Annotated in this window: 98 protein-coding genes, 4 tRNA genes, 1 other RNA gene, 1 pseudogene and 2 riboswitches (2 of these 106 running past the window's edge); of the genes and pseudogenes, 61 read left to right on the top strand and 43 right to left on the bottom strand. The window is 62.8% G+C overall.

What is annotated here, in order from left to right; genetic code table 11:
- The 7 genes from INF37_RS10260 to INF37_RS10230 form a co-directional block, all read left to right on the top strand.
- Window positions 1–368, top strand: the final stretch of a protein-coding gene (locus INF37_RS10260; protein WP_193538125.1) for an ATP-binding cassette domain-containing protein. It extends 493 nt beyond the left edge of the window; only the last 368 of its 861 coding nucleotides appear in the window; its start codon lies off the left edge, out of view; it ends in the stop codon at window positions 366–368.
- Complete coding sequence (locus INF37_RS10255; RefSeq protein ID WP_193538124.1) at window positions 365–2,554, top strand: hypothetical protein; 2,190 nt, start codon at window positions 365–367, stop codon at window positions 2,552–2,554. Before INF37_RS10260 ends, INF37_RS10255 begins: the two co-directional genes overlap by 4 nt.
- On the top strand, window positions 2,547–3,260 hold the full coding sequence (locus INF37_RS10250; RefSeq protein ID WP_193538122.1) for a hypothetical protein: 714 nt from the start codon (window positions 2,547–2,549) through the stop codon (window positions 3,258–3,260). Before INF37_RS10255 ends, INF37_RS10250 begins: the two co-directional genes overlap by 8 nt.
- Before the next feature lie 471 nt (window positions 3,261–3,731).
- Complete coding sequence (locus tag INF37_RS10245; protein WP_193538120.1) at window positions 3,732–4,163, top strand: sigma-70 family RNA polymerase sigma factor; 432 nt, start codon at window positions 3,732–3,734, stop codon at window positions 4,161–4,163.
- Window positions 4,164–4,168: 5 nt separating this feature from the next.
- Complete coding sequence (locus INF37_RS10240) at window positions 4,169–4,402, top strand: helix-turn-helix domain-containing protein (RefSeq protein WP_193538118.1); 234 nt, start codon at window positions 4,169–4,171, stop codon at window positions 4,400–4,402.
- A 102-nt stretch (window positions 4,403–4,504) separates the two neighbouring features.
- The gene (locus tag INF37_RS10235; protein ID WP_193538116.1) at window positions 4,505–4,684 is read left to right on the top strand and encodes a hypothetical protein; all 180 of its coding nucleotides are present in this window, start codon (window positions 4,505–4,507) and stop codon (window positions 4,682–4,684) included.
- Window positions 4,685–4,780: 96 nt separating this feature from the next.
- On the top strand, window positions 4,781–6,490 hold the full coding sequence (locus tag INF37_RS10230) for a recombinase family protein (RefSeq protein ID WP_193538114.1): 1,710 nt from the start codon (window positions 4,781–4,783) through the stop codon (window positions 6,488–6,490).
- Window positions 6,491–6,550: 60 nt separating this feature from the next.
- Here INF37_RS10230 and INF37_RS10225 read toward each other — a convergent pair.
- Together INF37_RS10225 and INF37_RS10220 are read right to left on the bottom strand one after the other, a co-directional pair.
- Window positions 6,551–6,638 (bottom strand) — tRNA-Leu (locus INF37_RS10225).
- 3 nt (window positions 6,639–6,641) lie between these two features.
- Window positions 6,642–6,718: transfer RNA gene (locus INF37_RS10220), tRNA-Pro, on the bottom strand.
- A 127-nt stretch (window positions 6,719–6,845) separates the two neighbouring features.
- Between INF37_RS10220 and trmB the strand changes: the two genes are divergently transcribed.
- Together trmB and INF37_RS10210 are read left to right on the top strand one after the other, a co-directional pair.
- Entirely contained in the window at window positions 6,846–7,601 is a 756-nt protein-coding gene (trmB, locus tag INF37_RS10215) for a tRNA (guanosine(46)-N7)-methyltransferase TrmB (RefSeq protein WP_193538112.1), read from the top strand.
- A 360-nt stretch (window positions 7,602–7,961) separates the two neighbouring features.
- On the top strand, window positions 7,962–9,572 hold the full coding sequence (locus INF37_RS10210) for a Na/Pi cotransporter family protein (protein WP_101691287.1): 1,611 nt from the start codon (window positions 7,962–7,964) through the stop codon (window positions 9,570–9,572).
- Between the two features lie 342 nt (window positions 9,573–9,914).
- On the opposite strand, the gene ade is transcribed toward INF37_RS10210, so the two are convergent.
- From ade to INF37_RS10180, 6 genes are all read right to left on the bottom strand, one after another.
- Window positions 9,915–11,708, bottom strand: a complete 1,794-nt coding sequence (gene ade, locus INF37_RS10205) for an adenine deaminase (protein WP_193538110.1) — start codon at window positions 11,706–11,708, stop codon at window positions 9,915–9,917.
- Window positions 11,709–11,774: 66 nt separating this feature from the next.
- Window positions 11,775–12,266, bottom strand: coding sequence for a xanthine dehydrogenase subunit XdhC (gene xdhC / locus INF37_RS10200; RefSeq protein WP_101691289.1), 492 nt, complete (start codon window positions 12,264–12,266; stop codon window positions 11,775–11,777).
- On the bottom strand, window positions 12,259–13,146 hold the full coding sequence (gene xdhB / locus INF37_RS10195) for a xanthine dehydrogenase subunit XdhB (RefSeq protein WP_101691290.1): 888 nt from the start codon (window positions 13,144–13,146) through the stop codon (window positions 12,259–12,261). Before xdhB ends, xdhC begins: the two co-directional genes overlap by 8 nt.
- Before the next feature lie 15 nt (window positions 13,147–13,161).
- The gene (gene xdhA, locus INF37_RS10190; RefSeq protein WP_193538108.1) at window positions 13,162–15,459 is read right to left on the bottom strand and encodes a xanthine dehydrogenase subunit XdhA; all 2,298 of its coding nucleotides are present in this window, start codon (window positions 15,457–15,459) and stop codon (window positions 13,162–13,164) included.
- Between the two features lie 136 nt (window positions 15,460–15,595).
- Window positions 15,596–16,975 (bottom strand): NCS2 family permease, encoded by a 1,380-nt coding sequence (locus INF37_RS10185; RefSeq protein WP_193538106.1) that lies wholly within the window; start codon window positions 16,973–16,975, stop codon window positions 15,596–15,598.
- Window positions 16,976–17,080: 105 nt separating this feature from the next.
- On the bottom strand, window positions 17,081–18,361 hold the full coding sequence (locus INF37_RS10180) for an amidohydrolase family protein (protein WP_193538104.1): 1,281 nt from the start codon (window positions 18,359–18,361) through the stop codon (window positions 17,081–17,083).
- 59 nt (window positions 18,362–18,420) lie between these two features.
- Window positions 18,421–18,518: riboswitch (purine riboswitch) on the bottom strand.
- Window positions 18,519–18,576: 58 nt separating this feature from the next.
- A riboswitch (purine riboswitch) is annotated at window positions 18,577–18,675 on the bottom strand.
- A gap of 294 nt (window positions 18,676–18,969) precedes the next feature.
- Here INF37_RS10180 and INF37_RS10175 point away from each other — a divergent pair.
- Window positions 18,970–19,043: transfer RNA gene (locus tag INF37_RS10175), tRNA-Gln, on the top strand.
- Between the two features lie 157 nt (window positions 19,044–19,200).
- Here INF37_RS10175 and INF37_RS10170 read toward each other — a convergent pair.
- Window positions 19,201–20,448 (bottom strand): serine hydroxymethyltransferase, encoded by a 1,248-nt coding sequence (locus INF37_RS10170; protein WP_101692682.1) that lies wholly within the window; start codon window positions 20,446–20,448, stop codon window positions 19,201–19,203.
- A 202-nt stretch (window positions 20,449–20,650) separates the two neighbouring features.
- Here INF37_RS10170 and nth point away from each other — a divergent pair, with 202 nt between their 5' ends.
- The 3 genes from nth (at window position 20,651) to INF37_RS10155 (ending at window position 23,305) form a co-directional block, all read left to right on the top strand.
- Window positions 20,651–21,292 (top strand): endonuclease III, encoded by a 642-nt coding sequence (gene nth / locus INF37_RS10165; RefSeq protein ID WP_101692683.1) that lies wholly within the window; start codon window positions 20,651–20,653, stop codon window positions 21,290–21,292.
- Between the two features lie 26 nt (window positions 21,293–21,318).
- Entirely contained in the window at window positions 21,319–21,780 is a 462-nt protein-coding gene (locus INF37_RS10160) for a peroxiredoxin (RefSeq protein ID WP_101692684.1), read from the top strand.
- A gap of 151 nt (window positions 21,781–21,931) precedes the next feature.
- The gene (locus INF37_RS10155; protein ID WP_193538102.1) at window positions 21,932–23,305 is read left to right on the top strand and encodes a vWA domain-containing protein; all 1,374 of its coding nucleotides are present in this window, start codon (window positions 21,932–21,934) and stop codon (window positions 23,303–23,305) included.
- Between the two features lie 69 nt (window positions 23,306–23,374).
- Here the strand turns inward: INF37_RS10155 and nrdR are convergent, their stop codons facing one another.
- Complete coding sequence (nrdR, locus tag INF37_RS10150) at window positions 23,375–23,830, bottom strand: transcriptional regulator NrdR (RefSeq protein ID WP_101692686.1); 456 nt, start codon at window positions 23,828–23,830, stop codon at window positions 23,375–23,377.
- 182 nt (window positions 23,831–24,012) lie between these two features.
- Between nrdR and INF37_RS10145 the strand changes: the two genes are divergently transcribed.
- The 4 genes from INF37_RS10145 to INF37_RS10130 all read left to right on the top strand — a co-directional run bounded on the left by INF37_RS10145 (window position 24,013) and on the right by INF37_RS10130 (window position 26,341).
- A complete protein-coding gene (locus INF37_RS10145; protein WP_193538100.1) occupies window positions 24,013–24,168 on the top strand; it encodes a hypothetical protein in 156 nt (51 codons plus the stop codon).
- A 236-nt stretch (window positions 24,169–24,404) separates the two neighbouring features.
- A tRNA-Gln gene (locus INF37_RS10140) sits at window positions 24,405–24,478 on the top strand.
- A gap of 177 nt (window positions 24,479–24,655) precedes the next feature.
- Window positions 24,656–25,051: a DUF2500 domain-containing protein gene (locus INF37_RS10135; protein ID WP_235964292.1), complete on the top strand. Its 396-nt coding sequence runs from the start codon at window positions 24,656–24,658 to the stop codon at window positions 25,049–25,051.
- A 12-nt stretch (window positions 25,052–25,063) separates the two neighbouring features.
- On the top strand, window positions 25,064–26,341 hold the full coding sequence (locus INF37_RS10130; RefSeq protein WP_193538098.1) for a replication-associated recombination protein A: 1,278 nt from the start codon (window positions 25,064–25,066) through the stop codon (window positions 26,339–26,341).
- Window positions 26,342–26,347: 6 nt separating this feature from the next.
- Here INF37_RS10130 and ypeB read toward each other — a convergent pair whose 3' ends face one another.
- Window positions 26,348–27,718: a germination protein YpeB gene (gene ypeB / locus INF37_RS10125; RefSeq protein ID WP_235964291.1), complete on the bottom strand. Its 1,371-nt coding sequence runs from the start codon at window positions 27,716–27,718 to the stop codon at window positions 26,348–26,350.
- A 167-nt stretch (window positions 27,719–27,885) separates the two neighbouring features.
- Between ypeB and INF37_RS15740 the strand changes: the two are divergent.
- Together INF37_RS15740 and INF37_RS15735 are read left to right on the top strand one after the other, a co-directional pair.
- Window positions 27,886–28,185 (top strand): annotated as a pseudogene (locus INF37_RS15740) (flavodoxin family protein); the annotation flags it as partial.
- Window positions 28,185–28,433: a hypothetical protein gene (locus INF37_RS15735; protein ID WP_235964300.1), complete on the top strand. Its 249-nt coding sequence runs from the start codon at window positions 28,185–28,187 to the stop codon at window positions 28,431–28,433. The pseudogene INF37_RS15740 and the gene INF37_RS15735, both read left to right, overlap by 1 nt.
- 323 nt (window positions 28,434–28,756) lie before the next feature.
- On the opposite strand, the gene INF37_RS10110 is transcribed toward INF37_RS15735, so the two are convergent.
- The 4 genes from INF37_RS10110 to csaB all read right to left on the bottom strand — a co-directional run bounded on the left by INF37_RS10110 (window position 28,757) and on the right by csaB (window position 33,934).
- Window positions 28,757–29,416, bottom strand: coding sequence for an HAD family hydrolase (locus INF37_RS10110; protein ID WP_193538145.1), 660 nt, complete (start codon window positions 29,414–29,416; stop codon window positions 28,757–28,759).
- Window positions 29,417–29,507: 91 nt separating this feature from the next.
- Window positions 29,508–30,533 (bottom strand): inorganic phosphate transporter, encoded by a 1,026-nt coding sequence (locus INF37_RS10105; protein WP_101692689.1) that lies wholly within the window; start codon window positions 30,531–30,533, stop codon window positions 29,508–29,510.
- A gap of 66 nt (window positions 30,534–30,599) precedes the next feature.
- Window positions 30,600–31,685, bottom strand: coding sequence for a glycosyltransferase family protein (locus INF37_RS10100; protein WP_328821070.1), 1,086 nt, complete (start codon window positions 31,683–31,685; stop codon window positions 30,600–30,602).
- A complete protein-coding gene (csaB, locus tag INF37_RS10095; protein WP_193538093.1) occupies window positions 31,682–33,934 on the bottom strand; it encodes a polysaccharide pyruvyl transferase CsaB in 2,253 nt (750 codons plus the stop codon). Before csaB ends, INF37_RS10100 begins: the two co-directional genes overlap by 4 nt.
- A 157-nt stretch (window positions 33,935–34,091) precedes the next feature.
- On the opposite strand from csaB, the gene INF37_RS10090 reads away from it, so the two are divergent.
- Complete coding sequence (locus INF37_RS10090; RefSeq protein ID WP_101692691.1) at window positions 34,092–34,613, top strand: DUF4330 family protein; 522 nt, start codon at window positions 34,092–34,094, stop codon at window positions 34,611–34,613.
- A gap of 81 nt (window positions 34,614–34,694) precedes the next feature.
- Complete coding sequence (locus tag INF37_RS10085) at window positions 34,695–35,249, top strand: phosphatase PAP2 family protein (protein WP_101692692.1); 555 nt, start codon at window positions 34,695–34,697, stop codon at window positions 35,247–35,249.
- 78 nt (window positions 35,250–35,327) lie between these two features.
- Here the strand turns inward: INF37_RS10085 and ssrS are convergent.
- Together ssrS and INF37_RS10075 are read right to left on the bottom strand one after the other, a co-directional pair.
- Window positions 35,328–35,529, bottom strand: a non-coding RNA gene (gene ssrS / locus INF37_RS10080) — 6S RNA.
- Between the two features lie 33 nt (window positions 35,530–35,562).
- Window positions 35,563–35,862, bottom strand: a complete 300-nt coding sequence (locus tag INF37_RS10075) for a DUF1292 domain-containing protein (protein WP_101692693.1) — start codon at window positions 35,860–35,862, stop codon at window positions 35,563–35,565.
- Window positions 35,863–36,149: 287 nt separating this feature from the next.
- Here INF37_RS10075 and INF37_RS10070 point away from each other — a divergent pair, with 287 nt between their 5' ends.
- Window positions 36,150–38,789, top strand: a complete 2,640-nt coding sequence (locus INF37_RS10070; RefSeq protein ID WP_193538091.1) for a transglycosylase domain-containing protein — start codon at window positions 36,150–36,152, stop codon at window positions 38,787–38,789.
- A gap of 63 nt (window positions 38,790–38,852) precedes the next feature.
- On the opposite strand, the gene ytvI is transcribed toward INF37_RS10070, so the two are convergent.
- Complete coding sequence (gene ytvI, locus INF37_RS10065; RefSeq protein WP_101692695.1) at window positions 38,853–39,923, bottom strand: sporulation integral membrane protein YtvI; 1,071 nt, start codon at window positions 39,921–39,923, stop codon at window positions 38,853–38,855.
- 177 nt (window positions 39,924–40,100) lie between these two features.
- Between ytvI and INF37_RS10060 the strand changes: the two genes are divergently transcribed.
- The 3 genes from INF37_RS10060 (at window position 40,101) to INF37_RS10050 (ending at window position 43,103) form a co-directional block, all read left to right on the top strand.
- Window positions 40,101–40,541 carry an ACT domain-containing protein gene (locus INF37_RS10060; RefSeq protein WP_101692696.1) on the top strand — a complete coding sequence of 147 codons (441 nt, stop codon included), beginning with the start codon at window positions 40,101–40,103 and terminating at the stop codon, window positions 40,539–40,541.
- Window positions 40,542–40,561: 20 nt separating this feature from the next.
- Window positions 40,562–41,764 carry a homoserine dehydrogenase gene (locus INF37_RS10055; RefSeq protein ID WP_193538089.1) on the top strand — a complete coding sequence of 401 codons (1,203 nt, stop codon included), beginning with the start codon at window positions 40,562–40,564 and terminating at the stop codon, window positions 41,762–41,764.
- Between the two features lie 112 nt (window positions 41,765–41,876).
- Complete coding sequence (locus tag INF37_RS10050; RefSeq protein WP_101692698.1) at window positions 41,877–43,103, top strand: aspartate kinase; 1,227 nt, start codon at window positions 41,877–41,879, stop codon at window positions 43,101–43,103.
- An 84-nt stretch (window positions 43,104–43,187) separates the two neighbouring features.
- Here the strand turns inward: INF37_RS10050 and malQ are convergent, their stop codons facing one another.
- The 3 genes from malQ to INF37_RS10035 form a co-directional block, all read right to left on the bottom strand.
- Window positions 43,188–44,675 carry a 4-alpha-glucanotransferase gene (gene malQ / locus INF37_RS10045; protein WP_193538087.1) on the bottom strand — a complete coding sequence of 496 codons (1,488 nt, stop codon included), beginning with the start codon at window positions 44,673–44,675 and terminating at the stop codon, window positions 43,188–43,190.
- A gap of 72 nt (window positions 44,676–44,747) precedes the next feature.
- A complete protein-coding gene (locus INF37_RS10040) occupies window positions 44,748–45,284 on the bottom strand; it encodes a DUF4358 domain-containing protein (RefSeq protein ID WP_193538084.1) in 537 nt (178 codons plus the stop codon).
- Window positions 45,281–47,767, bottom strand: coding sequence for an ATP-dependent Clp protease ATP-binding subunit (locus INF37_RS10035; RefSeq protein WP_193538083.1), 2,487 nt, complete (start codon window positions 47,765–47,767; stop codon window positions 45,281–45,283). The genes INF37_RS10040 and INF37_RS10035 overlap by 4 nt, the downstream gene beginning before the upstream one ends.
- A gap of 209 nt (window positions 47,768–47,976) precedes the next feature.
- Here INF37_RS10035 and INF37_RS10030 point away from each other — a divergent pair, with 209 nt between their 5' ends.
- From INF37_RS10030 to INF37_RS10015, 4 genes are all read left to right on the top strand, one after another.
- A complete protein-coding gene (locus INF37_RS10030; RefSeq protein WP_101692701.1) occupies window positions 47,977–48,147 on the top strand; it encodes a DUF362 domain-containing protein in 171 nt (56 codons plus the stop codon).
- Between the two features lie 158 nt (window positions 48,148–48,305).
- The gene (gene brnQ, locus INF37_RS10025; protein ID WP_193538081.1) at window positions 48,306–49,607 is read left to right on the top strand and encodes a branched-chain amino acid transport system II carrier protein; all 1,302 of its coding nucleotides are present in this window, start codon (window positions 48,306–48,308) and stop codon (window positions 49,605–49,607) included.
- A gap of 18 nt (window positions 49,608–49,625) precedes the next feature.
- Window positions 49,626–50,093 (top strand): hypothetical protein, encoded by a 468-nt coding sequence (locus INF37_RS10020; protein WP_193538079.1) that lies wholly within the window; start codon window positions 49,626–49,628, stop codon window positions 50,091–50,093.
- 24 nt (window positions 50,094–50,117) lie between these two features.
- Window positions 50,118–51,545 (top strand): amidohydrolase family protein, encoded by a 1,428-nt coding sequence (locus INF37_RS10015; RefSeq protein WP_101692704.1) that lies wholly within the window; start codon window positions 50,118–50,120, stop codon window positions 51,543–51,545.
- A 60-nt stretch (window positions 51,546–51,605) separates the two neighbouring features.
- On the opposite strand, the gene INF37_RS10010 is transcribed toward INF37_RS10015, so the two are convergent.
- The gene (locus INF37_RS10010; RefSeq protein ID WP_193538078.1) at window positions 51,606–52,571 is read right to left on the bottom strand and encodes an alpha/beta hydrolase; all 966 of its coding nucleotides are present in this window, start codon (window positions 52,569–52,571) and stop codon (window positions 51,606–51,608) included.
- Window positions 52,572–52,765: 194 nt separating this feature from the next.
- On the opposite strand from INF37_RS10010, the gene INF37_RS10005 reads away from it, so the two are divergent.
- From INF37_RS10005 to argF, 9 genes are all read left to right on the top strand, one after another.
- On the top strand, window positions 52,766–54,073 hold the full coding sequence (locus INF37_RS10005; protein ID WP_193538076.1) for a hypothetical protein: 1,308 nt from the start codon (window positions 52,766–52,768) through the stop codon (window positions 54,071–54,073).
- 30 nt (window positions 54,074–54,103) lie between these two features.
- Entirely contained in the window at window positions 54,104–54,808 is a 705-nt protein-coding gene (locus INF37_RS10000; RefSeq protein ID WP_101692707.1) for a DUF6320 domain-containing protein, read from the top strand.
- 266 nt (window positions 54,809–55,074) lie between these two features.
- Window positions 55,075–56,292 (top strand): argininosuccinate synthase, encoded by a 1,218-nt coding sequence (locus INF37_RS09995; protein WP_101692708.1) that lies wholly within the window; start codon window positions 55,075–55,077, stop codon window positions 56,290–56,292.
- A 217-nt stretch (window positions 56,293–56,509) separates the two neighbouring features.
- Window positions 56,510–57,895: an argininosuccinate lyase gene (gene argH, locus INF37_RS09990; protein ID WP_101692709.1), complete on the top strand. Its 1,386-nt coding sequence runs from the start codon at window positions 56,510–56,512 to the stop codon at window positions 57,893–57,895.
- Between the two features lie 96 nt (window positions 57,896–57,991).
- Entirely contained in the window at window positions 57,992–58,933 is a 942-nt protein-coding gene (gene argC, locus INF37_RS09985) for an N-acetyl-gamma-glutamyl-phosphate reductase (RefSeq protein WP_193538074.1), read from the top strand.
- 66 nt (window positions 58,934–58,999) lie between these two features.
- On the top strand, window positions 59,000–60,223 hold the full coding sequence (gene argJ / locus INF37_RS09980; RefSeq protein WP_193538072.1) for a bifunctional ornithine acetyltransferase/N-acetylglutamate synthase: 1,224 nt from the start codon (window positions 59,000–59,002) through the stop codon (window positions 60,221–60,223).
- A gap of 20 nt (window positions 60,224–60,243) precedes the next feature.
- Window positions 60,244–61,098, top strand: a complete 855-nt coding sequence (gene argB / locus INF37_RS09975) for an acetylglutamate kinase (protein WP_101692713.1) — start codon at window positions 60,244–60,246, stop codon at window positions 61,096–61,098.
- A 13-nt stretch (window positions 61,099–61,111) separates the two neighbouring features.
- Window positions 61,112–62,290 carry an aspartate aminotransferase family protein gene (locus INF37_RS09970; protein WP_193538070.1) on the top strand — a complete coding sequence of 393 codons (1,179 nt, stop codon included), beginning with the start codon at window positions 61,112–61,114 and terminating at the stop codon, window positions 62,288–62,290.
- 47 nt (window positions 62,291–62,337) lie between these two features.
- On the top strand, window positions 62,338–63,258 hold the full coding sequence (gene argF, locus INF37_RS09965; protein ID WP_193538068.1) for an ornithine carbamoyltransferase: 921 nt from the start codon (window positions 62,338–62,340) through the stop codon (window positions 63,256–63,258).
- A 65-nt stretch (window positions 63,259–63,323) separates the two neighbouring features.
- Here the strand turns inward: argF and gltX are convergent, their stop codons facing one another.
- The 3 genes from gltX to hcp form a co-directional block, all read right to left on the bottom strand.
- Window positions 63,324–64,814 carry a glutamate--tRNA ligase gene (gene gltX, locus INF37_RS09960; protein ID WP_193538066.1) on the bottom strand — a complete coding sequence of 497 codons (1,491 nt, stop codon included), beginning with the start codon at window positions 64,812–64,814 and terminating at the stop codon, window positions 63,324–63,326.
- Window positions 64,815–64,950: 136 nt separating this feature from the next.
- Window positions 64,951–65,223 carry a TIGR04076 family protein gene (locus INF37_RS09955; RefSeq protein ID WP_101692717.1) on the bottom strand — a complete coding sequence of 91 codons (273 nt, stop codon included), beginning with the start codon at window positions 65,221–65,223 and terminating at the stop codon, window positions 64,951–64,953.
- Between the two features lie 48 nt (window positions 65,224–65,271).
- Window positions 65,272–66,912: a hydroxylamine reductase gene (gene hcp / locus INF37_RS09950; RefSeq protein ID WP_101692718.1), complete on the bottom strand. Its 1,641-nt coding sequence runs from the start codon at window positions 66,910–66,912 to the stop codon at window positions 65,272–65,274.
- A gap of 239 nt (window positions 66,913–67,151) precedes the next feature.
- On the opposite strand from hcp, the gene INF37_RS09945 reads away from it, so the two are divergent.
- Window positions 67,152–69,143 (top strand): fructose-1,6-bisphosphatase, encoded by a 1,992-nt coding sequence (locus tag INF37_RS09945; protein ID WP_101692719.1) that lies wholly within the window; start codon window positions 67,152–67,154, stop codon window positions 69,141–69,143.
- A 69-nt stretch (window positions 69,144–69,212) separates the two neighbouring features.
- On the opposite strand, the gene INF37_RS09940 is transcribed toward INF37_RS09945, so the two are convergent.
- Window positions 69,213–70,346 (bottom strand): hypothetical protein, encoded by a 1,134-nt coding sequence (locus INF37_RS09940; RefSeq protein WP_193538064.1) that lies wholly within the window; start codon window positions 70,344–70,346, stop codon window positions 69,213–69,215.
- Entirely contained in the window at window positions 70,339–70,884 is a 546-nt protein-coding gene (locus INF37_RS09935; protein WP_235964290.1) for an RNA polymerase sigma factor, read from the bottom strand. The genes INF37_RS09940 and INF37_RS09935 overlap by 8 nt, the downstream gene beginning before the upstream one ends.
- 196 nt (window positions 70,885–71,080) lie before the next feature.
- Between INF37_RS09935 and INF37_RS09930 the strand changes: the two genes are divergently transcribed.
- Window positions 71,081–72,178, top strand: coding sequence for a helix-turn-helix transcriptional regulator (locus INF37_RS09930; RefSeq protein ID WP_193538062.1), 1,098 nt, complete (start codon window positions 71,081–71,083; stop codon window positions 72,176–72,178).
- Between the two features lie 44 nt (window positions 72,179–72,222).
- Here the strand turns inward: INF37_RS09930 and INF37_RS09925 are convergent, their stop codons facing one another.
- The 3 genes from INF37_RS09925 to INF37_RS09915 all read right to left on the bottom strand — a co-directional run bounded on the left by INF37_RS09925 (window position 72,223) and on the right by INF37_RS09915 (window position 75,496).
- Window positions 72,223–72,687: a phosphate-starvation-inducible PsiE family protein gene (locus INF37_RS09925; RefSeq protein ID WP_193538060.1), complete on the bottom strand. Its 465-nt coding sequence runs from the start codon at window positions 72,685–72,687 to the stop codon at window positions 72,223–72,225.
- 19 nt (window positions 72,688–72,706) lie between these two features.
- Window positions 72,707–73,735, bottom strand: coding sequence for a threonine aldolase family protein (locus INF37_RS09920; RefSeq protein ID WP_193538059.1), 1,029 nt, complete (start codon window positions 73,733–73,735; stop codon window positions 72,707–72,709).
- Window positions 73,736–73,804: 69 nt separating this feature from the next.
- Window positions 73,805–75,496: a glutamine--tRNA ligase/YqeY domain fusion protein gene (locus INF37_RS09915; protein WP_101692724.1), complete on the bottom strand. Its 1,692-nt coding sequence runs from the start codon at window positions 75,494–75,496 to the stop codon at window positions 73,805–73,807.
- A gap of 260 nt (window positions 75,497–75,756) precedes the next feature.
- Here INF37_RS09915 and INF37_RS09910 point away from each other — a divergent pair, with 260 nt between their 5' ends.
- From INF37_RS09910 to INF37_RS09830, 17 genes are all read left to right on the top strand, one after another.
- Window positions 75,757–76,659 (top strand): DMT family transporter, encoded by a 903-nt coding sequence (locus INF37_RS09910; protein ID WP_193538057.1) that lies wholly within the window; start codon window positions 75,757–75,759, stop codon window positions 76,657–76,659.
- A gap of 10 nt (window positions 76,660–76,669) precedes the next feature.
- Complete coding sequence (locus INF37_RS09905; RefSeq protein ID WP_101692726.1) at window positions 76,670–77,272, top strand: histidine phosphatase family protein; 603 nt, start codon at window positions 76,670–76,672, stop codon at window positions 77,270–77,272.
- Between the two features lie 137 nt (window positions 77,273–77,409).
- Entirely contained in the window at window positions 77,410–78,741 is a 1,332-nt protein-coding gene (gene glnA / locus INF37_RS09900) for a type I glutamate--ammonia ligase (RefSeq protein WP_101692727.1), read from the top strand.
- A 31-nt stretch (window positions 78,742–78,772) separates the two neighbouring features.
- Window positions 78,773–79,321 carry an ANTAR domain-containing response regulator gene (locus tag INF37_RS09895; protein WP_193538055.1) on the top strand — a complete coding sequence of 183 codons (549 nt, stop codon included), beginning with the start codon at window positions 78,773–78,775 and terminating at the stop codon, window positions 79,319–79,321.
- Between the two features lie 12 nt (window positions 79,322–79,333).
- The gene (gene dapF, locus INF37_RS09890) at window positions 79,334–80,131 is read left to right on the top strand and encodes a diaminopimelate epimerase (RefSeq protein WP_328821068.1); all 798 of its coding nucleotides are present in this window, start codon (window positions 79,334–79,336) and stop codon (window positions 80,129–80,131) included.
- A gap of 450 nt (window positions 80,132–80,581) precedes the next feature.
- Window positions 80,582–81,430 carry a sigma-E processing peptidase SpoIIGA gene (locus INF37_RS09885; protein WP_328821067.1) on the top strand — a complete coding sequence of 283 codons (849 nt, stop codon included), beginning with the start codon at window positions 80,582–80,584 and terminating at the stop codon, window positions 81,428–81,430.
- Window positions 81,431–81,467: 37 nt separating this feature from the next.
- Window positions 81,468–82,187, top strand: a complete 720-nt coding sequence (gene sigE / locus INF37_RS09880) for an RNA polymerase sporulation sigma factor SigE (protein WP_101692731.1) — start codon at window positions 81,468–81,470, stop codon at window positions 82,185–82,187.
- 115 nt (window positions 82,188–82,302) lie between these two features.
- On the top strand, window positions 82,303–82,899 hold the full coding sequence (locus INF37_RS09875; RefSeq protein WP_101692732.1) for a cytidylate kinase-like family protein: 597 nt from the start codon (window positions 82,303–82,305) through the stop codon (window positions 82,897–82,899).
- A 455-nt stretch (window positions 82,900–83,354) separates the two neighbouring features.
- A complete protein-coding gene (locus INF37_RS09870; protein WP_101692733.1) occupies window positions 83,355–84,200 on the top strand; it encodes a transketolase in 846 nt (281 codons plus the stop codon).
- Window positions 84,201–84,203: 3 nt separating this feature from the next.
- Window positions 84,204–85,151, top strand: a complete 948-nt coding sequence (locus INF37_RS09865; RefSeq protein WP_101692734.1) for a transketolase family protein — start codon at window positions 84,204–84,206, stop codon at window positions 85,149–85,151.
- Complete coding sequence (locus INF37_RS09860) at window positions 85,152–85,982, top strand: HAD family hydrolase (RefSeq protein WP_193538051.1); 831 nt, start codon at window positions 85,152–85,154, stop codon at window positions 85,980–85,982.
- A 176-nt stretch (window positions 85,983–86,158) separates the two neighbouring features.
- Complete coding sequence (locus tag INF37_RS09855; RefSeq protein ID WP_193538049.1) at window positions 86,159–87,112, top strand: D-2-hydroxyacid dehydrogenase; 954 nt, start codon at window positions 86,159–86,161, stop codon at window positions 87,110–87,112.
- Between the two features lie 129 nt (window positions 87,113–87,241).
- Window positions 87,242–89,902, top strand: coding sequence for a magnesium-translocating P-type ATPase (mgtA, locus tag INF37_RS09850; RefSeq protein ID WP_193538047.1), 2,661 nt, complete (start codon window positions 87,242–87,244; stop codon window positions 89,900–89,902).
- A 40-nt stretch (window positions 89,903–89,942) separates the two neighbouring features.
- On the top strand, window positions 89,943–90,434 hold the full coding sequence (locus tag INF37_RS09845; protein ID WP_193538045.1) for a winged helix-turn-helix domain-containing protein: 492 nt from the start codon (window positions 89,943–89,945) through the stop codon (window positions 90,432–90,434).
- 618 nt (window positions 90,435–91,052) lie between these two features.
- Window positions 91,053–93,809 (top strand): magnesium-translocating P-type ATPase, encoded by a 2,757-nt coding sequence (mgtA, locus tag INF37_RS09840; protein ID WP_193538043.1) that lies wholly within the window; start codon window positions 91,053–91,055, stop codon window positions 93,807–93,809.
- Window positions 93,810–93,825: 16 nt separating this feature from the next.
- Window positions 93,826–93,981, top strand: a complete 156-nt coding sequence (locus INF37_RS09835) for a hypothetical protein (RefSeq protein ID WP_180956920.1) — start codon at window positions 93,826–93,828, stop codon at window positions 93,979–93,981.
- Between the two features lie 153 nt (window positions 93,982–94,134).
- Window positions 94,135–95,295, top strand: coding sequence for an MFS transporter (locus tag INF37_RS09830; RefSeq protein ID WP_193538041.1), 1,161 nt, complete (start codon window positions 94,135–94,137; stop codon window positions 95,293–95,295).
- A gap of 325 nt (window positions 95,296–95,620) precedes the next feature.
- Here the strand turns inward: INF37_RS09830 and INF37_RS09825 are convergent, their stop codons facing one another.
- A complete protein-coding gene (locus INF37_RS09825) occupies window positions 95,621–96,046 on the bottom strand; it encodes a flavodoxin (RefSeq protein WP_101692740.1) in 426 nt (141 codons plus the stop codon).
- Window positions 96,047–96,079: 33 nt separating this feature from the next.
- Complete coding sequence (locus INF37_RS09820; RefSeq protein WP_193538039.1) at window positions 96,080–96,667, bottom strand: DUF3793 family protein; 588 nt, start codon at window positions 96,665–96,667, stop codon at window positions 96,080–96,082.
- Window positions 96,668–97,010: 343 nt separating this feature from the next.
- Here INF37_RS09820 and INF37_RS09815 point away from each other — a divergent pair, with 343 nt between their 5' ends.
- Window positions 97,011–98,384, top strand: a complete 1,374-nt coding sequence (locus INF37_RS09815) for an MATE family efflux transporter (protein WP_193538037.1) — start codon at window positions 97,011–97,013, stop codon at window positions 98,382–98,384.
- A gap of 74 nt (window positions 98,385–98,458) precedes the next feature.
- Here INF37_RS09815 and INF37_RS09810 read toward each other — a convergent pair whose 3' ends face one another.
- From INF37_RS09810 to INF37_RS09785, 6 genes are all read right to left on the bottom strand, one after another.
- On the bottom strand, window positions 98,459–100,840 hold the full coding sequence (locus INF37_RS09810) for a phosphoketolase family protein (protein WP_101692743.1): 2,382 nt from the start codon (window positions 100,838–100,840) through the stop codon (window positions 98,459–98,461).
- Window positions 100,841–101,108: 268 nt separating this feature from the next.
- On the bottom strand, window positions 101,109–101,924 hold the full coding sequence (locus INF37_RS09805; RefSeq protein WP_101692744.1) for a hypothetical protein: 816 nt from the start codon (window positions 101,922–101,924) through the stop codon (window positions 101,109–101,111).
- Between the two features lie 37 nt (window positions 101,925–101,961).
- Window positions 101,962–103,320 (bottom strand): MATE family efflux transporter, encoded by a 1,359-nt coding sequence (locus tag INF37_RS09800; protein WP_235964289.1) that lies wholly within the window; start codon window positions 103,318–103,320, stop codon window positions 101,962–101,964.
- Window positions 103,321–103,506: 186 nt separating this feature from the next.
- Complete coding sequence (locus INF37_RS09795; protein ID WP_101692746.1) at window positions 103,507–104,040, bottom strand: GNAT family N-acetyltransferase; 534 nt, start codon at window positions 104,038–104,040, stop codon at window positions 103,507–103,509.
- Window position 104,041: 1 nt separating this feature from the next.
- Complete coding sequence (locus INF37_RS09790; protein ID WP_101692747.1) at window positions 104,042–105,361, bottom strand: 2-hydroxyacyl-CoA dehydratase; 1,320 nt, start codon at window positions 105,359–105,361, stop codon at window positions 104,042–104,044.
- 28 nt (window positions 105,362–105,389) lie between these two features.
- On the bottom strand, window positions 105,390–108,326 hold the full coding sequence (locus INF37_RS09785; RefSeq protein ID WP_193538035.1) for an acyl-CoA dehydratase activase: 2,937 nt from the start codon (window positions 108,324–108,326) through the stop codon (window positions 105,390–105,392).
- 134 nt (window positions 108,327–108,460) lie between these two features.
- On the opposite strand from INF37_RS09785, the gene INF37_RS09780 reads away from it, so the two are divergent.
- On the top strand, window positions 108,461–108,628 hold the full coding sequence (locus tag INF37_RS09780) for a hypothetical protein (RefSeq protein ID WP_193538033.1): 168 nt from the start codon (window positions 108,461–108,463) through the stop codon (window positions 108,626–108,628).
- A gap of 267 nt (window positions 108,629–108,895) precedes the next feature.
- Window positions 108,896–109,402, top strand: a complete 507-nt coding sequence (locus INF37_RS09775; protein ID WP_193538031.1) for a hypothetical protein — start codon at window positions 108,896–108,898, stop codon at window positions 109,400–109,402.
- A gap of 44 nt (window positions 109,403–109,446) precedes the next feature.
- Here INF37_RS09775 and INF37_RS09770 read toward each other — a convergent pair whose 3' ends face one another.
- The 4 genes from INF37_RS09770 to trhA all read right to left on the bottom strand — a co-directional run bounded on the left by INF37_RS09770 (window position 109,447) and on the right by trhA (window position 114,321).
- On the bottom strand, window positions 109,447–110,211 hold the full coding sequence (locus INF37_RS09770) for a glycoside hydrolase family 25 protein (protein ID WP_328821066.1): 765 nt from the start codon (window positions 110,209–110,211) through the stop codon (window positions 109,447–109,449).
- Between the two features lie 93 nt (window positions 110,212–110,304).
- The gene (locus INF37_RS09765) at window positions 110,305–112,206 is read right to left on the bottom strand and encodes an LTA synthase family protein (protein WP_193538029.1); all 1,902 of its coding nucleotides are present in this window, start codon (window positions 112,204–112,206) and stop codon (window positions 110,305–110,307) included.
- A 381-nt stretch (window positions 112,207–112,587) separates the two neighbouring features.
- Window positions 112,588–113,457: an NAD(P)-dependent oxidoreductase gene (locus INF37_RS09760; RefSeq protein ID WP_186963722.1), complete on the bottom strand. Its 870-nt coding sequence runs from the start codon at window positions 113,455–113,457 to the stop codon at window positions 112,588–112,590.
- 114 nt (window positions 113,458–113,571) lie between these two features.
- Window positions 113,572–114,321 carry a PAQR family membrane homeostasis protein TrhA gene (gene trhA, locus INF37_RS09755; protein WP_101693954.1) on the bottom strand — a complete coding sequence of 250 codons (750 nt, stop codon included), beginning with the start codon at window positions 114,319–114,321 and terminating at the stop codon, window positions 113,572–113,574.
- Between the two features lie 139 nt (window positions 114,322–114,460).
- On the opposite strand from trhA, the gene INF37_RS09750 reads away from it, so the two are divergent.
- Window positions 114,461–114,988: a ferritin-like domain-containing protein gene (locus tag INF37_RS09750; RefSeq protein ID WP_186963721.1), complete on the top strand. Its 528-nt coding sequence runs from the start codon at window positions 114,461–114,463 to the stop codon at window positions 114,986–114,988.
- A gap of 62 nt (window positions 114,989–115,050) precedes the next feature.
- Here the strand turns inward: INF37_RS09750 and rplT are convergent, their stop codons facing one another.
- On the bottom strand, window positions 115,051–115,343 hold the 3' portion of the coding sequence (gene rplT / locus INF37_RS09745; protein ID WP_087259349.1) for a 50S ribosomal protein L20. 64 nt of this gene lie beyond the right edge of the window; the window shows 293 of its 357 coding nt (coding positions 65–357); its start codon lies off the right edge, out of view; the stop codon is at window positions 115,051–115,053.

Here is a 115,343-nt window from a genome sequence, read left to right as displayed (position 1 = left end):
CGGAGGAGCGCATCCATTTCCGAAACCTGTTTTCCCGCACAGCCCAGGATCGGCTGGTACTGCTCTCAACCCACATTATTGAAGATGTACAGTCGGTATGCAATCAAATTGTTGTGATTGATCATGGCAAGGTGCTGTTTACCGGCACACCCGAAAAACTGATCCAAACTGCTGTGGGCCATGTGGGAGCATTTTGGGAACGGGATGCCAAGCAGGAGCAGGGGCTCCATATCACAGCGCGTGTCAACACCAGTCAAGGCATTCGATGCCGTGCGGTTGCTGACAGACTTCCAACCTATGCCAAAGTGGAAGAACCATCCCTGGAGGACGCTTATCTCTATTTGATTTCCAGGGAGGCTGCCCAATGAAAACACTCTGCCTATTTCCTCTGGAATTGCGTCGACTTTTCCAAAGTCGGCTTACCTGGCTGATCGTCGGTCTGACCGTGCTCTCGCCTGCGGTGGGCCTAATCCTCTACAAACCGGCTACCGCCAGCACAATGCTCTCCATGTATCTTGCCAACCCCGCTATCGCCGGAGGTGTTGTAGGCGGCATCCTATTCGGTCTGCTGTCTGTCTTTGAGTCGGACCGGGCCACCCGGAGCCGTGTGGATGTCCTGATAGATGCGGCAGTTTCCCCTCTGACGATGGCATTAGTACGCCTTTTGGCTCTGTTGGCAGCGTCGGTGGTGACCGTGGCCGTTACGATGCTGGTTTGGCTCCCCATCAGTGCGGGGCTGATCGGTTCGGTCTTTGGCGGTGTGGATTATATCTTAGCCTACCTGCTCCTTATGGGGTTGTCCTTGCCGATGTCTATTCTGGCCGCAGCATCCGCCTATCAGTTCACACGGCGGGTGGATCTTTCCTTGGTGCTGTTTGCCGCATTTGCGGCACTGAGCCTGACGGTATGGGCGGATGACTGGCAGCTATGCTGGCTGAATCCATGTGTATGGGCCCTGTCGGATGATTTTTCAAACTTCCGCATCTTCCGCTCGGTGGCCTGGATGCGTCTGACCTGGCTGGTAGCGTTGGCCGGGGTCTGGACGGTTTCTTATCTCTGCATCCGGCAATACGGCAAGGGTGTGTTCGGTTCTCTGACCAGGAATGTGCGGCGGGTCTATCGCCCCATCATCGCCCTGGCGCTACTGGTCTGCTCCGGCACGGCATACGCCGCCCAGCCCCTGGTAGACAGCAGCAATCCGGATCAGATGGCCATGACCTTTTACGAGATCCCCTATGTGGAGGGGGTGGTCTGCACCGGGCGCAGTGCCCAGGTATTCCCGGATACATCTGTCGGCTCCGTTACCGGCACGGCGTCCTATCAATTTCAGAACACATCCGATCAGGAGCAGAATGTGGCTTTCGGCATTAATCCCGGCTATACAATCTCAAATGTGCAGGCCAACGGTGTGAACGTTCCTTTCTCGGTGAGCGACTATCAAGAATACAATGAGGCTATGCTGGAGGTGACGATTCCCGCCGTGGAACAGGTGGAGCTGACCATGGAGTATAGCGGATTTCCCCAGGAGAGTTACAATATGTCCACCATGCAGGGCAGCACGGAAATCAGCTCTGAGTACCTGTGCCTGGAAAACTCCGTTCTCTCGCCCCGTCTGATGAATGTTCTGCCGGGGGAGAACGGCTACCCTACTACCATTGAAATCACACTGCCGGAGGTCATGACAGCCATTCCTTTCAACTCCAGCGAGGCGGAGGTCATCGCGGAAAATGAGGATGGCACGAAGACCTGGCGCTATGAGGCCAACAGTGCTGGCGGGATTCTGTATGCCGGCGACTATGTCCGGGAGGACATTGAGGCCGGCGGCATAACCATCGAATTTTACTATGGCCGCAAACATCAGGCTGTCATGGAGTCCGCCGGGGCGGTGGATGCGGTCAAATCTGTGGTGGATTACTGTACCGAGCATTATGGCCTGTTGTCTTTCGGTACTGGCGAAACTCTCAAGCTCATCCAGAGCCGAGTGGCCGGTGGTGGCTACGCCACAGACGGGGCCAGCCTGTTGGATGAAGCGGATTTCACTGCTGACAACCTGGGCGACGCAAGCAAAGGCGGTGGTGCCGGTGAAGTCATGATTCACGAGTTGGTTCACCAATGGTGGGGCCTGGGCAATATGTTTGACACTTCCGATCCAACAAGTCCCTGGTCGGCTGAGGGCTTGACCGTCTACACCACCTACCGCATTGTCAAGGAACTGTACGGGGAGGACTACGCCCGGGAGCACTATGTAAACCAGTGGCAGCAGGCGGTGGATGACTACTATCTGGACTTTTATGTGCGCAATCCCGACTATCTGGCAAACCTGCCGGAGGACAAGCAGTTGGAGATCACAGGCAATCTGACCTATGTACGACAATACTGCGAGATGCCGCTGAAGATCTTGAAAGCAGAGCAGCTGGTGGGCGGCGAGGAGTCTATGGATCAAATCCTTAACAGCCTGTTCAATTGGGAACTGGACCCCATGTATCCCTACCTGACCTATCAGGAATTTTTGGACGCCTGCGGGCTTACGGAGGAGGATTTGAGCCTTGATTAAGATATTTCAATATGAGTGCAAACGCTTGCTGTGGAACAAGTTTTTCTTTGGCCTTTTGCTGGTCATCTTGTTCTATGGATGGCAGGTATTGAACAGCGTGACCATTCTTGGGGTGTCCCACACCGCACCCTTTTCTCCCTGGAGTTTTGGAGATTACCTGAGTCGGATGATCCCGCTGTTGTGGATCGCGGTGCTGTTCTTTCTCACCTTCTTTACCTCCGGCAAGGCCCGGCGTGTGACCGTCCTCACCGATGCTACGCCAGTGGCCCCAGGACGGTATGCCCTGGCCCGGTGCGCCGCCGCTCTGGTGGGGACCGGACTGCTGGCTCTGGTCTGTCTGATCGAGGCCGCCATTTTTTATGGCCGGTATTTCGACTGGTATGGTTGGGACGAGTTGGCTCTGCCCGCCTTGGTTACGCTGATTCCCCCGCTGATGCTTGCCCTTGGCAGCGGCTGGCTACTGGGCAGGATTCGCTCCTATCTGATCTACACCTGGATGCTGGTACCCTTTGTGCTGATGGTTTTGCCGCTGCCAGAATTTCTTGGCCTGTTGAACGGAAGTATTTTTATGGATCGTCCTTTGACCTTTGACATTCTTGATCCTACATTCTCTTTGCCCATTGGAACCATTGTTACGCAATGTGTTCTGTTCCTCATAGGAATAGCCCTCCTAATGATATGTCCCTTAAATCATAAAATCCGATGAAACTGCCGGACGACGGCAAAAGAAAAAAGCCGTCGTTCAGCAGACACCCCTTTATGCCCTGATATCAAGAAACGGCGGCTTTGAACTAAGCCGCCGTTTCCTTTTGCCCTGACAGCTTTCACGGCGGCATAGAAGGAGGATGCCGCCATGCTGCGCCGGATGCTGTCCCCGCCTGATCTGACAAGGGCTAGCCGCTCAAAAAAAGCCCGTTCCATTCGGCGGACAGGTTCGGCTACGAGTATGAACTATACCATGTAAATAAATTACATATCACTTGCCATTGCGCCCGGTGGGTCTGTGACCTGCCGGGCGCTTTTTGTCGTTTCCTGCGGTCGGGCTGGCTGGCCGTTGTTTTTCTCAAATTTTCTTCAAAAAGGAGGCGTTTAGCGGGCAGAACACGCTCTCGCAGGATTGGTAGTAGCGGAAAGGGAGAGAACCACCTGATCCCCCCATGGAAAGGGGGTGAAACTGATGGAATCTAACCCCCGCGACTATGGCGAGCAATGCCGGTTCGATGCTTTTTGCAAGAAGGTATTGCGAAACGAGGCCAGAGCCTACCTGCGGAACATGAAACGCCAAAGAGAGCGTGAAGCCTTCTTTAGCGACTTGTCCCAGGCGGAACTGGACAAGCTCTGCGTCGTGGATCGTTACCCCAGCGACAGCATTGTGTTCTCGTCGCACGGCTACGATCTACATATCGACAACGAGCTTGTAGCCGAGGCTTTCTCCGCTTTGCCGCAGATGGAGCAGAGCATTTTGATTTTGCACTGCACTCTGGACCTGGCAGACGGTGAGATCGGTAGTCTCGTTGGGATGTCCCGGAGCGCCGTTCAGCGGCACCGGACGAAGGCGCTGCAGGAGCTGCGCGAAGAATTGTCGGCGCTGATGCCGAAAGGAGGCTGAGGAAGATGACAGAGCCCATCCACAAGGGAAAGAACCTGCCACCCGTTTGGGTGATCCACGCGGCCTCCAGCGGTGACAGCGAGGCCATGGAGCAAGTGCTGCGGTACTACGACGACTATATGAGCCGCCTGTGTACCCGTACTCTCTATGACAAGGACGGAACCCCTCATGTGTGCGTGGATACCCACATGAAGCGCTGTCTGGAAACCCGACTGATTCGGGCTGTCGTTCGGAAATAACTGCACCAGCCCAAATGTCGGCGGACGGTTTTTCCCTTTCTGCGTCCGCCGACAACCTGGGCTGGATTCTTTTTTCTATGCAAGAGGAAAGGACGACAATCTATGAAAGAGAAATCTGCATCCCCGGATGTCCCGAAGCAAAACCAAGTACAACTTGAAAAAATGACCTATCGCTTCGGCAACAGGTCGTTTGTTGTAGAGTCTGTTTTCAAAGAAGGAAGCCCGGATACCCTGGGCAGCGTCCTCCTTCGATTGATGAAGGCCGAACATGAGAAACTATAAACTCTCCATACCCGGCTGACACGGGCAGAGGGCGGCGGTATAATTGTATTGGGAATACAAGATATGCACTGTTCGGCTGTCCGGAAAGGAGGACTTATGAGACAGTCGAATCACAAAAAATCCCGTGACATGACCGCTTTCCTCTATGAGCGGCTTTCCCGTGACGATAATTTGGAGGGTGAGAGTTACAGCATCGGCAACCAGAAAAAGCTGCTGACCAAAGTAGCAAAGGAGAAAGGTTACACCAACCTGGTCCATTTCCTGGATGACGGTATTTCCGGTGTCACCATGGACCGCCCTGGTTTTGTGGAGATGATCCGGCAGCTTGAACAGGGACGGGCCGCCGCAGTATTTGTCAAAGATCTTTCCCGCTTGGGCCGTAACTACATCGAAGTTGGCAGGCTGACCGAGGAATTTTTCCCGGAGCATGACATTCGCCTGGTGGCGGTATCTGACAACATAGACACCGCCGAGGGCGAGAACGAGTTGGCGCCGATCCGCAACCTGTTCAATGAATGGTATGCCCGCGACATCAGCAAGAAACGGCGTATCAGCAACAAGATCAAAGGGAATGCGGGCGAGCCGATGGGCCAGCCCCCCTACGGTTACATCAAAGATTCCGACAATCCGAAACGATGGATCGTAGATGACGAAGCCGCCCAGGTGGTTCGGCGGATTTACAGCATGACCCTGGAGGGCTACGGAACGGAGCAGATCGCCACGCAACTTGAACGGGATGAAATCCTTACCCCTCGTGCTTATTGGCTGAAAAAGGGCATCAAGCGGCCTGGAAAAGGCAAGCAGCAGCCTGCTACCAAGTGGAACAGTTCCACCGTGACCAAAATCCTGTCTTTGCAGGAATATTGCGGTGACATTCTCAACTTCAAGACCTACTCCAAATCTTACAAGAACAAAAAGAGGTTGGAGAATGACCGTGAGAATTGGGTCATCTTCAAGGATGTCCACGAGCCGATCATCGAACGGTCTGTTTTTGAGCAGGTGCAGCAGAAGCGGGGCAAAATCCGCAAGCGCCGCACCAACGAAGGCAAGCACAATATGTTCTCCGGCCTGCTGGTCTGTGCTGACTGCGGCTGCAATCTTCACTTCCACTTCAATCAGGGCAACCCGGAGATCAAGTATTTCAACTGCTCCAACTATAAGGGCAACCGTGGGAGCTGTACTTCTACCCACTATGTCCGAGTAGATTTTCTGGAACAGGTGGTGCTTGGTGAAATCCGGCGTTTGACGAAGTTCGCCAGCCTCTATGAGGACGAATTTCTGAAAGCGGTAATTGGGCACTCCCAGCAAGCAGTGGAGATCGACCGCAAGCTGAAGGAGAAGGAATTGAAAGCCCTGCTTACCCGTGATGAGGAACTGGACGGGCTGTTTGAACGCATCTATGAGGACAATGTTTCCGGCAAGCTCTCCGATGACCGTTTTGCGAAAATGTCCAGACGGTATGAGGAGGAGCAAAAGGAACTAGTGGAAAAAATCAAAAAGCTCCACTCCGAAATCGAGAAGCAGAGCAGCCAGGCCATGACCACGGATATGTTCATCTCTTTGGTGCGAAAGTACACCCGCGCACGCAAGCTCACGCCCCGGATGCTCAACGAGTTGGTTGAGAAGATCGAGGTTTACCATGCGGAGAAAATTGATGGTGTGTGGGAGCAGCGGCTTCGCATCCATTATAACTGCGTGGGAGAAATCACGATTCCTAAAATGCTGCCTCTCCCAATCCCTGATGTGACCGTCAATACCCGGAAAGGCGTGTTCGTCAACTACGCCCCGGCAGAGATCGCCGGATGAAAACAACAAAAAAAGACGAGTGTTCTTACAGCTTCTCAAATACTATAAGAACACTCGTCATGGTGCGCGAGGCGGGACTTGAACCCGCACGTGCGTAATGCACACTAGAACCTGAATCTAGCGAGTCTGCCAATTCCACCACTCGCGCATGTGGTCCGGGTGACAGGACTTGAACCTGCGGTCTCGTGGTCCCAAACCACGCGCGATACCAAACTTCGCTACACCCGGATCGGTCCTGCTCATCATGCACCGCTTCAAGAACCGATGCAACGAAAGATATTATAAACCATTTCGCTAAGGATTGCAAGAGAAAATTTCGTGTGTTATGATATGGGCTGAGAGGTGACAAGATCAAATGAGAATGCGGAAAAAACCGAACCTTGCAAATCGGATGGAGCGGTGCGCCGGGCTCCTGATCCAGAATCCGATGGAGCTGAGAGGAAATTGGAGAAGCCTTTTCCCCCAGGCCAGAGAACTGCGTCTGGAGGTGGGCTGCGGGAAGGGACGCTTTACGGTGGAGACGGCGGCCCAGAACCCGGAGTGCCTGTTTGTGGCCATCGAGCGGGTGGCTGACGCCATGATCATTGCCATGGAGCGGGCCGAGAAGATGGATCTGCACAATGTGTATTTCATCGATGCCGATGCCGCCCGGCTGCGGGAGTATTTTGCACCCGGGGAAGTGGACCTGATTTATTTGAACTTCAGCGATCCCTGGCCCTCCAACCGGCACAGCAAACGCCGCCTGACCCACACGGATTTCCTGATGCGGTATCGCCAGGTACTGAAGGAGGGCGGCCAGATCCACTTCAAGACCGATAACCGGGATCTGTATGAGTGGTCCCTCTTCCAGTTCCCGAAGGCGGGGTTTGCCCTGTCTGAGGTGACGCGGGATCTGCACGGCAATGGGATCTGCGGCGTGATGACGGACTATGAGGAGAAATTCCACGCCATGGGCACGCCCATCAACCGCTGCGTGGGCACCATGGGGGAGCTGCCCGCCGAGATGGCCGGGTGGATCGACCCGCTGGACAAGCCCCGCGGACAGGAAGAAGGGGAAGAAGAGGAGTCCCCGGAAGAATTGCAGGTTCCTTCTGAGCATGAGGAGCCTTAAGTAAAGTAATCCAGAAAAAGAAAGGCTGCCTGAGAAGCTGGCGCTGGTCGGTTCCGAGAAAGACCATCTTCGGAACGGATCTGCGCGGCGTCTCAGGCAGCTCTTTTTTATCATCTGGAAAGAAAAGGGGCCGGAACGGACATAATGGATTTATACAGATATAGAAAATACTGGATGATATGAGGGCATACTTGCCGATAAAACGCGGAAAAAAAGGCCGTATTGTAAATAACGTGTAAAAAATATGTAATAGATCGAGTATGCTCTTGAAGGATTCTGAATTTTTTGTCATAATATTGTCTGCAATGTAAAAAATCTATGAACAGCACGGCGCAGGCCGTGGACAAAGGAGAAAATGAAATGCAACTGGAAGACATTTTTATGCTCTTCGGCGGACTTGCCCTGTTTTTGTACGGCATGCACATTATGTGCGCGGGTCTGGAAATCGCGGCAGGTGACCGCCTGAAGTCCATTCTGGAAATGCTCACTTCCAAGCGGATCCTGGGCGTCCTGGTGGGCGCCGGTATTACGGCAATCATTCAGAGCTCCTCGGCGACCACTGTCATGGTGGTGGGATTCGTCAACTCCGGCCTGATGACCCTTCAGCAGGCGGTTGGCGTGATCATGGGTGCCAACGTGGGTACCACCATGACCAGCCTTCTCATTGCGCTGGACGTGGGCCTCATCGCGCCGTTGCTGGCCTTCTTCGGCGTGGTGCTCATCACCATGTTCAAGAAGCAGAAGATCAACTGCATCGGCCAGATCGTTGCCGGTCTGGGCATCCTCTTCCTGGGCATGGAGCTGATGAGCTCCTCCATGGCTCCTCTGCGGGACTATGAGCCCTTTGTCAATCTCCTCACTTCCTTCTCCAATCCCATCCTGGGCATTCTGGCCGGCACGCTCTTCACCGCGGTGGTCCAGAGCTCCTCGGCCAGCATCGGTATCCTTCAGGCGCTGGCCCTGAGCGGTGTGGTGGGACTGGATAACGCGGTCTTTGTGCTCTTTGGCCAGAACATCGGTACCTGTATCACCGCTCTTCTGGCCAGCCTGGGCGGAAACCGCAACGCCAAGCGCACCACCCTCATCCACCTGATGTTCAATGTGATCGGTACCGTGATCTTTACCATCATCTGCCTGACCACGGACTTTACGGGCCTGATCCAGAGCTATCTGCCCGGCAATGTGCCTGGCCAGATTGCCGCCACCCACATCATCTTCAACGTGGTGACCACCATTGTGCTCTTCCCCTTCGGCAATGTGCTGGCCAAGGTGGCCTGCCGGATCCTGCCCGACCACACCAGCGAGGAGGGCTATCACCCCGTCAACGAGCACGGCATCGGCTCCACCGCCATTGCCCTGTCTGAGCTGCAGAAGCAGGAGGCGGAGATGTTTGCCCTGGCCCGGGAGAATGTGGAACTGGCCTTCGACACCCTGCTGCTGCGGGATGAGAGCAAGCTCAGCCGCGTGGCCGAGCAGGAGGACCGGATCGACGTCTACAACGCGGAGATCACCCGCACTATCGGCCGCACCTCCACCCACGAGATGTCGGAGGCCGACTCCGACCGCTTCAACCGCATGCTGATCGTCTGCGGCAACATTGAGCGTATCGGCGACCACGCCATGAACATGGCCGAGTATCTGGAGCCTCTGAAGAAGCGCCATATCCACATGGACGATGAGACCATGAAGGAGCTGACTAACCTGCGCACCCTGGCCACCCATGCATTGCTGGCCATTGACTTCGAGGACGACAGCAACCGGAAGCGCGCGCTGGATACCGTGGCCATTCTGGAGGCGGACAGCGATGAAAAGAATCGCCAGTACCGCGCCGCGCAGATCCGCCGTATGCGGGAGGGTCACGTGGACCCGGAGCTGAGCATCCTGTACAGCGAGATCCTCACCGACATCGAGCGTATGCTGGACCACATGCTCAACATTGCTGAGGCTCTCTGTCCCAAGCAGGCTGCCTAAGCGGAAGATTATCAAAGAACAAAGCCCCGGAATCCAAACATGGATTCCGGGGCTTTAAGCTGTCGATCAAGTGTATTTCTGCGATTTGTGCTGCAAGAGGCCTCGCAGAGTTCCGCCGGGCGTAGACGGCGGAATGAGGTCAAATCGTTTTTTCCGGCGGCGTGTACGTCGGAAAAAACACTTCTCAGGCCGTAAGTGTGTGGCCCTTCGGGCCATGCGCGCGACGGCCTGTATCCCCTCGAAAAAATGCCTGCATTTTTGAGAAGCGTGTCGAACCAGTTCGACACGCGGAAGCCCCGGAATCCAAACATGGATTCCGGGGCTTTGCTGCTGTCTGGACGATTACAAGCAAACGTCTGTCATTTGGAAGGTGCGGCAGTCCACCAGCCCGCGGTTGGTGAGACGCAGCTCCGGGATGCAGGCCAGGGAGAGAAGGGCCATGGTCATGAAGGGGGCGGGGAGGATGCAGCCGATCTCCTTCCAAGCCAGACCCAGCTGATGGGCCAGATCGGCCATCTCGGCGGGGGAGCGCTCACCCATCACGCCGGCCAGGGGCAGGGGGATGTGGCCCAGGACCTTCCCGTCCCGCACCACGCACATGCCGCCCTGGGACTCGATGAGAGTATTGGCGGCGAAGGCCATATCCGCGTCGTTGGTGCCCAGCACCAGCAGGTTATGGGCATCGTGGGCCACGGTGGAGGCCATGGCGCCGCTGGTGATGCCAAAGCCATGGACAAAGCCCCGGCCGCAGGTCCCGGTGCGGTTGTGCCGCTCAAAGACCACGGCCTTGAGGACATCCTGGACCGGGTCGGATTCCAGATAGCCGTTGCGGGGGGTCAGGGCGGCGATATACTCCCGGGTCAGGGCCTTGCCGGGAACAACACCGATGGCGCGGACCTTCTGGATGGTCTGGGAGGGGGCGGGGTAGAGGAAATCTTCCGCCTGGATGGGGTCCAGATGGATGGTGGAGCGGACAAAGTCCGGATAGGACGCCTCCGGGATGTCGATGGTCAGATGGCCGTCCTCGGCCACCAGATTCCCGTCGATAAAGACCTTCTGGACGACAAAATCCTTCAGGTCGGTGAACAGGACCAGATCGGCGCATTTTCCGGGGGTGACCGAACCCAGGTCGTGGTCCATCTGGAAGCACTGGGCGCAGTTGATGGTGACCATCTGGACCGCGGACACCGGGTCGATCCCCTCGGCCACGGCCCGGCGGAGCAGCCGGTCCACATGGCCCTCCGCCCGGAGGGTCTGGGGATGGGCGTCGTCGGTGACCAGCAGGGCAAAGCGGCTGTCTACCTGGTGCTCGGTGACCGCTCGGGCCACCTCGTGGAGATCCCGCCAGCCGGAGCCCTCCCGGAGCATGGCGTACATGCCCAGGCGCATTTTGGCCAGGGCCTCCTCCGGACGGGTAGACTCATGGCAGGAGCGCACACCGGAGGCGATGTAGCCATTGAGACCCCGGTCCAGATCGGCCATGGCATAGTGGCCGGTGATGGTCCGTCCGGCTTTACCGGTCTCGGCCAGGATGGCGTGGGGGCCGTCCGCGCCCGAGAGGACGCCGGGGTCGTTCATCATCTCGCCCAGGGCCACGGTGCGCCCGTCCTCCATGAACTGGCGCACATCCTCCGGCCCCACAAAGCCGCAGGTGTCCTCAAAGCCGGGGACGGCGGGCACGCAGGAGGGCATGGTGAGCATGGCCTTGAGGGGGGTGGCGGCGGCGTCCTCCATCATGAAGGAGACGCCTTTGGGCCCCAGTATATTGCAGATCTCGTGGGGGTCGTAGTACACGCCCACGGTGCCCCGGGGGAGCACGGCACGGGCAAAGTTCCGGGGCGGCATCATGGAGGACTCGATGTGAATGTGGCCGTCCAGAAGGCCGGGGGAGAGGTAGGCTTCCCCGGCGTCCACCACCTGGGTCTCAGGACCGATGCAGTGGGAGGCGTCCGGGCCCACATAGGCGATGCGTCCGGCGGCGCAGGCCACGTCGGTGTGGGGCTGGAGTTCGCCGGTGCAGACGTTGATGAGGGTGGCATTCTTCACCACCAGCTCCGCGGGCGTGAGTCCCTGGGCCACGGCCGCCAAAGTCTTGGAGGCTTCCCACAGGGGGGTGCGGCAAAAGACATTTTTCATACAGACGCTCCTTTCTGAGTCCAAATGGTTGAATACGGGGGACCGGAAGGTCCCCCGTATTTCGAATCAATTGAGTTTTTGCTGGCGGGCCAGATTTTCAGCCACGATGCGCTCCATGGCGTTGAGGATGTTCTCATAGCCGGTGCAGCGGCACAGGTGGCCGGAGATCAGCTTGCGCAGCTCATCCCGGTTGTACTGCTTGTTGGTGCCCACGATCTCCACGGCGGTCATGATGAGGCCGGGGGTGCAGAAGCCGCACTGGACAGCGGCCTCCTCGATAAAGGCGGTCTGGATGGGGGAGAGCTCTCCGTTGGGGCCCTTGATGCCCTCCACGGTGAGGACGCTGTGGCCATCGGCCCACACGCTGAGGTAGCAGCAGGAGTTGACGGCCTTTCCGTCAATGAGGACGGTACAGGCACCGCACTCGCCCACTTCACAGCCCTTCTTGACGCTGGTCAGGCCCAGACGGTCCCGCAGGGTATCGGTCAGACACTCCCGCACGTCTACGGCAAGCTCTTCCTCCTTGCCGTTCACTTTCACATGGATGATTTTAAGCATGGATTTCACCTCCGGCAAAGGCCACAGCCTGCCGGAAGGCCCGGCGGCAGATTTCCTTGGCGATCTGGAGCCGGAAGGCCTTGGAGGCCCGCCAGCTGTCTCTGGGATTGATTTCGGTGAGGACGCTCTGGCCCAGCTCCTTGACCAGGGCCTCGTCCACGGTGCGGCCCACGGCCATGGCCTCGGTCTTGGGGCAGCGCACGGGGGTGGGAGCGGCCACGCCGAAGGCGATGCGCAGATCCTCTACGGTGCGCTTGTCGGCCGAGAGCTTGACCTGCACGGCACAGCCCAGGGTGGAGATCTCCATGGCCTCGCGCTTGCCGTACTTGATGTAGTGTCCGCCGAAGCCCTCGTAGTTTTCCCGGGCGATGCGCACGGCGGTGAGGACCTCGTCATGCTGCCGGACGGTCTTGCCGGGGCCGGCGTACCACTCCCCGATGGGGATGAGGCGCTTGCCGTTGGGACCCTGGACCTCCAGCACGGCGTTGAGGGCCATGAGGGAGGGGGCGCTGTCGGCGCTGGTCACACCGTTGCAGACGTTGCCGCCGATGGTGCCCATGTTGCGGATCTGGGGGCTGCCCACCTGATCCACCGCCTGGCAGAGCATATTGATGTGGGGGCGCAGCAGGGGGGAGTTGGTGATCTCAGAGAAGGTACACCCGGAGCCGATGACCAGGGTGCCGTCCTCCTCCTCCCGGATGGCGCTCAGCTCACTGAGGCCGTGGAGGCTGACCAGATGGCAGCCGGCGTGGCGGCCCTCACGGGTCTGGATGAGCACGTCGGTGCCCCCGGCGATGGGCATGGCCGCCGGGTCCGCCCCCAGGGCGGCGATGGCGTCGGCCACACTGGTGGCCTGGTAGTATTGTTCCATATCATACATGGCGCGAAACCCTCCTTAGTCGTCGATGAGTCCGGCCTCGGTAAAGGCGGTGATGAGCTTCTGGGGATCCAGAGGCAGGGAGTCGATGGCCACGCCGGTGGCGTGGAGCACCGCGTTGCGGATGGCGGGCGCGCCGGGGATGGCGGGAGGCTCGCCCAGGGCCTTGTTGCCATAGGGGCCGGTGGGATCGGGGACCTCCACAAAAGCGGCCTGCAGGTCGGGGGTATCCATGGCGGTGGGCAGCTTGTAATCCAGGAGGTTGCCGTTGAGAGGACGGGCCTTGGCGTCGAAGAGGAGCTGCTCGCTCAGGGCGTAGCCCAGACCCATGCTCATGCCGCCGTGGACCTGCGCCGCGGCCAGCTGAGGATTGATGAGGGTGCCCGAGTCATGGACGTTGACGATGTTGAGGACCTTCACCTTGCCCAGGGGGATGTCCACCTCGACCTCGGCAAAGCAGCAGCCGCTGGCAAAGGTGTTGACCTTGCAGTGAGAGGTGGCCTCCGCCGTGATGTGCTGGGAGCGGTCCAGGCTGTAGAAAGCCTCCACCGCAATGTCGGCCACGGAGCGGAGAGTCTCACCGGTGACGGTATCCACGATCTGGTCGTCCCGGATGTCCAGATTTTCCACCGGGTAGCGCAGGGCGTAGCCGGCGTACTCCAGGATCTTCTGCTTGAAGAGGGCGCCGGTCTTCTTCACGGCCATGCCGCTGACATAGGTCTGGCGGGAGGCGTAGGCGCCGGTATCGAAGGGAGTGGTATCGGTATCCTGGAAGGAGGAGATATGGACCTTCTTCACCGAGATACCGGTGACCTCCGAGGCCATCTGGGTAAAGACGGTGTCAGCGCCCTGGCCGATCTCGGTGGCGCCCATCTGGACCTGGACCGAGCCGTCCTGGTGGAGGACCATGCGGCAGGAGGCGGTCTCCAGCGAGATGGGATGTACGCCGGTCTTGTAGCAGAAGATGGCCATACCCACGCCGCGGCGGATGGGGCCGGTCTGGTTCTGATACTTGGCACGCAGCTCATCCCAGTGGATCAGCTCCCGGCCCTTCTGGATGGCGTCCTGGAGGCCGTAGCTGCGGAACTGAACGTGAGTGTGGGGGTCCTCATAGCCGGCCTGCATGCAGTTTTTCAGGCGGAACTCCAGGGGGTCCATGCCGATGGCGTGGGCCATATCCTCGGCCAGACACTCGGTGGCGAAGCAGGACTGGGGGATGCCGTAGCCGCGCATGGCGCCGCCCACGGCGATGTTGGTGTAGACCGTGTTGGCCTCGCACTCCAGGGCCTTCTCGTCCCGGTAGAGCTGCTTGAAGCCGTTGATGGCGTTGGCCACGATGGAGTGTCCGTGGGAGGCGTAGCCGCCCTGGTTGGAGTTGGCCAGACACTTGCGGGCCACGATAGTGCCGTCCCGCCGCACGGCGCCGGCAACGTGGAAGTCGATGGCATGGCGGACGCGGGTGGAGGCAAAGGTCTCCTCCCGGGTGATGTCCAGCTTGACGGCCCGGCCGCCGACCTGCGTGCACAGCCAGGCGTTGAGGGGCTCATAGAGCACGTCCTGCTTGTTGCCGAAGCCGCCGCCGATGTAGGGCTTGATGACCCGGATGTTGCCCCAGGGAATACCGGTGGCCTGGCCGATGACCCGGCGAACGATGTGGGGGATCTGGGTGGAGGAGATCACGGTGATCTTATCTCCCTCCTGATAGGCGAAGGAGGTGGGGGGCTCGATGTGGCAGTGCTGGACAGTCTGGGTCCGATAAGTACGCTGGACGGTGACCAGATCATCCTCTCCGGCGACGGCCTCGTCATAGGTCATCTCGCCCACCTGGAAGCCGGAGTGGACCAGGATGTTGTTGGGCTTTTCGTCGTGGACGAGACGCGCACCGGGGGCCATGGCCTGATCCACGGTGACATAGGGCTCGAACTCCTCATATTCCACGCGGATGAGGCGGGCTGCCCGGTCGGCGGCTACATTGTCCTCGGCGATGATGGCGGCGATGTCGTCGCCATAGAACCGCACCCGGCGGTTGAGCAGCTTCCGGTCGGCCACATCCTGATGGGCCTTTTCCACCGACCAGGGATGGCCGGGGGTGGGGAAGGGGACGTCGGGGACATCGAAGCAGGTGAGGATCTTGACCACGCCGGGGACGGCAAGGGCCTCCTCCAGATGGAAGGCCTTGACCTCGCCGAAGGCGATGGTGCTGTGGACGACTTTTGCCACCAGATAATCGCGGGGCTCCAGGTCTGAGGTATACTTGGCGGTGCCGGTTACTTTGTCATGGGCATCCACACGAAGCATGGACTGACCAATTGCCATATCGTATCGCTCCTTTCAGGCTCGTTGGGGGCTTGGAATGGGGGCTTGCGCTTTCTCCGGCGGTCGGGGCCCCGGCCGCCGGAGAAAGCGGGCCGGAAGGGGAAGCCGGCCCGCCCGAGGGGGGAAACGGGAAAAATCAGATGATGAAGTACTTCACCGCGAAGAGAATGGCCAGAACATACATCAGGGGGCTGATGGTCTTGCGCTTCTCGCCGCCGGCGAAGAGGTTGATGACCACGTAGGTGATGACGCCCATGGAGATACCCTCGGAAATGGAGTACATAAAGGGCATGCAGATCATGCAGATAAAGGCGGGGATGGACTGGGTGGGATCGTCGAAGTTCACCTTCAGGATGGAGCTGACCATCAGGAAGCCCACCACGATCAGAGCGGGGGCGGTAGCAAAGGAGGGGATGGCCAGGAAGATGGGAGAGAGGAAGAGGGCGATGCCAAAGAGAGCGGCGGAGACCAGACCGGTCAGACCGGTACGGCCGCCCTCGGCCACGCCGGAGGCGCTCTCCACGAAGGTGGTGATGGTGGAGGTACCCAGAAGGGCACCGGCGGTGGTACCCACGGCATCCGCCATCAGAGCGCCGCGGATGCGGGGAAGCTTGCCGTCCTTATCCAGCATATTGGCCTTGGAGGCCACGCCGATGAGGGTGCCCAGGGTATCGAACACATCCACGAAGAGGAAGGCGAAAATGACCACCAGGAAGTCCAGCGAAAAGACGTTGGAGAAGTCGATCTGGAACAGGGTGGGGGCCACGCTGGGAATGGCGATGCCGTTGGAAAAATCGGGCAGCAGGCTGAAGAAGGTGGTGTTGTCCGGCACATAGAGCCCCGTCAGCTGGCAGAGGATGCCGAGGATCCAGGTGGCCAGGATACCGATGAGGATGTTGCCCTTGACCTTCTTGACGATGAGCAGAGCGGTGATGAGCACACCGATGATGGTGAGCAGGACCGTGATGCCCTGGGTGTGGAAGGTGTTCTGGGCCAGGGCGTCCTTCATGGAGAAGACCGAGAGCAGTGTGGACGGATCGTCCACCACCAGCTTGGCGTTCTGCATGCCGATAAAGGCGATGAAGAGACCGATACCGGCGGACACCGCGTGCTTGAGGGGGGTGGGAATGGCGTTGAAAATGGCCTCACGCACGCTGGTCAGGGAGAGCAGGATGAAAATGATACCCTCCAGGAAGACGGCGGTCAGGGCCGTCTGCCAGGAATACCCCATCTGTCCGACCACGGTGTAGGCGAAATAGGCGTTGAGGCCCATGCCGGCCGAGAGTACAAAGGGGTAGTTGGACATGGTGGCCATCAGCACTGTGGCCAGCAGAGAGGCCAAGCATGTGGCGGTAAAGACGGCGCCCGAGTCCATACCGGCGGCGGATAGAATGCTGGGGTTGACAGCCAGGATGTAAGCCATGGTCATGAAGGTGGTGATACCGGCCATGACCTCGGTTTTGACATCGGTGCCGTGCTCTGTCAGGTGAAACAATCGATCCAGTGTTTGATTCATGAAGATCCCTCTCTTTCTTTCCATTTAACATAGGCGGAAGGAACAAACCGGGAACCATTCCCGGAAGGGCACAAGAATGAAACAAAACAAGATACGTGAATGAACTTAGAAGAGCTGGCTGCCCCGGACAAATTTGTGGACGATGTCCCGGTCCTCGGAGAGATAGATGGTGCGCTCCAGACGCTGCTGCACGCTGTGGGCTTCCGGCGGGTTGTACCGGCGGTCGTCCAGAACCAGGATGTCGCACTCATAGCCAGGGAGGAAGGAGCCTACCTGGCCGAAGAAGGAGCCGCCGCCCATGGTGCCCAGCCAGAAGGCCTCGGTGGCCGACAGGGGGGCGAGGGTGGAATCCACCAGACGCCAGCGAAGCTTGGAGACCTGCACGGCGTCGGCCATGGCCCGGAAAATGGAACAGTGGGTGCCGCCGGCCACATCGCTGCCCAGACCCATGGGGATGCCCTCCTCTAGATAGCGGCGAGCGGGGGCGATGCCGGAGGCTAGGTTGGTATTGGAGGCGGGACAGTGGGCCACGTAGACCTGCCGTTCCCGCATCAGAGCGATTTCATCGTCGTCAGAGAGGACGCAGTGGGCCATGATGGTGGGGCAATTTTCTCCGCCGAACAGCCCGAAGGAGTCATAGGCGTCGCCATATCCGTGGGAGGAGGGGCACAGCTCCTTCACCCACTCCACCTCGCTGCGGTTCTCCGAGAGGTGGGACTGCACCGGGAGATTGCGCTCCCGCTGGAGCTTGCCCAGGGATTCCATCAGAGGATCGGAGCAGGAGGGGATGAACCGGGGGGTGAGAATGGGGGAGACCCGCTGGTAGCGGCCGGCGCTCTCCTCCAGCCAGGACACCGTGGCTGCCAGGGAGGCTTCCGCGCTCTCCTCCTGCAGGTCGGGAGAGGCGTTGCGGTCCATGTTGACCTTGCCCACCATGGCCACCAGGCCGGATTCCTCCAAAAGGTCCATCAGCAGCCGGGTCGCGTCCGGATGCACGGTAGCGAAGGCGCACAGGCGGGTGTTGGGGCCCCGGCGGACGTCCTCCACAAAGCGGGAATAGGCCTGCTTGGCATAGGAGAGGTCCCGGAACCGGGCCTCCTCAGGGAAGGTATAGGTGTTGAGCCAATCCAGCAGCTCCAGATCCATGCCGAGGCCCCGGTAGGTGTACTGGGGGGCGTGGACATGGAGATCGGTGAGGCCGGGCAGAATCAAATGGCCGGTATAATCCAACAGGGGAAGGGACGCATAGGACTCTGGTATGGTATCAAAGACACCGGCGCAGCGTCCGTCCACGCAGAGCAGATAGCCGTTGGGGACGGAGCGGAGGGTGTTGGGGTCGACACTATAACAGAGATCGCCCTTCAAGAGAAAAGAGGTAGCGTTCATGGTCGTGCTCCTTTGTCATTGAAGTGTGATTTCCACCTCTTCACAGCAGCGGGAAGAGGTCCCGGATCAGGGAAACTTATAGCGCGGCTGTTTGCGGCAGCCGGTAGAGACACCCAACCGATTTTGGGCCTATATAAGTCTCTGGAAACGAAATAGATTGGAAGTGGGCCGGATACAAAAAAACCACCGTTCCTGCCGCACAATAAATTCCCGATCATCTCCTCTCGGGAACTTATAGCGCGGCTATTTACGGTAGCCAGTAGAGACGCCCAACCATATTATGGGCTTATATAAGTTCATTCACTTGGATAGAAAACCTTATGGTTTTCCTTGTGCTTTTAGTATACTTCCTGAAAATTTTTTTGTCAACCTATCAAGCTATTATGGAATTGTACAAAAAGATGGAAAGCCCTCTGTGAAAGAGGGAGAAAATATAGCGTAATGTCAATAAAAATGAGAAAAACAGGGCAAAAAAAGGCCTGAGTGGGAGAAAATGGTGATGGGAAAAAGAAGCGCTCCGAAAACGTCTGAAAAAAAGAAAAATATGACTTGACAAACGAGGGATAGGTCAGTATAATATAACCTGCACTTGTGAGTGCGCAAGAGATAGCGGGTTTGTGTAAGGGTAGCACAGCAGACTCTGACTCTGTATGTGAGGGTTCGAATCCTTCACCCGCTGCCAAAAGAGATGCAACGTCGGTTGCATCTCTTTTTTTGTCCTGGAGGAGGATTCCGGGCGCTTGAAACGAAAATTGAGCTGGTTCGGCAAAAGGAGGCGGAGACTCACAAGAGTCTCCGCCTCGGTGATTTTCGCTATGATGAAGTTGCCCGTCCGGTCATCAGTTGCCGGGATAGAGGGGGTACTTCTCGGTGATGGAAGCCACGGCGTCCCGGATGGACTGGGCCTTGGCCTCGAAGTCGGTGGCCGCCTGCCAGATCAGCTGGCCGATGAGGGTCATATCCTCTTCCTTCAGGCCGCGGGTGGTGGCGGCGGGAGTGCCGATGCGCACGCCGCTGGTGACGAAGGGCTTCTCGGGGTCGTTGGGGATGGCATTCTTGTTGACGGTGATATGTACCTCGTCCAGACGGTGCTCCATCTCCTTGCCGGTGACGCCGGCCTTGCGCAGGTCCACCAGCATCATGTGGTTGTCCGTACCGCCGGAGACCAGATCAAAGCCCTCCTTCATCAGAGAGGCCGCCAGCGCCTTGGCGTTTTTGATCACCTGCTCCTGATAGGCCTTGAACTCGGGCTTGAGGGCCTCGCCCAGGGCCACGGCCTTGGCCGCGATGATGTGCTCCAGAGGACCGCCCTGGCTGCCGGGGAAAATGCCGGAGTCGATCTTCTTGGCCAGCTCCTCCTTGCACAGGATCATGCCGCCGCGGGGACCGCGCAGGGTCTTGTGGGTGGTAGTGGTGACCACGTCAGCATAGGGCACGGGGTTGGGATGCAGACCGGTGGCCACCAGGCCGGCCACGTGGGCCATGTCCACGAAGAGATAGGCGCCCACCTCATGGGCGATGTCGGCAAAGGCCGCGTAGTCGATGAAGCGGGGATAGGCGGAGGCGCCGGCAATGATCATCTTGGGATGATGCTTGCGGGCCATGTCCCGGACGTTGTCGTAGTCGATGAATCCCTCTTCATTCAGGCCGTAAGAGACCATGTTATAGTTCTTGCCGGAGAAATTGACCGGGCTGCCATGGGTCAGATGACCGCCGTTGGCCAGATCCATACCCAGCACGGTGTCGCCCACGTTGCACAGCGCCTGATACACGGCATAGTTGGCGTTGGCGCCGCTGTGAGGCTGGACATTGGCATGGTCCGCGCCGAAGAGCTTACAGGCACGATCCCGGGCCAGATTCTCCACCACGTCCACGCACTGGCACCCGCCATAGTAACGCTTGCTGGGATAACCCTCCGCGTACTTGTTGGTCAGCACGGAACCGGCCGCGGCGAGCACCGTCTCGCTGACAAAGTTTTCAGATGCGATCAGCTCGATATTCCGGCGCTGACGGTCAAACTCGTGTTTGATCGCCTCACCCACCTCAGGATCCTGTGCGAGGATAAAGTCCATCATGTCCTTGACCATTTTGATTCCTCCCATGGAATTATACTAAAAAGTATAGTTTTTGGGTACTCTACGTTGATTATAGCTGAGCTTGTCCCAAATTACAACCATGATTTGTAAATAATGTCTCGTTTTTTTTCATCCCCCATGTTATAATGGCACAATCAAAGAACCGGTGCTCCATCTGCCGCAAGCACCTTGACCGGTATATGAGGTGATCCCCTTGAAATCCCAAGACGATATTCTGGCCATTGTGGCCGCGCTGAAAAGCGCCTATCCGGAGGCCATCTGCTCTCTGGACTATCAGAAAGATTATGAGCTGCTTTTCTCCACCCGCCTGGCCGCACAGTGTACAGACGAGCGGGTCAATCAGGTCACGCCCACGCTGTTTTCCCGGTTTCCCACGCTGGAGGCCCTGGCCCAGGCCGATGTGAGCGAGGTGGAGGAGATCATCCACTCCACCGGCTTTTTCCGGGCAAAGGCCCGGGACATCGTGGCCGCCTCCCAGATGCTGCTGGAGGTCTATGGCGGAAAGGTGCCCTCCACCATGGAGGAGCTGCTGAAGCTCCCCGGGGTGGGGCGGAAGACCGCCAATCTGATCCTGGGCGACATTTTCCACGCCCCCGGCGCCGTGGTGGCCGACACGCACTGCATCCGCATTTCGGGCCGCCTGGGGCTGACCGACGGTACCAAGGAGCCACCCAAGGTGGAGCAGCAGCTGCGCGCCCAGCTCCCGCCCGAGGAATCCAATGACTTCTGCCACCGCCTGGTGCTCCACGGGCGGGCCGTGTGTATGGCCCGCAAGCCGGACTGCGCCAACTGCACCCTGCGGCCCTGGTGTGATTTTTACCAGCCCCAGGACTGAACCATCCAGAAAAGGAGGAGCATACCATGCTTCCGATCGGTACTCTAGCCCCTGATTTCACCCTTCCCGATCAGGACGGGAACCTTGTGACCCTCTCCCAGTTCCGGGGAAAGAAAGTGGCCCTCTACTTCTACCCGCGGGACAATACCCCCGGCTGCACCCGGCAGGCCTGCGCCTTCGGTGAGGCCTGGAGCGCTTTCCAGGACCACAATACCGTCGTCCTGGGGATCAGCAAGGACAGCACGGCCTCCCACGCGAAATTTGCCCAGAAATACGCCCTGCCTTTTCCCATTCTCTCCGACCCGGAGCTGATTGCCATTCAGGCCTATGATGTCTGGAAGGAGAAAAAGCTCTACGGAAAAATCAGCATGGGCGTGGTGCGCTCCAGCTATCTCATCGACGAGAACGGCGTGATCCTGGACGCCCGGGAAAAAGTGAAGCCCGACACCAATGCCGCCGATCTGCTGGCCCGGCTGGAGGAGGGTTAAGGTACATTTGTGCCCGCCTTCGAAACATTCCAAGCAGGTCCTGTCCCCTGACAAAGGGACGGGACCTGCTTTTTTGTGCCTTTGGTGTGCCACAAGGGCACACACCTGCATAGGATGTCAGGGGGAATTCCCCAGAAGGAGGCCGCAACCCATGGGTATTACCAATTCCAACAAAGTCATCAATCAGGACCGGATCGACTGTGACGGTTCTCTCCGCGTCACGCTGGCCATCACCGCCGCGCCGGATATCATCTCGAATCCCACTGATATCGTCCTGGTGCTGGACCGCTCCGGCAGCATGGCCGGGGCGCCCCTCTCCGCCATGAAAATAGGCGCAAAGACCTTTATTGATATTATTGACGAGGCCACCGACAGCAGCAAGGACGGACAGATCGGCTCCGGCAGCCGGATGGGTGTGGTGAGCTTTTCCAGCACGGCAGTGGCCGACACACAGCTCATCACCTCGGTGGATGCGCTCAAAAATGCCGTAGACGGACTGAGCGCCGGCGGAAGCACCAACCACGCAGACGCCTTCACCAAGGCCATGGAGCTCTTTGAGCCCGCCTCCAGCAATGCCAAGGTGATCGTCCTCTTCACCGACGGCAACACCACCGCCGGCGCGCCGCCCGCCCCGGTGGCCGCCGCCGCCCGGGCCCAGGGGATCACCATTTACTGCATCGGTCTCATCGGGTCGGACGGACTGGATATCGATGCGCTGAACAACTGGGCCACCGATCCGGACACCTCCCACGTGGCGGTGACCCCGGATCTGGCCGACCTGGAGGAACTGTTTGCAGAGCTGGCCGCCAACATCTCCAAGGCGGGGGCCACCAACATCCAGATCAAGGAGATGGTCACCCCCGATTTTGTCATCACCAGCATTTTGCCCCCCGCCAAAGGCATGGCAGAGCAGCTGGATGACCACACCCTGCGCTGGAAGATCCAGGAACTGGGCGTGACGCTCAGCGAGAGCGCCGTGCTGGAATTTTTCGTCCGCCATGTGGGGCAGGAGCCGGGGATCAAGCTGGTCAACGAGTCCATCACCTATTCCGACAATGAGGGGAACGTGGTCACCTTCCCCGAGCCCAAGGTAGAGGTGGACTGTGATGTGGTGGTCCACCCGGAGGAGTGCCCCGTGCCCATCCAGTTCACGGTGGAGGGCTGTGAGGATTCCCTGCTGGTGGATCTGGGCGACACGTATCTGGAATCCCAGGGTCGGATCATCCAAGTGGACGCAACGGTCAAGCAGGTCTGCCCCCATACCCGGGTGGCCCTGGCCGTGATCCTCACCGAAGTGGACACGGACGGCATGGAGTACCAGCGCGGCATGAAAGCCGTGACCCTCCCGGCCCACGATTTTCCGGGCTGCCGGGACATTCAGGTCAAGTGCATCAAGTTTGTGGTGCCGGAGGATCTGAGCGTATCGGGCGGTTCCCTGTGCAGCCCCCGCAATTTCAAAGCGCGCCTGATCGCCCACAGCATCGACACCGATTATCGCTGCTGTGAGGCGGTTATTTCCCCCTGATTCATTTCACTGAAGTCAGATGGAAAATGGGCGACCGGGACACCATCGTGTCCCGGCCGCCCGTAGTGTTTATTTTTCCCGGATGAGCTTGTCCAGCTCGTCCATAAAGGAACTGATGTCTTTGAATTCCCGGTAGACCGAGGCAAAGCGGACATAGGCTACCTCGTCCACCCCGCGCAGGCGCTCCATCACCATCTCGCCGATGTGGGTGGAGGATACCTCCCGGTCCAGCGCGTTCTGGAGGGTCTGCTCGATCTCGTTGGCAATGGCCTCCAGAGTATCAAAGGAGACCGGGCGCTTCTCACAGGCCCGGAGCATCCCGTTGAGGAGCTTGCTCTTATCAAAAGTCTGTCGGCTTCCATCCTTTTTGATCACGACCAGTGGAAGGCTCTCCATGGTCTCATAGGTGGTAAACCGTTTATGGCACACCAAGCACTCGCGGCGGCGGCGGATACTCGCACCCTCATCCGAGGGGCGCGAATCCACGACCTTGCTCTCCGGGTTGGCACAATACGGACATCTCATGGCGGAATCCCTCCCTGACGATACGCGGCGTTTTTGCTGAAATGTGGGGCTCTTCCCGAGAGCACCGTTTCACGTTACGTTATTATATCATGTCCTGCGTCAATTTTGTATCCTTTCTTTTTGCGGGAATGAAATCTTGCCGGAGCGGTTAAACTATGCTCGCCGAAAGGAAGGTGAATGTTATGCAGAACAACTATAACGACGAGATCCGCAAGGCCAACCGCAGCAGCCACAGCAAGTCCTCTTCCTCCAGCGCCCAGAGCAAAAAGCAGGGTCCCACCGCGGAGAACAAGAAGAGTTCTTCCAAGAGCGGCCCTGAGACCAGCTCCTCCTGCTGAGATCCGTTGATCTGACCGGAGCTCCGGCGCAATCCCAGCACGGTTGAGTGCGTGAGAACAGCCCGGAAGGGCGTGCCGTTTCCACGGCAGTCCCTGCCCTTCCGGGCTGTTCTCGGGGTACTTACGGCCTCCCGCAGCAGCTTTTTTTCCGGGAGGAAAAATTTTGTCAAAAAAGGCTTGACTTTTCTGAAATATCGGCTATAATATTTTTTGTTGTTCCGACACGGAACGGATATAGCGGGTTTGTGTAAGGGTAGCACAGCAGACTCTGACTCTGTATGTGAGGGTTCGAATCCTTCACCCGCTGCCAAAAAGAGATGCAACGTTGGTTGCGTCTCTTTTTTTGTTTCCAGACCAACTTGTCTCCGTGGGGCGTCCGGTCTCCCGCCGGAAAATGTAGTTGAAAAGTGTTGGAAACATGGTATGATGAGAATACAAAATCGGCCCGCGCTCAGACAGGACGGGCAGGAAAGCGAGGTTTTCTGGTATGGGATTTGACATGGGATACGGTATGGGATTTGACCTGATGTTCGGGATCTTCCCCATCCTGTTTATGATCGTATTTGGGATCGTTTTGGTGGTGTTTGTGGTGGGCGCGGTACGGGGGATTTCCCAGTGGAACAAAAATAACCACAGTCCCCGCCTGACGGTGAACGCGGCAGTGGTGGCCAAGCGCGGCCACGTTACCCACCATCACCACGCCGATCACAACGGCATCGGGCACACCCACACCAGCACGACCTATTATGTCACGTTTGAGGTGGAGAGCGGCGACCGCATGGAGCTGCAGGTCCCCAGTCATGAGTACGGCATGCTGGTGGAAGGGGACCGGGGGACACTGACCTTCCAGGGCACCCGCTACCTGGGCTTTGCCCGGCAGTAAGGGGGAGCGCGTATGAGTTACCGTCCCCTGGCCGACGAGATCCGCCCCACCACGCTGGATGAAGTGGTGGGGCAGAGCCATATTTTGGGGCAGAACGGCCTGCTCCGCCGGATCATTGAGAGCGGCAGCATTCCCAATCTGATCTTCTACGGGCCCTCGGGCACCGGCAAGACCACGGTGGCCAATCTGATCGCCAAGCGGACCAACCGGCCCCTTCACCGGCTCAACGCCACCACGGCCTCCATTTCCGACATCAAGGACATCATCGCCGACATCGGCACCATGCTGGCCCCCGACGGGGTGCTGCTCTATCTGGACGAGATCCAGTATTTCAACAAGAAGCAGCAGCAGAGCCTGCTGGAGTTCATGGAGAACGGCAAGATCACCCTTATCGCCTCCACCACGGAAAATCCCTATTTCTACGTGTACAACGCGGTGCTCTCCCGCTCCACGGTCTTTGAGTTCAAGCCGCTGGAGGGGTCCGACGTGGTGCCCGCCATCCTGCGGGGCCTGGAGTACATGGCCCGGCGGAGCGAGACCCCCCTCACCTGGGAGGACGGAGTGGTGGAACACATCGCTCAGGCCTGCGGCGGGGATGTGCGCAAGGCCATGAACGCGGTGGAGCTGCTCTCCGGTGCGGCCCGTGTCACAGAGGAGGGGCGGCGCATCACCCTGGAGGACGCCCGCATGGCGGCCCAGCGCTCCGCCATGCGGTATGACCGGGCGGGAGACGACCACTATGACATTCTCTCCGCCCTTCAGAAGTCCATCCGGGGCTCGGACCCGGACGCGGCCTGTCACTACCTGGCCCGCCTGCTGGTGGCGGGAGACCTGGTGTCGGCCTGCCGGAGGCTCATGGTCATTGCCTGCGAGGATGTGGGGCTGGCCTATCCCCAGATCATCCCCATCGTCAAGGCCTGCGTGGACGCGGCCAATATGCTGGGGCTGCCCGAGGCCCGCATCCCCCTGGGGGACGCGGCGGTCCTCATGGCCACCGCGCCCAAGTCCAACACCGGGCACATCGCCCTGGACCTGGCCATGGCCGATGTGCGGGCGGGGAAGACCGGGGACTATCCCCGTCACCTCCAGAACCGGCATGCCGACTCGGCCGGCCTGGAGCGGGAGCAGGGGTATCTCTATCCCCACGACTTCCCCCACCACTGGGTGGAGCAGCAGTACCTCCCCGATGCCCTGGTGGGAACGCGGTACTACACCTACGGCGAGAACAAGACCGAGCAGGCCGCCCGGCGGTACTGGGAGGAGATCAAGGGCAAGGGCGGCTCCCGCTGAGGGGCCTTACAGCACCAGGGTGCCGTTTTCGTCCTCCAGCAGGAGGAGGATGCGCTCCTGCTCCCCGGTCTGGGCATTGACATAGAGGATATAGTGCTGTCCCTTCTCATTGCGGCATTTGAACTCGTGACAGAGGACCTCGTTCTCTCCCTGGGTGGGGATGAGGGCCAGCTGCTGGCTGAGGACTTCCAGCCCCTGGGTGACCTGACTGCGGGCCTCTTCGGCCGATACGGCCGGGGCGGAGAAGGTCCGGCTCTGGTGGCTCATGAGATAGTTGCGGCTCTCCAGACCCACGATGCCGCCGTTATCCAGCGCCACCGATACCTTGACCAGATCGGGGTAACAGAGTACATCCCCCTCCTTGCCCGCAAAATTGATGGTGAGGATGTTGCCTTGGTCGATGAAATAGGTCTCGGCCATGTCCGAATAGCCCAGCTTCTTCAGGAAGGCCTGGGCCCGCTCTACCGCCTGCTCCCGGGTGAGCTGAGCGGGCCCCACCGGGCGAGAATGGAGGATCTCCAGAAGCTGTCCGCCCTGTTTGGTGACCTCCACATAGAGCTCGCCCCCATCCACCTGGGCGGAGAAGCCCCAGCTGGGGAGAACGCCCGCTCCGTCGGAGACGGGGGTGAAGAGCTGCGGCTCCTGCCCCAGCCACCCGGCCGCGGCGGAGCGGGCATCCTCCCGGCTCACCTGGGGCTGTCCCTCCAGCATACGGGGAGTCCGGTCGGCCAGATGGTCGGAGAAGGGACCGTCGTAGATCAGGGTGGGAAGCTCGGAGCACTCCTGCTCGATCTCCTGGAAGGAGGAGCCGGCGGTGGTCTGATCTCCGGTCTGTGTGGCCTGGGAGAGCCGCTCCTGGACCTGGGCCAGGTCCTCCAGACGCATGGTACCGGAAAAGAGGTCGCTCTCCAGAGACTGGAGGGTCTGACACAGAGCCGAGGAGCGCTGGGCCAGGGCGGCGAGGGTGGAGCGCTGCTCTTCACTCAGCCCCTGGGAGGAGGCGCGGGAGAGGGACATGGTGTAGTCTCCCGTCTTGGCCAGGAAGGTGGCGGTCTCTTCCAGCTCCACATTTCCGTAGGGCAGGGAGCCCAGCGCGGTCTGGGCGGCAAGGGCGCTGCGGAAGGCCTCGGTGCACAGGGAGGAGAAGAGCTGGGGAGAGGTGGCATAAATGCCCTTTTGCAGCGCCGTGTCCAGCTGGGAGACCGAGGTGCTCAGCTCTGCAAAGGCATATTCATAGGTCTTGTTGAGCAGGTACTGGTACTGTGCGGCGCGGACCTGACCCTGAATGGCAAAGCCGCCCAGTACGGCCAGCCCCGCAGTGAGAAAGGTTGCGGCCCGGACTTTTCCACGGGTGGAAGTGGGAATGAGCTTCATCATAAACGCCCCTTTTCGGATGCTCTCAGGCATTGGATTGTGCTTAGTGTGCGTCCGAAAAGCGGAATTATTGCATGGTAAATATCAGAGAATGACATGGAGTAAGGTGAACATTGGACGCGGGATCCGGACAAAAGGGACCTGCGCAGAGAAGATGGGAGGGTGTGTATATGGTTCACATTTTGGGATTGTGCGCCAGTCCGCGGCGGGAGGGCGCCACGGCCTATGCCCTGCGCATGGTGCTGGAGGGGGCACAGGGCGTATCGGAAGAGATCGAGACTTCCATGGTGACCCTGGCGGGGAAGCGCATCGCGCCCTGCACCGACTGCAAGGCCTGTATCCGCAGCCATTCCTGATGCGTGATCCCGGATGACATGCGGACTTTGGTGGAGCAGCTGGACCGGGCGGACGGCATCCTGGTGGCCTCGCCGGTCTACTGCATGGGGCCAACGCCCCAGCTGAGCGCCTTTTGTTCCCGCCTGCGGGCCATCCGGGACTGCTTCCGGGGCTGCTGCGGGGCAAATTCCTGGCGGCCCTGGCGGTGGGCGGCACCCGCAACGGCGGGCAGGAGACTACGGTGGCTGCCATCCACAATCTCTTCGGCATCCGGGGCATGAACCTAGTCACCAACGAACCCCGGGAATATATGGGAGGCCGGGTCTGGTCTGACGACGCCGGGGCGGAAGGGGCCCAGCGGCAAGAAATGACCAATCCATAAAGAAGAAAAAATGTCCTCTCCCACAGCGTACATGGGAGAGGACGTTTTAGACTTTCGATAAAGTGTATTTCGACGATTTTCGCAGCAAGAGCCTCGCAGAGTTCCGCCGTCCGCAGACGGCGGAACAGAGTCAAAATCGTGTTTTCCGGCGGCGTGTACGTCGGAAAACACTCTGCTCAGGCCGTTAGTGTGTGCCCCAAAGGGGCACGCGCGCGGCGGCCTGCATCCCCTCGAAAAAATGCTTGCATTTTTGAGAAGCGTGTCGAAATTTTTCGACACGCTGAAACGTCCTCTCCCACAGCGTACATGGGAGAGGACGTTTTTTATGCTTCGGGCGCGAGGAGCAGGGCGGCCAGGGCCTGGGGGGTATCGGCGATGCAGGAGGCGCCGTGGGCGTACAGGAAGGCGCTGTCCCGGAAGCCCCAGGAGACCGAGATACAGGCCGTGCCGGCGTTGCGGGCGGTCTCAATGTCCACATCGGAGTCCCCCACGTAGACCGCGCGGTCGGCCGGGACATCCAGCGCGCGCAGCGCGGCAAAGACGGTGTCGGGGGCGGGCTTTTTCCGCACGGAGGGGGACTCGCCCAGTGCCACCGGCACGCGGGGACCAAAATAGTCCCGGCAGAGCTCTTTGACCGCGGCGTCAAATTTGTTGGATACCACCGCCACGGCGATCCCCGCCTGCTGGAGCGCGTCCAACAGGGGCAGAATGCCGGAATAGGGGGCGGTCTGGTCCCGCATATGGACCAGATAGTGGGCCCGGAAGCGCTCCAGACAGCGCGCCTCCTCCTCCGGTGCGGTCCCGGCGGGGACCGCCCGGTGGATCAGCTTGGCCACGCCGTTTCCCACAAAGGCCCGGACCTCGTCCAGGGTGCGGGTCGGGTAACCGCAGGCGGTGAGGGCGGCATTCACCGCGGCGGCCAGATCGTCCAGGGTGTTGAGCAGGGTACCGTCCAGATCAAAGATCACGGCGTCATAGCGCATGAAAATCACTCGTTTCTTCCTTGGTGATAGGGTCCGTCCCATGGGAGACCGACCTCTCTTATCATACCCCAGCGGCGGTTGGGATGCAAGCTCAGGCGAGCAGCTGCCGGGCCAGAAAGAAGCCGAGGGCTCCGCAGCCGGGGAAGGTGAGCAGCCAGGTCAGGGCAATGGAGAGGGCAGTCCCCGGGCGGGCCCGTCCTCCGTGGGCCGTTCCGGCCCCCAGAATGGCCGAGGTCTTGGTGTGGGTGGTGGAGACCGGCAGACCCAGCAGGGTACACACCAGCAGGGCGCATCCGCCGCCCAGATCGGCGGAGAGCCCTGCGGCGGGGGAGAGGACCACCAGCTCCCGGCCGATCTTGTCGATGATGCGCCGTCCGCCCAGCAGAGTGCCCAGGGCCATAAACAGGGCGCACACCGCCATCAGCCACAGGGGGACCGAGAGGGCGCCCGAGGTCCACCGGCCCTGGGAGAGGGCGGCTCCCAGCAGAAAGACCCCCAGGAATTTCTGTCCGTCCTGGGCCCCGTGGAGAAAGGCCATGGCCGCCGCGCCTGCCGTCTGAAGGGAGCGGCACCGGCGGGGGGAGAGGGGGAGGCGCTGGAGAAGCCCACTCGCCCGCCGGCCCAGCAGAAACCCCAGGAGGACCGAGAGAAGAAGGCCCAGGCCCACCTTGCCCCAGGCCTCCGGCCGCAGGTTCTTCCACCCGCCCGGCAGGGAGAGGGCCGCACCGGCCAGACCGGAGAGCAGAGCGTGGCTTTCGCTGGTGGGAATGCCGAAGCGCCAGGCCAGCGTGGCCCAGAGGACCACCGCCAGCAGCGCGGCGCACAGGGCGGTGCAGGCGATGGTGGGATCGCCGCCGAAATCGGCGGCCTCGCAGACGGTCTGCGCCACGGCGGGCATGCACAGGGAGGTGGCCGCCACACCGGCCAGGTTACACCCGGCGGCCAGCAGGACGGCCCGGCGGAAGGAGAGGGCGCCCGAGGCCACGGCGGTGGCGATGGCGTTGGGCGCGTCGGTCCAGCCGTTGACCAGCAGGACGGCCAGGAGCAGGAGACTGACCAGGGCCAGCGTGGGATTTCCACGGGCCTGGGCGAGGAAGTCGGAACAGGATATGGACAAAAGATCACCCCCACCGTATTGTACGGCAGGGGTGGGGCGAATAGCACGGAAAGAAAGCGGCACGTCTCAGAAAAGCCCGATGCTCTCCAGAATGCGCTCCACCTCCCGGGCCCGGTTGGACCAGGAGCCGATCTGTCCGTAGGAGCGCCGCCGGTCCCGGGCCCAGGAGCCGCGCTCGGCCAGGGCGCTGGTGCACAATTGGGAGAACTCCGCGCTGGTGTGGGCGCCGTAGATGACGTCCGGGAACTGCTCCACCTGTCCGGGCTGGAGCATGGAGACCACCGGCTTTCCGGTGGCGAAGTATTCAAAGATGCGGGGCGGCAGGATGTCCCCGTCCATGGAGCCGGTGCGCAGGAGATTGAGACACACGTCAAACCGGTTCAGGTATTCGGGCAGCTCCACCAATGGCTTGCGGCCCAGAAAGCGCACATTGGGCAGCCGCTCCAGCGCGCGCAGGTGGGGATTGCGCTCCACCCGGCCCACCAGCACAAAGGTGGCGGCGGGGTGCTCCCGGGCGGCGCGGAGGAGGGGCTCCAGGTCCAGATCCCGCCAGATGGTGCCCTCATAGCCCAGGACCGGGCCGGAGATGTCCCGCAGAGCGGGCGGAGTCTCCAGGTCCTCCCGGGCAAACATGGTGTAGTTGGCCCCGTTTGGGAGAAGGGCCACGTTGTCGTTGCAGGGGCCGATGTGGTCGCACAGCTCCGGAGAGGCGGCAAAGACCACGTCGGCCGCCAGGGCCAGCTCGCTCTCCCACTGGTCGGGGAGGGAGGACCAGTCCCGGCCGCAGTCGTAGACCAGTCCCTGACGGGGCAGGCCGTCCAGCAGGTGGACGGCGGTAGGAATGGCGCACCAGAGCACCGGGTCCTGGACCCGGTGGCGGAGCATGGCTTTTTCCACATAGCGGGCCAGCTTGCGCTGCCCCAGGCGGAAGAGCAGGGGATGCTCCCCCTCCCCGTCCAGAACGGGCGGGAGGGAGTAGACCAGAAGGCCGGGCCGGACCCGGCGGGCGGGCTTCTTCCAGGGACATCCCTTCCGGCGGGCGGGCGGCTCAAAGTAGAGGATATGGACATCCTTCAGTCGGGTCATGAGCTGCTGGGTCCGGGCGGGCACGCTGCTCCAGGGGGTGTCGGAGAGACAGACCAGGTGCTTCACGGGCGCTCGCCCTCCTCCTCGGGGGCGGGGAGGCCCAGCAGGCGGCGGGCGGTGGCCGAATTGCGGTGCTCCACCTGGCGCAGACGGTCCACGCCCTCGGTGAGGAAGTCGTGGTCGTCGATGCGTCCGCAGGCGGTGTCGATGTGGGCGGTGAGCCGCTCCAGGGTCAGCTCGCCCAGGTCGGTGTAGAGGTCCTGTCCAATATAGGAGAGGAAGGAGCTGATCTTCTGGTCATAGACCACGCCCACCAGGGGGACGCCCTGGCTGGCGGAAAAGACCAGGGCGTGCAGGCGCATGGAGACCACGACCTTCATCCGGGCAAAAAGGCCGATGGTGTGGGCGGAGCTGCCGGTATTCTCGATGATATGGAAGGGGGCGGTCATGGACGCGGTGGCCTGCCGGATGGCGCCCAGGTCCAGCCGGCGCTCAATGGGGAGGAAGACCGGCGTCAGGCCGTATTTCCGGTAGGCATAGTCGGCGGCGGCGGCAAAGATCTCCGCCTTTTCCTTAAAGCCGGGCCAGGGACGCAGGGTGAAGCCGATATAGGAGCCGTTGGGGTCCAGGCCCTCCCTCTCCAGAATGCCGTCCACCACCTGGGGCGCGGCGGCGGGGAGGATCACGGTGGGGTCGGCGGAGAGGATGATCTCCGGATGGTCCACGCCCATGCGCTTGAGCTCCTCCCGGGAGTGGGTGTCCCGCAGGGTGATGGCGTCCACCCGCTTCTGGAGCACCTTGGCCGCCCGGCGGCGGTTGGACTCGGAGCGGATGGGGCCGATGCCGCAGCCGTACATGAGCACCCGGTTGCCCAAAATCTTGCCCGCCGAGATGGTAAAGAGGTAGAACCACAGGGAGCGGTGGCTGGTCACATCCTGCATCAGGGAGCCGCCGCCGTTGATGTAGAGGTGGGTCTTGGTCATCCGCCGCAGGAAGCGGGGGAAATTAAAGGTATAGATGGAGTTGACCCGGTAGGTGAGCCGGGTGCTGTCCGGATTGCGGGACAGGACCCAGATGGGAAGGTCGGGGTCCAGCTCCCGCAGCTCGGCCACGATGGCCTCCAGGATGGCGTCGTCTCCCGCGTTGCCCCGGCCGTAGGCCCCGCAGACCAGCACGCCGTCCCGCTGGCCGCCTTTCCGGCTGTGGCGGCGGAGAATGGTCCCGTAGATGTGGAGCTGGCGCTGGAGAGTGGACTCCAGAGAGAAATCCGCCTTGGCCTTCTGGTAGAGCCGGCGGCCCAGGTGGGCGCGCAGGGTGGCGTCCTGGGCGAGGGCGGTGAGCTGACGGGCCAGACCGTCCGGGTCCCCGGCCTCGAAGAGCAGACCGGTCACGCCGTCCTCGATGAGGTAGGGCACGCCGCCCACCCGGCTGGCCACGGTGGGCAGTCCCGCCCGGGCCCCCTCGGTGAGGGCGTAGGGGAAGGTCTCCGACAGGGAGGTGAGGGTATTGATGTCGATGGCGTTATAGAAGCTGTCGGTGTCCGAGATCCAGCCGGCAAAGCAGACCTGCCGCTCCACGCCCAGCTCCCGGGCCAGGCCCTCCAGCATGGCGCGCTCCTCTCCGTCGCCGGCGATGAGCAGGCGCAGGTTGGGGCAGTGCTCATAGGCCTTGGCAAAGCCGCGGATCAGGGTGGCCACATCCTTCACCGGATTGAGCCGGGCGGCGATGCCGGCGATGACGCAGGAGTCGTCCGCCTCCAGACCCACCGAGCGCAGATAGGCCTGCCGGTCCATGGCGGGGTGGCGGGGGGAGAAGTCCAGGCCGTTGTAGATGGTAAAGAGCCGGTCCGGGTCAAAGCCCCGGGAGATGAGCAGGTCCGTCATGGCGTCGGAGACGCCGATCCGGTAATCCAGCAGGCGCAGGGCCACGGTGTTGGTGGTCCCGTAGACCAGCCGGGCGGCGGGGCGGCCCAGATAGTCCAGCCGGTAGTCGGAGTGGACGGTGCTCACCACCGGAAGTCCGGTGGAGCGGCGCAGGAGGGCGCCCATCATGTTGCCCCGGGCGCCATGGCAGTGGATGATCTGGTAGCCGCCGTCCAGGATAAACTGCCGGAGCTTCCGGTAGGTGGAGAGCAGGTTCCGCCCGGAAAAGATGACGGTATGGATGCCCAGCTCCCGGGCCTCCTGGGCAAAGGGACCGTCCATAAAACAGACCATGGTCACGTCGATGGTCTGGGAGAGATTCTGAAGCAGGGAGTGCACATGGGTCTTGGCGCCGCCGCTGTCGCCGCCGCTGATGAGGTGGATGACTTTCATGGGATGAGACCCTCCAGGTGAAAAAAGACTTGTTCCCATACTGGGAATATGCTACAATATAAAAAGCTCCACTGTGAGTCCGGAGGCTTCCGGACACAGGGACAGTCCTATTTTACACCATAAACCGGTCAATTTACAACCTCGGAGGCTGCAAAAGATGTTAGACGAAAAAGGCAGACTGTTTGGAAAGATCAACATTGTGGACCTGCTGGTCCTGATCCTGGTGGTATTGCTTGCCGCGGTGGTGGGTCTGAAGCTGCTGGGCAAGGGCGGCGTGCTCCCCGGCGCGGAGGGCGGCGCGGCTACCCTGACCTATACGGTCCAGGTCAACAACGTATACCCGGAGGTATATGACTCCATCGTGGAGTATGTGGAGCAGGAGGGCGGCGATCAGCTCATGGCCTCCGGCACCAAGCTCAACGGCTATGTGACCGATGTGGTGGCCAAGCCCCACGACAACAGCACCACCATCAACTCCGCCACTGGCGCGCTGACGCTGCCTCTGGCGGATAACCTGCTGGACCTGACCTTTACGGTGACCGTGCATGTGGCCAACAGCGCCACCAACGAAGTGGGCACCCAGGAGGTCCGCATCGGCAAGGCCCATACGCTCAAGACCACGCACTTTGAATTTGCCAACGGCATCATCACTAACTGCCAGTGGGACGAGGCGGCCTGATCGCAAGAGACAGAACGAGAGCAGGACGGGAGCGTTCCCGTCCTGCTTTTTTATCATTCGGAATCAGAAAAGGAGATAGCTATGCTTACGTGGCTCCTGGCGCTGGACGGCGCGATCCTCCTCTGGATCCAGGATTGGGTCCGCAATCCGATCCTGAACGCGTTTTTCTCCGTTTTCACCCATCTGGGGGACGCGGGCATGCTGTGGATCGCGCTGGCGCTGGTCTTTGCGTGTATCCCCAGGACCCGGAGAGCGGGACTCTGTGCGCTGACGGCCCTTCTGCTGGGCCTGCTGTGCACCAACGTGGTGCTCAAGCACCTGGTGGAACGCACCCGGCCCTGGCTGGTGGTGGAGGGGCTGGTCCCTCTGATCGCAGAGGGAGACCCCAATTCCTTCCCGTCGGGGCACACCACAGCGGCCTTTGCCGCGGGCGTGGTGTGGTGGAAGAGCCTGCCCTGGCCCTGGGCAAGAGCAGGTGCGCTGGTGCTGGCGGTGCTGATGGGCTGCTCCCGCCTGTATGTGGGGGTCCATTTCCCCAGTGACGTGCTGGCCGGCGCCGTGGTGGGCACCCTGTGCGCCCTGTGTGCCATGGCCCTGTGGCGGCGCGTGGCAGACCGGAGAAGAAACCGCATCTGAAAAAAGCGGGTACGATTTTAAGATCGTACCCGCTTTTCTTCCCTTCGCATATAAAAAACCCCACAGGCAGAGCCTGTGGGGGGGCCCGCAGAAGCCGTGTGGACTCCTTTAAAACCTGCACGTAATTGGCAGGTGGGTTGTCTCCACAGCGCTTCCTTGCTTCCAACTTCCAGTGACCCACAAAGGGGGCCGGGAGGCCTGCAATCCACGCCGTGAGGGCGACATCCCGTTTCAGAGATGTGGGTTTAAATAAAGCCCATCACGCACCCCGCAGGAAAAATTCAGAAAAAATTCAGAATTGGTAAGGCGGAGGTTACTCCTCTTCGTCCTCGAAGAGCTCCTGCATCACCAATTCATAGACGGCGTCCAGCTCTTCCTGGCTGTCCAGCGTGGCCAGCTGATCCTCGCCGTCCACGTTGATGACCTTGAGGATGACCAGACCGTCGTCCTCGCTCTCTTCCGGCTCTTCCGTGTCCTCATCGGCCTCGGTAACCGTCAAAAAGGCCATATAGACCGTGCCTTCGTGCTCGATCGTCGTGCAGTATTCCAGTTCGAACTCATTGCCCTCCTCATCGGTCAGGGTAATGAACTCACCGCCAAATTCCTCGCTCATGGCTTCACCGCTTTCTATGGTTTGTGGTCCCCGGAGGGGGAGGCCGTACAAAACGCCAGAGCGATTTGCTGCCGTACCTATTGTAACCCGAAGCAGGATAAATTGCAAGATAGGAGTCCGCAAATTTTTTTCGAGATTCTAAAAATAGGAAATAAAGGGATAATATAGGGTGGACAACTGGCGCACCTATGCTATAATATTCGGGTACCTGTGACGAAGTCACCCATACCATGGCAGCCGGCCGCAGGATGCGGCGGGGCTGGCCGACCGATACCGGAGGTGTCACTTTGGCAAGAACAACGAATCCCAACGACGACCGGCGCGCGCGGGGGAGCGGAGGACATACGGCGCGAACCGTCCTCAAGGGGATCGGGACGCTGTTCCTGATCGGGCTCGTGACCTGTGCGTTCCTGGCCTGCTTTGCGGCGGTTTATATCACGACGGAGATCCTGCCCAACGCCCATGTGGATGCACAGGCCTATTCCACGGCGCTGGCCAGTACGATCTACTACACCGACAAGGAGACCGGACAGCCGGTGGAGCTCCAGTCCCTCTACGGGACGGAAAACCGGGTGTGGATCCCCTATGAGGAGATCCCGGAGGATCTGATCAACGCCACCATCGCCATTGAGGACCGGCGCTTTTACAAGCACAACGGCGTGGACTGGGTGCGTACCGCCCGGGCGGTGCTGAGCATGATGACCGGCGAGGACATCCAGGGCGGCTCCACCCTGACCCAGCAGCTGCTCAAAAATATGACCGACTATGACGACGTCACCGTCAAGCGCAAGATCCTGGAGATCTTCCGGGCGCTGGATTTTGAAAAGTACCACACCAAGGAAGAGATCCTGGAGCTCTATCTGAACTATATCTACCTGGGGCAGAAGTGCTACGGTGTGTCCACGGCCGCGGAGAACTATTTCGGCAAGGATGTGCGGGAGCTCTCCCTGGCCGAGTGCGCCAGCCTCATCAGCATTACCAACAACCCCTCCATGTATAACCCCTATCTGCATCCGGAAAACAATGCCAACCGGGCGCTGAACGTGCTCAACGCCATGCTGGAGCAGGAGAAGATCAGCCAGGCCGAGTACGATGAGGCGGCCGCCCAGGTCAAGGCCGGACTGAACTTCACCAAGGGGGAGGATGAGGAGAACGAAAATACCACTAATGTGCTCAGCTGGTATGCCGAGCAGGTGGTGCGGGATGTGATCGACGACCTGGTGGAAGAGGGCGGCTACTCGAGAGAAGTGGCCAGCAACATGGTTTACAGCGGCGGACTCAAGATCTACTCCTGCATCGATCCGGACGTCCAGGAGGTGGTGGATGAGGTCTACCTCAACCGGGACAACCTTCCCCAGACCTCTTCCCGGGGCGAGCAGCTGGAGTCGGCCATCGTGGTGCTGGATCACGACGGAGACGTGGTGGCCATGGCCGGCGCCATGGGCGAAAAAACGGCCAATCAGGTGCTGAATATGGCCACCATGAGCAAGCGGCAGCCGGGCTCCTCCATCAAGCCCCTCTCCGCCTACGCCCCGGCCATCGATCTGGGACTCATTACTCCCAACTCGGTCTTTGATGACACGCCGGTGATGGAGCTGAGCGGCTCTGCCTGGCCCTCCAACTCCTACGGCTACTACTGGGGCCGCGAGACGGTGAGCAAGGCGGTGGAGCAGTCGGCCAACACGGTCCCGGCCCGGGTGATCCAGGAAATGGGCATCGGACAGTCCATGGAGTACCTGGAAGACCACTTCCACATCAGCACGCTGGTCCACAGCGCGGAGAACAAGAAGAGCAACGACGAGGGCCTGGCCCAGCTCTCCCTGGGCGGTCTGACCGACGGCGCCCGGGTGATCGATATGGCTGCGGCCTACTCGGTCTTCCCCCGCAGCGGCGTGTACGTGGAGCCCCGCACCTACACCAAGGTGACCCGGGAGCAGGATGGCCAGGAAGTGGTCATTCTGGATAACACCCAGGAGGAAGAGAGTGCGGTCAAGTCCACCACGGCGTGGTATATCAACAGCATGCTCAAGAACGTCATCAAGAGCCCCAACGGGGTGGGGACCGGCCGGGAGGCCTACTTCAGCGGCATGACCATCGCCGGTAAGACGGGTTCCACCAACGACTACAAGGACCGCTGGTTCGTGGGCTACTCCCCCTATTATACGGCGGCCGTGTGGACCGGATACGCCCAGTATCCCGAGCGCATCAACAACGGTTCCACCAACCCGGCGGCCCAGATGTGGCGCAAGGTGATGGAGCCCATCCACCAGGGCCTGGAGAATAAGGACTTTGAGACGCCCGAGGGACTGGTGACCGTCAACATCTGTATCGACAGCGGCAAGCTGGCCGGTCCGAACTGTACGCTGGATCCCCGTGGGAACCGGGTGCAGGGCGCCTATTTCTTCAACGGCGACCAGCCCACCGAGCACTGTGACGTCCACACGCAGACCATTGAGGTCTGTAAGGACAGCCCCATCCTCAATTCCTCCGGAGAGAGCACCGGACTCTACCATGTGGCCGGAGAGTTCTGTCCCCGGGAGGGGAATGAGGCCGGGGTGGAACCCACGGTCGTCACCATCTCTCTGCCCAGCTTTGAGCGGGAGTCCTTCGGAAGAGGGGCCCGGGACGACGCCTATCGCCTGCAGAACGTACAGGCTCAGGGGACGTGCACCGTTCACACCCAGGAGCAGGAGAAGCCGACGGAATACGATCCGTCGACCTTCGATCCCATGGACCCCAGCACCTACCCGCCCGCGGACCTCTACCCGGATTTTGACCCCTATAACCCGGAGACGTGGCCGGTGGTGACACCGTCGCCCGAGCCCAGTACAGAGCCCACTGAGCCGGGCGGGGAGACGGAGGAGCCGGAAACCACACCCTCTCCGCCGCCCAGTGAAGAGGTGGCCCCTCCGGCAGACGCCCAGTAATAGAATAGTGCAACAAAAGCCCTCCGCGGCCCGGCTGCTTCAGCCGGAAGGCGGAGGGCTTTGTTATTTCCAGAGGTGGACCAGCCCCCGGTCGTGGAGCTCCTTGAGCATGACGGCGGCCATGGGCAGGAAGATCATGCCCGCCGCCCCCCACAGGATAAAGCCGGTATACATGGCGAGCAGCGCGGCCAGAGGGGGGAGACCCGAGCCCTTTCCCACCAGCTTGGGCTCCAGGATGCTGCGGGTGAGAAAGAGTACGCCGTAGAGGAGGAGCAGCCCCAGCGCCAGGGAGGTCTGCCCCCGCAGCAGGGAGAGCAGCGCCCAGGGCAGCAGGACGATCCCCACGCCGAAGACCGGCAGGGCGTCCAGCAGTGCCGTGAAGCCGGCGGCCAGAATGGCCAGATCCACCCCCAGGAGCAGAAAGCCCACCGTGAGCAGACACAGCGTGACCAGCATGAGACAGCCCTGTGCCCGCAGCCAGCCGGTCATGGCATCCCGCACTGCACCCACCATATGCCGCAGGCGGGTGCGGAAGCGAGCCGGGACCTGACGCCAGAAGAACGCGTGCAGGCGGGACCGGTCGGCGCTGATGAGGCAGGTGGCCAGTGCGGTGGTAAAGAGAAAGAGGCCCCACTGGGGCAGGGCGGAGGCCCCGTGGGCCAGCCAGGTCCCCAATAGGCCCGATGCGTCCCCCAGCAGACGCATTCCCTGGTCCTCCAGCGCCTCCATCCCGCCCCGCAGGGTCTCCTGAAGGGGGATGGGGGCTGCGATGAGGAAGCGCTCCGCCCAGCGCCGGACCCCGCCCAGCCAGCCGGTAAAGGCCGAGAGAAGCTGGGGCGTCTTTTGGAGGAGCACGGCGCACTCCGTTCCCAGCCGCCACACCAGCAGGCCCAGGCCCCCGGCCAGCAGAAGGAAGAAGACCAGGGTACACAGCGCCGCGGCCAGGAAGCGGGGGAGCCTTCCGCGCCGGGTGAGAAAGGCCACGGGCCCTTCCAGCAGGGCGGCGCAGAGGAGGGCCAGCAAAAAGGGCAGCAGGCAGGGAAGTACGATGGGCAGCAGAAACCAGAGTCCTCCCAGCACAAGGATGGCCTGTAAGACGCGGACAGGAATCAGAGGCGAAGGCGGCGGGTGCATGGGGGTCCTCCTTTCCAACGGTGTGGTTATTTTGACGAAAAAATGGGGATGATAGACTGTAAAACTGTTGGCTTTCACGCGAAATCGGCGGTTGATTGTCGCAGTTTACTGTGCTAAAATGATAACAATTCGATGAACAATTGCTTTTCGGAGAAGGACATTGAGGAGGGATTGACGTTGAGCAAGACACCGAATTATTTTATCGTGGAGGCTGGAGCACTGCCTGAGATTTTCCTCAAGGTGGCGGAAGCCAAGCGCCTTCTGGAGACTGGCGAGGTGGATACTGTCAACGCCGCGACCCGCCGTGTGGGGATCAGCCGCAGCGCGTTTTATAAATATAAGGATGCGGTACGGCCCTTCAACGATATGCTCCACGGGCGTATCGTCACCTTCCAGATCCTGCTGAAGGATGAGCCGGGCGTACTCTCGGCAGTCCTCAATATCTTTGCCCAGAGCGGCGGGAATATTCTGACCATCAATCAGGGGATCCCGGTCAACGGCTGCGCGGCCGTGACCATCGGCGCGGAGACGTCGGGCCTGCAGCTCTCTCTGGAGGAGCTGCTGGCGCAGGCGCTCAACGTGGAGGGCGTGGTGCGCTGCGAGATTCTGGCCGGCTGAGCAGAGAGGAAGAGAACGAAATGATACATGTGGCAATTCTGGGCTACGGCGTGGTGGGTTCTGGCGTGGCGGAGGTCCTGCACGAAAACGCCGGGGCCATCGGCCGCCGGGCGGAAGAGGAGATCGGCGTCAAATATATCCTGGTGCGCCGGGATTATCCGGACAGCCCCTTCCGGGACCGGATGGTCCGGGACTTTTCCCTGATTGAGCAGGACCCCCAGGTGGAAGTGGTGGTCGAGGTCATGGGCGGCACCGGCGCGGCCAAGGAGTACACGGAGCGGGCACTGCGGGCCGGGAAGAGCGTGGTGACCGCCAACAAGGAGCTGGTGGCCGAGCACGGGTATGAGCTGCTCCAGCTGGCCCGGGAGCACGGCGCGCGCTATCTCTTTGAGGCCAGCGTGGGCGGGGGCATCCCCATTATCCGACCGCTGAGCCAGTGCCTGGCGGCCAATGAGATCGAGGAGATCACGGGCATCCTCAACGGGACCACCAACTATATCCTGACCCGGATGATCCGGGGCGGGCTCTCCTTTGAAGCGGCCCTGAAAGAGGCCCAGGACAACGGCTATGCCGAGGCAGATCCCACCGCCGACATCCAGGGCCATGACGCCTGCCGGAAGATCTGCATTCTCGCCTCCCTGGCCTTTGGACGGCATATCTACCCCCGGCAGGTCCCCACACAGGGGATCACAGAGCTGACCGGGGCCGACGTGGCCTATGCCGGGAGCGCCGGATACCGCTGGAAGCTGCTGGGCCGGGCCATCCGGCAGGCGGACGGGCGTCTGTGCATCTATGTGGCGCCCCACCTGGTGGAGGAGGAAAACCCGCTCTCCGGTGTGGAGGATGTGTTCAACGCCATCACCGTGAAGGGAAACGCGGTGGGCGATGTGATGTTCTACGGCCGTGGAGCCGGAAAGCGGCCCACCGCCTCCGCGGTGGTGGCCGACGTGATGGACGTGGCCAAACACCGGAAGGGCCCGGGAGAGCTGTCCTGGGCGCCCGGCGGCGAGGATACGGTGGCCCCGGCCGATGCGCTGGAGAGCCGCTGGTATGTCCGTCTGGCGGAGGCCGCCGCCCTCCCCGAAGGGGTGCAGGAGCTCACGCGTCCGGACGCCCCGGCAGGCGAGCGGGCCTTCCTCACCGGCGCCATGAGCGGCGCGCAGCTACGGGAGAGCCTGTCCGGATTCGGACGGGTCGTTCTGGCTCAGCGGGTGCTGGACTGACGGCTCGGGGGAGCAGAACATAAGATAGTGAGAGGAAGGGGGCCGCTCCGGCCGCCGTTCCTTCCGAGCGGACAACGCTCCACTCTGAAGTTTTAGGGGGTACATAGATACCATGGGATTGATTGTACAGAAATTCGGCGGCTCCTCAGTCGCCGATGCGGATAAGATCCGCAATGTGGCGCGTATCATCACGGAGACCTACCGCCGGGGCCACAATGTGGTGGCCGTCCTCTCGGCCCAGGGGGACACCACCGACGATCTGATCGCCAAGGCGGCGGAGATCAACCCGAAGGCCTCCAAGCGGGAGATGGATATGCTCCTCTCCACCGGAGAGCAGATCTCCTGTTCCCTGTGCGCCATGGCCATTGAGGCCATGGGCTATCCGGTCGTCTCTCTGACCGGGTGGCAGGCCGGGATGAAGACCAACTCCGCTTACAGCAACGCCCGCATCAAGCGCATCGGGCCCGAGCGCATCCTGGCCGAGCTGGACCGCAGAAGCATCGTGATCGTCACCGGCTTCCAGGGCGTGAACAAGTACGACGACATCACCACACTGGGCCGGGGCGGGTCGGATACCTCTGCCGTGGCTCTGGCCGCCGCCCTCCATGCGGATCTGTGTCAGATCTACACCGACGTGGACGGTGTCTATACCGCCGATCCCCGCCGGGTCAAGGGCGCACGCAAACTGGATGAGATCACCTATGACGAGATGCTGGAGCTGGCCAGCCTGGGCGCCCAGGTCCTCCACAACCGATCGGTGGAAATGGCCAAGCGCTACAATGTCAATCTGGAGGTGCTCTCCAGCTTTTCCGGACAGCCTGGCACCAAAGTCAAGGAGGTTACTAAAAACATGGAAAAAGTATATGTCAGCGGCGTTGCCAAGGATACCGATATTGCCCGTGTGGCCATCATTGGCCTGGCCGATGAGCCGGGCATTGCCTTTAAGATCTTCTCCATGCTGGGGAAGGAAAATATCAACGTCGATATCATTCTCCAGTCCATCGGCCGTGACCAGACCAAGGATATCAGCTTCACCGTCGGCCATGGGGACATGGAGCGGGTCCGGGAGCTGCTGGAGGAGCGCAAGTCCGCCCTCCACTACGACCACGTGGACATCGTGGACACCGTGGCCAAGATCTCCATTGTGGGCGCCGGTATGGTAAACAACGCCGGCGTGGCCTCCCAGATGTTTGAGGCCCTGTACAGCGCGGGCGTCAACATCAACATGATCTCCACGTCCGAGATCAAGATCTCGGTGCTGGTGAACAAGAACGAGGCCGACCGGGCGGTCCAGGCGATCCACGACCGCTTCTTCTCCCAGTTCGGAAGCCACAACTAAATCGATACAGCAGAAAAAGAGCCCGGACGGCATAGCCGTCCGGGCTCTCAGCGTGTCGGAGCAATGTTTGGATACCTGTGACGATCACAGACAGCGGCGGTAGGTGCGGGTGATCTTCCGGAGGCGGGTGGACACGTCCGGGTTGAAGGCGGCCTCCCGCACCCGCCAGCTCCAGTTCTGGGGCCCCATGGTGCCGGGGGCGTTCATCCGGGCGTCGGAGCCCAGGCCCAGCAGGTCCTGCATGGGGACCATGGCCAGGCGGGAGGGAGAGGCCCAGGCCCCGCACACGGCCCCCCAGCCGAAGCCCTCGTCTCCCCGGAGGCGGAGGTAGTCGGAGGCATACTCCCGCTCGGCGGCGCTGGACTCCTCAAAGAGCCACTGGACAAAGGTGGGGGTGTCGTGGGTGCCGGTGTAGATGATGGAATTGGGCGGACAGTTGTGGGGCAGATAGGAGCTCTCCCCTACCGGATCAAAGGCGTAGATCAGGATCTTCATGCCGGGCAGGCCGCTCTGGGCGATAAAGGCCCGGACCTCGTCGTCCAGGTCGCCCAGGTCCTCGGCGATGAGATGGAGCCCGGGGATGGCCGAGAGAAGCTCCACCAGCTCCAGACCGGGGCCGGGCTCCCAGTGGCCGGCCTTGGCGGTGGGCGCGTCCAGGGGAATGGACCAGTAGGTGTGGAAGGCGCGGAAGTGGTCGATGCGCACCACGTCGTAGAGCCGGGCCATCTGCTCTCCCCGGCGGCGCCACCAGGCATAGCCGGTGGAGCGGTGATAGTCCCAGTCGTAGAGGGGATTGCCCCAGTGCTGGCCCTCGTCGCTGAAGGCATCCGGGGGCACGCCCGCCACGGCGGTTGGGTGGAAGTCCTCGTCCAGCTGGAAGAGGGAGGGGTTGGCCCAGATCTCCGCCGAGTCGGGAGAGACGTAGATGGGCAGGTCGCCGATGATGGAGATCCCCCGCTCGTTGGCGTAGCGCTTGAGGGCGTCCCACTGGTGGAAAAAGAGGAATTGCAGGAACGCGTGGTAGGAGATCTCTTCGGCCAGGGCCTCCCGCAGGGGGGCGAGGGCCTCGGGCTGGCGGGTACGTACTTCCCGGGGCCAGTCCTTCAGCTCGGCGCCGCCGAAATGGCCCCGCAGAGCCAGGAAGAAGGCAAAGTCGGGCAGCCAGTCGGCCTCCTCCTCCAGGAAGCGGTCCAGCTCCTGGGCATAGCGGGTCCGGCCCCGTTCCCACGCCTTGCGGAGCAGGGCAGGGCGGTTCATGTGGAGCCAGGGGTAATCCACACGGTCGGGATTGGGATACTGGGATTCACTCAGCTCCTGGGCGGTGAGCAGGCCGTCCTGGGCCAGAGTCTCCAGATCCAGGAAAAAGGGGTTGCCCGCAAAGGAGGAGGGGGACATATAGGGGGAGTCCCCTCCGCCGGGAGGGACCAGAGGGAGGATCTGCCAGTAATGCTGTCCGGCGTCACAGAGAAAATCCACAAAGCGGCGGGCCTTGGCCCCCAGGGTCCCGATACCGTAATCGCCGGGAAGGGCGGAGATGGGGAGCAGGATGCCGCTGGAGCGGTAAGTGAGCATCGTATGACCTCCAATCGTGCGGCCGGAGGGCCGCAGGTTCTGCTCCATTATAGAGCGGCGGCGCGGAGGCTGTCAAGAAAGCCCGGCGGGGATGCCGCCCTCCTCCAACGTGCTGCGGATGGCGTCCAGGACCCCGTCGGCGTCCTCACATAGGACCAGCAGACAGGTGCCGTCGGCCAGGGTCTCCACCCGGGCATCCTCGGCGATGGCGTACTGGTCGGCCAGATAGAACTCAAAATTGTTTTTCTGGGTCTCCACAAAGGAATCCAGCCCATCGCGGACCACATCCTCCCGCCCGTCGGCGGGGAGGATCAGGGCGATGCCATAGGCCTTGATGTTCATGGGGGAGACCGCCACGGCAAAGGACTCCAGGTCCTCCGGGGTGACCCCCAGAAGGGAGAGGAGCAGATCGGCCCGCTCGTCCTCCGGGTCGCTGAGGACCGGGAGGGCCTCGTTCGTCTCCTGGTCCCGGGCGCGCTCGATGGCGGAGCGGTAGAGCTGGGTACGCTCCTCCGGGGAGAGGGAAGGGGCAGGGGAGGCCGAGCAGGAGCAGAGCAGGGCAGTGAGCAGCAGGATCGCAGGGAACAGGCGTGTATGGCGCAGTATCATGGTTCCAGACTCCTTTCGTTTGTGGCGGGGGATTGGGGTTCCAGGGCGAGGGCGCCCTCCCGCAGGACCAGCCGGACGGCCCCTCCGGCCTGGAGGGCGCCGGAGAGCAGAGCCTCGGCGGCGGGGTCCTCCACCCGGGCGCGGATGGCCCGGCGGAGGGGGCGCGCACCGTAGTCGGGGGCGAAGCCCTCCCGGGCCAGCTGTTCCAGGGCGTCCTCCTCCACGTGCAGGGAGACCCCCAGGCGGCCCAGCCGCTCACCCACGCCGTCCAGCATCCGGCGGGCGATGGTGCGGATCTGTTCCCGCTCCAGCTGGCGGAACACGATGGTGTCATCCAGCCGGTTGAGGAATTCCGGCCGGAAGACCCGCTTCAGGTCGCCCATCACGGCCTCTTTGAGCTCGGTCAGGGGGCGGGTCTCCCCGGAGGAGAGGGCCGACTGGAAGCCCAGCTTGCCACCCTTGGCGGTGATGCGCCCCGCCCCCACGTTGGAGGTCATGACAATGACCGTGTTGCGGAAATCCGCCTTCCGGCCCTGGGTGTCGGTGACCACTCCGTCCTCGGTGATCTGGAGGAGGAGGCCCCAGACGTCCTCGTGGGCCTTCTCCAGCTCGTCAAAGAGGAGGACCGAGTAGGGACGCCGGCGCACCGCCTCGGTGAGCTGTCCCCCCTCGTCGTGGCCGATATAGCCAGGAGGGGAGCCGATCAGGCGGGAGACCGTGTGCCGCTCCATATACTCGGACATGTCGAAGCGGAGGAGGGCCTCTTCACTGCCGAAGAGGGCGGCGGCCAGGGCCTTGCAGAGCTCCGTCTTGCCCACGCCGGTGGGCCCCAGAAAGAGAAAGACCCCGATGGGACGGCCGGGCTCCTTCAGCCCCACCCGGCCCCGGCGCACCGCCCGGGCCACCGCCCGGACCGCCTCGTCCTGGCCGATCACCCGGCGGTGGAGCTCCCTCTCCAGGGCGAGGAGGCGGTCCTTTTCACTCTGGGTGAGGGAGGTGACGGGGACCCCCGTCCAGCGGGAGACCACCTGGGCCACATCCTCGGCGGTGACTTCCCCCACGTTCTGTCCGCTGTGCCAGAGGGTGCGCTCCCGGTCCAGCTCCCGGCGGAAATCGCTCTCGGCGTCCCGGAGCATGGCGGCCTTTTCAAAATCCTGACTGCGGATGGCCTCCTCCTTCTCCCGCCGGGCCTGAGCCACCCGCTCCTCCAGCTCCCGCAGGTCGGCGGGCGCGGAGAGCCGCTCCAGACGCACCAGGGCGGCCGCCTCGTCCATCAGGTCGATGGCCTTGTCAGGCAGGCGGCGGTCGGCCAGATAGCGGATGGAGAGGGAGAGGGCCGCGTCCAGGGCCTCGTCGGAGATGCGCAGCTTATGGTGGGCCTCATACCGGCCCCGGATCCCCAGCAGGATGGAGCGGGCGGTGGCCTCGTCGGGCTCGGAGACGGTGACGGGCTGGAAGCGCCGCTCCAGCGCCGCGTCCTTTTCGATATAGCGGCGGTACTCGCTGGTGGTGGTGGCGCCGATGACCTGGATCTCCCCCCGGCCCAGGGCGGGCTTGATGATGTTGGCCGCGTCGATGGCACCCTCGGCGGAGCCGGCGCCCACGATGGTGTGGAGCTCGTCAATGAAGAGAATGATGTTGCCCAGACGCACCACTTCGCCCAGCAGCTGCTTGACCCGCTCCTCAAACTCGCCCCGGTATTTGGTGCCCGCCACCATGGAGGAGAGGTCCAGGGCCAGCAGGCGCTTGCTGCGCAGCTCGTCGGGGACCTCCCCGGCGGCCAGGCGGCGGGCCAGGCCCTCGGCCACGGCGGTCTTGCCCACGCCGGGCTCTCCGATCAGGGCGGGATTGTTCTTGCGCCGGCGGGAGAGGATCTGGATCACCCGGTCGATTTCATCGTCCCGGCCCACCACCGGGTCCAGCAGGCCGCTGGCCGCCATGCGCGTCAGGTCCCGGGAGAACTGCTCCAGGAGTTTGCTGTCCCCGGCGCCGGTGTAATCGGGCTCGGATTTGGCCTTTCCGCCGCTGCGGAAGGGCGGGGGGAGCTCTCCTCCCATGGCCGCGGAGAGATCCCCCGTCAGACGCCGGGGGTCCTGACCGCAGGCCGAGAGGACCCGGATGGCCACGCCCTCCCCCTCCTGGAGCAGGCCCAGCAGGAGGTGCTCCGTGCCCACATAGTCCTGACCCAGCCGCCCGGCGTGGGCCAGGGCCAGCTCGATGATGTGCCGGAAGCGGGGGGTGAGCCCCTGGGAGGGGAGGGCCCCCGGTATCCCGGAGCCCACCGCGCGCAGGATGGCGGTGCGGATGGTCTCGGCCTCCAGTCCCGCGCTCTGGAGGACCCGGGCGGCCACGCCCCCGCCCTCCCGCAGCAGTCCAAGCAGGAGATGCTCCGTACCCACATAGCCGTGCCCCAGCTCCGCGGCGCTCTCCTGGGCCAGACGCAGAGCGGTCTGGGCCCGCTGGGTAAAATTCACGTCGTTCAAACGATCACCTCGTTTTGCGGAGAATCGGAATCTCCGGGTTCTTTTTTGGATCGGCCCCATGGTAACGCCTCTTTCCTCAGTAAAATTAGATCGCACAAAAGCTGGAAATTCTGCCATCCAAAAATATACCCAGTATTCTGTGAATTTAGCATTGCAATTTTAAAAATTCGTGTTACAATGTGGTTAGTTTAAGTTTGGAGGTGTTACCTATGGCATATGTGATTAGCGGCGATTGCGTGAGCTGCGGCTCCTGCGCTGGCGCCTGCCCCGTGTCCGCCATCCACGAGGGTGACGAGCACTACGAGATCGACGCCGGTTCCTGCATCGACTGCGGTACCTGCGCTGATACCTGCCCCGTCGGAGCGATCTCCCAGGGCTAATCGTCTCATCTGAGAACTGAAAAACAGGGACCCGTCCTAAGACGGGTCCCTGTTTTTGTGTTTGCATGAAATACATTTGTTTACAACGGGGCGGAAATCCTGTATACTACCATCATGTAAACTCATGCGTATTCCAGAGAGAAAAAGGAGGAGCGAGCATGAAGCAGCTCAAGAGCAGGGACCTGCTGCTGGTAGGATTCACCCTGTTTTCCATGTTTTTTGGGGCGGGAAATTTGATTTTTCCGCCCAATATTGCGGCTCAGGCCGGGACCATGACCTGGTTTGCCATGCTGGGCATGACCCTGAGCGCGGTGGGCCTTCCGGTATTGGGCATCATCGCGGTGGCCCGCTCGGGGGGACTGGACGTCCTGGGCGGCCGGGTCCACCCCCTGTTTGCAAAGATCTTTACGGTGATCGCCTACCTGGCCATCGGCCCCTGTCTGGCCATTCCCCGTACCGCCAGCACGTCCTTTGAGATGGCGGTGCCCCCCTTTGTGGGCGGAGACGCCCCCATTGCGGTCTATCAGCTGATCTACTCCCTGGTGTTTTTCGTCCTGGCCCTCATCGTGGCCCTGCGGCCGGAAAAGCTCACCGACCGGCTGGGCAAGATCATGTGTCCCATCCTCATCGCCCTGATCGTCATCACCTTTGTGGGATGCGTGATCAATCCGCTGGAGGGATACGGCGCGGCCGGCGCGGGCTATGAGACCCCGGTCCAGGCCGTCTCCACCGGCTTTTTGGCGGGATACAACACCATGGATACCATCGCAGCGCTGGTCTTCGGCATCATCATCAGCCTGAACATCCGCGCCCGGGGCGTGGAGGAGGACCGCGCCGTGGTCCGCGGAGCGGTCCGGGCAGGCATCATCGCGGGTGTGCTGCTCTTTGTGATCTACTCCATGCTGGCCCACATCGGCGCCCTCTCGGGCGGCGCCTTCCCCAATCCGGAGAATGGGGCCCAGGCGCTGACCAACATCGTGGCCGCCCTGTTCGGACGGCTGGGCAACGTGCTGCTGGCGGCCATCTTCGTCATCGCCTGCTTCAATGTGTGCGTGGGCCTGATCTGCTCCTGCGGCGAGTATTTCAACAGCATCTGCCCCAAGCTCTCCTACCGGGCCTGGGCGGTCCTCTTTGCGGTGGTGAGCATGGTTCTGGCCAACGCGGGACTCAACCAGATCCTGGCCGTCTCCGGGCCGGTGCTCAACATGATCTATCCGGTGGTCATCATGCTCATCCTGCTGGCCTATGCCCAGCCCTGGCTGGAGGGACGGCGGATGGTATACCCCATGACCATCCTCTTCACCGGGGTGGCCAGCATCCTCTTTGAGGTGCAGCGCCTTTTGAAGCTGGAGATCTTGAACGGAATGCCGCTGGCCGAGCTGAATCTGGGCTGGATCCTGCCCGCCGCCGTGGGCGTGATCGTGGGCCTGATCCTGTCCGGCAAGAAAGCGGAAGCGTAATTTAGGAGGAGAACGGAAATGCATCACGACGGTCACTGCGGCTGCGGCCATGACCACAGCCATACCCATACCCACGACTGCGGGTGCGGGTACGAACATGGGCCTGCACAGGGGGAGCTGACCCCCGCTATGGAGGACTTTCTCCACCATCTGCACCACCATCACTTCCTTCCGGTGGCCCGCTTTCTGGTGGAGAGCAGCGTAGAGGAGGATTTCTGCGCCGTGGCCCTTGCCCCGGTCTATCTCCGCGCACCCGACGAGAGCATGGAGTCGGTGAAAGAGACGGCGGCCATGCTGCTGGAGCTGGAAAAGATGGGCTATCTCACCCTGGATTACGATTATCCTCTTGACAGATACTCATATAAAGAGTATAAAGAATCTGAGCTTTATGCCTATTTCTGCCGGACGGTGGCGGAGGGAACAGGACGAGCCGGATTCCTGGGTGACCGACCTGTGCTGGAACTGGGCAGTATCGCTCCCACATAAACAGATTGGAAGGAAGGATACTCCATGGAACAGCTCATTCGCAATGCCGTCATCGTGACGGTGGACCCGCAGCGCCGCATTCTCTGGGACGGAGCCATCCTGGTTCGGGATGACCGCATCGCCGATCTTGGTCCCAGCGCTGAGCTGAACGCCAAATACCCTGCCCCCGACCGCGTCGTGGACGCGGGAGGAAAGGTGATCTTCCCTGGCTTTATCGACAACCACACCCACCTCTTCCAGACCCTGCTCAAGGGCATCGGAGACGACATGGAGCTGAGCGACTGGCTCTCCCATATGATGTTCCCCGCGGCGGTCTACCTGGAGGCGGAGGACACATACCATGCCGCCATGCTGGGCCTGTCCGAGGCCCTGCACAGCGGCGTGACCACCACGGTGGATTACATGCACTGCCACAGCAAGGGCGGACTGACCGACGGGATCTGCCGCGCGGTGAAGGACCTGGGCGTGCGCGGCATCGTGGGCCGCGGCACCATGGACACCGGCGTGGAGTACGGCACCTGCCCCGACCTGTGCGAGAAGGTGGCCGACGTGGAGGCCGATCTCCACCGGCTGTTCCGCACCTATCACAATACCGAAAACGGCCGCCTGAAGATCTGGGCCGCTCCGTCCTCCATGTGGTCCAACTCGGACGAGATGCTGAAGATGCAGTGGCGCGTGGTCAATGAATACGGCGCGGGCTTTACTGTCCACGTGTCCGAGACGGAGTATGCCCGCATGGCCACCGAGTGGGTCCACGGGTGCAACGACGTGGATCTGCTGAAGAAGCTGAACATCCTGGGCCCCAACGTGCTCATGGTCCACTGCTGCTGGGTCAATGAGCAGGATATGGAGCTGATGAAGCAGTACGACATGAAGGTGTCCCACGACGTCTGCTCCAACATGTACCTGGCCGACGGCGTGGCTCCGGTGCCCGAGATGCTGCGCAAAGGCCTGACCGTGGGCCTGGGCCTGGACGGCGCGGCCAGCAACAACTCCCAGGATATGATCGAGCTGATGAAGTGCACCGCCCTCCAGCACAAGGTCAAGACCCTGGACCCCATGGCGGTCACCGCCGAGAAGGTGCTGGAGATGGCCACCATCGACGGCGCCCGCTCCATCGGCATGGAGGAGGAGATCGGCTCCATCGAGGTGGGCAAGAAGGCCGATCTGGTCTTCTTCGACCCGGCGGCCAGCCAGAAGTCCACCCCCATGCACAACCCCGTCTCCACCCTGGTGTACTCCTCCGGGATGCAGAACATCACCGATGTGATGGTGGATGGACGCATGGTGCTGGAGAGCGGCCATCTGACCACCGCCAGCGACGAGAGCATCATCGCCAACGGCCAGCGCGCCGCCGAGGGCCTGTGCCGCCGCGGCAAGATCACCAACCGGGGCGAGGGCCACAAGTGGGAGAGCTTCAAGACCAGAGCCCAGGAGAACGGATCCTTCTGAGAGAAACAACTACCCCCAGACCTACACGGGTCTGGGGGTAGTTTGCTGCAAGAGAGAAGATCAGATGGAGAGCTGTTCCAGCAGGAAGCGGCCGATGCTCTCCATGGCCTCGTTGGCCCGCTTGATGGGGAACATCTGAAAGACGTGCCACATACCGTTCCATACCTCCAGGCGGCAGGGGATGCCGGCCGCCACCAGCCGGTCCCGCAGGCGGACCGAGTCGGAGAGGAGAATCTCGTGGGTGCCCGCCTGGATGAGGACGGGCGGAAAGCCGGAGAAATCTCCAAACAGGGGGGAGAGATAGGGGGAGGTCCAGTCCTCCCCCCGGGCATAGGCCCCCCGGACGGCCTGGATATACTCCAGCGTGAGGGAGGGGTCCAGCTCGGCCCGCTCCTGATAGGAGCGCCCGCTGGCCGTCATATCGGTCCAGGGGGACATGAGGATGAGGGAGGCGGGGAGCCTGCGCCCCATGGCCTTGAGCCGGTGGGTGAGCACCAGGGCCAGATTCCCTCCCGCCGAGTCTCCGGCCACCACGATGTCCCGGGCACCGTAGCCCAGGTACATCAGGTGGTCCCAGGCCCGGATGGCGTCCTCCACCGCGGCGGGATAGGGGTGCTCTGGAGCCAGGCGGTATTCAAAGGAGAGGACCTCATACCCGGTGACCGCCGCCAGCTTGGAGGCGATGGGGCGGGAATAGCCCAGATTGCCGCTGGTATAGCCTCCGCCGTGGCAGTAGAGGATGGCGTGGCGGCGGTCGTGGCCCCGGTTGGGCCGGACCCAGGCCGCATTCATGCCGGAGAGGGAGAAGGGCTCCCAGCTCATCCCGGCCATGGGGGCGGCCAGGCGGCCCAGGACCTCCTGCCCCTTGCGCTGGCGCTCCAGATCCTCCGGGTCCATAGACTCGGGGGAGGTGGCGGTGTGGATAGCCTTGAGGGCCTTCATCATGCCGGTCAGGCGCCGCTGTTCAGCCCGCCGGGATTCGGAGCGGGCCCGGTCGGATTTGGAGAAGAGCATGGTTCGTTTCATGGACACAGGTCCTCCTTGTACGTGGGAGCTTGTAATATAGAAAAGAGGTAATAGACGCTTTGCGGCTATTATACCACAGAAGGGGGAGGCGTAACAGTACCAAACCTCCCTTCGTCCAATTCCCCTTGTAGTTTCCATACGGGGGTGATAAAATGAAAAGCAAGAAGCGATCTGATCCAAGAGGAGGTGACCGAATGGCTCCCAGAGAACGCAGAGAGAAGCAGTGGTATAAGCTGGACAATGCCGGCGTGCTCTACTCCGCGATCCAAAAGGAAAACTATTCCGCCATCTACCGCTTTTCCGCGGTGATGGAGGAGCGGGTGGACCCTGAGGCCTTGCAGCGGGCGGTGGATAAGACCATGCCCCGCTTTCCGGGCTTTGCGGTCCACATCAAAAAAGGGGCCTTCTGGTACTACTTTGAGCCCAATCCTGCCCCGGGCCCCTTTGTGAAACGGGATATTTCCAACCCCTGCCAGCCGGTCCGCTTCCGGGAGGACAACGGCTGGCTGGTGCGCTTTTACTACTATGAGCACCGGATCTCCCTGGAGGTCTTTCACGCCCTCTCGGACGGGGCGGGCGCACTGGTCTTTTTCCGCACCCTTCTGGCCGTGTACCTGCGGGAGATGGGGCATGCCATCCCCAACGGTCCGGGCATTCTGGACGTGGAGGAGCCCCCCCACCGGGAGGAACTGGAGGATGCCTATGCCCGCTATGCCACGGTCCGTTCCCTGCGGGCCGGGATCGGGAAGAAGGCCTTCCAGAACACCGGCACGCCGGAGCCCTTCTATACGCTGAATGTGACCATGGGCTTCGTCCCGGTGGACCAGCTCAAGGCCCGGGCCAAGTCCTACGGCGTGTCCATCACGGAGTATCTGACCGGCGCGCTGCTGAAGGTCATTCTGGAGAATCAGGCCAGGGAGGAGCCCCGCCATCCCAAGCCGGTGGCGCTGGCCATCCCCATCAATCTGCGGCCCTGGTTCCCGTCGGAGACCCTGCGCAACTTCATCCTGACGGTGCGGCCCTGCATCGACCCTTCCCTGGGGGAGTATACCTTCCCGGAGATCCTCTCTCAGGTCCACCACTATATGCGCCTGCACATCAACCGGCAGGAGATGCAGGCCCTGCTGACGGGAAATGTCCGCTTCCAGACCAACCGGGCCCTTCAGCTCATCCCCATCTGGCTGAAAAATCCCGTCATGGCCCTGAGCTACCGCCTGGCGGGGACCCGGCCCTATTCCGGTACTTATACGAATCCCGGCGCCTTCACCGTGCCCGAGGAGATGGCCCCCCACATCCGGCGGATGGAGGTCATTCTGGGGCAGGCCACCAACCCCCGGGTCCACTGTGCCTCCATCAGCTACGGCAATACCATGGAGATCACCTTCGCCGGGACCCTTCAGGAGACCGACACCGAGCGGGAGTTCTTCCGCTTCCTGGTCCGGGAGGGCATCCACGTCAAGGTGGAGAGCAACCGGAGCGTCCAATCCGAGCTGCTGTTTTGAGTTTTGCGTGAAAACGAGGTGTAAGCTGCTATGTCCTATTGCGTCAACTGCGGGGTAGAGCTGGATGGAACGGCCTCCTTCTGCCCTCTGTGCCATACGCCGGTGGTCAACCCGAAGCAGCCGGTGGATACCGTCTCCCCCAAGCCCTTTCCCACGGAGCGGGGCGAGGTGGCCCCGGTTTCCAAGTGGGAGCTGGCCGTGCTGATCTCAGCCATGCTGGTGTCGGTGTCGGTGTGCTGCGCCATTTTGAACATCTTCCTCCCGGCGGAGCGGACCTGGTCCCTCTACGTGGTGGGGGCGGCCATCATGCTGTGGCTGTGGTTTGTCCCGCCGCTTCTGCTGCGGGGGATGCCGCTGCTGATCCGGCTGGTGCTGGATGTGGCGGCGGTGGGGGTGTATTTGCTCCTCATCGCCATAGACCTGGACGGAATGGTGTGGTACCTGGGCCTGGCACTGCCCATCGTGCTGTGGGGCGGGGCCTGTGTTCTCTTCCTGGGGCTGATACTGGGGGGAGGACGGCGCTCCATCCTGACCACGGTCACGCTGCTGGTGGGCACGATCGGGGCCTTCCTGGTGGGCACGGAGCTGCTCATCGACCGGTTTATCCACGGGGCCTGGGGGCCCAGCTGGTCCCTGGTGGTTTTCACCATCTGCGTGGCGCTGGTCATTCCGCTCATCATCGTACGGCGGATCCCCTCCCTGCGGGAGGAGGTCCGGCGGCGGTTCCATATGTGACAGCGCGGCGGCGCGGCTCTCTTCGGAGGGCCGCGCCGCTTTTTTCATGGCATGCAGAATAAAAACGTATATTCCAGAGTGTGCGCCAGGGGAGTACATTCTGAAATATTCACTATAAAATGAATATTTAAAATTATATTCAAATAAAATGGGAGATATAAGAATAATTATGCAAAATGACAGTTGCATTTTTATTCTGCTGGGAGTATAATGATGCCAACATCAGGAAGACGGCCGGAGCGGCCGCCTCACAGGAGGTCATTACAATGTCTGAGATCAAGAAAGTTGTCCTCGCCTACTCCGGCGGTCTGGATACGTCCATCATCATCCCCTGGCTGAAGGAGCACTACAACAACCCCGAGATCATCGCCGTGGCCGGCGACGTGGGCCAGAATGACGAGCTGGAGGGCCTGGAGGAGAAGGCCATCAAGACCGGCGCTTCCAAGCTGTATGTGCTGGATCTGGTGGATGAGATGGTAGACGATGTCATCATCCCCTCCATGATGATGGGCGCCAAGTACGAGGACTATCTGCTGGGCACCGCCTTTGCCCGGCCCATCATCGCCAAGGGCCTGGTGGAGATCGCCAAGAAGGAAGGGGCCGACGCCATCGCCCACGGCTGCACCGGCAAGGGCAACGACCAGATCCGGTTTGAGCTGGCCATCAAGCGCTTCGCCCCCGAGATGAAGATCATCGCCCCCTGGAGAGAGTGGGACATCAAGAGCCGCAACGAAGAGATCGACTACGCCGAGGCCCACAACGTGCCCCTGAAGATCAGCCGGGAGACCAGCTACTCCAAGGACAAGAACCTGTGGCACCTCTCCCACGAGGGCCTGGACCTGGAGGATCCCGCCAGCGAGCCCCAGTACGACAAGCCCGGCTTCCTGGAGATGGGCGTCTCTCCCGCCATGGCCCCCGACGAGGCCACCTATGTGACCATCGACTTTGAGAAGGGCTGGCCCGTGGCCGTGGACGGTGAGAAGATGAAGGCCTCCGACATCATCCGCAAGCTCAACGACCTGGGCGGCAAGAACGGCATCGGCCTGCTGGACATCGTGGAGAACCGGATGACCGGCATGAAGGACCGGGGCGTGTACGAGACCCCCGGCGGCGCCATCCTCTACCGGGCCCACGAGGTGCTGGAGATGATCACCATCGACAAGGACACCAAGCACATGAAGCAGAAGCTGGCAGTGGACTTCGCCGATCTGGTCTACAACGGCAAGTGGTTCACCCCCGTGCGGGAGGCCCTCTCCGCCTTCGCCGCTGAGACCCAGAAGTACGTCACCGGCCAGGTGAAGCTCAAGCTCTACAAGGGCAACATCATCACCTCCGGCGTCACCTCTCCCGACACCCTCTACTCCGAGGACATCGTCACCTTCCAGGAGAGCGATTACAACCAGAACGACGCCACCGGCTTTATCAACCTCTGGGGCCTGCCCGACACCATCCTGGCCCTGCGGGACCAGGGAAAGCTGAAGTAAGACGGCATTCAGCCCTCGGCAGAGTTTCGCCTCCCGCAGGCGGCGAAAGAAAATCGAAATCCGTTTTTTCCGAGGACATGTGCCTCGGAAAAAACACTTCTCAGCCCACAAGCGTGCGCGCTTTGCGCGCGCGACGCAGGGGGCTGTATCCCCTCTCAAAAATGCCTGCATTTTTGAGAAAACACTAACCCGATGAAAGAGAAATGAGGTAACCAGCATGAAATTGTGGGCAGGACGGTTCCAGAAGGAAACCGATACCCTGGTAAATGACTTTAACTCGTCCATTTCCTTCGACGCCCGTCTCTACAAGGAGGACATCGCAGGCTCCATGGCCCACGCGGCCATGCTGGGAAAGACCGGCATCATCGAGGCCCATGAGGCCGAGAAGATCATCGACGGGCTCAAGGCCATCCTGGCCGACGTGGAGGCCGATCAGGTGGAGTTCTCCATGGAGAACGAGGACATCCACATGAACATCGAGTCCCTCCTCACCCAGCGCATCGGCCAGACCGGCAAGCGGCTGCACACCGCCCGCAGCCGGAACGACCAGGTGGCGGTGGACTTCCGGCTCTATGTGAAGAAGGAGATCCCCGTCATCATCGGCATGATCCAGGACCTGGAGGAGGTGCTGGTGAAAAAGGCCCAGGCCAACCTCCACACCGTCATGCCGGGCTACACCCACCTCCAGCGGGCCCAGCCCACCACCTTCGCCCACTACATGATGGCCTACGCCAACATGCTCAAGCGGGACATCACCCGCCTGGAGGACTGCCTGGAGCGGATGGACGAGTGCCCCTTGGGCGCGGGCGCCCTGGCCACCTCCACCTATCCGGTGGACCGGTTCCAGACCGCGGCGGCCCTGGGCTTCCGGTGCCCCACCGACAACTCCATGGACTCGGTGTCCGACCGGGACTTTGCCATTGAGTTCCTGTCGGCCTGCTCCATTCTGATGATGCACCTGTCCCGTTTCTCGGAGGAGATCATCCTCTGGTGCTCCTGGGAGTTCAAGTATGTGGAGCTGGACGACGCCTACTCCACCGGTTCCTCCATCATGCCCCAGAAGAAGAACCCCGACGTGGCCGAGCTGGTCCGGGGCAAGACCGGGCGGGTGTACGGCTCCCTCATCACCCTGCTGACCGTGATGAAGGGCCTGCCTCTGGCCTACAACAAGGACATGCAGGAGGACAAGGAGCCGGTCTTCGACGCCATCGACACGGTGGAGCTGTGCATCCCCGTCTTTGCCGCCATGCTGGACACCCTCACCGTCAAGGAGAAGAACATGCGCGCGGCGGCCTCCGGCGGCTTCATCAACGCCACCGACTGCGCCGACTACCTGGTCAAGAAGGGAATGCCCTTCCGGGAGGCCTACATGATCGTGGGCAAGCTGGTCAACTTCTGCATCAAGGCCGGTGAGACCCTGGACACCTTGCCCCTGAAGGACTTCAAGGCGGTCTCGCCCATCTTCGAGGAGGATGTCTACCAGGCCCTGGAGCTCAACACCTGCGTCAACGGACGCCAGGTCTACGGCGGTCCCTCCGCCGAGAGCGTGCAGCAGCAGATCGACCACATCAAGGACTTCCTGGCCCAGCGGAAGAAGGGCTGAGAAACCAGACTGTAACAGGTTTGAGGTTGAAATCCTCGCTCGGCTGCCGTACTATGAAACTGTCTACGCGGCAAACCGAGAAAATGGGGTGTTTCTATGAATAAACCAAAGGTATATATCGACGGCAAGGAAGGCACCACCGGCCTTCAGATCTATGAGCGCCTGGGCGCGCGGGAGGACATTGACCTCCTGCTCATCGACGAGGAAAAGCGCAAGGACGTGGAGGAGCGGAAGAAGCTCCTCAACGCGGCCGACCTGGTTTTCCTCTGCCTGCCCGACGCGGCGGCCAAGGAGGCGGTGGCCCTCATCGAGAATGACCACACCCGGGTCATTGACGCCTCCACCGCCCACCGCACCGCCAAGGGATGGGTCTACGGCTTCCCGGAGTTTTACCGCTATCCCGGCGAGGTCATCGGACAGGCCGCCCGGGTGGCCAATCCCGGGTGCCATGCCACGGGCTTTCTCTCCTCCACCATGCCCCTGGTCTCCCTCCACATCCTGCCCAAGGACTACCCGCTCACCTGCTACTCCCTGACCGGCTACTCCGGCGGGGGCAAGAAGATGATCGCGGAGTACGAGAGCGGGGAGAAGGGGAAGGACCTGTACAGCCCCCGGATCTACGGCACCAACCTGCGCCACAAGCATCTCAATGAGATGCGGAAGATCTCCGGGCTGGACCAGCCTCCGGTCTTCTGCCCGGTGGTGGACGACTACTACAAGGGCATGGCCACCACGATCATGCTCCACAACAAGTATCTGCTGGGGCAGCCCACGGCCAAGGAGATCTACCACATCCTCATGGCCTACTACGCCGGACAGAAGCTGATCTCGGTGCGCTATGAGGAGGAGGGCGGAATGCTCCCCGCCAACGCCCTGGCCGGAAGCGACCGGCTGGAGCTGGTGGTCTGCGGCCATGAGGAGCAGACCATCGTCACCGCCCTCTTCGACAACCTGGGCAAGGGTGCATCGGGCGCGGCGGTACAGAATATGAATATCATGTTGGGCCTGGACGAGACCACCGGGCTCCATTTGGACTGAGCGGAAGAAGGGAAGCTGGAGACAGCGCACCCTTCGTTCCCCCACAGAAGGGAAGGACATAAGGTTATGAAGCAGATCAACGGCGGCGTGACCGCAGCCAAGGGCTTTCGGGCCTGGGGCGTTCACTGCGGCGTCAAGAGCAAGAAGCTGGAAAAGAAGGACCTGGCCATCATCCTCTCCGAGCGGGAGTGTGCGGCGGCGGCCACCTACACCATGAACCGCGTCAAGGCGGCCCCCATCTACGTCACCATGGACCATCTGGAGGACGGAACGGCCTGGGGCGTGGTGGCCAACAGCGGAAACGCCAACGCCTGCTGCCCCCAGAGCCATGAGAATGCCGAGCTTATGAGCCAGTACGCCGCCCAGGCCACTGGCCACAAGCCCTCGGACTTTGTGGTGGCCTCCACCGGTGTCATCGGCCAGACCATCAACATTGCCGCCATCGAGCGAGGAATGCCCGAGGTGGCGGCCGGACTCACCGACGGCCCCGAGGGCTCCGACGCGGCGGCCCACGCCATCATGACCACCGACACCAGCAAGAAGGAGATCGCCATCTCCTTCACTCTGGGCGGCAAGACCGTGACCATGGGCGCCATCGCCAAGGGCTCCGGCATGATCCACCCCAACATGGGAACCATGCTCTGCTTCATCACCACCGACTGTGCCATCACCGGCGAGCTGCTCTCCGATGCCCTCCACGAGGTGGTGCCCAAGACCTTCAACCGGGTGACGGTGGACGGGGACACCTCCACCAACGACATGTGCGTGGTGCTGGCCAACGGCATGGCGGAAAATCCCCTCATCGAGTGGAAGGATGACAGCTATACCGTCTTCCGCAAGGCCCTGCACCAGGTCTGTGAGTATCTGGCCCGCTGCATCGCCGGCGACGGCGAGGGCGCCAGCCGCCTCATCACCTGCACCGTCCATGAGGCCCGCAGCGAGGAGAGCGCCGAGCGCCTGAGCAAGGCGGTGGTGGGCTCCCCCCTGGTGAAGGCCGCCATGTTCGGCACCGACGCCAACTGGGGCCGGGTCCTGTGCGCCATGGGCTACTCCAAGGCCCCCTTCCGTCCCGAGTACGTGGATGTGAAATTTGCCTCCGCCGTGGGCGAGGTGCTGGTCTGCCAGCAGGGCATGGGCCTGGACTTCGACGAGGAGGCCGCCAAGAGCATCCTCTCCCAGGACGAGGTGATCATCGACATCTGCCTCCACGAGGGAGAGCACGAGGCCACCTGCTGGGGCTGCGACCTGACCTATGACTATGTGAAGATCAACGGCGATTACCGCACCTGATCGGGAAAGAAGGATTCCAAATGTCTGACCCTGTTGTGACCAGAGCCACGGTGCTGGCCGAAGCTCTGCCCTATATCCAGAAATTTTACGGTAAGACCATCGTGGTCAAATACGGCGGAAACGCCATGATCTCCGACGAGCTGCGCCGGGCCGTCATCAGCGACATCATCCTGCTCCACCTGGTGGGCATCCATGTGGTGGTGGTCCACGGCGGCGGGCCCGAGATCTCGGAGATGCTCCGCAAGATCGGCAAGGAGTCCCGCTTTGTGGACGGCCTGCGCTACACCGACGAGGAGACCATGGACATCGTCCAGCAGGTGCTCTGCGGCAAGGTGAACAAGAACCTGGTGGCCACCCTCAACCGCCGGGGCGGCCACGCCATCGGCCTGTGCGGCATGGACGCGGGCCTCTTCCAGGCCCAGAAGCTGGACGAGAAGTACGGCCTGGTGGGCGAGATCGTCAAGGTCAATCCCGACCCGGTGCGGGACTGCCTCCAGCAGGGCTACATCCCGGTGGTCTCCACCGTGGCCCAGGGAGTGGACGGGGAGAACGCCTACAACATCAACGCCGACACCGCCGCGGCCAAGCTGGCCGTGGCCCTGGGGGCCGAGAAGCTCATCCTCCTCACCGACATCCGGGGGCTGCTGCGCGACCCGGCGGACGAGGGGACCCTCATCCCGGTGGTGGGACTCTCCGACGTGCCCCAGCTGGTGCGGGAGGGCGTGATTCAGGGCGGCATGATCCCCAAGATCGAGTGCTGCGTGGAGGCGGTACGCTCCGGCGTGGAGCGCACCCACATCCTGGACGGACGCATCCCCCACTCCATCCTCATCGAGATGCTCTCCGACCAGGGCATCGGTACCATGATTCTGTAAGGAGACGGCAACCATGACCTTTGAAGAACTGAAAGCCCTGGATCACGCCCACACCCTTCAGACCTACGGGCGCTTTGACGTGGCCATTGCCCACGGAAAGGGCGCCACGCTCTGGGATCTGGAGGGGAAGGAGTACATCGACTTCACCTCCGGCATCGGCGTGAACTCGGTGGGCTACGGAAATGAGCAGTGGGCCTGGTCCATCTATGAGCAGGCCCTGGCTCTGGGGCATATCTCCAACCTCTTTTACACCCAGCCCTACGCCAAGCTGGCCGACGTGCTGTGCCGGCGGGCGGGAATGGCGGCGGCCTTCTTCGGAAACTCCGGCGCCGAGGCCAATGAGGGCATCATCAAGCTGGCCCGCAAGTACAGCTTTGACAAGTACGGCAAGGGCCGCAGCACCATCCTGACCCTGAAGAACTCCTTCCACGGACGGACCATCACCACCCTGACCGCCACCGGACAGGATGTGTTCCACCAGTACTTCTATCCCTTTATGGAGGGCTTCCGCTACGCCGACGCCAACGATCTGGAGAGCGTCAAGGCGGAAGGCGGGAAGGACGTATGCGCCGTGATGCTGGAGCTGGTCCAGGGCGAGGGCGGCGTGCTCCCCATGGAGCCGGACTTTGTCCAGGGCCTGGCGGAGCTGTGCGCCGAGCGGGATTGGCTCCTGCTGGTGGACGAGGTCCAGACCGGCATCGGCCGGACGGGCACCCTCTTTGCCTACCAGCAGTACGGCATCCAGCCCGACGCGGCCTCCTTTGCCAAGGGCATCGCCGGCGGCCTCCCCATGGGCGGATTCCTGGTGAACGAGAAGTGCCGGAATGTGCTGGGCGCGGGCATGCACGGCTCCACCTTCGGCGGCAACCCCATCGCCGCCTCGGCCGCCCTCACCGTCCTGGATATCCTGGACGAGGACGCGCTGGAAGCGGTGAAGGAGAAGGGCGCCTACCTGCGCGCCGGCATCGAGGCCCTGGACAAGAAGAGCATCGGCTCCACCCGCGGGCTGGGCCTGATGATCGGCATTGAGGTCAAGGAGGGCTATACCAACAAGGCCCTGGCCGCCCAGCTGGTGCAGAATGGCCTTTTGGTCCTCACCGCCGGTCCGGGTCTGCGGCTGCTGCCCCCCCTGACGATCACGAAGGAAGAGATGGACAAGGGCCTGGCGATCATGGCCCAGGTCCTGGAATAAGAACGGCGCGGGACACCGCTCCCGCCGGATGATGAGGTGACATGGAAATGAAGGATCTGTTGAAGCTGCTGGATCTCTCCAAGGAAGAGATCATTCATATTCTGAACGTGGGCGACCAGATGAAGTACAACCAGAAGCACGGTCTCACCCACAACTATCTCCAGGGCAAGACTCTGGCCATGATTTTCGAGAAGAACTCCACCCGTACCCGGGTCTCCTTTGAGACCGGTATGTACCAGCTGGGCGGCCACGCCCTCTTCCTCTCCAGCAAGGAGAGCCAGATCGGCCGCGGCGAGCCCGTGGAGGACACCGCCCGGGTGCTCTCCCGCTACTGCGACGGCATCATGATCCGCACCTACTTCCAGGAGGAGGTGGAGAAGCTGGCCGAGTACGCCGACATCCCGGTCATCAACGGCTTGACCGACTTTGCCCACCCCTGCCAGGTGCTGGCCGACCTGATGACCATTCGCGAGCACCAGAGCAAGCTGGAAGGGCTGAACATGTGCTTCATCGGCGACGGCAACAACATGGTCAACTCCCTCATCGTGGGCTGCCTGAAGGTGGGCATGAACGTGTCCGTGGCCTGCCCCGAGGGGTATGACCCCCATCCCGACGTGATGGAGTTTGCCAAGAGCGTGACCGACGCCACCTTTACCCTCACCCGGGATCCCATGGAGGCTGCCAAGGGCGCCGACGTGGTCTTTACCGACGTGTGGGCCTCCATGGGCCAGGAGGAGGAGACCGCCAAGCGCAAGGCCGCCTTCCAGGGCTACCAGGTCAACGAGGCGCTGATGAAGGTCACCAACCCCGGCTGCATGGTGCAGCACTGCCTGCCCGCCCACCGGGGCGAGGAGATCACCGCCGAGGTCTTTGAGGCCCACGCCGGCGAGATCTTCGACGAGGCTGAGAACCGCCTCCACGCCCAGAAAGCGGTGCTCTACCTGCTCATGGGTGAGGAAAAGAAGTAAATCAGAGCAAAAAGAAACGCTCCCGGTTCAATGGAACCGGGAGCTTGTTCTGTATGAGAAGAAAATCAGCGAGCCAGCTGCTCCATACCCAGGCGGATACGGCGGAGGGTCTCCTCCTTGCCCAGGATGTGGCACAGCTCCACAGCGCCGCCGGGGGTGACGGCCTTGCCGGAGACTGCGGTGCGCACGGGCCACATGATGCGGCCGTTCTTGAGCTCGTGGCTGGCGGCCAGGTCGATGAGGGCGTCGTGGATGGCGTCATAGGTCCAGTCGGAGAGGCCTTCCAGCACAGGGAGGACCATCTGGAGGGCCTCCAGAGAGTTCTCCTCGTTGGTCTTCATCTTCTTGTGGCAGTAGAGCTCGTTGGAGTAGGCGGGCAGCGCGTCAAAGAAGTCCACCTGGGGAGCGATGTCCAGCCAGGTGTCGCAGCGGGGCTGCACCAGGGGCGCGATGAGGGAGAGGTCGATGCCGGGGGTCTTGACCGCCTGCTCCAGATAGGGCCGGGCCCCCTCATAGAAGGCCTCGGGGGAGAGGGCGCGCAGGTACTTGGCGTTGAAGTACTTGAGCTTCTCCAGGTCGAAGATGGCGGGGGACTTGGAGATGCCCGCCACGTCGAAGGACTCTGCCAGCTCGGAGAGGGTGAAGAACTCCCGCTCGCTCTCCTCGCCCTTGGGGGACCAGCCCAGCAGGGTGACATAGTTGACCACGGCCTCGGAGAGGAAGCCCATGGCCAGCAGGTCCTCGTAGGAGGGGTCGCCCTTGCGCTTGGACATCTTGTTGTGCTGGTCGCGCATGACGGGGGAGCAGTGGATATAGGCGGGGACCTCCCAGCCAAAGCCCTCATAGAGCAGGTTGTACTTGGGGGCGGAGGAGAGGTACTCGCTGCCGCGGACCACGTGGGTGATGCCCATGAGGTGGTCGTCGATGACGTTGGCGAAGTTATAGGTGGGCAGACCGTCCGACTTCATGAGGATCTGGTCATCCAGGGTGGAGTTCTCCACCGTGATGTCACCAAACACCACGTCGTGGAAGGTGGTGGAGCCCTCCTTGGGGATCTTCTGGCGGATGACATAGGGCACGCCGGCTTCCACCTTGGCCCGGGCCTCCTCCATGCTCAGGGAGCGGCAGGGATCGTCGCCCCGGTCAAACTCGCCGGAGTCCTCCTCGGACTCGGTCTTTTCGCAGAAGCAGTAGTAGGCGTGGCCCCGCTCCACCAGGAGCTCGGCGTACTTGCCGTAAAAGCCGCGGCGCTCGGTCTGTACATAGGGGCCCACCGGACCGCCCAGATCGGGACCCTCGTCCCAGTCCAGACCGCACTTGCGCAGGGTGTTGTAGATCACGTCCACGGCGCCCTCCACCAGGCGGCCCTGGTCGGTGTCCTCGATGCGGAGCAGGAACTTGCCGCCGTTGTGCCGGGCGATGAGCCAGGTGTACAGGGCGGTGCGCAGGTTGCCCACGTGCATATAGCCCGTGGGAGAGGGGGCAAAACGAGTGCGGACCTCTCCCTTGGGAATGCAGGCCTCCATCTCGTCAAACCAATTCATATCCAGAGCCATTTGAATTCCTCCAACGGTTGGGCGCCGCCCGAACGGGGGAGCGCCTGAATTAAGCAGACAATATTATAGAGGCTTTTCCCGCCTATGGCAAGGGGGCGGGGGCAAAACTCTTCCAAAATGGACGGAAAAGGGGGGATCAGGGCTCCTCCGGAGGGAGGATCTCCAGGCGGAAGACGTTGACCACGTCGGCGTCCGGACAGCAGAAGCGGTAGTCCCCGTGGCGGCTCTTGGGCAAGGTCCCGCCGTAGCGGAGGATATCCACGAAGGGGAAGGCCGCGTGGGCCGCCATGGGGCACAGCTCGCCCCGCTGGGTCTCAAAGTCGAAGGAATCGCCGATCTGGTGCCCCCGGTGACACCGGCAGGGGCCCAGACGGTCCACCAGAGTGATGCGGACGGACGGCTTTTTCATGGGAAGACAGCTCCTTTCTCTCAGAAACCCGGCAGGGCGAAGGGGGGCTCAGGCCTGCTCGCCGAAGAAGAGGGCCATGTCCTCCTCCACGGTGCGGATGCCGGCGATGCCGAAGTTCTCCACCAGGACCTTGGCCACGTTGGGGCTGAGGAAGGCGGGCAGGGTGGGGCCCAGGTGGATGTTCTTCACCCCCAGATAGAGCAGGGCCAGCAGGACGATGACCGCCTTCTGCTCATACCAGGCGATGTTGTAGATGATGGGCAGGTCGTTGATGTCGGAGAGGCCAAAGACCTCCTTGAGCTTGAGGGCGATGACGGCCAGGGAGTAGGAGTCGTTGCACTGGCCGGCGTCCAGCACCCGGGGAATCCCGTTGATGTCGCCCAGGTCCAGCTTGTTGTACTTGTACTTGGCGCAGCCCGCGGTGAGGATCACGGTGTCCCGGGGCAGGGCCTTGGCAAAGTCGGTGTAGTAGCTGCGGCTCTTGGCGCGGCCGTCGCAGCCGGCCATGACCACGAACTTCTTGATGGCACCGCTCTTGACGGCCTCCACCACCTGGTCGGCCAGGGCCAGCACCTGGGCGTGGGCAAAGCCGCCCACGATCTCACCCTGCTCCAGCTCGGCAGGGGGCGCGCAGCGCTTGGCGTGCTCGATGAGAGCGGAGAAGTCCTTCTCCTCCCCGATGGCGCCGGGAATGTGCTTGCAGCCGGGGAATCCGGCGGCGCCGGTGGTGTAGAGCCGGTCCTTGTAGCTGTCCTTGGGGGGCACGATGCAGTTGGTGGTCATCAAGATGGGACCATGGAAGGACTCAAACTCCTCCTTCTGCTTCCACCAGGCGTTGCCGTAGTTGCCCACAAAGTGGGGGTACTTCTTGAAGGCGGGGTAGTAGTGGGCGGGGAGCATCTCGGAGTGGGTGTACACGTCCACGCCGGTGTCCTTGGTCTGCTCCAGCAGCATCTCCAGGTCCCGCAGGTCGTGGCCGGAGACCAGGATGCCGGGGTTCTTGCCCACGCCCAGCTGGACCCGGGTGATCTCGGGGTTGCCGTAGGCCTGGGTGTTGGCCTGGTCCAGAAGGGCCATGCCGGATACGCCGTATTTGCCGGTCTCCAGAGTGAGGGCCACCAGGTCGTCGGCGGTGAGGGTGTCGTCCAGAGTGGCGGCCAGGGCCCGCTGGAGGAAGGCGTCGATCTCCTCGTCGGCCTGGAGCAGGGCGTTGGCGTGCTTGGAGTAGGCGGACAGGCCCTTCAGACCGTAGGTGATGAGCTCCCGCAGAGAGCGGATGTCCTCATTTTCGGTGGAGAGCACGCCCACCTGGGCGGCCTTCTCCTCCCAGTCGCCGGAGCCGTCCCACCGGGCGGCGGCGGGAAGGGCGGAGGGATCCTGGACCTGGGCCAGCAGGGGTGCCTTGGCCGCCAGGGTGTCCCGGATGCGCTGGAGGATGGCCTCCTGGTCAAAGTTGGCGTTGGTGATGGTGGTGAAGAGGTTGAGGGTGATGAGCTGGTTGAGGGAAGCGGGGATGGCCTCGCCCTGCGCCCGCAGGGCGGTGGTGACAGCGGAGAGCCCCTTGGTCACATAGACCAGCAGGTCCTGGGTGTTGGCCACCTGGGCGGTCTTGCCGCACACGCCGGCTCGGGTGCATCCGGCGCAGCCGGCGGTCTCCTGGCACTGATAGCAGAACATCTTGTTTTCCATAGTCTAACTCCTTTTTATGGCCGGAGCAAGCTGCGGCCGATGGTTTTCTGGATCATGGCATCAGTATAGGGGAGAATGGCCCATTTGTATGTTGGAATTCCAACAAAAAAACGAATGCACCGGGGAAACCGGATGGAAAAATCCGGTGTGGAAGAGGGAAAGGACACGTCTCCCCTTGCAACTGGAGGGAGAACGTGACATAATGAAGATTACCAAAGATTAGAAAAGGAGGCCCCCGCATGAAGCCATCGAAAACCTACCGGTCCGAGAATCTGCACTATCTGAAAATGCTGGCCCGGCAGTATCCCACCGTTCAGGCGGCCAGTACCGAGATCATCAATCTCCAGGCGATCCTGAACCTGCCCAAGGGCACGGAACACTTCATCTCCGATGTGCACGGCGAATACGAGGCATTTCTGCACATCCTCAACTCCGCTTCCGGCGTGGTGCGGGAAAAGCTGGACAAGCTCTTCGGCACCAGCGTCTCCAAGGCCGAGCTGGACCAGCTGGCCACCCTCATCTACTACCCCAAGGAGAAGCTGGAGGAGATCGAGCGGGAGAACGACGACATGCGGGAGTGGTACCGCATCACCTTCCACCGCCTCATCGAGGTCTGCCGGGAGGTCAGCTCCAAGTATACCCGCTCCAAGGTCCGTAAGGCCATGCCCAAGGAGTACGCCTATATCATCGACGAGCTCATCCACACCCACTATGAGGACAGCGATAAGCGGGACTACTACGAGAACATCATCTCCACCATCATCGACATCGACCGGGCCTCCAACTTCCTGGTGCAGCTGTGCGAGCTCATCAAGCGCCTGGCCGTGGACCACCTGCACCTGGTGGGCGATATCTTTGACCGCGGCCCCCGGGCCGACATCATCCTGGACTCCCTGATGGAGTACCACAGCGTGGACATCCAGTGGGGCAACCACGACATCCTGTGGATGGGCGCGGCCTCCGGCTCCCGCACCCTGGTGGCCACCGTGCTGGCTAACTCCCTGCGCTACAACAACCTGGAGGTCATCGAGACCGGATACGGCATCTCCCTGCGGCCTCTGTCGGTCTTTGCCAACGAGGTGTACAAGGACTGTGATATCCACCAGTTTGCCGTCAAGCTCACCAATGAGGACGAGGCCCACTACACCGAGAAGGACAAGATGCTGGCCGCCCGGATGCACAAGGCCATCACCATCATCCTCTTCAAGCTGGAGGGGCAGAAGATCCTGCGCAATCCCTGCTTCGGCATGAACGACCGGCTGCTTCTGGACAAGATCGACTATGAGAACAAGTGCATCACCCTGGGGGGCACCACCTATCCGCTGGAGGACACCGACTTCCCCACCGTGGACCGGAACGACCCCTATGCCCTCACGGAGGAGGAGTCCGTCCTCATCGACCAGCTCACCGCCTCCTTCCGGCACAGCGAAAAGCTCCAGCGGCACATCCGCTTCCTCTACTCCAAGGGCAGCCTCTACAAGGTGTTCAACGGGAACCTCCTCTTCCACGGCTGCATCCCCATGACGGCGGAGGGGGAGCTGATGCGCTTCTCCATCGGCTGCGAGAACCTCTCGGGGCGGGCCTTCCTGGACTATGCCGACCTGGTTGCCCGGCGGGCCTACTACAATAAGCCCGGCTCTCCCGAGCGGCAGTTCGGCATGGACTTCCTCTGGTTCCTCTGGGCGGGACGCAACAGCCCCATCTTCGGCCGGGACCGGATGACCACCTTCGAGCGGCGGCTCATCGTGGACGAGTCCACCTGGACCGAGCCCAAGAATCCCTACTACCAGTTCTACAACGACCCCGCCGTGTGCGATATGCTGCTGCGGGAGTTCGGGCTGGAGGGCCCCCACTGCCACATCATCAACGGCCACATCCCGGTCAAGTCCAAGAAGGGCGAGAGCCCCATGAAGGCGGGGGGCAAGCTGCTGGTCATCGACGGCGGCTTCTGCAAGGCCTACCAGAAGACCACCGGCATCGCGGGCTATACCCTGATCTACAACTCGGGCTGCTTCCGCCTGGTCTCCCACGAGCCCTTTGTGGGCCGGCGCAACGCCATCCGGGAAAATCAGGACATCGCCTCCAGCTCGGTGGTGTTTGAGAGGCTGGAATCCCGCATGAAGATCGCCGGGACCGATGTGGGCCGCCAGCTCCAGGAGCAGATCGACGACCTGATGGCCCTGCTCTGGGCCTTCCGCAGCGGCGAGATCGCCGAGGATCACAAGAAATAAGCAGAGAGAACAGGGCGCGGCCGCCGCAGAACGAATCTTCTGCGGCGGCCGCGTTTGTTTTTGGGGGGATCAGGAGGGGGCATAGATGCCGTGCCCGGTGTCGGTGTCATTGATATACCAGGTGGGACGGAGCTCATCCAGGTAGGGGTCGGTCACGGCTGGGACATAGGCGGAGCTGATGCTGGAGTAGCGGCGGACCTTCTCCGTGTGCATCACCGGAGTGAGATCCCAGTAGGCCTGCATATAGATGATCTCATAGAAGGGCTGGAGGAAGGAGGAGCCAATCCCGTCGGTACGGTAGATCAGCTGGACCCACAGGACACGGGCCTCCTCTGGGCGGGTCTCCACGCCGAAGTAGTTTCCCGCGCGGAAGAGGGAGAGGGCCTCCTCCGTGCTCCGGATGGGGTAGACCCCCTGCTGGACCGGCGTGAGGGTGAGGCGCAGAGAGGTGGCGCTGTCCGACCGGGCGGCGGAGAAGGTGTAGTCCAGCAGCTGCTCCTCCAGTGGTTGCCCGGTATCGGCGGGGAAGGAACGGGACTGGGTGTCGGGCTCCCCGGAGAAGGAATAGTGGACCGACTTGGCCGTTTCGACGGCGCCTCCCCCGGTGAGGCGGGAGAGCAGGTCGGCAGGGGAGCAATCGGTGGGCTCGATGACCACCTCGGGGGCATCTGCGGAGAAGGAGAGCTGGGTGCCGTCGGCCAGGAGAAAGACGCCGGGACCGTCGGTGCCGCGGAGGGTGGTATCCAGCGCGTCGGCCAGATCCTCGGCGGCGGCCTGCTGCGCCTCGGCGGAGAGGGGGCCGGAGGGGTAGACGGGCAGCGCGGAGATTTCATCGGTCCGGTCCCGGGTGGGGTTTCCGCTGTCATAGTCCTCCGGGGTGATGATAATGCTCCACCCGTGGCCGTCAGGGGGGAGCGTGGGGGTGGGAGAGACAGCGGGCGGGTCGGAGACAGCGGGCGGGTCAGAGACGATGGGGGGAAGGGCCTGTCCGGTATCCGCGAGGGCGATGGAGATGCTGGCGGTAATCCCTACCGCGGCCAGCAGGAGGCCGGACAGGGCCACCCGCAAGGGCCGGCGGGGTCCTCGTCCCTTTGCGCCGTCCAATACGGCGTCCACCCGGCGCCGGACCGCGCGGGGGTCCACGGTGGGGTAGGCCTCGGGCAGGTCCAGGTCCTCCCATAGATCGTGCAGGTGATCACGCATGGTCGATTCCTCCTTTCAATAGCGTCTCTTTCAGGCGTTTCCGGCCCCGGCTCAAACGGGCCTTGGCGGCCGCCAGGCTCAGACCCAGGCGGGGGGCCACCTCTTTCAGGGGCTGGTCCTCGTAGTAGTAGAGGAGAAACAGGGTACGGTCGGGCTCCTCCATGGCCTCCACGGCCCGGCGGAGCTGGGCGTGGCACTCCTGCCGCTCCACCAGGGCCTCGGGCAGATCACCCACTGCGGGCAGGGTGTCGGAGAGGGGGAGGACACCCCGGGTGCGGCGCAGGCGGTCGGCGGCTTTGTTCCGGGCCACGGCGGCCAGCCAGGGGCGCAGGGACGGACCGCTCTGGATGTCACCGGAGCGGAGCCACAGGGTCACAAACACATCGGAGACCACCTCCTCCAGATCCTCGGGGAGCAGGGAGGGCCCCAGAGTGCGGGCGGCGACCGCGGTCACATACCCGGTGTAGCGCCGGATGGCGGCGTGGAGTGCCCAGCGGCGTCCCGCCTGGATGTGCCGAAGCAGAGCTTCTTCCTTCAAAGCATACACCTCCTAAGGGGGCTGTGTGGGAGTGTTTTTTGCTCCCCTCTTCTGGACGCAGAAGGAGCAAAAAGGTGACACAAAAAAAGACCTGACGGCGCGATTCTCGCCCCCCGGGAGGGAATTCCCGCCCTGTGGGGTGGCTGCGAGAGCGATTTCCTGCTACAATGGGGCCAGAAAGAAAGGAGGCGGAACCATGGAAGCGGAATTCAGTGAACGCCTGAAACGCTATCGCAAGGAAAAAAACATGACCCAGCAGGAGCTGGCCGACGCCCTGGGGGTGAGCAACAAGAGCATCTCCCGCTGGGAGTCGGCGGGCGGATACCCGGACGTCCCCCTGCTGGTGCCCCTGGCCCGGGCCCTGAGGGTGAGCGTGGACGATCTGCTGGACGGGGAAAAGCCGGTGCGCGCCCTGACCCGGACGGATGTCCAGAGCCTGCTCTCCTTTGCCTTTGCCCTGGGGGGCGGCATCCTGTTCTATCTCCTGCGGCTCTTTGTGCCCCTGCTGGTGTGCTACCTGGCCTATCTGGGCTGCATGGCCTACGGGGTCTACCTCCAGCGGTACTACGCCTACCACTCCCGCTGGTTCTGGCTGGGGAACGCCGGGATGAATCTGGCGGTCAACCTGAGCGTGATCGCCGGCGCGGCGGCCGGCGGGCTCGTCCTGATCGCGGGAGGAGGGAGCACGCTCCTGTCGACCTGGTTCCAGCTGTGGCTGTCGGGCCGGCAGAGGGGGATGGTGCTGGGGGTGCTCTTCCTCTGGCTGGCGCTGGGCGCGGCGCTGACCGCCCTGACCATGGGCCTCGCCCGGCGGCATTTTCAGGAAAAAGGGGGCTTCCGTCTGTCGGTGTGGTCCCTGCCCCGGGGCCGGGCACTCCTCCCGGCGGCGGGATTCCTGGTGGTGCTGGGATTCTGGGGCGCCTACTGCCTGGACATCCTTCCCATCTGGTGCTACCGGTATCAGGGTGGGCTCTTTGCCGGACTGCTGGTCCTGCTGGAGCTCTGGTATCTGTGGCTCTTCCGGCGGGACCGGAGGCGCCTGGTTCCGGCCCTCCTGATGACCGCCCTGTGCGGGCCCATGTGGCTCTTTGCAAAGGGAAGCGCCGAACAGATCTGGAGCCTTTCCACCGGGCGGGAGTACTCCTGGACGCCGGAGGTCGATCTGAGCCGCTTTATCGTGGAGTGGAGGCCGTCGGCAGGGGTGTTCCTGCTGGGTGTGATCCTGCTGGTCCTCTACCTGGTTCTGGCCGGATGTTCCGTGCGGAAGAAGCAGCCGGAAGAGGATACCATATGACAAAAGAGGGTGTACGGTTTCCCGTACACCCTCTTTTCATCGTCTCAGGAGTGGATGTGCTCCTGAGCGGACTCCTCCGCGTCGGCGCGCTTCTTGCTGTGGGGGCTGTATTTTTTGTCGTCCAGTCCGGGAATAAACAGGTATTTCCGGATGGTGAACAGAATGGCAATGGCGATCACCATGACCAGGTTCTCCACCGCGGTGGTGTGCTCAATGACCATCTGGCGGGCGATGGCGAAGAGGAGGACCTCCACCACCGAGCTCATATTGTGGCGGCTGAGCATCTTGAGGAACTCGATGCCGATGACCACGGTAAAAACGTCGGCCAGAAAGGTCTGGAGCAGATCGGTATTGCCGGGGCCGCTTGTCATAATGTTCAGCTCCAGGAGAACCGACCAGACCGACAAGGTGATGGCGACAATCACAATGAGGCTCACCACGATCTCCAGCAGTTGGGCCACACGGTAGATGTACGAGGGGATGCGCAGTTTCAGCAGTTCACTGTCCATAAAAATCCCTCCGGTTCAATCAGGGCAGGGGGAACTCGTTCAGCAGCCCGTCCACATCGGAGGGCTCGGTGGCAAAGCTGGCCACCAGACGGATGACGGTATGGCCGGCCTCGGGCGCCGCGCCCCATACCTCAAAGGCACAGATCCGCTCCAACTCCGGGAGGATGGCGTCGGGCACGATGGGGAAGATCTGATTGGAGGGGGACTCGAAGAGGAAGGAGTACCCCTTGGCCTTCAGTCCGTCCTGGAGCTTGCGGGCCATGTCGTTGGAGTGGCGGGCCAGCTGGAAATAGAGGTCGTCCTTCAGCAGGGCCTCGAACTGGGCGCCCAGCAGCCAGCCCTTGGCCAGGACGGCGCCCCGCTGCTTCTTGATGCGGAAGAAATCCCCCTGAAGGGCGGGGTTGACCAGGACCAGCGCCTCGCCCATGAGGGCGCCGTTCTTGGTGCCGCCGATGTAGAAGGCGTCGGTCAGGCGGGCCAGGTCGGGGAGGGCCAGGTCGTTGGCGGGGGAGGTGAGGGCACAGCCCAGGCGGGCGCCGTCCAGGAAGAGGAGCAGGTCGTGGGCACGGCAGCAGGCGGAGAGGGCCTCCAGCTCGGCCTTGGTGTAGACGCCGCCGGTCTCGGTGGCGTCCGAGATGTAGACCAGCCGGGGCTTGACCAGGTGGATGTCCTCATAGGCCGGGAGGGCCGCCTCGATGAGGGCGGGGGTCAGCTTGCCGTCGGGGCCGGCCTCCAGGGGGAGGAGCTTGTGCCCGGTGGCCTCCACCGCGCCGGACTCGTGGCCATTGACATGGCCGGTCTGGGCGCAGAACACCCCCTCCCAGGGGCGGAGGAAGGCGGCGATGGCGGTGAAGTTGGCCGAGGTGCCGCCGATCAGGAACTGCACATCGGCCTGGGGGGCCTGGCAGAGCTCCTTGATCCGGGCGGCGGCCGCCTCACAGTGGGGGTCGAAGCCATAGCCGGGGTTGCCCTCCAGATTGCTGGCGGACAGGGCCTCCAGCACCTTAGGATGGGCGCCGAAGGAGTAGTCGTTGCGGAACAGATACATCACATTTCCCTCATTTCAAAACGTGGGCGGTATCCCATTGGATACCGCCCACAGGCTTGACAGACTGGATTACTTGCCGGGCTTGAAGCTGTCCTTCAGGCTGACGGAGCGGTTGAAGACCAGGTGGCCGGGCTGGGAATCCTTGTTGTCCACGCAGAAATAGCCCTGGCGGAGGAACTGGTAGGAGGCGGGCGCCTGGGCGCCGGCCAGACTGGCCTCCACCTTGGAGCCGGTGAGGACCTCCAGAGAGCCGGGATTCAGGCAGTCCAGGAAATTCTTGTCGCCGGCATCGGGCTCGGCGTCGGCGAAGAGGTTGTCATAGAGGCGGACCTCGGCGTCCACGGCGGTGGCGGCGTCCACCCAGTGGATGGTGGCGCCCTTCACCTTGCGGCCGTCGGCGGGATCGCCGCCCCGGCTGTCGGGATCGTACTCGGCGGCGATCTCAATGACGTTGCCGGCATCGTCGGTCTCATAGCCCACACACTTGATGAGGTAGGCGCCCTTCAGGCGGCACTCGGGTCCGCCGGGATAGAGGCGCTTGTACTTGGGCACGGGCTCGGGGAGGAAGTCCTCGGCCTCCACATAGAGCTCCCGGGAGAAGGTGACGGTCCGGGTGCCGTCCTCGGGCCGGTTGGGGTTGTTCTCCACCTCGAAGGTCTCGCTCTGACCCTCGGGGTAGTTGGTGATGACCAGCTTCACGGGGCGCAGGACCGCCATGACGCGCTGGGCAGTCTCGTTGAGGTCCTCCCGCAGGCAGTGCTCCAGGAAGGCAAACTCCACCGTGGAGGCCGCCTTGCTCACGCCGTTGCGCTCGGAGAAGTTGCGGATGGAGCGGGGGGTGTAGCCACGGCGGCGCAGGCCGCAGAGGGTGGGCATGCGGGGATCGTCCCAGCCGGAGACCCGGCCCTCCTCCACCAGCTGGCGGAGCTTGCGCTTGGACATGACGGTGTAGTTGATGCCCAGCCGGGCGAACTCGATCTGGCGGGGCTTGGCGGGCACATCGCAGTGCTGGATGACCCAGTCGTAGAGGGGACGGTGGTCCTCAAACTCCAGGGAGCACAGGGAGTGGGTGATCCCCTCCAGAGCGTCCTCCAGCGGATGGGCGAAGTCGTACATGGGATAGATGCACCACTTGTCCCCCTGGCGGTGATGGTGCATATGGTTGATGCGGTAGATGACCGGGTCGCGCATGTTGAAGTTGCCGCTGGTGAGGTCGATCTTGGCCCGCAGGGTCATGCGGCCGTTCTCGAACTCGCCGGCGCGCATCCGGGCGAAGAGGTCCAGGGACTCCTCCACCGGGCGGTCCCGGTAGGGGGAGCGGGCGGGGGTGTTCACGTCCCCGCGGTATTCCTTAAACTGCTCCGGGGTGAGCTCACAGACATAGGCCAGGCCCTTCTTGATGAGCTCCACGGCGTACTGGTACATCTGCTCAAAATAGTCCGAGGCAAAGAAGAACCGGTCGCCCCAGTCGTAGCCCAGCCAGTGGATGTCCTCCTGGATGGCCTCCACATACTCCACATCCTCTTTCGTGGGGTTGGTGTCGTCCATGCGGAGGTTGCACAGTCCGCCGTACTTCTCAGCGGTGCCGAAGTCCACGAAGATGGCCTTGGCGTGGCCGATGTGCAGGTAGCCGTTGGGCTCGGGGGGAAAACGGGTGTGGACGGTCATACCTTGGAACTGACCGCCCTGCGCGATATCCTCGTCAATGAAATCATGGATAAAGTTCTGGGCCATTACGGGTGGATTCAGTTCGTCAGGCATATCATTCACTCCTTTGTATTATCGGCGCCCGCCCGCCGCCGGGGCAGGGACAGGTGACTTTTCCTATTATATACTGATGGATACGAAGTTTGCAAGACTTCTGTGCCCGTGAAGGGGAGGGAAACGGGAAAAAACCGCGGATTTTCCCGCCTGCCGCCGGGGCAGACCTTGACAGGGGAGCGTTTTGCCGTCTAGAATGAGACAGACCGTGCGGTTTCCGCCCCATCCCGGGGGAGCGCCGCCGGAGAGAGGAGCTTGTCATGAAACGCATTTTAGGACTGGGTATCCTGTCCTCCTTTTTCTTTGCCTTTACCTTTATTCTCAACCGGAGCATGAATCTCTCCGGCGGATACTGGATCTGGAGCGCATCGCTGCGCTATCTGTTCTCCCTGCCGTTTTTGTGGGGGATGGTGGGGGTGCGGCACAAGCTGGGCCCGGTGCTGGAGTCCATCCGGCGCAGTCCGGGGCCCTGGCTGCTCTGGAGCACGGTGGGCTTCGGCCTCTTTTACGCCCCTCTGACCTGGGCCTCCGACTTCGGGGAGTCCTGGCTCACGGTGTCCCTGTGGCAGCTGACCATTGTGGCGGGGGTCTTCCTCAATCCCCTGTGGGGGAAGAAGATTCCCCGCCGGAGCCTGGGCGCGGTGGCAGTCATCCTGCTGGGGGTGGTCCTCATCCAGAGCGAGCGCCTCCTGAGCGGGGAGGCCGGGGGCGGGGTGCTGACCTGCCTGGGGCTCATCTCGGTGGCGGCGGTGGCCTACCCCCTGGGCAACCGCAAGATGATGGACCTGTGCGGGGAGGAGCTGGACACCCCCCAGCGGGTGCTGGGCATGACCATTTGCAGCCTGCCCTTCTTCCTGGCCCTCTCGGCCGTGGCGGTGGTCCAGGGACGGCTGCCCAGCGGGAGCCAGTGCTTCCAGGCGCTGCTGGTGGCCATCTTCTCGGCGGTCATCGCCACCATCCTCTTTTTCCAGGCCACCAATCTGGGACGGGGGGACCCCAAGCTCCTGTCCCTGGCCGAGGGGACCATCGCGGGCGAGATCATTTTTACCCTGATCGGCGGGGTGGTGCTGCTGGGAGACGCCATGCCCACCCCGGTCCAGTTCCTGGGCATCGGGGTCATCATTGCGGGACTGCTGCTCAACTGCCGGGCGGCGGCCAAGTGAGGAGGACGCTATGAGACTGCTGCTGGCACGGCACGGAGAGACCGACTGGAACGCCCGGGGACAGATCCAGGGACAGAGCGACACCACCCTCAACGACCGGGGCAGGGCCCAGGCCGCCGAGCTGGCCCGCCGCCTGCTGGCGGCCGGGGAGCGGGTGGAGCGGATCTATGCCAGCCCCCAGAAGCGGGCCCTGGAGACCGCCCAGATCGCGGGCGGACTGCTGGGCCTGACGCCCGAGCCGGTGGAGGGCCTGCGGGAGATCTCCTTCGGCCACTGGGAGGGACATGCCTGGACCGAGATCCAGAAGCGCTGGCGGGAGGAGTACCGGCGCTATGAGGCCGACCGCCTCCGCATGGCCCCCCTGGGGGGCGAGTCCTTCGCGGCCATGCTCTGCCGGGTCCTGCCCGCCCTGGAACAGATCAGCCGCTCTGGGGAGGGGACCGCCCTGGTGGTGGCCCACAGCGCGGTGATCAAGGGGACCCTCTGCTGGCTGGAGGGGGGCAGCTTTGCGGAGATGAACCGCCGCTACCGGCTGGACAATGCCCAGTGGGCAGTGCTGGAGGGGCGAGATTCCTTTCCCCTCCCCCTTGCCAAAGAGGGACGGATATGGTAGGATGGACAAGACGGCCCTTCCGGCGCGGGAAGGGAAGTACATGAGTCGAGGACAAGGGCGTTCCGGCTCCCGAAGGACGGGAGAGGAGCGCCCTTTTTGCCAGGATCACACATATATTAAAAGGGGGATTACCCGTCATGGCACTGAGTAAGGAAGACATCATCCGCATCGTGCGGGAGGAGGATATCAAATTTGTCCGCATGCAGTTTGCCGACATCTTTGGACAGCTGAAGAATGTGGCCCTCACCGCCTCCCAGGTGGAGAAGGCGGTCAACAATCAGATCATGTTTGACGGCTCCTCGGTGGAGGGCTTTGTCCGCATCGACGAGTCGGACCAGTGCCTCTACCCGGACCGGGACACCTTCACCATCTTCCCCTGGCGGGCCCAGTTCGGCAAGACGGCCCGGATGATCTGCGACGTGTACAACACCGACGGCTCCCCCTTCATGGGAGACCCCCGGAACGTGCTCAAGCGCATGACCGAGAAGATGAAGGCCATGGGCTACGACACCTTCAATGTGGGGCCTGAGTGTGAGTTCTTCCTCTTCAAGACCGACGAGCACGGGAACCCCACCACCGAGACCAACGACGAGGCGGGCTATTTTGACCTGGGCCCCCTGGACCACGGGGAGACCACCCGGCGGGAGATCTGCCTCAACCTGGAGGAGATGGGCTTTGAGATCGAGGCCAGCCACCACGAGAACGCCGCGGGCCAGCATGAGATCGACTTCAAGTACGCCGACGCCCTCACCGCCGCCGACAACATCATGACCTTCAAGCTGGCGGTCAAGCTCCTGGCCCAGAAGAACGGCCTCCACGCCACCTTTATGCCCAAGCCCATCTTCGGCGTGGCCGGATCGGGCATGCACACCAACATGTCCCTCTTCCGGGACGGCAAGAACGTGTTCTACGATCCCAATGACCGCCGGGGACTCTCCAAGGAGGCGTACAGCTTCATCGCGGGCATTCTGGCCCATGTGAAGGGGATCTCGGCCATCACCAATCCCCTGGTCAACTCCTACAAGCGCCTGGTGCCGGGCTATGAGGCCCCCTGCTATCTGGCCTGGTCGGCCTCCAACCGCTCGGCCCTCATCCGCATCCCGGCCGCCCGGGGGCAGTCCACCCGGGTGGAGCTGCGCTCCCCCGACCCGTCCTGCAATCCCTATCTGGCCTTTGCTGTGTGCCTGGCCGCCGGACTGGACGGCATCGAGCGGGGCCTCACCCCGCCGGAGGAGATCACCGAGAACATCTATGCCATGGACGACGCCGCCCGGGCCGCCCGTGGGATCGAGAGCCTGCCCGACTCCCTCTCCAGCGCCATCAAGGAGCTGCAGAAGGACCAGCTGCTCATGGATGCCCTGGGGGATCATGTCTCCTCCTACTACATCCAGGGCAAAAAGAAGGAGTGGTACGAGTATAAGACCCGCGTCAGCTCCTGGGAGCGGGAGAAATACATCACCCTCTATTGATGGAGCACAGCGCACAGGGAGTTGAGTGGGGTTGGAGCGCGTCGTACTTGCCTTTGAGAATGAGAACACCAGCCGGAAGGTCCGTGCGCTGCTGGAAGGAGCGGGCCTGGCCCGGGGACTGATCTGCCGCACGGCGGCGGAGGTCCGCCTCCTGCTGGGCCAGCAGCAGATCCCCACGGTGGTCTGCGGCTACAAGCTGCCCGACGCCACGGCGGAGGAGCTGTTTTTTGACCTGCCGGCCGGGCGCACCATGGTGCTGGTGGCGCCGGAGAATCTGCTGAGCCTGTGCGGGCGCTCCGATGGGCTGGTGACCCTCTCCACCCCGCTCTCCCGCAACGCCCTGCTGGAGGGGGTGGAGCGGGCGCTGGGCCTGGCCCAGAGCGTCCGGCTGAGTGTCCGCCCGGCCGGGGAGGAGGAGCTCATCCGCCGGGCCAAGGAGTGGCTCATGGAGCAGCGGGGGATGGACGAGGGGCAGGCCCACCGCCTGCTCCAGCAGAGAAGCATGATCTGCGGACGAAAGCTGGCGGAGACCGCCCGGCTCCTCCTGGAGCGGGAGGCGGGACTGGCGCTGTATGGATAAGGAGGAATTGGCGTGAAGTTTACCAAAATGCAGGGTCTGGGCAACGACTATGTCTACCTGGACTGTACCCGGGAAATGCCGGAGGACCTGCCCGCCCTGGCCCGGCGGGTGTCTGACCGGCACTTCGGCATCGGCTCGGACGGACTGATCTGCATCTGTCCCTCGGACTGTGCCGACGTGCGGATGCGGATGTACAATGCCGACGGCTCGGAGAGCGAGATGTGCGGCAACGGCATCCGCTGCGTGGGAAAGTTTGCCTACGACAAGGGGCTGGTGGGCAAGACCAGCCTGACGGTGGAGACCCTGGCCGGCATCAAGCACCTGGAGCTCCACCTGGAGCACGGGAAGGTGTCCGCGGTGACGGTGGACATGGGGGTCCCCACCTGGGAGGAGAACCGGGTCCTCACCATCCAGGGAGAGGACTACACCGTAACGCCGGTCTCCATGGGCAACCCCCATGCGGTGCTCTATGTGGACGACCCGGGAGCGGTGGACCTGCCCCGGCTGGGCCCAGATTTTGAGCACCACCCCAGCTTCCCCAACCGGACGAACACCGAGTTCGTGCAGGTCCTGGGCCCGGACCACCTGCGCATGCGGGTGTGGGAGCGGGGCAGCGGCGAGACCATGGCCTGCGGCACCGGCGCCTGCGCGGTGCTGGTGGCCACGGTGCTCAACGGCAAGTGCGGCCGCAGCGCCGACGTGGACCTGCTGGGCGGCCGCCTGCACATCCGCTGGGACGAGGAGACCGGCCACGTCTTCATGACCGGTGGGGCCGTCACCGTCTTTGAGGGAGAACTTATCGAGGACTGATTCTCAAAAATGCAAGCATTTTTGAGAGAAGGATGCAGTCCGCTGCGCGCACTTCGTCGGGTCAAAGTCCGTACCGTTCGCCCCGGCCTGACGGCCAGGGTTCACTCTGCTCCCTTGTCCCTCCTCTCCCAAACGAACCCGCTTAGCTGGGCTTCGTTTGGGTTCCCGACTCGCACACTTGCGGCCTGAGGGGAGTGTTTTCCGACGTACACGCCGTCGGAAAACACGACTGGACTTGATTCCGCCGTCTGCGGACGGCGGAACTCTGCGAGGCGTTACCGCAAAAATCACAGACTGATGTGATCGACAGTCTGACCGGCGCCCTACTGGGCGCCGGTTTTGTCGTATCATGGGGAAGCGTGAGGAAGATGGGGGGCAACGGCTTATGACCTTTTTTGTGGCGGGACGGGCTTATAATGGGGGGCACGGAAAGGGGGGAGGCCGTTGACGGTGGTCTACATAGACGAGCTGTTCCTGCTCAATCTGACGGTCAACTATCTGCTCCTGCTCTCGGCGGGCAAGCTGGCGGGGGAACGGCTGCGCCGCCTCTGGCTGGGGGCCGGGGCCGCGCTGGGCGGGCTCTATGCCGCCGCGGTGTGCTTTCCGGGGATGGGATTTCTGCTCCATCCCCTCTGCAAGCTGGCGGTGGGGGTGGCCATGCTCCTGCTGGCCTACGGGCGCAGTCCCCGCCTGCTGCGGGTGAGCCTGGTGTTCTTCGGCGTGTCGGCCGCCTTCGGGGGCGGCGTGTTCGCCATCGCGCTGCTGGGCGGGCGGGGGCTCACCCTGAAAAACGGGATCTTTTACTCCGGGATGGACCTGCGGCTCATCCTGCTCTCGGCGGCCGGGTGCTATACGCTTTTGACCCTAGTTTTCCGGCGGGGGGCGGTCCACACGCCCCGGGAGCTGCGCACCGCCGTGGTCCGGCTGGGGGAGCGGACGGTATCCCTGGTCACGCTGGTGGACACCGGCCACACCCTCACCGATCCGGTGAGCGGGCGGATGGTGCTGGTGGCGGAGGGGCGAAAGCTGGAGGACCTCTTTCCGCCCGGGAGCGGCCCCGATCCCTGGGCCCTCACCCACCCGGTGGAGGGGATGGAGAAGCTGAGCCAGGGCGCGCTGGGACGCCGTCTGCGCCTGCTGCCCTACCGGGCGGTGGGGGTGGAGTGCGGCTTTCTCCTGGCGGTCCGGGCCGACTCGGTCCGGGTGGGGGGAGAGGAGCTGGGCGACCTGCTGGTGGCCCTCTCGCCCACGCCGGTATCCGACGGAGGAAACTGCACCGCGCTCATCGGCGCGCTGTAAATCAGACCCGGTGAGGACCGGGAGGAGGAGAAAGGGTATGAATCTGCGCCTGCGCATCTACACGGGGATACAGCGGCTCCTGACGAGGCTTGGCCTGTCGCTGCCGGGAAAGGTCATGTACATCGGCGGCAGCGACACGCTGCCCGCCCCGCTTCCCCGGGAGGAGGAGGCGGAGCTCATCCAGCGGCTGGAGGAGGGGGACGAGTGGGCGAAAAAGCGCCTGATCGAGCACAACCTGCGCCTGGTGGTCTACATCGCCCGTCGATTTGAGAACACCGGCGTGGGGCTGGAGGACCTGATCTCCATCGGGACCATCGGACTCATCAAGGCCGTGTCCACCTACAAGCCGGCCAAGAACATCAAGCTGGCCACCTATGCGTCCCGGTGCATTGAGAATGAGATCCTCATGCACCTGCGCAAGACCTCCAACCAGAAGACCGAGGTCTCCTTTGACGAGCCCCTCAACACCGACTGGGACGGCAACGAGCTGCTCCTCTCCGACGTGCTGGGGACCGAGAGCGACCTGGTCATGCGCCCCATCGAGGAGGATGTGGACCGGCAGCTCCTCTTCGACGCCCTGGAGAAGCTGGAGCCCCGGGAGCGAGAGATCATCACCCTGCGCTTCGGGCTCAGCGGCGGAGCGGAGCAGACCCAAAAAGAGGTGGCCGACCGGCTGGGGATCTCCCAGTCCTACATCTCCCGGCTGGAGAAGCGGATCATCTCCCGCCTCAAGCGGGAGATCCTGCGGATGATCTGAACGACAATTTTTTGAAAAAAGTGTCAAAATTACCTTTCTGTTTGGAGAAATTATGGTATAATAATACTATACCGGAGGAGATCCGGAACACGACCGAAACAGGGAGGTGCCTTTTATGAAACAGGTCGTCATTTCCATCAGCCGCCAATACGGTTCCGGCGGACGCATCATCGCCCGGAGACTGTCGGAAGCGCTGGAGGTTCCATACTATGACAAGGAGATCATTCAGGCGGTGGCCGAGCGGACCGGTCTGACGGAGAACTACATCCGCCAGGCGGAGACCCGCCCCACCGGCAGCTTTATGTTCGATCTGTACAATATGACGCAGATGCTGCCCCTGCCCGATCAGGTGTTCATCGCCCAGTCCAAGATCATCAAGGAGGCGGCTCAAAAGGGCCCCTGTGTCATCGTGGGCCGCTGCTCCGACTACATCCTGGACGAGTTCCCCAACTGCCTGCGGGTCTTTGTGATGGCCCCGCTGGAGGAGCGGGCCCGCCGCGCCCGGGAGGAGTACGGGGTGGAGAGCGTCCATATCGAAAACTACGTGACCCGGCAGGACCGCTACCGCGCCTCCTACTACAACCATTTTGTGGGGAAAAAGTGGGGCGATATGAACAACTACGATCTGTGCATCAACAGCCGCATCGGCATTGAGGAGTCGGTGAAGGCCATTCAGGCCGCCGCGCTGGCCATGGATGAGAACGGCAAATAAACAAGACAGGACGGCCCGGAGATCGTATGGTCTCCGGGCCGTTTCAGGCTGTCGATAAAGTGTATTACTGTGATTTATGCTGCAAGAGCCTCGCAGAGTTCCGCCGTCGGCAGACGGCGGAAAAGAGTCAAAATCGTGTTTTCCGGCGGCATGTACGTCGGAAAACACCCTGCTCAGGCCGTTAGTGTGTGCCCCAAAGGGGCACGCGCGCGGCGGCCTGCATCCCCTCGAAAAAATGCTTGCATTTTTGAGAAGCGTGTCGAAGTTTTTCGACACGCTGGGACGGCCCGGAGATCGTATGGTCTCCGGGCCGTTTTTCGGGTTCCGGACCGGGGGCGGGGGGCGGAATTTGCTTTCCGCACGAAGAAAGGCGTTTTTTATCTTGCGAACTGGGCCGCGGTGGGCTATACTGAAAGCAATGGTTCAAAATATCGTTCAAAGGACAGGTGAATCAAATGGAACAGGCAAAGGTACATGAACTGGCAGTCACCGCTGCAAAAGGGCGCCTGCTGGGCATGGATATGGTCCATACGGCGGCTTCCGGCCACATCGGCGGCGCGCTGTCCGCGATGGACATCCTGACGGTGCTCTATTTTCACGAGATGAAGGTGGACCCCAAGGAGCCCAAGTCCCCCGATCGGGACCGCTTCGTGCTCTCCAAGGGCCACTGCACGCCCGCGCTCTACTCCGTGCTGGCGCTGCGGGGATTCTTCCCCGTGGAGGAGCTCAAGCTCTTCCGCTCCATTGAGGGCCATCTCTCCGGCCATCCCGACATGGTGCACGTCCCCGGCGTGGACATGTCCACCGGCTCCCTGGGACAGGGCCTCTCCACCGCGGTGGGTATGGCTCTGGCCGGCAAGCTGGACAAGAAGGACTACCGGGTCTATGCCGTCCTGGGCGACGGTGAGGTGGCCGAGGGCCAGATCTGGGAGGCCGCCATGGCCGCGGCCAAGTACCATCTGTCCAACCTCTGCGCCTTCGTGGATGTGAACGGCCTTCAGATCGACGGCAAGACCGCCGACGTCATGCCCACCGAGCCTCTGGATCAGAAGTTTGCCGCCTTCAACTGGAACGTGCTCCAGGTGGACGGCCACGACTATGCGGCCATCGCCGACGCGCTGGAGCAGGCCCGCGCCTGCACCGACAAGCCCACCGTCATCCTGGCCCGCACGGTCAAGGGCAAGGGCGTCTCCTTCATGGAGAACGACGCCGGCTGGCATGGCAAGGCTCCCAACGACGAGCAGTATGAGAAGGCCCATGCCGAGCTGGAAGCCAAGCTGAACGAACTGGAGGGGAAGTAAACCATGGCTGATAAGATCGCAACCCGCGCCGCCTTCGGCGAGGCTATCGTAGAACTGGCGGAGCAGTATCCCGAGCTGGTGGTGCTGGACGCCGACCTCTCGGGCGCCACCATGACCAAGAATTTTTCCAAGGCCTATCCGGAGCGCTTTTTCAACATGGGCATCGCCGAGAGCAACATGGTCGGCGTGGCCGCCGGCCTTGCCACCTGCGGCAAAAAGCCCTTTGCCGCCACCTTCGCCATGTTTGCCGCCGGCCGCGCCTTTGAGCAGGTGCGCAACTCCGTGGCCTACCCCCACCTGAATGTGAAGGTGGTGGGCTCCCACGGCGGTCTGAGCGTGGGCGAGGACGGCGCCACCCATCAGTGCTGCGAGGACTTCGCCACCATGCGCTCCATTCCCGGCATGCTGGTGTGCTGCCCCTGCGACGGCCACGAGATGAAGCTGGCGGTCAAGGCCCTGCTGGACTATGAGGGCCCCGCCTACCTGCGTCTGGGCCGCCTGGCGGTGGAGACCGTCACCGACACCATCCCCGGCTACACCTTTGAGCTGGGCAAGGGCACCACCCTGAAGGACGGCAGCGATGTGACCATCGTGGCCACCGGCATGATGGTGCAGATGGCCCTGAAGGCCGCCGAGATGCTCCAGGCCGACGGCATCGACGCCCGGGTCATCGACATGCACACCATCAAGCCCCTGGACGAGGAGCTGCTGCTCCGCGCCGCCCGGGAGACCGGCGCCATCGTGACCACCGAGGAGCACAACATCCTGGGCGGTCTGGGCGAGGCCGTGGCCGGCTATCTCTCCGGCGTGTGCCCCGTGCCCGTGGTGCGCCACGGCGTCAACGACGTGTTCGGCCGCTCCGGCAAGGCCCCCCTGGTGCTGGAGCACTACGGTCTCACCCCCGAGGGGATCGCGACCCAGGCCCGCGCCGCGGTGGCTCTGAAGAAGTAAATGATCCGTCTCATTGCCACCGATATGGACGGCACCCTCCTGGAGCGGGACCATGTGACCATCTCGCCCCGCAGCTGCGCGGCCCTGCGCGCGGCGTCGGAGCGGGGGGTGCACATCGTCCTGGCCAGCGGGAGGCCCTGGTGCTTCGTGCGGGACAGCGTGGAGAAGCTGGGGTGCGTGGACTACACCATCCTCTGCAACGGGACGAGCACCCGGGCCGTGGCGGAGGATGTCTGGCTGGACCGGAACGGTCTGGAGGAGCCGGTCTGGCGGCGTCTCTTCGGGATGCTGCGCCGGGCGGGCGTGCCCTTCCTGACCTACTCGGACGGGGAGGCCTATCTGGAGCGGGCCGTGCTGGCCGAGATGGGACAGCATTTCTGCCTGTCGCCGGAATTTCAGCGCACCGCCGAGCGGGTGATCACCCTGGTGGACTCCCTGGAGGAGATCCTGGCCGGACGGCGGGTGGAGAAGATCGACAACTTCTTCGTTCCCGAGGCCGTCCGCGCCCCGCTGCGGGAGGAGCTTGCCTCCATCCCGGGGCTCTATGTGACCTCCGGATTGTCCCATAACCTGGAGATCAGCTCGGCGGGCGCCGACAAGGGCCGGGCCCTGGCGCAGCTGTGTGCCCGCCTGGGGATCGCCCGGGAGGAGGTCATGGCCTTCGGGGACGGCGGAAACGATGTGGAGATGCTCCGCTGGGCGGGGTGCTCCTTTGCCATGGAAAACGGGATGGACTGTGCCCGGGAAGCGGCCGGTCAGATCGCCCCCTCCAATCAGGAGGACGGCGTGGGCCGGATGGTGGAGCGCTATGTGCTCCACCCAGAGGCGTAACGGACAGGGGTTCATCCCACAAGAAGCGGTTTCGGGTCACGGATGGGCTGCCCCGGCTTGCGGGGCGGCATGCAAAGCGTACCAAGGAACGATACGGCGGCGCGGTCTCGAAATGGGACCGCGCCGCTTTTTGTGTCTTGCTCCGGGAGCAGCCGGAAGCAGAAGGGAGAATGTTTATGAATTGTGTGATTTTGGACGGGTACACCCTCAATCCGGGCGATCTGGACTGGGCCCCTCTGGAGCGGTTTGGAACGCTGACGGTCTATGACCGCACGCCGCCGGAGCTGGTGGCCGAGCGCATCGGGGAGGCCCAGGTGGCCATGACCAACAAGACCGTTCTGGACCGCGCGGTGCTGGAGGCCTGCCCCAACCTGCGCTATATCAGCGTCCTGGCCACCGGGTACAACGTGGTGGACCTGGAGGCGGCCCGGGAGCGGGGGATCGTCGTGACCAACATTCCGGCGTACAGCACCCATGCGGTGGCCCAGCACGTCTTTGCGCTGCTGCTGGAGCTCACCAACCACGTGGGTCTGCACAGCGAGAGCGTCAAGGCGGGGAACTGGGCCCGGATCGAGGATTTCTGCTACTGGGAGAAGCCCATGATGGAGCTGGAGGGCAAGACCTTCGGCATCGTTGGCTATGGCCGGATCGGCCAGGCGGTGGCCCGTCTCGCCCTGGCCTTCGGGATGGAGGTGCTGGTCTCCTCCTCCCACACGATCGAGGAGATGCCCGGGCTGCGCGCCGCCCCTCTGGAGGAGGTCCTGCGCCGCTCGGATATCCTCTCCCTCCACTGCCCCCTGACCGAGGAGCGCAGGGGCTTCCTCAACCGCGCGCGCCTGGCCGCCATGAAGCGGGGCGTTCTGATTCTCAACACCGCCCGGGGACCGCTCATCGACGGGAGCGCCCTCTATGAGGCCCTCTGCTCCGGACAGGTGGGGGGCGCGGCCCTGGATGTGCTGTGTGAGGAGCCGCCCCGCTCGGGAGACCTCCTCATCGGCGCGCCCAACTGCATCATCACGCCCCATTTGGCCTGGGGCCCCCGGGAGACCCGGGTGCGCCTGATGGAGATCGCGGCCCACAATCTGGAGTGTTTCCTGGCCGGCACGCCGGTGAACGTGGTGAATCCCTGAGAAGCGGGACGCCCTAGACCTGGAAGGGCAAGAAAATCGCAAGAATTTCAGCTCACCCAAGGGGAAGAGAATATGGTACAATAGGCAGGACACAAGTGCGGAGAGCACGGCCGGAGGGGAGTGTGCGCCATGGAGCAGATACCGTCATCGCCGCAGGAGCGATTGCGCCGCTATGCGCGGGAGGACGTGGAGACCCTTTACCGGGAGCTCCGGGTGACCCCCACGGGGCTGAGCCGGGAGCAGATCCCCCGGATGCGGGAGAAGTACGGAGAAAACCGGATCGGGTACCGCACGGAGGAGGGGCCGGGAGCGCGGCTCCGCCGGGCGTTCATCACCCCCTTCAGCGTGATCCTGCTGGTGCTGGCGGCGGTGTCCTTTGTCACCGACGTCTGGCTGGACTCCAATTTCAGCCGGAACGGGACCACGGTGGCCCTCATCCTCCTGATGCTGGTGGCCGGAGGGGCCGTCCGGCTGCTCCAGGAGCGGAGAGCGGGCTCGGCGGCCGACCGGCTGATCGGAGAGCGCGCCATCACCGTCTCGGTCCGGCGGGGAGGACAGGTGCTGCGCATCCCGGCGGAGGAGCTGGTGGTGGGGGACGTGGTGCTCCTCTCCACCGGAGACCGGGTCCCGGCCGACCTGCGCCTGACCGGCGTGCACGGCCTCTTTGTCTCCCAGTCGCTGCTGACCGGGGAGAGCACCGTCCTGGAAAAGACGGTATCCCCCCTTCCGCCGGAGTGCTCGGCGGCCCTGAGCGCGTGCTCCAATCTGGCCTTTACCGGCAGCAGCGTCCTCAGCGGCAGTGGCGAGGGCGTGGTCCTGGCCGTGGGTCCCCACACCGTATACGGGAGCTACCTCCGGGAGCTGCAGGAGACCAGACGGAGCTTTGACCAGGGGGCCAACTCCATCGCCTGGGTGCTGATCCGCTTCATGACCACCCTGGTGCCGGTGGTCTTCGTGATCTCGGCCCTGACCAGAGGGGACTGGGGGACCTCCTTTCTCTTTGCCCTCTCGGTGGCGGTGGGGCTCACCCCCGAGATGCTCCCCGTGGTGATCAACGCCTGCCTGGCCAGGGGGAGCGCCGCCATGGGGCGGAAGCAGACCATCGTCAAGAACATCAACGCCATGCAGAGCTTTGGCAGCATGGATGTGCTGTGCGTGGACAAGACCGGCACCCTGACCGGGGACGAGATCCATCTGGAGTACTACCTGGACATCCTGGGGGAGGAGAGCGGCACGGTGCTGGACTGCGCCTATCTGAACAGCCTCTGTCACGGGGGGCCCTCCAACCATCTGGACCGGGCCATCCTGGCCTGCTCCGGTATGCCGGGCCGGGAGGCGCATTTTCAGGCGCTGGGGCAGCGGGTGCGGAAATGGGATGAGCTCCCCTTTGACTACACCCGCAAATGCGCCAGCGTCCTCCTCTCCGACGGGGAGGGGGAGCCCTTTATGATCACCAAGGGGGCGGTGGAGCAGGTCTATGCCCGCTGCCGCCGGGTCTTCCACCGGGGAGAGACCGTGGAGATCGACCCGGCCGATGCCGGAGGGGTCCACGCTGTGGTGGACGAGATGCTGGAGGACGGCATGAAGGTGCTGGCCGTGGCCGGGCGCAGGCTGCCCGGAAAGCAAAAACTCTGTCCGGAGGACGAGCGGGAGCTGACGCTGCTGGGGTATCTGGTCTTTTTTGACGCGCCCAAGCGCTCAGCCGCCCAGGCGCTGGGCCGCCTGCGGGAGCTCCATGTCCGGGTCAAGGTGCTCACCGGGGACCACCGGAGCGTGGCCGGTTCGGTGTGCCGGCGTCTGGGCATCCCGGCGGAGCAGATCCTGACCGGAGAGGCGCTGATGGCCCTGACGGAGGATGCGCGCATCACGGCGGTGGAGCAGACGGACGTCTTTGCCGAGCTGACGCCGGGGCAGAAATCGGAGCTGATCCGCCTCCTGCGGGAGAACGGACACACCGTGGGCTTCCTGGGGGACGGGATGAACGACCTGGCCGCCATGACCAGTGCCGACGTGGGCATCTCCGTGGACACGGCCGCGCCGGCCGCCAAGGAGGCCGCCGACGTCATCCTCCTGAAAAAAGACCTCAACGTGCTGGAACAGGGCATCCTGGAGGGGCGCCGGGCCTTTGCCAACATGAGCAAGTATATCCACATCACGGCCTCGTCCAATTTCGGGAACATCTTCTCCATCGTGCTGGCCAGCGCCTTCCTGCCCTTCCTGCCCATGACCTCCATCCAGCTGCTGCTCCTCAATCTGCTCTATGACCTGCTGTGCATGACCCTCCCCTGGGACCGGGTGGACGGGGAGGACTGCGGCAGGCCCAGCATCTGGTCGGGCCATACTCTGGGGCGGTTCATGCGGTTTTTCGGACCGGTGAGCTCTCTGTTCGACCTGCTGACCTTCGCCTTTTTGTACTGGGTCCTCTGTCCCTCCCTGCTGGGGGGCGGATACGCCGCCCTGTCCGGGGCCATGCAGGAGCAGTATGCCATGCTGTTCCACACCGGGTGGTTTCTGGAGTCCATGTGGACCCAGGTGCTCATCCTGCACATGCTCCGCACCCGGCACATCCCCTTTGTTCAGAGCCGGGCGTCCGGCGTGGTGTGGCTGGTGACCTCCGGGGGACTGCTGGCGCTGACGGCGGTGGTGTATACACCGGCGGCGGCCTGGCTGGGGCTGACCCCGCTGCCGGGGGTCTATTTCCTGTTCCTGGCCGGCATGGTGCTGTGCTATATGCTGCTGGTCACACTGGCCAAGCGGTACTATCTCAGGCGGTATCATACGCTGTGGTGAGACATCCATTCCATGTGTGGGAGAAAGGGGAGGAGACCGCGTGAAAAAAATCTATTTTGCCTCCCTGGACTCCGCCGTCCTCCAATGGCTCCGGCAGGCGCTGGAGCGCGGGGCCCCCGATACGCCGGGGGGAAGAGAACTGCGCCGGGGGATCGAGAGCCTGGGGACGGGGGCCTCCGACGCCCTGATGCTCGAGGTGGGCGGTGCGGCCGGGGAGACGGAGGCCGACGGGATGACCTGCGGAGACCTTGTCATATCCCCCCGGAGCAGACGGGTGCTCCGGGCCGGGAAGGAGATCGCCCTGACCCCCAAGGAGTTCGACATCCTGTATTTCCTGGCCCAGAACCGGGGGACCGTTTTTACCAAGGAGCAGATCTACCAGGCGGTGTGGGAGGAGGACTATTACACCACCGACAGCAACATCATGGCCTTCATCCGCAAGCTGCGGAAAAAGATCGAGCCCAACCCGGACGCGCCCGAGTATATCCTCACCATCTGGGGGATCGGGTACAAATTCAATGACGACCTGTGATAGCGTGTCGAAGTCTTTCGACACGCTTCTCAAAAATGCAAGCATTTTTTCGAGGGGATGCAGACCGCCGCACGCATCGTCGGGTCAAAGTCCGCACCGTTCCCCCCGGCCTGAAGGCCAGGGCTCACTTTGCTCCCTTGCCCCTCCTCTCCCAAACAAACCCCCGCTTCGCTGGGCTTTGTTTGGGTTCCCGGGAAGGGCCACACACTTGCGGCCTGAGAAGAGTGTTTTCCGACGTACACGCCGCCGGAAAACACGATCCCACCCTCTTCCGCCGCCTGCGGGCGGCGGAACTCTGCGAGGCTCTTGCAGCGAAAAACGCAGGAGCACACTTTATTGACAGTCTGAAACGGGCTGCCGCACGTTCTTGTGCGGCAGCCCGTTTCTTGCGCAAAGGCAAGAGAATCGCAAGGATTTGAACATGGGATCCGGGGGAGAAAAAAGCTATACTATAACCTGCGCCCGGGGAACCGGGCAATTTGAATGACATCAGGAGGTGGTTTTGATGGATGCCGGCCCGCTTTTATGCCGGAAAACTGAGGGGAAGGCCGCCAAAACCACCCCTTGCGGAGGTGTGTGCGGCGGCTGGATGCCCGAGAAAAAGGAGGATCAAGCCCCATGCATCGCAAGAAACAGCAGAACGTCCCGGCCCGCAGCGCAGCCGCCTCTGCCGCCCGGGAGAAGAACCACGAGGCACTGACCTTTGCCGCCACCAGCGGCATCAAGACCGTACTGGAGCGGTGGGACACCGCCATGGGCGGACTGGAAGAGCACGCGGTGCTCCTGCACCGGAACCTCTATGGGCGCAATCAGGTGACCCATGAGAAGAAGAAGTCCCTGGCCGCCCGGGTGGCGGGCTCTTTCATCAACCCCTTCACGGCCATTCTCTTCTGTCTGGCCGTGGTGTCCATGTTTACCGACATCCTCATCCCGCTGTACCAGCACCAGCCGGAGGAGGTGGCCCCCCTGACGGTGATCATCATTCTGACCATGGTCTTTCTGTCCGGGACCCTGCGCTTCGTGCAGGAGTCCCGCTCGGGGAACGCGGCCGAGCGGCTGCTGGCCATGATCACCACCACCTGCACGGTGACCCGCCGGGAGCAGGGGACGGGCGAGATCCCCCTGGAAGAGGTGGTGGCGGGGGACATCATCCACCTCTCCGCGGGGGACATGGTCCCGGCGGATGTGCGCATCCTGGCGGCCAAGGACCTGTTCATCAGCCAGGCCGCCCTGACCGGGGAGAGCGACCCGGTGGAGAAGACGCCCGAGAGCTGCGCCAATGCGGATGTGCCGGTGACCGACCTTCCCAACATCGCCTTCCTGGGGAGCAATGTCATCAGCGGAAGCGCCACCGCCGTGGCCCTGGCCGTGGGGGACGACACCCTCTTTGGCTCCATGGCGGTCTCGGTGGCCGGAGAGGCGGTGGAGACCAACTTCACCAAGGGGGTCAACGCGGTCTCCTGGGTCCTGATCCGCTTCATGCTGGTCATGGTCCCGGTGGTCTTCTTCATCAACGGCCTGACCAAGGGGGACTGGCTGGAGGCCTTCCTGTTCGCCATCTCGGTGGCGGTGGGATTGACGCCCGAGATGCTCCCCATGATCGTGACCACCTGCCTGGCCAAGGGGGCGGTCTCCATGTCCAAGGAAAAGACCATCGTGAAAAACCTCAACTCCATCCAGAACTTCGGGGCCATGGATGTGCTCTGCACCGATAAGACCGGGACGCTGACCCAGGACAAGGTGGTGCTGGAATACCACATGGACGTGTCCGGGAAGGAGGACGCCAGAGTGCTGCGCCACGCCTATCTGAACAGCTATTTCCAGACGGGCTACCGCAACCTGATGGACGTGGCCATCATCGAGCGCACCGAGGAGGAAGAGGCCTCCCAGCCCCAGCTGGTCAACCTGTCCCAGCGGTACCGCAAGGTGGATGAGATCCCCTTTGACTTCACCCGCCGCCGCCTCTCCGTGGTGGTGGAGGACCTGAGCGGAAAGCGCCAGATGATCACCAAGGGCGCGGTGGAGGAGATGTGCGCCGTCTGCGCCTGGACCGAGTACCGGGGGGAGATCCGCCCCCTCACCGAGGAGACCCGCCGGGAGATCTTGGAGACCGTGGACCGCCTGAACGAGGACGGGATGCGGGTCATCGCCCTGGCCCAGAAGATGGTGGAGCGGGTGGATACCTACCACGCCGAGGAGGAGCGGGACATGGTCCTCATGGGCTACCTGGCCTTCCTGGACCCGCCCAAGGAGTCCACCGCCCAGGCCATCCGGGCCCTCAGAGACCACGGGGTGACCACCAAGATCCTGACCGGGGACAACGAGCGGGTGACCCGCTGCATCTGCAAGCAGGTGGGCCTGCGGGGCAGCAAGATGCTGCTGGGCTCCGATGTGGAGCGGATGAGCGATGAGGCCCTGGTCCGGGCGGCCGAGCACACCGACATCTTCGCCAAGCTCTCCCCCGACCAGAAGGCCCGGGTGGTCTCCGCCCTGCGGCAGGGGGGCCACACGGTGGGCTTCCTGGGCGACGGCATCAACGACGCGGCCGCCATGAAGGCGGCGGACATCGGCATCTCGGTGGATACGGCGGTAGACATCGCCAAGGAGTCGGCCGACATCATCCTGCTGGAAAAGGACCTGATGGTGCTGGAGCGGGGGATCGTGGAGGGCCGCAAGACCTACGCCAACATGATCAAATACATCAAGATGACGGCCTCCTCCAACTTCGGGAACATGTTTTCCGTGCTGGCGGCCTCGGCCCTGCTGCCCTTCCTGCCCATGGAGAGCATCCATCTGATCCTGCTCAACCTGATCTATGACCTGAGCTGCACCGCCATCCCCTGGGACAATGTGGACGAGGAGTTCATCGCCCAGCCCCGCAAGTGGGACGCCTCCAGCATCGGAAAATTCATGCTGTGGATCGGGCCCACCAGCTCCATCTTCGACTGGACCACCTACGCCTTTTTGTACTTTGTCTTCTGTCCGCTCTTTGTCTCCCACGGGATTCTGTACAACGACCTCCCCGCCTATTACAGCGGCGCGGAGCTGGCCGGGATGCAGCAGACCTATGCCGCCATGTTCCACGCCGGCTGGTTCGTGGAGTCCATGTGGAGCCAGACCCTGGTCATCCACATGATCCGCACCCCCAAGCTGCCCTTCCTCCAGAGCCGGGCCTCCGCCGGGGTGACTCTGCTGACCTTCACCGGGATCGCGGTGCTGACCGTGATTCCCTTTACGAAGCTGGGTACCCTGCTGGGTCTGGTGGCCCTTCCGGCGGCGTACTTTGCCTATCTGATCCCCTGCATCGTGCTCTATATGATGCTGGCCACAAGCCTGAAAAAAGCCTATGTGCGCCATTACGGCGAGCTGCTGTGAAAAAGGAGGAAATGCTATGACCATCCACTGGACAAAGCTCTGGCTCGACCTGTTCGGGACCACCGAGTGGGCAGGCATCAACCTGGGCTTCTGGGCCGCCATGGCGGCCACGGCCCTGGTGGTGATCGGTATGAACCTGCTGTTCTGGACCAGAAAAAAGAAAGAAGATTAAAAGGATGCGCCTGCCGTGGCTGCCACGGCAGGCGCATCCGGCTATGTATAACGTGTCTGTTTGCGCTTTTGCGGGCAGAAGGGGAAGATTTCCTTGCCTTTCCCGGATGGGTGGGATATAATAACACTTCACCTGTCAGAAAGGACGACTGCTATGAGACGCAAGCTCCCCATCTATGCCATCTGCTTTGTCAATTTGATTTATCTGGCCCCCTCGGTGGCGGTCAGCGGACTGCTGAGCGCCTTTCCGGGGGTGCCCGAGCCGGTGCTCCAGCTCCTGCTGACCCTGCCCAACCTGATGGGCATTGCGGGGATCCTGGGCGTGCCGCTGCTGACCCGCTTCTTTGCCCGCAAGCACCTGGCCGTGGCCGGGCTCTCCATCTACCTGTTCAGCGGCGCGCTGAGCTATGTGGGGCGGGCCTGCCTGCCGGTGCTGCTGGTGGGGAGCGCCATGATGGGCATTGCCTACGGCATGGGCTCCACCCTCTATCCGCTCCTGGTGAGCATGTACTACGAGGGGGAGGAGCGCCGCCGGGTCATGGGGGCCACCGCCGGGATCATGCAGCTGGGGCGCATTGCGGTGGTGCTGGCCGGAGGAGTGCTGGCCGACCTGCACTGGTACAATGTGTACCTCCTCTTTGCCCTGAATCTGATCCCCCTGGTGCTGACCATCCGCCTGCTGCCCACCGATGCGGTGGAAGGGCGGCGCGAGGGACAGCCGGGCGGCGGATGCGAGGGGTGGAACGTCCCCGCCATCCTGCGCCTGAGTGTCATCGGCTTTGTCTTTGCGGTGTGTTACTATGTGAATGTGACCCAGGCCTCCCTCTACATCGAGGGGTACGGGCTGGGGACCGCCCAGCTCACGGGGATCGTGACGGCGGTGGCCTCGGTGCTCTCGGGGCTGCTGGCCTTTGTGTTCGGCCCCATCTACCGCCGGACGGGGCGGTATACCTTTGCCTGGGCCCTTGGGATCATGGGCGGGGGCTACCTGCTGGCCGGGCTCCAGATCGGCCTGCTCCCGGCGGTCCTGGCGGTGTGCGCCCCGGCGGCGGGGATCGCCCTCTTCAACCCCTGCCTGATGCTGGAGCTCACCGAGACCGCCCCCCAGAAGACCCTGCCGGGGGCCACCGCGCTGGTGCTCACGGTGCTGAACGTGGGTTATTTTCTCTCTCCCTACCTGGTGGGGGCCTTTGTGCCCCTCTTCCCGGGGGAGGGGGCCGCGGCACAGTTCCTGGCCGGGGGCGGACTCTGCCTGTGTGCGGTGGTGCTGTGCGCGGCAGGGGAGCTGCGCCGGAGCGCCCGAGTGGTCAAGTGAGCAAATCCCCTCGAAAAAATGCCTGCATTTTTGAAAAGCAGACTCCCCCCGGTGTGCCCAGCACCGGGGGGAGTCTGCTTCTGTCGTTTGCTGCTTGGAGAAAAGAGAGAAATAGGTGTAGACCGAAGGAGGATGCGCGGAACAGGCCAGCCGAAGCCCATAGGCTCGCCTGCTCCGGGCGTCCCACTTGGGTGGGAGGGAGGAGGCCCCGGGCGGCGGAGGTCTCAGACCGCCGCCCGGGTTTCCCGCGCAGAGTTTGGAGAAAAGAAAGTTTGGAGAAAAGAAGTTTAGAGAAAAGAGAGAGTAGGGAGAAAACAGAAGAAAATCAGGACTTGGCCAGCGCCTCACCCAGAGAGCGGCACTGGGCCAGAGCGGCCTCGTCGGGGGTCTCGTGGGCCATCAGGCCGTCCTGACAGAGCTGTGCGCCCGACTGGTCGGTGCGCTCCTGCCAGTCGCGCATCCACTGCCCGTCGCCCCAGCCATAGGAGCCGAAGAGGGCCACTGTTTTTCCGCTGAGTTTGGACTCCAGCTCGGTGAAGAAGGGCTCAAATTCGCTCTCCTCCAGCACCTCGGCCCCCATGGCGGGACAGCCCAGGGCCAGACGCTCATACTTGGCGGCGTCGGCGGCGGTCAGCTCCGAGACCTGGAAGAGGGATACATCCGCACCGGCATTCCGGGCGCCCTCGGCCACTGCCTGGGCCATGGCCTCCGTGTTGCCCGAACCGGTCCAGTAGATTACCGCGATTTGCATGTCAAAACGACCTCCTTTGATGTAAGCGTATCCTTATGCAGCCTGCGCTCGCTGTGTTTGCAGCAGCTCCAGCAGGGGCGTCCCGTCGGCCAGCCCCCGGCACAGCCGGTCCCGGCACCGGTCGAATCGGGCAAAGCAGCCCCTGGCATAGGCCACGTCACCGTAGACCTTCCAGTATCCGCTCATGCGGCAGCACTCGCCCCCCAGGGCCAGGAAGCCCAGCACATCCGCCAGGGGATAGCCCAGGAAGAACCCGATCTCGTGGGGGAAGCCCGCGCCGTGGGAGACCCGGCCCCGCAGCAGCTCCAGCTGCTCCGCCAGAGTTCCGCCGGCCGGGTAGCCGCAGCGCAGCAGGCACGCCCGCACCTGGACCGGAGCCAGGGCCTGGCGCAGCAGCGCCGGGCGAAAGACCAGCAGCAGCCACCGGCGGTCACACTGGCACAGGGGGAAGAGCCGGATGCCCAGGGGCTCCAGCCGCCGGCCGTAGCGGGCGAGCAGGGCGGGCAGATCCGGATACTCGCTCCGGGCCAGAGAGACCAGGTTGGCCGGCGCAGCGCCCGAGAGGGCGGGGGCACAGTGAAAGGCGAGGGCCCGTTCAAACGCAGCGGATTGAGGATGCATGGTAACACTCCTTTTTGATAGTTAGTTTATGCTAACCTAAAGGGAAAGAGAAGCGGGGGAATGGCCCCCGTCCAGGAACTTGTTAGTTAGCTAAGACTAACTACATGTATGAGAATAGCACAGGGGAAGCGATCTGTCAAGGGTAATTTTTCAGTTTCTGCAAAAATCGCAGAAAAGATATTCTGTGTATCTCGTGCAAGGATGGGGGAGGGGGCGTGCAAATTGTGTGCAGTACTCCGCCTTGCACCGGGGAGAAGGCAGGCTCTATAATAGTGTCTACTGCATCGGGCGAAGGTCTCCCTCCAGACTCTGTCCGGTACCTGATTTGAGAGAGGATGACCCTATGAAACACGATTCCCAACGTACATCCGGGCGGGGCGGGGCCAGTCAGATCCTGGCCCTGACCTGGCCGATTTTTATTGAACTGCTCCTCCAGCTCATGGTGGGCAACGCCGACCAGATGATGGTGGGCTGGCACGATCCCAACGGGGTGGGGGCCATCGGAAACGCCAACCAGATCACCAATCTGCTGCTGCTGGTCTTTTCCGTGGTGTGTACCGCCTCCATGATCCTGATTTCCCAGTACATCGGCGCCCGGGACACCCGAAAGGTCAACCAGATCTACGCGGTCTCCCTGGCCGCCAATCTGGTCTTCGGGCTGGCGGTGAGCCTCTTCCTGCTGCTCTTCAGCCCCTGGGTCTTCCGGCTGATGGGGGTCCAGGCGGTCATGTTTGAAGAGGCCTGCCTCTATATGCGCATCATCGGTCTGGGCATGGTCTTTCAGGCGGTCTATCTGACCTTTACCGCCTTTTTCCGCAGCAGCCAGATGATGAAGGAGACCATGGCCGTCTCGGTGGTCATGAACTGCCTGAACATCGGCGGCAACGCCATCCTCATCAACGGCATCCCGGCGGTGGGGCTGCCCGCCCTGGGGGTGGCGGGGGCGGCCATCTCCAGCGGCATTTCCCGGGTTATGGGCGTGATCATCATTGCCACCCTCTTCCGCGTCCGCTTCGGACCGGTGCTCCGTCTGGAATATCTGCGCCCCTTCCCCCGGGAGGAGCTGCGGCGGCTGCTGCGCATCGGCATCCCCACCGGGGGCGAGTCGGTCTCCTACAACCTGTCCCAGATCGGGGTGCAGACCGTGTGCAATGTGTTCCCGGCCTTCGTGGTCAACACCCGGGTGTACGCCACCATGTTCGCCAACGTGACCTACCTCTTCGGCTCGGCCATGTCCCAGGCCTGCCAGGTGGTGGTGGCCCGGCTGATGGGCGGGGGAGAGATCGCCCGGACCGACCGGCAGGTCAAGACCACCGTGCTCATCTCCACAGGGGTGTCCACGGCGGTCTCGGTGGTGCTCTATGTCCTGTGTGAGCCGGTCTACCGCATCTTCACCTCGGACCCCCAGGTCCTGGCCCTGGCCAAGACCATCATGCTCATCGAGATCCCACTGGAGGTGGGCCGGGCGGTCAACATGGTGATGGTGCGCTCCCTCCAGGCCTGCGGAGACATCCGCTTCCCGGTGACCATCTGCATCATCGCCGCGTGGATCGTGGGGGTGGGCGGAAGCTACCTCTTCGGCGTGGTGTGGGGGATGGGCCTGGCCGGGCTCTGGATCGCCATGGCGCTGGATGAGCTGATCCGGGCAGGGCTGTTCCTCTGGCGCTGGCACGGCAGGAGCTGGTGCCGCAAGCAGCTGCTGGAGCCGAACGACTAAAAAAGAAAGGCGGGGACGCTCTTCCGTTTGGGAGAGCGTCCCCGCCTGTTATTTTGTCCCGGCGGGCATCCAGATCAATAGATCCCCTTGCCGCCGTTCCATTTCCAGTCCCGGACCTCGGGCATGTCGATGCCGTTGGTGATGATGTACTGCTTGTGCTCCACCAGCTTGTCCTTCATGAGCTGGATGAGGAAGGAGCCCCGGTTGCCCAGCTGGGGCAGACGCTTGACCACGTCCTCCACCAGGTGGAAGCGGTCGATGTCGTTCTGGACCCGCATGTCAAAGGGCGTGGTGATGGTGCCCTCCTCCTTGTAGCCACGCACGTGGAGGCGCTTGTTGTGGCGGCGGTAGGTGAGCTCGTGGATGAGGGTGGGGTAGCCGTGGAAGGCGAAGATGATGGGCTTGTCCACCGTGAAGAGGGCGTCGTAGTCCTCGGCAGTCAGGCCGTGGGGGTGCTCCGTATGGGGCTGGAGCTTCATCAGGTCCACCACGTTGATGACCCGGATCTTGAGCTCCGGGAGGTATTTGTGCAGGATGGTGACGGCGGCCAGGGTCTCCAGCGTGGGGGTCTCGCCGCAGCAGGCCATGACCACGTCGGGCTCGCACCCCTGGTCGTTGGAGGCCCACTGCCAGATGCCGATGCCGTGGGTGCAGTGCTTGATGGCCTCGTCCATGGTGAGCCACTGGGGACGGGGGTGCTTGGAGGTGATCAGCACGTTCACATAGTTCCGGCTGCGGATGCAGTGGTCGAAGCAGGAGAGCAGGCAGTTCCCGTCCGGGGGGAGGTAAAGGCGCACCACGTCGGCCTTCTTGTTGGCCACATGGTCCAGGAAGCCGGGGTCCTGGTGGGTGAAGCCGTTGTGGTCCTGCTGCCAGACGTTGGAGGAGAGGACGTAGTTGAGGGAGGCGATGTCCTGCCGCCAGGGGAGCTGGGCGCAGACCTTGAGCCACTTGGCGTGCTGGGCGAACATGGAGTCCACGATGCGGATGAAGGCCTCGTAGCTGTTAAAGATGCCGTGGCGGCCGGTGAGGAGGTAGCCCTCCAGCCAGCCCTGGCACATGTGCTCGGAGAGCATGGAGTCCATGATGCGCCCGTCGGGGGCCAGGTACTCATCCCGGTCGGTGCGTTCGGCGTTCCAGCAGCGGTTGGTCTCGTGGAACACGGCGCCCAGCCGGTTGGACATGGTCTCATCCGGGCCAAAGACCCGGAAGTTGCGGGCCTCGGCGTTGAGCTTGAGGATGTCCCGGACGAATTTGCCCAGCTCGGTCATGTCCTCGCCCTTGACCTCGCCGGGGGCGGGGACGTCCACGGCGTACTCCCGGAAATCGGGGATGCGCAGGTCCCGCAGGAGCAGTCCGCCGTTGGCGTGGGGGTTGGCGCCCATGCGCCGGTCCCCCTTGGGGGCCAGAGCCTGGAGCTCGGGGATGAGGGTGCCGTTGCGGTCGAAGAGCTCCTCGGGATGGTAGCTCTTGAGCCAGTTTTCCAGCAGCTTCAGGTGCTCCGGGTGGTCCTCGCCGATGGAGATGGGCACCTGATGGGCACGGAAGGTCCCCTCCACCCGCAGGCCGTCCACCTCCTTGGGGCCGGTCCAGCCCTTGGGGGAGCGGAAGACGATCATGGGCCAGCGGGGACGGGTGGTGTCGCCGGTGGTGCGGGCGCTCTGCTGGATGCGGTCGATCTCCCGCACGGCCCAGTCCAGGGCGGCCGCCATCTGCTGGTGCATCTTGACCGGGTCGTCCCCCTCCACAAAGCGGGGGGTCCAGCCGCAGCCCTTGAAGAAATCCTCCACCTCTTCATGGGTGATGCGGGAGAAGATGGTGGGGTTGGAGATCTTGAAGCCGTTGAGGTGCAGGATGGGGAGCACCGCGCCGTCAATGACGGGGTTGAGGAACTTGTTGGAGTGCCAGGCGGTGGCCAGGGGGCCGGTCTCGGCCTCGCCGTCGCCCACCACGCAGGCGGCGATGAGGGTGGGGTTATCCAGCACCGCGCCGAAGGCATGGGCCAGGGAATAGCCCAGCTCGCCTCCCTCGTTGATGGAGCCGGGGGTCTCGGGTGCCACATGGCTGGCGATGCCGCCGGGGAAGGAGAACTGCTTGAAGAGCTTCTTCATGCCCTCCAGATCCTGGCTGATGTTGGGATAGATCTCGCTGTAAGTACCCTCCAGATAGGTCTGGGCCACCATGGCGTTGCCCCCGTGGCCCGGGCCGGAGAGGTAGATCATGTTGAGGTCATACTTGGTGATGATGCGGTTCAGGTGGGTGTAGATGAAGTTCTGCCCAGGCACCGTACCCCAGTGGCCCACAATGGTCTTCTTGAGGTGCTCGCTTTGCAGGGGTTTCCGGAGCAGGGGGTTATCCAGCAGATAGAGCTGTCCGGCGGCCAGATAATTGGCGGCCCGCCAATAGGCGTCGATCTTACGCAGCATGTCGGGGGTGAGGGGCCCCTTCTTTGACATGCGGGTGGATGTTTTAGCAACAGCTTTTGCTGTGGTTGCTGCCTTTCGAGCCAAGATAACGACCTCCTTATTTCGCTTATTACGCTGTTATTATATGCTTAATTGAGAAAAAGTCAAGAAAAATGGATAAAGTTCACGATTTAAAGAGGGGAATGCGGGAGAAAGGACAGCAAAAGTGCCCATAGAGTGGGAAAAACGCCAATGTCATATAAAGACATATCCCCCTCCGCCCGGAGGGGCAGAGGGGGACGAAGTGGCAGAGAGTGAGCTATACGCCGTAGCTGGGTTCCAGCGTGAAGCGGGACAGGGAGAAGGAGGCGCCGTCATAGGTCACGTCGGCCAGGAGCCGGGCGAAGTAGAAGGGCTCCTCCTCGCCGGACAGGCGCAGGCCGATGCCGAAGACCGCGGTGATGCGTCCGTCCTCCTCCCGGAAATAGGTCTGCCCCTGGAAGGTGAGGGGCTGGGCCGGGTCGGGGTCGGGCAGATCCTCCAGATAGTAGAGGAGGGAGCTCTCCTCCGCGGTCAGGGACACCCCGCCCGAGATGGGGTCGAACTGATAGCCGACGGTGTCCTCCAGGGTGGACACCCAGTCCTCGGCCCGGAGGGCGGTGTCGGTCCAGCCGTCCTCCTCCGGGCGGTAGAGATGCAGCTCAAAGATGTGCTGGTCGGTGGTGTTTAAGGTCAGATAGTTGACGGCCAGCTCCGAGGAGCCGTCCCCGTCAAAGTCCGCCCACCACAGATCGGGGAGGCGGGGCGATTCGTCGGGGAGAAAGCGCTGGTCAAAGGGGAAGAGGTCCTCCTCCTGCCGGAGGATCACCCCGCCCCCCAGGCCCGGGTTGAGCCCGTAGAGGGTGAGTCCGGCCTCGGGGACCTGGCCCAGCAGGAGGGCGCCGGGGCCGTCCAGGGCGAGAAAGGTCTCCAGATCGGAGACGGCGCACCCGTCCAGGGTCTCCGCGGTCAGGGGAGCGTCCTGGGCTGGGGCGGACGGAGAGGACGCCGCCGGGAAGCTGCTCTGAGGGGTGGGCGCGGCGCAGGAGGCGAGCAGGAGCAGGGAGGCGCTCAGGCAGAGAAGGGAATGACGCAAGTACAAATCAACCTCACAATCCAAGAAGAGACAGGTGTTACGGCTGGCAGGAGATCGCGTCGATCTTGGTCTTGGAAAACCAGCGATACAGCACCAGCGCGCCGATACAGGGGAGGGCTTCGGCGATGACAAAGGCGTACCAGACCGCCCCCGCGCCCGCCGCAAGGCCCAGCAGGAGGGCCAGGGGGAAGATCAGGATGACCTGCCGCAGCAGGCTCAGGCCCAGGCTGAGGGAGGGCACGCCCAGGGCCTGGAAGGCCGAGCTGAGCAGGATGGAGATCCCGGCGGGGAGGAAGGAGAGGCACAGGATGCGCAGGGCGGGAATGCCGGCGGCCAGGGTGGCGGCGTCGGCGTCAAAGAAGCCCAGCAGCGCCCCGGGGAAGAGGAGGAAGACCGCCGTTCCCAGCAGCATGATGCCTCCGCCGATCAGCAGGGCGAAATGGATGGCCTCCCGGATGCGGTCGGGGCGCTTGGCCCCGTAGTTGTAGCTGACGATGGGGGTGAGGCCGTTGTTCATGCCGAAGATGGGCATGAACACGAAGGACTGCACCTTGAAATAGGCCCCCATGATGAAGACGCCGGTATCCGAGAAGAGGGCCAGGATTTTGTTGGTCCCCAGGGTCATGATGGTGAAGAGGGACTGCATCACGATGGCGGGCAGTCCGATGCGGTAGATGTCGGCCACGATGGCCCCCTGGGGGCGGAAGCCCCGGAAGGAGACGTGGACGATGGGGCTGCGTGCCACCATGACCAGGCCGATGACCATGCCCACCACCTGGCCCAGCCCGGTGGCGATGGCCGCGCCGGCCACCTCCAGACGGGGGAAGCCCAAGAGGCCAAAGATCAGAATGGGGTCCAGGATCAGATTGACGATGGCCCCCACGCCCTGGATCACCATGGGGCCGATGGAGTTGCCGCTGGCCTGGAGGACCCGCTCGGCGGCAAACTGCATGCAGGAACCCAGGGAGAACAGCACCACGATGCGCAGGTAGGTCACGCCGTACTCGATGACCCGGGGCACATCGGAGTAGAGCTCCATAAAGGGACGGGCAAAGAGCATGCCCAGGGTGAGAAAGACCACCCAGCACAGGAAGTAGAGGAAATAGCCGTGGCAGGCCACGGCGCTGGCCTCCTCGGGCCGCTTCTGGCCCAGACGGCGGGAGAGCATGGTGTTCACGCCCACGCCGGTACCGGCCTGGATGGCGGTGATCAGGCTCTGCACCGGAAAGACCAGGGAGAGGGCCACAAAGGCGTCGCTGTTGAGCTGTGCCACAAACATGCTGTCCACCATGTTGTAGAGGGCCTGGACCAGCATGGAGAGCATCATGGGCCAGGACATGGTGAGCAGCAGGGGACGGACGGGCATGACGCCCATCTTGTTTTCGCTGGGAGACAAGGGGGAATCCTCCTTTCCATTGGGACAGATGGACAAAAACAGCGGGCTTTCCATGGGAAAACCCGCTGTCCGGCTTCTGTCACAGGCTGTGCGGGGGGACGACGGGGCAAAATCAGCACAGCCAGTATTTAAACTTACACGTTTATTATAAGGGAAAAGGAAGGAAAAGTCAACCGGGAAGGCCCCTTACAGGGTTCTGGTATACCGCAGGTCCACACAGATCATGTCGTGGGGGAAGGGGATGTCCTTGTGGGTGCCGTCCCAGGCGAAGCCGTGGCGGGCATAGAACCGGCGGGCCCGGGCGTTCTCCTCCAGCACCAGCACGAAGCAGGAGGCGAAGCCGTCCGCCTTCAGGCGGCGGAGGGTCTCCTCCATCAGCATGGAGCCGTAGCCCCGGCCGATCTCGGCGGGCTCGGCATAGAAGGAGCACACCTCGCCCCAGCCGGAATAGGCCGCGTCCCTGGGCAGGGAGAGCCGGGCGGGGCCGTAATTGCAGCAGGCCACCGGGGTGTCTCCCCGGTAGAGGAGCAGTCCGTGGCACTTCCCGGTGCGGTGGTCCTCCCGAAAGATGGGGACCCAGTGGTCCTCGGTGATGACGTCCCGCAGGTAGTCCTCGGGGACATAGCCGGGGTAGGTGTCGTGCCAGCCCCGGGCGTGGATGGCGCTCATGGCACGGAAGTGTTCCTCCGTGCAGGCGTCCACAAAGTGCAGCTCATCCATCTTAGGCCTCCACGGGTACCCGCTCTTCCCCGGCCGGGGCGTGAGAAGCCGAATCGGCCTCCTTGGCCAGGGCACGGGCGTTGGCCAGCATGAGCTTGATGCGGTTCTCCTGGTTGATCTTGGTGGCGCCCGGGTCGTAGTCGATGGCCACGATGTTGGACAGGGGATAGTCGTCCTTCAGCTTGCGGATCATGCCCTTGCCCACGATGTGGTTGGGCAGGCACCCGAAGGGCTGGGTGCACACGATGTTGGGGGTGCCGGAGTGGATGAGCTCCAGCATCTCGGCGGTGAGGAGCCAGCCCTCGCCCATCTTGTTGCCCTCGCCCAGGTAGCCCCGGATGAGGCGGCGCAGGTCGTCAAAGGTGCCCGGCGCCCGGAAGCCGCCCGCGCTCATGGCGGCGATCATGGCCCGCTGGCACTTCTTCACATAGTTCTCAAAGAGCTCGCACACCTTCTTCTTGATCCACTTGCCGCCGTAGAGATCCACGTCCACCTCGCGGTTGTTGATCTTGAAGATGATGAAGTCGGTGAGGCCGGGCACCACGGGCTCGGCCCCCTCGGAGAGGAGGAACTGCTCCAGATTGTTGTTGCCCAGGGGGGAGTACTTGATGTAGATCTCGCCGACCACGCCCACACGGACCTTGGGCTCCCCCTGGACGGGGATGTCCCGGAAGGTCTGGACGATCCACTTGAAGTTCTCGCACATCTGGGGGTAGGAGAGGCCCTTGCCCTGGTCCATGCCGTCCAGGAGGCGCTGCATGCAGGACTCGATGGCCGCGTCGGTCTGCCCGGCGGTGACCTCGTAGGGGCGGACCTGGTTGGAGGTCTGCACGATGATATCGCCGTACATCATGGCGAACACCGCCTTGCGGATGAAGGGGAGGGTCAGCTGGAAGCCGGGGTTCTTCTCCAGGCCGGAGAGGTTGACCGACACCACGGGGACGAACTCCAGCCCCGCCTTCTTGAGGGCCTTGCGCAGCAGGTGGATGTAGTTGGAGGCCCGGCAGCCGCCGCCCGTCTGGGTGATGAGGAGGGCCACCTTGTGTACGTCGTACCGCCCGCTCTGGATGGCGTCGATGAGCTGGCCGATGACCAGGAGGGCGGGATAGCAGGTGTCGTTGTGGACGTACTTCTGTCCGGCGTCCACGATGCTCTTGCCGGAGGTGTTGAGGGTCTCCACCTTGAAGCCCTCCCGCTCCAGCAGGCGGGCCATCATGCCGAAGTGGACGGGGAGCATCTGGGGCATGAGGAGGGTGTACTCCTCTTTCATCTCCTTGGTGAAGAGGAGCCGCCCGGTCTTATCGTATACTAATTCAGCCATAGCTTGCTTCCTTTCGATGGGGTGAGGTTCACTGCCGGGCCTTCCGGGCCTCGATGGCGGCCATCAGGGAACGGATGCGGATGGTCACAGCGCCCAGGTTGCTGATGTCGTCGATCTTGAGCTGGGTGTAGAGCTTGCCGCCCTCCTCCAGGATGTCCCGCAGCTCGTCGGTGGTGATGGCGTCGGTGCCGCAGCCGAAGGAGACCAGCTGGATGGCCTGCATGTCCTCCTGGGTGCACACATAGCGGGCGGCGTTGTACATCCGGCTCTGGAAGGTCCACTGGTTGAGCACCTTCCGGGGGGCGTAGCCCTCCAGATAGCTCAGGGCGTCCTCGGTGACCAGGACGAAGCCGAAGGAGGTGATGAGGTCGTTGATGCCGTGGTTGATCTCCGGGTCGATGTGGTAGGGGCGGCCGCACATGACCAGGATGGGCATGTCGTGGGCCCGGGCGTACTCGATGTACTCCTTGCCGGTCTCCCGCACCACGTCCAGGTAGTTCTCGTAGGCGGTGTAGGCCGCCTGGGCGGCCATGCGGGTCTCCCGCTTTGGGATCTGGAACTCCCGCTCCATGAGGGCGGAGATCCGCTTGATGAAGTCCTTGTGCCGCCACAGGCCCACATAGGGGTCCAGGAAGCGGGTCTTCTTCAGAGAGGGCACGTTGGCAGCCAGCAGCTCCGGGTAGTAGGCCACCACGGGGCAGTTGTAGTGGTTGTCGCCGATGCCCTCGTCGTTGTTGTAGGACATGCAGGGGTACCAGATGGCGTCCACCCCCTCCTCCACCAGGGCCTCCACATGGCCGTGGAGGAGCTTGGCGGGGTAGCACACCGTGTCCGAGGGGATGGTGCGCTGGCCCTTCAGGTAGAGCTTGCGGGAGGACTCGGGGGAGAGGACCACCTCAAAGTTCAGCTTGGTGAAGAAGGTGAACCAGAAGGGGAGGTTCTCGTACATATTCAGGCCGAAGGGGATGCCGATGCGGCCCCGGGAGCCGTCCCCCTCGCCCATGCCCTGGAGGGAGCGGAGCTTCTTGTACTTGAAATTCATCAGGTCGGGCAGCTGGGTCTTCTCCTTGCCCAGGGGGCGGGAGCAGCGGTTGCCCGAGATGAACTTGCGTCCGCCGTCAAACTGGTTGACGGTGAGGGAGCAGTGGTTGGTGCACAGGCCGCAGGTGACGGGCTTGGCGGTGTGGGTGAAGGACGCCAGATCCTCCCGGGTCAGGAGGGTGGAGCGCTCCAGATGGAGGTCCCGGGCGGCCAGGGCCGCGCCGAAGGCCCCCATGAGGCCCGCGATGGTGGGACGGGTCACGTCCCGGCCCAGCTCCTGCTCAAAGGCCCGGAGCACGGCGTCGTTCAGGAAGGTGCCGCCCTGCACCACGATGTGGCGGCCCAGGTCGTCGGCCGAGGCGGCCCGGATGACCTTGTAGACCGCGTTCTTCACGATGGAGATGGACAGTCCCGCGCTGATGTCCTCCACGCTGGCGCCGTCCTTCTGGGCCTGCTTCACGGAGGAGTTCATGAACACGGTACAACGAGAGCCCAGGTTCACCGGGCGGGGGGAGAAGAGCCCCAGCTTGGAGAAGGAGGCGATATCATACCCCAGGGCCTTGGCGAAGGTCTCGATAAAGGAGCCGCAGCCGGAGGAGCAGGCCTCGTTGAGCATGATGGAGTCCACCGCGCCGTTGCGGATCTTGAAGCACTTCATGTCCTGGCCGCCGATGTCGATGATGAAGTCCACGTCGGGGTTGAAGTGGGCGGCAGCCTTGTAGTGGGCCACCGTCTCCACCAGACCCAGGTCGCAGCGGAAGGCGTTCTGGATGAGGGCCTCGCCGTAGCCGGTGACCGCCGCGCCCTTGATCTGGATGCGGTCCCCGCACAGCTCGTAGAGCTTGCGCAGCTGCTCCAGCACGATGGCCACGGGGTTGCCCTGGTTGGAGTGGTAGTAGGTGTAGAGCAGTCCGCCGTCCGCCGTGATGAGGGTCATCTTGGTGGTGGTGGAGCCGGCGTCGATGCCCAGCCACGCGGGTCCGGCGTAGGTCTCCAGGTCGGCCTTGGGCGGGTGGTTGGCGTTGTGGCGCTCCAGGAAGGCGGCGTAGTCGGCCTCACTGGTAAAGAGGGGGGGCATGGTGTCCACGGTGGTCTTGGCGTCCACGCTCTCCTCCAGCAGCTTGAGGACCTCCTCGAAGGGGCGCTCCCGGTACTCGTCGGCACAGAGGGCCGCGCCAATGGCGGCGAAGCAGTCGCCGTCCTCGGGGAAGATGGCGTGCTCCCCGTCCAGGTGGAGGGTCTCCACAAAGCGCTCCCGCAGGCCCATGAGGAAGTGCAGGGGGCCGCCCAGGAAGACGATGGTCCCCTTGAGCTCCCGGCCCTGGGTCAGACCGGCCACGGTCTGGTCCACCACGGCCTGGAAGATGGAGGCGGCCACGTCCTCCTTCCGCCCGCCCTGGTTGAGGATGGGCTGGATGTCAGTCTTGGCGAACACACCGCAGCGGGAGGCGATGGGGTAGATCTTCTCATGCTGGAGGGAGAGCCGGTCCAGCTCGTCCGCGGTGACGTTCATCAGGGTGGCCATCTGGTCGATGAAGGCACCCGTTCCACCGGCACAGGAGCCGTTCATGCGCTCCTCCAGGGCGCCGCCGAAGAAGATGATCTTGGCGTCCTCGCCGCCCAGCTCGATGACGGCGTCGGTGGCGGGGTAGTACTCCCGGACGGCGGCGGCGGTGGCGTAGACCTCCTGCACGAAATCGATGTTGCTGGCCTTGGCCACGCCCAAGCCGGCCGAGCCGGTGATGACCAGCTTGACCTGCTGGCCCCGGAATCGGTCCTCGATGGAGTGGAGGGTCTCGCAGGCCCGCTCGCGGGTCTTGGAGTAGTGCCGCTCATAAGAACGGAAGAGCAGTTTGTTGGATTCATCCAGCACCACGACCTTGACGGTGGTGGAGCCGATATCAATGCCGATGCGCAGGCTCATAGCCGAAATCTCCTTCATGTTCCCGGGGCCGGACCGGCCCCGCTCGGAAAATATGAAATACACGTAACTTACATAATAGTACAAAATTTTTCATTTTACAACCCCTAAAAGCGGGAATACAGGATGTTCCGGTGTTGGAAATGAATTTGGAATTGTGCAGGATAGACAAAGATAACCGGGTGGGAGAGGGGCTGGTCGACAAGGCGGTAAATCCGGACAGCGTGTCGAAACAGTTCGACACGCTTCTCAAAAATGCAAGCATTTTTTCGAGGGGGATGCAGGCCGCCGCATGCACTCGCTGACGCTCGCACACTTGCGGCCTGAGCAGAGTTTTTTCCGAGGCGTATGTCCCCGGAAAAAACAGATTTGGACGTTCTTTTGCCGCCTGCGGGCGGCAAAACTCTGCCGAGGGCTTTTCCATGCAGGCAGGACAGAGCGGATTGCAGGGCAAACGGCTTTTTTGACAGCCTGATTTTTAATCCGATTTTAAAGAAGGGAGCCTTGTCTGTGGGCCGGGGATATTATATGATAGCACCGAACAACCACAGGACAGCGGGAGGAAAGGAAATATGACGAAGGAAGCCTATTTGCAGGGGCTGTGGAATGCCCTGATCCTCCGGGTGGATCGGGCGGAGGCCGAGCGCCTGGTGACCTATTACGAGCGCACCCTGGCGGAAGCGGGGGCGGAGGGAGAGGCGCGCCTGATGGAGCAGTGGGGCACGCCGGAGGAGCTGGCGGCGCGGCTGTGCGGCGTGTCGGACCAGCGGCGCCGGCCGGACCGGCGGACCCGGTGGACGGTGGGCGCGGTGCTGTGCGTTCTGGTAGCGGCCTCCATCTACTCCGGGGCCCGGCAGATCTCCCGCTGGATGGACTGGGGCGCGCACCGGTCGGTGGACGTGGTGACAGAGGCCCAGACGGAGACCACGGTGCTCCTCCCGGGAGAGAGCGACGAAGCCCATGTCTATTATGAGTACACCCTCACCCCCCAGGAAGGGGTGGCCGTGTACGGAGACGCGCAGGAGTCGGGATGGGAAGGCAGCGTCTATATAGACGAGAGCACCGTGCAGATACAGTAAAAAAGAATGGCCCTCCGGCAACAAGCCGGAGGGCCGTTTTCTTATTATGCAGTGGGCAGGCCGAAGGCATCGAAGGCCTTCCGGCTGCCACGGAAGACGTTCAGGTCGATGCGCTGCTCCCGGCCCTGATAGCCCTCCAGCCGGGCGGCGTGGCTATACTGCCAGAAGTCCCAGTCGTGGAGCAGGGGGGCCACCAGGGGACTGCTGATCCAGAGGGGGTAGTCCTGATACTCCCGCCCGGAGAGATAGAGCTGGTAGGAGCGGTAGGTGGCGTAGAGGATGGGCTTGACGCCGTAGTGCTCCTCCAGCGCCTCCAGGAGGGGGTCCAGAATGGCCTTGGTGGAAGCGGCGTCGGCAGGCTCATCCAGATAGGAGCCGTAAAACTCGATGTCCACCACCGGGGGGAGGGAGCCCGGCGTCACCGGCACGGTCTCGATGAAATTCTGGGCCTGGGTCTCGCCGGGGCTGTCGTAGCTGAAGAAATGGTAGGCCCCGGGGCGGATGCCGGCGGCCTGGGAGCCGCTCCAGTTCTCCGCAAAGCGCACGTCCTTGAGGCCGCTGCCCTCGGTGGCCTTGATGAAGGCGAAGTCCACCCCCTGCCCGGCCAGGGAGGTCCAGTCCACCTCCCCCTGGTAGGTGGACACATCCACGCCGAAGACCTGCCACTCGGGGGGATGGACCTCGTCCGGCAGGAGGATGTAGCCCCGCCAGCGGAGAAAGGCCAGGGTGAGCGCGGCCAGGGCGGCCAGAGCGGCCGCAATGAGAATGAGCCGCAGCAGGATACGAAAAACAGATTTCACAATGCGCACCGGAAAACGAGCCTCCTGTTCGGTTGGGTTGCTTGCGCTTCTCCCCTATCATAGCGGGCTGTGGTCCCTTTGGCAAGGGCCGGGGGATGGAATTTATTCCCGCTCAGGGGTGTAGCAGGTGAGCTCCTCCGCAATATAGTGTTCCCCGTAGAGGATGTCGTAGACCAGGGAGCGGTAGATGGAGACGGTCTCCGCGCTCTCCTCGGGCGGAGCGGCGTAGGCCGTCCCCGCGCCGTCCACGAAGAGCCGCTCCCGGTAGAGCAGCATGTCCTCACCGGCCTGGTCCACCCAGGTGAACCAGAGGGGCTTCCAGAGCCCCGCCCAGTCCAGGATCTGGGTTCCCATGCCCGAGACGCTCACCAGGTCGGGGGCCTCCAGCTCCGCGCCGTAGTTGTTCCACACCACATAGGAGGTCTGGTGCATCCGGAAGAGCTCCTGGGTGTCCCAGTCCTCGGTGTTGGGGGAGGAGGAGTAGCCCAGCTTGGAGTAGATGGAGTCTGAAGTGCCCAGAGAGAGCCCGGGCAGGTGGTCCCCCAGGAAGACCAGGAGGACGGGCTCCCCGCAGTCCTCCAGGGCGTCCACCAGCTTGCCCAGCATGGCGTCGGCGTCGTGGAGGCCGTGGATCAGGGAGTCCAGGGCCCCCAGGTCGGCTCCGGTCAGACTGGGACAGGTATAGTCTATCCCGGAGGGGGAGGAAAATTTCCCGTCGTAATAGGGCTGGTGGTTCTCCATGGTCAGACCGTAGAGGAAGAGGGGGGCGTCCCCCTTCTCCCCGAAGAGGGTAAGGAGCTGGTCGGCCAGGGTGTCGTCTGAGAGGTAGCCGCCCGCATACCGGGGCTCCACGGTGAAGTCCTCATCGTACACCAGCTGGTCGAAGCCGATGGCGGGCAGGTTGGAGGCGCGGTTGTAGAGGCTGTCGTTGTAGGAGTGCACCATGGCGGTCTCATAGCCCTGCCCTTCCAGGGCCTTGACCAGGGAGGGGAGACGGGAGTAGGCGGTGCGGTCGCTGAGGGTGGTGAGGCTCTCCGACGCGCCGGGGAAGGCGGAGGGGACGCCGGTGAAGAGCTCCATCTCCACATTCCCGGTGCCCCCCGCATAGGCGGAGGAGAGGAAGGTCCCCCCGGCGGCCTCCTGCTGGAGGGCGTGGAAGTTGGGGATGGGGTCCTCCGCAAAGGTGATGCCGGGGAGGGTGGTGATGTCGAAGAAGCTCTCCGACAGGATGAGGATGATGTTGGGCTGCTGGGCCTGGGGGTCGGCGGGCTCCTGGGCGGCCTCCAGCTGGAGGAGGATGCGGTTGAGGTTGTTCTCGGTGTAGGCATCGGGGGCCTCCATGGCGCTCTCGCACAGGGCGCTGTACATGCCGGAGAGCAGGCCCAAGCGCTGGTTGCGCTCCCCCTGGCTCTCCCCCTCGGGGCCGGAGAGGAGGGCGCGGGAGCCGGGCATCCACAGGAGATTGCCCAGCAGGGAGAGGGTCAGGGCCAGGCAGCCCAGGCGGCGGGGGAGCCGGTTCCAGCGGGGAGAGGGCTCCCCCTTGGAGAAGAGAAAGGCCAGCACCAGCAGGAGGAGGGCAAGCCCGATCCCCTGCCAGGTGGCCGTACCCAGCTCCATCCCGGGGCGGAGAAATCCGGCGATCTGCCCGGCCTGCCCGGTCATGGCCAGGTCGCTGGCCAGGATGGGGGCGCCGTTGAGGACCTCCTTCAAGTGGTTGGCGATGGAGAAGAGGAGCAGGGGCAGCGTGAGTATGGCCGCCGCCGCGAAGAAGCGCCGGGTCAGAAGCAGGAGCAGCTGCTGGAGCAAAAAGAGAAAGCAGTATGTAAAAAAGACGGCCTGCACATGGCTGTCCATCCAGGCCGCGGCCTCCGGTGCACCCTGTAAGGTGATGAGCTGGCATAGGTAGAGGAGGAGCAGCGGGGCAAAGCCGATGACGGGAAGGCGGAGCCATGGATTGCGTCTCCACGGTCCCCGCCAGAAGCGGAGCATACGATCACGGGTCACGGGGCACATCCGATCCTTTCTGGCTGGAATATCGCGTTTGAGCAAGTATTTTCCCATTGTAGGCGGAGGAAATGGCATTTGTCAATGGCAAAGAGACACAAAAACAGAAAAAGCACCCAGAAGCGCCCGAAAAAAGCCCCGGCCCAAATCCGAAGATCGGGGCCGGGGAAGAGTGGCGATCCAGCACATGTTCTTACGTTCTGCTGCAAGAGCCTCGCAGAGTTCTGCCGTCCGCAGACGGCAGAATCAAGTCAAATCGTGTTTTCCGGCGGCATGTACGTCGGAAAACACTCTACTCAGGCCGCAAGTGTGCGAGCGCCAGCGAGTGCGCGCCGCGGACTGCATCCCGCTCTCAAAAATGCTTGCATTTTTGAGAAGTGTTCAGCGGGACTGGTAATATTGGATCAAGGCCTGGGTCCCCTCGTTCTCCAGGCCGTCCTCCGCCATCTTCTCATAGAGGGCGCAGACGGTGTTGAGCATCTCCAGGTCCACGCCGCGGCTGCGGCACTCCTCCTGGACGATGCGCATGTCCTTGATGAAGTGCTTGATGAAAAAGCCGGGGGCGAAATCGCCCTTGAGCACCCGGGGGGCCATATTGGCGATCTGCCAGGAGCCCGCCGCTCCGCCGCCGATGGCCTGGAGCATGGCCTGGGGATCCAGCCCCACCTGCTGGGCGTAGACCAGCGCCTCGGTATAGGCGGCGGTGGCCCCCGCCACGGCGATCTGGTTGGCGGCCTTGGTGTGCTGTCCGGCCCCGGCGGGGCCCATGTAGTGGATGCTCTTGCCCATGCAGGCGAAGAAGGGGGCGGCCGCCTCAAAGTCGGCCTCGTCGCCCCCTACCATGATGGAGAGGGAGGCGTTGCGGGCGCCGCTGTCTCCGCCCGAGACCGGGGCGTCCAGCACGCGGATGCCCCGCTCCTTTCCCAGGGCGTGGAGCCGCTGGGCCAGCGCGGGGGAGGAGGTGGTCATGTCGATGGCCAGCGCGCCGGGCTTGGCGTGGGCAAAGATGCCCTCCGCGCCGGTAAAGACCTCCTCCACGTCGCGGGGATAGCCGACCATGACAAAGATGGCGTCGGCATCCTGGACCGCCTGGGCGATGGTGGAGCAGGGGGTCAGATGATACTGGGCCGCCACTTCAGAGAGGGTTTCAAAACGGCGGGTATAGACGGAAACGCTGTGTCCGTGGGCGGCCAGATGGCCGGCCATGGGGCGTCCCATCACACCGGCGCCGATCCATGCGATATGTGCCATAGGGAGGACCTCCTTGGATGAGTTTGTATTCAGTATAGTGCCTCCCGGTCCGGTCTGTCAACCGGAAGGAAAAGGCCGCAGTCCATCGGACTGCGGCCTTGGTGCAGGATCAACTTAGAGGAAAGCGACCACCTGGTACATGAGGATAAAGTGGCAGACGCTGCCCAGCAGGATGAACACGTGGAAGATCTCGTGACAGCCGAAGCGGGGGTTGTTCCGGCCGGGCCACTTGACCGCGTAGAGCACGCCGCCCACCGAGTAGAGCACACCGCCCGCCAGGAGCCAGAAAAATCCGGCGGCGGGGAGCACCTGGGTGAGGGGGACCAGGGCCACCAGCGCCATCCACCCCATGAAGAGGCACAGCCCGGAGGTCACCCAGCGGGGGGCGTCGATCCAGGCCACCGCCAGCGCGAAGCCCGCCAGGGCCAGCGCCCAGATCACCCCGAAGAGGACCCAGCCCCAGAGACCGTAGGTCCGCAGGGGGACCAGACAGATGGGGGTATAGGACCCGGCGATGAGGAGATAGATGGAGGTGTGGTCGTATTTGCGCAGGGCGATGCGGCCCTTGACGCTGGTGTTGACGCAGTGGTAGAGGGTACTGGCCGTATAGAGCCCGATCATGGACAGCCCATAGATCAGAAAGGACACCACATGCCAGGCGTCCAGACCCAGGGCCCAGGCGCGCAGGAGGAGAGCCACGGTGCCCACCACGCCCAGCAGGGCGCCCGCACCGTGGGTGATGGCCGACCAGGGGCGCAGGCCGTCGTAGGGGTCCCGGCCCTGTTCAGAGATCCGCTTCCGGCGGGGAGCGGGGTGGTAGTAGAGCTTGGAGGAATCGCCAGGCAGGATATGTTCATGGTTCATAAAAGTCACCCGATCACGCATAGATTGAAAGGCGTACACCGCCTCTGCTATGGTTAGTATAACACGCATCGCAAGAAATAGTCAACAGGAGTATTAGATATAATATTTAAAATTAGATTTAAGGAAGGGAGGGGTACCGATGGAAATGATCTGCGTGGCCGCGGCCTTCCGCGCGCCGGAGCCCTATCCGGAGATCCGGGTGGAGGGCAGAAACCTCCGCTATGCCCGGGCCATGTTGAGCAACATGGGGGGCGGGACGTCCGAGATGTCCGCGGCGTCCCTGTATCTGTATGACCAGCTGGTGTGCGCCGGGGAGGAGGCGCTGGCCCAGACCTTCCACGAGGTGGCCATGGTGGAGCTCCACCACCTGGAGATCTTCGGGGCGCTGGCGGTGCAGCTGGGGGGCGAGCCCCGCCTGTGGAGCGTACAGCGGGGCCGGCGGGTCTGGTGGTCGCCCGAGTACAATCAGTATAACCGGATGATGGGTCCCTTATTGCAGGCCGCCGTCCGGGCGGAGGAGGCCTCCATCCGGATCTACGAGAACCAGGCCCGCTGGATCGGGGACGAGAACGTGCGGGCCAATCTGCGGCGGATTCTGGCCGATGAGCGGTGCCATCTGGAGCTCTTCCGCCAGCGGTGGCAGGAGCACATGGACCGGCGCAGGTAATCGGGAGACAGACAAACAAAAAACCGGAACTCCAGACGGAGTTCCGGTTTTTCGATCGAATCTTAGGCCAGCTTGCTCTTGGCCAGCTCGGTCAGCTGGGTGAAAGCAGCCTTGTCGTGGATGGCCAGCTCGGAGAGCATCTTGCGGTTGATCTCCACACCAGCCTTCTTCAGGCCGTTCATGAAGGTGGAGTAGTTCATGCCGTTCTGCTTGCAGCCGGCGGAGATGCGGGCGATCCAGAGCTGACGGAAATCGCGCTTCTTCAGACGGCGGCCGGTGTAAGCGTACACCAGGGACTTCATGACCTGCTCCTTGGCCATCTTGAAGTGCTTGGACTTCGCGCCAAAGTAGCCCT

The sequence above is a fragment of the Pseudoflavonifractor gallinarum genome (assembly GCF_014982855.1).
GTDB lineage: Bacteria > Bacillota > Clostridia > Oscillospirales > Oscillospiraceae > Pseudoflavonifractor_A > Pseudoflavonifractor_A gallinarum.
This window is presented reverse-complemented; position numbering and strand designations above follow the sequence as displayed.

Coding starts and splice junctions, on each gene's coding strand:
- nrdR (WP_101692686.1), bottom strand. CDS start 23,830: ATGAGATGTCCGTATTGTGCCAACCCGGAGAGCAAGGTCGTGGATTCG.
- INF37_RS10245 (WP_193538120.1), top strand. CDS start 3,732: ATGGAATCTAACCCCCGCGACTATGGCGAGCAATGCCGGTTCGATGCT.
- gltX (WP_193538066.1), bottom strand. CDS start 64,814: ATGGCTCTGGATATGAATTGGTTTGACGAGATGGAGGCCTGCATTCCC.
- xdhB (WP_101691290.1), bottom strand. CDS start 13,146: ATGTATGATATGGAACAATACTACCAGGCCACCAGTGTGGCCGACGCC.
- INF37_RS09855 (WP_193538049.1), top strand. CDS start 86,159: ATGAATTGTGTGATTTTGGACGGGTACACCCTCAATCCGGGCGATCTG.
- INF37_RS09825 (WP_101692740.1), bottom strand. CDS start 96,046: ATGCAAATCGCGGTAATCTACTGGACCGGTTCGGGCAACACGGAGGCC.
- INF37_RS09930 (WP_193538062.1), top strand. CDS start 71,081: ATGGAAGCGGAATTCAGTGAACGCCTGAAACGCTATCGCAAGGAAAAA.
- INF37_RS10085 (WP_101692692.1), top strand. CDS start 34,695: ATGCTTACGTGGCTCCTGGCGCTGGACGGCGCGATCCTCCTCTGGATC.
- csaB (WP_193538093.1), bottom strand. CDS start 33,934: ATGAAAGTCATCCACCTCATCAGCGGCGGCGACAGCGGCGGCGCCAAG.
- argB (WP_101692713.1), top strand. CDS start 60,244: ATGTCTGACCCTGTTGTGACCAGAGCCACGGTGCTGGCCGAAGCTCTG.
- INF37_RS09945 (WP_101692719.1), top strand. CDS start 67,152: ATGAAGCCATCGAAAACCTACCGGTCCGAGAATCTGCACTATCTGAAA.
- INF37_RS09810 (WP_101692743.1), bottom strand. CDS start 100,840: ATGTCAAAGAAGGGGCCCCTCACCCCCGACATGCTGCGTAAGATCGAC.
- INF37_RS10210 (WP_101691287.1), top strand. CDS start 7,962: ATGCAACTGGAAGACATTTTTATGCTCTTCGGCGGACTTGCCCTGTTT.
- malQ (WP_193538087.1), bottom strand. CDS start 44,675: ATGCTCACTTACCGCTCCAGCGGCATCCTGCTCCCCATCTCCGCCCTT.
- INF37_RS09905 (WP_101692726.1), top strand. CDS start 76,670: ATGAGACTGCTGCTGGCACGGCACGGAGAGACCGACTGGAACGCCCGG.
- INF37_RS09970 (WP_193538070.1), top strand. CDS start 61,112: ATGACCTTTGAAGAACTGAAAGCCCTGGATCACGCCCACACCCTTCAG.
- argH (WP_101692709.1), top strand. CDS start 56,510: ATGAAATTGTGGGCAGGACGGTTCCAGAAGGAAACCGATACCCTGGTA.
- INF37_RS09795 (WP_101692746.1), bottom strand. CDS start 104,040: ATGGATGAGCTGCACTTTGTGGACGCCTGCACGGAGGAACACTTCCGT.
- INF37_RS09910 (WP_193538057.1), top strand. CDS start 75,757: ATGAAACGCATTTTAGGACTGGGTATCCTGTCCTCCTTTTTCTTTGCC.
- INF37_RS10020 (WP_193538079.1), top strand. CDS start 49,626: ATGCATCACGACGGTCACTGCGGCTGCGGCCATGACCACAGCCATACC.
- INF37_RS10185 (WP_193538106.1), bottom strand. CDS start 16,975: ATGAATCAAACACTGGATCGATTGTTTCACCTGACAGAGCACGGCACC.
- argF (WP_193538068.1), top strand. CDS start 62,338: ATGAAGGATCTGTTGAAGCTGCTGGATCTCTCCAAGGAAGAGATCATT.
- INF37_RS10160 (WP_101692684.1), top strand. CDS start 21,319: ATGCTTCCGATCGGTACTCTAGCCCCTGATTTCACCCTTCCCGATCAG.
- mgtA (WP_193538047.1), top strand. CDS start 87,242: ATGGAGCAGATACCGTCATCGCCGCAGGAGCGATTGCGCCGCTATGCG.
- glnA (WP_101692727.1), top strand. CDS start 77,410: ATGGCACTGAGTAAGGAAGACATCATCCGCATCGTGCGGGAGGAGGAT.
- INF37_RS09915 (WP_101692724.1), bottom strand. CDS start 75,496: ATGCCTGACGAACTGAATCCACCCGTAATGGCCCAGAACTTTATCCAT.
- INF37_RS10255 (WP_193538124.1), top strand. CDS start 365: ATGAAAACACTCTGCCTATTTCCTCTGGAATTGCGTCGACTTTTCCAA.
- ypeB (WP_235964291.1), bottom strand. CDS start 27,718: ATGATGAAGCTCATTCCCACTTCCACCCGTGGAAAAGTCCGGGCCGCA.
- INF37_RS10145 (WP_193538100.1), top strand. CDS start 24,013: ATGCAGAACAACTATAACGACGAGATCCGCAAGGCCAACCGCAGCAGC.
- argJ (WP_193538072.1), top strand. CDS start 59,000: ATGAAGCAGATCAACGGCGGCGTGACCGCAGCCAAGGGCTTTCGGGCC.
- INF37_RS09920 (WP_193538059.1), bottom strand. CDS start 73,735: ATGTATCTGTTCCGCAACGACTACTCCTTCGGCGCCCATCCTAAGGTG.
- INF37_RS10135 (WP_235964292.1), top strand. CDS start 24,656: ATGGGATTTGACATGGGATACGGTATGGGATTTGACCTGATGTTCGGG.
- trmB (WP_193538112.1), top strand. CDS start 6,846: ATGAGAATGCGGAAAAAACCGAACCTTGCAAATCGGATGGAGCGGTGC.
- INF37_RS10000 (WP_101692707.1), top strand. CDS start 54,104: ATGTCCTATTGCGTCAACTGCGGGGTAGAGCTGGATGGAACGGCCTCC.
- INF37_RS10005 (WP_193538076.1), top strand. CDS start 52,766: ATGGCTCCCAGAGAACGCAGAGAGAAGCAGTGGTATAAGCTGGACAAT.
- INF37_RS09925 (WP_193538060.1), bottom strand. CDS start 72,687: ATGGACAGTGAACTGCTGAAACTGCGCATCCCCTCGTACATCTACCGT.
- INF37_RS10130 (WP_193538098.1), top strand. CDS start 25,064: ATGAGTTACCGTCCCCTGGCCGACGAGATCCGCCCCACCACGCTGGAT.
- INF37_RS09940 (WP_193538064.1), bottom strand. CDS start 70,346: ATGCGTGATCACCTGCACGATCTATGGGAGGACCTGGACCTGCCCGAG.
- INF37_RS09785 (WP_193538035.1), bottom strand. CDS start 108,326: ATGAGCCTGCGCATCGGCATTGATATCGGCTCCACCACCGTCAAGGTC.
- INF37_RS10180 (WP_193538104.1), bottom strand. CDS start 18,361: ATGAACGCTACCTCTTTTCTCTTGAAGGGCGATCTCTGTTATAGTGTC.
- hcp (WP_101692718.1), bottom strand. CDS start 66,912: ATGGAAAACAAGATGTTCTGCTATCAGTGCCAGGAGACCGCCGGCTGC.
- INF37_RS09865 (WP_101692734.1), top strand. CDS start 84,204: ATGGCTGATAAGATCGCAACCCGCGCCGCCTTCGGCGAGGCTATCGTA.
- INF37_RS09790 (WP_101692747.1), bottom strand. CDS start 105,361: ATGGCTGAATTAGTATACGATAAGACCGGGCGGCTCCTCTTCACCAAG.
- INF37_RS09860 (WP_193538051.1), top strand. CDS start 85,152: ATGATCCGTCTCATTGCCACCGATATGGACGGCACCCTCCTGGAGCGG.
- INF37_RS10030 (WP_101692701.1), top strand. CDS start 47,977: ATGGCATATGTGATTAGCGGCGATTGCGTGAGCTGCGGCTCCTGCGCT.
- INF37_RS09835 (WP_180956920.1), top strand. CDS start 93,826: ATGACCATCCACTGGACAAAGCTCTGGCTCGACCTGTTCGGGACCACC.
- INF37_RS10110 (WP_193538145.1), bottom strand. CDS start 29,416: ATGCGCTATGACGCCGTGATCTTTGATCTGGACGGTACCCTGCTCAAC.
- INF37_RS10155 (WP_193538102.1), top strand. CDS start 21,932: ATGGGTATTACCAATTCCAACAAAGTCATCAATCAGGACCGGATCGAC.
- brnQ (WP_193538081.1), top strand. CDS start 48,306: ATGAAGCAGCTCAAGAGCAGGGACCTGCTGCTGGTAGGATTCACCCTG.
- argC (WP_193538074.1), top strand. CDS start 57,992: ATGAATAAACCAAAGGTATATATCGACGGCAAGGAAGGCACCACCGGC.
- INF37_RS09750 (WP_186963721.1), top strand. CDS start 114,461: ATGGAAATGATCTGCGTGGCCGCGGCCTTCCGCGCGCCGGAGCCCTAT.
- INF37_RS10230 (WP_193538114.1), top strand. CDS start 4,781: ATGAGACAGTCGAATCACAAAAAATCCCGTGACATGACCGCTTTCCTC.
- INF37_RS09760 (WP_186963722.1), bottom strand. CDS start 113,457: ATGGCACATATCGCATGGATCGGCGCCGGTGTGATGGGACGCCCCATG.
- xdhC (WP_101691289.1), bottom strand. CDS start 12,266: ATGCTTAAAATCATCCATGTGAAAGTGAACGGCAAGGAGGAAGAGCTT.
- INF37_RS10075 (WP_101692693.1), bottom strand. CDS start 35,862: ATGAGCGAGGAATTTGGCGGTGAGTTCATTACCCTGACCGATGAGGAG.
- INF37_RS09820 (WP_193538039.1), bottom strand. CDS start 96,667: ATGCATCCTCAATCCGCTGCGTTTGAACGGGCCCTCGCCTTTCACTGT.
- xdhA (WP_193538108.1), bottom strand. CDS start 15,459: ATGGCAATTGGTCAGTCCATGCTTCGTGTGGATGCCCATGACAAAGTA.
- trhA (WP_101693954.1), bottom strand. CDS start 114,321: ATGAACCATGAACATATCCTGCCTGGCGATTCCTCCAAGCTCTACTAC.
- INF37_RS09830 (WP_193538041.1), top strand. CDS start 94,135: ATGAGACGCAAGCTCCCCATCTATGCCATCTGCTTTGTCAATTTGATT.
- sigE (WP_101692731.1), top strand. CDS start 81,468: ATGAATCTGCGCCTGCGCATCTACACGGGGATACAGCGGCTCCTGACG.
- INF37_RS10040 (WP_193538084.1), bottom strand. CDS start 45,284: ATGATACTGCGCCATACACGCCTGTTCCCTGCGATCCTGCTGCTCACT.
- INF37_RS10170 (WP_101692682.1), bottom strand. CDS start 20,448: ATGGTCAAGGACATGATGGACTTTATCCTCGCACAGGATCCTGAGGTG.
- INF37_RS09995 (WP_101692708.1), top strand. CDS start 55,075: ATGTCTGAGATCAAGAAAGTTGTCCTCGCCTACTCCGGCGGTCTGGAT.
- INF37_RS10240 (WP_193538118.1), top strand. CDS start 4,169: ATGACAGAGCCCATCCACAAGGGAAAGAACCTGCCACCCGTTTGGGTG.
- INF37_RS10090 (WP_101692691.1), top strand. CDS start 34,092: ATGTTAGACGAAAAAGGCAGACTGTTTGGAAAGATCAACATTGTGGAC.
- INF37_RS09875 (WP_101692732.1), top strand. CDS start 82,303: ATGAAACAGGTCGTCATTTCCATCAGCCGCCAATACGGTTCCGGCGGA.
- ade (WP_193538110.1), bottom strand. CDS start 11,708: ATGAAAAATGTCTTTTGCCGCACCCCCCTGTGGGAAGCCTCCAAGACT.
- INF37_RS09870 (WP_101692733.1), top strand. CDS start 83,355: ATGGAACAGGCAAAGGTACATGAACTGGCAGTCACCGCTGCAAAAGGG.
- INF37_RS09815 (WP_193538037.1), top strand. CDS start 97,011: ATGAAACACGATTCCCAACGTACATCCGGGCGGGGCGGGGCCAGTCAG.
- INF37_RS10015 (WP_101692704.1), top strand. CDS start 50,118: ATGGAACAGCTCATTCGCAATGCCGTCATCGTGACGGTGGACCCGCAG.
- ytvI (WP_101692695.1), bottom strand. CDS start 39,923: ATGCACCCGCCGCCTTCGCCTCTGATTCCTGTCCGCGTCTTACAGGCC.
- INF37_RS10235 (WP_193538116.1), top strand. CDS start 4,505: ATGAAAGAGAAATCTGCATCCCCGGATGTCCCGAAGCAAAACCAAGTA.
- INF37_RS10055 (WP_193538089.1), top strand. CDS start 40,562: ATGATACATGTGGCAATTCTGGGCTACGGCGTGGTGGGTTCTGGCGTG.
- INF37_RS09775 (WP_193538031.1), top strand. CDS start 108,896: ATGACGAAGGAAGCCTATTTGCAGGGGCTGTGGAATGCCCTGATCCTC.
- mgtA (WP_193538043.1), top strand. CDS start 91,053: ATGCATCGCAAGAAACAGCAGAACGTCCCGGCCCGCAGCGCAGCCGCC.
- INF37_RS10010 (WP_193538078.1), bottom strand. CDS start 52,571: ATGAAACGAACCATGCTCTTCTCCAAATCCGACCGGGCCCGCTCCGAA.
- INF37_RS09955 (WP_101692717.1), bottom strand. CDS start 65,223: ATGAAAAAGCCGTCCGTCCGCATCACTCTGGTGGACCGTCTGGGCCCC.
- INF37_RS10050 (WP_101692698.1), top strand. CDS start 41,877: ATGGGATTGATTGTACAGAAATTCGGCGGCTCCTCAGTCGCCGATGCG.